Raw genomic sequence first — 111,953 nt, forward strand, 5'->3', positions numbered from 1 at the left:
CGTACAGAAGTACTCATTGATTCCCCCCAAGGAACACATGGCCGATTCACAGCAAGACCGTGAGCCTATCCGAGGGGGCGGAGGGGGGCCCGCGAATTCCCTGGGGCTCAGGAGGAGTTGGTACTCGGCTGTGACAGGAGCGTCCGGAAATCCTCGGTGTCCGCGGCCGACGGCTTCTCCACGGCGACCTTCACTCCGTAGTCGCTGTAGTGGGCGGTCTGGGTCACGTCGCCGTTCCCCGTGCTGGTCTTCTCTATCTTCTTGACCAGCAGGTTCTTCTCGTTGATCCAGATGTCGAGGGTCTCGGCGGTGACTCCGGCGGCCCGGAGCCGCTGCTGGAGTTCGTCGTCGGTGACGTTCTCGACGTGCACGGTGCCCGAGTAGTGCGTGGTGGCCTGGCCGTCCACCGTCTCCTCGCCGACCTCGCGGACGTCTTCCGAGTCCAGCAGCAGCCGCACCGACTGGTTGGGGGTGGTGGAGCGCATCTGGTCGGCGAGGTCGGCACCGCCGCCGAGGGTCTTCAGGTCGTCGTAGGCGTATTTGAGCCAGTGCTTGCCGCCCAACTTCGCGGCGAAGGTGTCGCCCATGCGCGCGTAGTAGGCGTCGGAGAGGTAGCGGGCCTCCATGGAGGTGACACCGAGGCTCCGCATCGTCTCGGCCGCGGTGCCGCCGGTGTAGTCGATGGTGAGGGCTCCGGAGAGACCGTCACGCCAGGCGATGACGCCGTCGGCGGTGAGGGACAGCTGGCTGCCCATCACGGTGCCGGATCTCACCCGGGCCGTGTCGGCCCGCTCGGTGGAGCGTTCGGCGGTCCGCAGGGCCGCGAGGGAGGCGGGCGTCGAGGCCGTGCGCTTCTGGTCGGGCTTGTCGGAGGAATCGTCGGAGGTGCAGCCGGCGGTGCAGGCGGCCAGTCCCGTCAGTGCGGCGGCCGCAACGACCCGGACCGTCGTCCTCTTCATACGTCCCCCTGGTGCAAGTGCCCTGCTCGCACGCTAACCCAGAGCAGATGTCCCGCACACGGGAACGGGCCCCGCACCTCGGAAGGTGCGGGGCCCGGGAACCTGCCGGTGTCTCAGACCGCGGCCGGGTCCTCCTCGACGAGGAGGTTGCGGGTGCGGTTGGAGTCGAGCGGGATACCGGGGCCGATCGTGGTGCTGAGAGCGGCCTTCTTGATGTAACGACCCTTGGCGGCGGACGGCTTCAGACGGAGGATCTCCTCCAGGGCCGCGCCGTAGTTCTCCACCAGCTGGGTGTCGTCGAACGACGTCTTGCCGATGATGAAGTGCAGGTTCGAGTGCTTGTCGACGCGGAACTCGATCTTGCCACCCTTGATCTCGGTGACAGCCTTGGTGACGTCCGGGGTCACGGTGCCGGTCTTGGGGTTCGGCATGAGACCACGGGGACCGAGCACGCGGCCGAGGCGGCCGACCTTGCCCATGAGGTCCGGGGTGGCGACGACGGCGTCGAAGTCCAGACGACCCTTCGCCACCTCGTCGATGAGCTCGTCGGAGCCGACGATGTCGGCACCCGCGGCGAGTGCGGCCTCGGCACGGTCACCGGTCGCGAAGACCAGGACCCGGGCGGTCTTACCGGTGCCGTGCGGGAGGTTCACGGTGCCACGGACCATCTGGTCGGCCTTGCGCGGGTCTACACCCAGGCGGAAGGCGACCTCGACGGTGCCGTCGAACTTGCTCGTGGAGGTCTCCTTGGCGAGACGGACGGCCTCGAGCGGGGCGTAGAGCTTCTCCCGGTCGATCTTGGCGTCCGCAGCGCGGAGAGACTTGCTGCGCTTGCTCACTACTGCTCCTTGTGTGTTTCTGAGGAGTCGTGGTGCGGGCCGAGCAGGCCCTGCCACTACTTCTGCGGGAGTTGGGCTCAGCCCTCGACCGTGATGCCCATGGAACGGGCGGTGCCGGCAATGATCTTGGACGCGGCGTCCAGGTCATTGGCGTTCAGGTCGGGAAGCTTGGTCGTGGCGATCTCGCGGACCTGCGCCTGGGTGATCTTGGCGACCTTGGTCTTGTGCGGCTCGCCCGAGCCCTTCTCGACACCGGCGGCCTTGAGGATCATCTTCGCGGCCGGCGGGGTCTTGGTGATGAAGGTGAAGGAGCGGTCCTCGTAGACCGTGATCTCCACCGGGATCACCCAGCCACGCTGCGACTCGGTCGCGGCGTTGTAGGCCTTGCAGAACTCCATGATGTTGACGCCGTGCTGACCGAGCGCGGGGCCGACCGGCGGGGCCGGGTTCGCCGCGCCGGCGTTGATCTGGAGCTTGATGAGCCCCGTGACCTTCTTCTTCTTGGGAGGCATGCTCTCTCCGGGTCCTTACGTGAGAGGTCGAGTGCCATCTGCCTGACTCGGATGCGTCAATTGGATGATTCATCCAGCAAATGGCATACCGCACCACGATAGCCGTTGCGGCCCTGGACATGAAATCGGCAGGTCAGCCCTGCGGAGCGGGGTGCCGCGAGGACGGCCCGAAGACCAACCAGAGCACTCCGACGAGCAGCAGCGCAAGCGTCGGAAGCCCGAGCAGGAAGCAGGTGGCGACCACGGAGCCGTAGCCGTCCTCCTCGCCGACCCTCGTGGGGTCCGAGGCCGGGTAACGGATGACGATCGGCTTGCCGTCCCGCGAGACCTTGCTCTCCCGGGAGCTGGTGAGGGCCGGCAGATCGGCCTCCACTTGTCTGCCGTCGACCCGGAAGTCGACCCAGCAGCGGTGACGGAAGCAGTTGGCGCCCTCCGAGTGGAAGGTACCGACCGCGCGGACCCCGCCCTGGACCTCGGCCACCCGGTTCCACTGGTTGACCCCCACGAGGATCGCCGGAATCGAGAGGACCGCCGCCAGCAGCAGGAGCAGAACCGACATCCGGAGACGGCGAAGGCGCCCCTTCCCGGTCACGGCCGGAGGGGCGCCTTCGTCGGTTCTGTCTAACTCGGTCAAGCCACTCAGTTCTTCTGGATCTGGTCGAAGGACAGCTCGACCGGAGTCTCGCGGCCGAAGATCTCGACGAGACCCTTGACCTTCTTGGAGTCGGCGTTGATCTCGTTGATCGTGGCCTGCAGGGTGGCGAAGGGGCCGTCGGTGACGGTGACCGAGTCGCCGACCTCGAAGTCCAGGACCTGGACCTCGACCTTGCGCTGCGGCGCCGGCCTGCCCTCGGCCTCGGCTGCCTCGCGGGCCGCCTTCTCCTCGGCCTCCGGGGCGAGCATCTTGACGATCTCGTCCAGGGTCAGCGGGTACGGGTCGTAGGCGTTGCCCACGAAGCCGGTGACGCCGGGGGTGTTGCGGACGACGCCCCAGGACTCGTTGGTCAGGTCCATGCGCACCAGCACGTAGCCGGGGAGCTTGTTCTGACGGACGGTCTTGCGCTCGCCGTTCTTGATCTGCGCGACCTCTTCCTGCGGCACCTCGGCCTGGAAGATGAAGTCCTCGACGTTCAGCGAGACGGCACGCTGTTCGAGGTTGGTCTTCACGCGGTTCTCGTAACCGGCGTAGGTGTGGATGACGTACCACTCGCCGGGGAGGGTGCGCAGTTCCTCGCGCAGGGCGACGACGGGGTCGACCGGCTCGGCCGGCTCTTCCTCGGCCTCTTCTTCTTCGTCCTCGACGGACTCGACGGAGTCGGCGGCCTCGACGTCATCGCCGGACTCGTCCTCGGCGAACTCGACATCGCCGCCGGACTCCTCGGACTCGTCCTCGGCGTCGTGCAGAGCGGCTTCCTCGGCGGGCTCGCCCGCCTCGGCGTCGGCAGCCTCGACCTCGTCCAGGTCCTCGTCAGCGCCCTCGACGATGTCGAGCTCGTCCTCCACGGACACGGTCTCGTCCGGCTCGACGGCGTCGTTCAGGTTCTGGTCAGACACGGTGGCTGCTTCTTCCTGGATACTTAGGGGTGGAACATGCGAAAAGGGGCGCCGGTAACCTCGGCGCCCTTCGCTCTGTGCTCAGCCGAATACGTACTTGGCGGCGTGGTTGAGTCCATAGTCAATCACGGTCACCAGACCGATCATGACGAGAACGAAGACGATCACCACGGTCGTGTACGTCGTCAGCTGGTTCCGCGACGGCCAGACGACCTTGCGGAGTTCTGCGACGATCTGCCGGTAGAAGAGCGCGAGACGCTTCAGCGGGCCCTTCTTGGCACGCTTGCCGCCTTTACGGGTCTTCTTGGACTCCGTCGCCTCATCCTGGGCATCAGGCGTATCAATGGAGCCCACGGCGTCCGCCATTCGTCCTCACCTGTTCCCGGGTCGTGGCCGTGCCGCGCCCGGTTGGAGCCGCACGGCGGTGCATTGCTGTACGTACATGCGCACACATCCTGGCGATGGTGTGTGTAGCAGGGCCGGAGGGACTTGAACCCCCAACCGCCGGTTTTGGAGACCGGTGCTCTACCAATTGAGCTACGACCCTTTGTGCGTCCCCCAACGTACCGCATCCGACCGAGTGCTCGGTGTGCACCGTTCGGGGCGGCTGCTGAAGGCCAACGAGGTGAGAGTGTACGTGGTCCGGGGCCCCTCGTCGAACAGAAAGCGCCCGTACGGGCCTTGGGGGCGGAAGATCGCCCAGCGTGCGGAGCGAATCCGGACGGTTGTTCAGCCGTTGTTCAGTACGTGAAACCCGCGTGCCGGGCAGGTTTCCGGTCTGGAACGATGGGCCCCATGAGCGCTGCAACCCCTCCCACCGCGCGCCGGGTCTCCGCCCGAGTCGGCGCGATCTCCGAGTCCGCCACCCTCGCCGTGGACGCCAAGGCCAAGGCCCTCAAGGCCGCCGGGAGGCCGGTGATCGGCTTCGGCGCCGGTGAGCCGGACTTCCCGACCCCGGACTACATCGTCCAGGCCGCGATCGAGGCCTGCTCGAACCCGAAGTACCACCGCTACACCCCGGCCGGCGGTCTGCCCGAGCTGAAGTCGGCGATCGCCGCGAAGACGCTGCGCGACTCCGGCTACGAGGTCGACGCGTCCCAGATCCTGGTGACCAACGGCGGCAAGCAGGCGATCTACGAGGCCTTCGCCGCGATCCTCGACCCGGGCGACGAGGTCATCGTCCCGGCGCCGTACTGGACGACGTACCCGGAGTCCATCCGTCTCGCCGGCGGTGTCCCGGTCGACGTCGTCGCGGACGAGACCACGGGTTACCGCGTCAGCGTGGAGCAGCTGGAGGCGGCCCGTACGGAGAAGACCAAGGTCGTCCTCTTCGTCTCCCCCTCCAACCCGACCGGCGCCGTCTACAGCGAGGCCGAGGCCGAGGCGATCGGCCGCTGGGCCGTCGAGCACGGTCTGTGGGTGCTGACCGACGAGATCTACGAGCATCTCGTCTACGGCGACGCGAAGTTCACCTCGCTGCCCGCGCTCCTGCCCGAGCTGCGCGACAAGTGCATCGTCGTCAACGGTGTCGCCAAGACGTACGCCATGACGGGCTGGCGGGTGGGCTGGATCATCGGCCCGAAGGACGTCGTCAAGGCCGCGACCAACCTCCAGTCGCACGCCACGTCCAACGTGTCCAACGTCGCCCAGGTCGCGGCCCTCGCCGCGGTCTCCGGCAACCTCGACGCTGTGGCGGAGATGCGCACGGCCTTCGACCGGCGCCGCAAGACGATCGTGCGGATGCTCAACGAGATCGACGGTGTGCTCTGCCCGGAGCCCGAGGGCGCCTTCTACGCCTACCCCTCGGTCAAGGCCCTGCTCGGCAAGGAGATCCGCGGCAAGCGTCCGCAGGACACGGTCGAGCTGGCCGCGCTGATCCTGGAGGAGGCCGAGGTCGCGGTCGTCCCGGGCGAGGCCTTCGGCACACCGGGCTATCTGCGGCTGTCGTACGCGCTCGGTGACGAGGACCTCGTCGAGGGCGTTTCGCGGATCCAGAAGCTGCTGGCGGAGGCGCGGGACTGACGTCTCCGTGGGAAAAGGGGCACCCCGTCCGTGAGGGGGTGCCCCTTTTTTTGTGCGAGCAAGACCACTAAAGGGGAAAGCGGTACCGGGACGGCGGTGACGTACGGCAGGATCCTCGGATGGAGCGTGTACGTGATGTCTCTGAGCTGCCGAAAGCCCATCTGCACCTGCACTTCACCGGTTCGATGCGGCCTGCCACCGTCCTGGAGCTGGCCGACAAGTACGGTGTGCGGCTGCCCGAGTCGCTGACCGAGGCACTGACCAGCGGGGAGCCGCCGAAGCTGCGGGCCACGGACGAGCGGGGCTGGTTCCGTTTCCAGCGGCTGTACGACGCGGCCCGCTCGTGCCTCAGGGAGCCGGACGACATCCGGCGGCTGGTGCGGGAGGCGGCGGAGGAGGACGTCCGCGACGGGTCGGGGTGGCTGGAGATCCAGGTCGACCCGACGTCGTACGCCCCCATGCTCGGCGGGCTGATCCCGGCGCTGGAGATCATCCTGGACGCGGTGGAGACGACCTCGCGCGAGACCGGGCTCGGGATGCGGGTGCTGGTCGCCGCGAACCGGATGAAGCATCCGCTGGACGCGCGCACGCTGGCCCGGCTCGCGGTGCGGTACGCGGACAAGGGCGTGGTCGGATTCGGGCTGTCGAACGACGAACGCCGGGGCATGGCACGGGACTTCGACCGGGCCTTCAACATCGCGCGTGAGGGCGGGCTGCTGTCGGTGCCGCACGGCGGTGAACTGGCCGGGCCGTCGTCGGTCCGGGACTGCCTCGACGACCTGGACGCGAGCCGGATCGGTCACGGCGTGCGGGCGGCCGAGAACCCGCGGCTGCTGAAGCGGCTGGCGGACCGGCAGGTGACGTGCGAGGTGTGCCCGGCGTCCAATGTGGCGCTCGGTGTGTATGAGAAGCATGAGGACGTGCCGCTGCGGACGCTGTTCGAGGCCGGGGTCCCGATGGCGCTGGGCGCCGACGACCCGCTGCTGTTCGGGTCCCGGCTGGCCGCGCAGTACGACATCGCCCGGCGCTATCACGGCTTCTCGGACGCGGAGCTCGCGGAACTGGCCCGGCAGTCGGTACGGGCCTCGGCGGCACCGGAGGACATGAAGACCAAGATGCTGTCCGGAGTGGACGACTGGCTCAGTGGTCCGGCCTCTTGAAGCGCCTTCGGTCCTCGTCGGCTACAGGCTCACGCCCACCGTCACCGGTTCGTTGACCAGAGTGATCCCGAAGGTGTCCCGTACGCCCGCCACGACCTCCCGGGCCAGCGTGAGGAGGTCCTCGGTGGTGGCGTCGCCCCGGTTGGTGAGGGCGAGGGTGTGCTTGGTGGAGATGCGGGCGGGGCCGGTGCCGTAGCCCTTGGTGAAGCCGGCCTTGTCGATGAGCCAGGCCGCGGAGGTCTTGGTGTGTCCGTCGCCCGCCGGGTAGGCGGGGGGTACGGCGTCCTCGCCGAGGTGGTGCTTCACGCGCGCGTGGAACTCCGCGAACTGGGAGTGCGTGAGGATCGGGTTGGTGAAGAAGGAGCCTGCCGACCAGGTGTCGTGGTCGTCGGGGTCCAGGACCATGCCCTTGCCGGCACGCAGCTTCAGGACGGTCTCGCGGGCGTCGGCGAGGGGGACGCGGTCGCCGGGTTCCACGCCCAGGGCGCGGGCGGTCTCCGCGTACTTGACGGGCGCGGAGAGTCCGTCGGCGTCCTCCAGGTCGAAGCGGACGCGCAGGACGACGTAACGCTCGGGGTCCTCCTTGAAGCGGCTGTGCCGGTAGGAGAAGGCGCACTCGTCGTTCATGAGGGTGACGGTCTCGCCGCTGCGGCGGTCGTAGGCGATGACCTCGGTGATGCGGGAGGACACCTCCTGGCCGTAGGCGCCGACGTTCTGGATCGGCGTGGCTCCCGCCGAACCGGGGATGCCGGCGAGGCACTCGATACCGGCGAGTCCGGCCTCCACGGTGCGGGCGACCGCGTCGGTCCACACTTCGCCGGCGGCGAGCGTCAGGTGGGTGCCGGTGAGTTCGTGGCCCTTGGTGCCGATGACGAGCGCGGTGCCCTCGAACCCCTTGTCGCCGATGACGAGGTTGGACCCACCGCCGATGACCAGAAGCGGGGTGCCGGCGGCGTCGGCCTCGCGGACGACCTCGATCACCTCGGCGTCGGTCGTCGCGGTCACGAGGCGGGTGACGGGGCCGCCCAGACGGAAGGTGGTCAGCGGGGCGAGGGGGGCGTCGTGTCGTTCCTGCACGCGGTACAGCCTACGGGGCACCTCCGACAGCCAGGCGCTGAGCGGCGGACGGCCCGTCGAAGTGCGGGTGACTGAAGCTCCCCTCGCCCTCAGGCCAGCCGCACTACCGCCCGTGACATCCCCAGTACCTTCTGCCCGGCACTGGTCGCCAAGAGGTCCACGCGGACCGTGTCGTCGTCGAGCTTGGCCGCGACCTTGCCGCTGACCTCGATCGTGGCGCCCTGGTCGTCGTCAGGGACGACGACGGGCTTGGTGAAACGGACGCCGTACTCGACGACCGCGCCCGGGTCTCCGGTCCAGTCGGTGACCACGCGGATCGCCTCGGCCATGGTGAACATGCCGTGCGCGATGACGTCCGGCAGTCCGACCTCCTTGGCGAACCTCTCGTTCCAGTGGATCGGGTTGAAGTCCCCGGAGGCACCCGCGTACTGAACGAGGGTGGCGCGGGTCACGGTGAAGGACTGGGCTGGCAGCTCGGTGCCGACCTCGACGTCGCCGTATGCGATCTTCGCCGTCATCTGCTTCCTCACGCCCCCTCTGCCGCGCGGGCGACGAGCTTCGTCCAGGCGGTCACGACGTGCTCCCCGGCCTCGTCGTGCACCTCGCCGCGGATGTCCAGGATGTCGTTGCCAGCCATGGACTTGATGGCCTCGATGGTGGAGGTGACGGTCAGTCGGTCACCGGCGCGCACGGGGCGGACGTAGGCGAACTTCTGGTCGCCGTGCACGACCCGGCTGTAGTCCAGGCCGAGCTGCGGGTCCTGGACGACCTGTCCCGCGGCCCTGAAAGTGATGGAGAACACGAAGGTCGGCGGGGCGACGACGTCGGGGTGACCGAGCGCCTTGGCGGCCTCCGGGTCCGTGTACGCGGGGTTGGTGTCCCCCACCGCCTCGGCGAACTCGCGGATCTTCTCCCGTCCCACCTCGTAGGGGGCGGTGGGCGGGTAGGTCCGTCCCACGAAGGACTGGTCGAGCGCCATGGGCTCGGCACCTCCTGCTTGCTCTACTGACCGGTATCGGGTCGCTCAACGACGCGAGGCCGCCCCCGATCTCTCGGGGACGGCCTCGTGTACGAGCCTGATTTATCGCGTTTCGCGGTGCGCGGTGTGCGCGTTGCAACGCGGGCAGTGCTTCTTCATCTCCATTCGATCCGGGTTGTTACGCCGGTTCTTCTTGGTGATGTAGTTCCGCTCCTTGCACTCCACGCAGGCCAGCGTGATCTTCGGGCGGACGTCGGTGGCAGCCACAGGAGTGCTCCTTGACGAACGGATGGGACGTTGAACGCATAAAAGAGTAGCCGATCGAAGGACCGACCCCGCAATCGGCTACTGTCAGTAGCGGTGACCGGACTTGAACCGGTGACACAGCGATTATGAGCCGCTTGCTCTACCGACTGAGCTACACCGCTGTGATGCGATCGGTTCCCGCCTTGCGACGGGAACCTTTCACACCAGAGCCCCAATACGGAATCGAACCGTAGACCTTCTCCTTACCATGGAGACGCTCTACCGACTGAGCTATTGGGGCGAGCGATGAAGACATTACACGCTCCGCCGCCGTTCACCCAAATCCGTTTCGCGGCGCCCCGTACGCCTTGATCCACGGGCTTCCCGGCGGCCTCAACCGCCTCTCCAGCACGGTGGACCACACCGGTACGACTATTGCGCTCCTCCCCATGACGAGCGGATCACCGTCCTAGGCTCGACTCACTCTGCGTGATCTTGCGTCCCTTGCGCGGTTCCGGCGGTGCCGAGCTCGCGCAGCCCCCGAGCCCCTGGAGCGCGATGCCCGACAGCCAGCCGCAGCCGCACCACTCCTCGCCCTCCTCGTCGGGTGCTTCGCCGTCGGGCCGGTCCGAGGGGACCGGTCTCCTGTTGTGCGGGGCACGCCTCACCGACGGCCGGACCGTGGACGTACGGCTGGGCGGTGGGCGCATCGAGGCGGTCGGTACGGCGGGGAGTCTGGCCGTGGGCAACATGCGCGCGCGTGGCACGCGCGTGGACCTCGGCGGCTATCTGCTCCTGCCGGCCCCCGCCGAGCCGCACGCCCATGGCGACACCGCACTGTCGGCCGACGCCGAGGGCCCGGTGTCCTACGCCCCCCAGGACGTCCAGCGCCGGGCCACCGAGGCCGCCCTGCTCCAGCTCGGGCACGGGGCGACCGCGCTCCGGGCACACGTGCGCGTGGGCGACGTCCAGGGGCTGGGCGCGCTGGCCGCCGTGCTCCAGGCACGGCGTTCGCTGCGCGGGCTCACCGAGTTGACGGCGGTGGCGATGCCGCGGGTGCTGACCGGGGTGGCCGGCGCCGAGGGGCTCGCGATGCTGCGGGACGCGCTGAAGATGGGCGCCTCGGTGGTGGGTGGCTGTCCGGATCTGGACCCCGATCCGACGGGCTACACGGAAGCGATCCTGGAGGTGGCCTCCGAGCACGGCTGCCCTGTCGACCTGCACACCGACGCCGCCGACCCGGCCCGGCTCGCCCGGCTCGCCGCCATGGCCGGCGGACTGCGGCCCGGTGTGACCCTGGGCCCCTGCGCCGGACTCGACCGGCTGCCCGCCGAGGTGGTGTCCCGGACCGCCGACCAGCTCGCGGCGGCCGGGGTCGCCGTGGTGTGTCTGCCGCAGGGCGGCTGCGGAGGCGTCGACCGGCGGGGCACGGCTCCGGTACGGCTGCTGCGCGCGGCAGGCGTCCAGGTGGCGGCCGGCAGCGGTGCCCTGCGGGACGTGTCCAACCCGGTGGGGCGCGGCGACCCGCTAGAGGCCGCCTACCTCCTCGCCTCCCGGCACGCACTGCGCCCCGAGGACGCCTACGACACGGTGAGCACGTCCGCGCGGGCCGTCCTCGGCCTGCCTGAAGTCCGCGTGGAGGCCGGGTTTCCGGCCGAGTTGCTCGCGGTACGCGGTGACGGCCTGGCCGGAGCGCTCTCCCTCGCCTACAGCCGGATCGTGGTGCACCGGGGGCGCGTGGTGGCACGGACGAGCGCGGTACGGGAGTACTGCAACTCGGCCACGGCCTCGGAGCCGGGGCTGCCCCGGCAGGGGCGGGGGGAGGTGCCGTAGCGCGCCTTTCGGCCCGGCACCCGCCGGGGGCCATGCGGCGGTTGTGGCTGTCCCGGCGTACGGTCGAAGGCATGCGCATTGTCATCGCTGGTGGTCATGGTCAGATCGCGTTGCGGCTGGAGCGACTGCTCGCCGCGCGCGGGGACGAGGCGGCGGGCATCATCCGCCGCGCGGAACAGGGCGACGATCTGCGGGACGCCGGTGCCGAACCGGTCCTGCTGGACCTGGAGTCGGCCTCGGTCGAGGAGGTCGCGGCCACCCTGCGGGGTGCGGACGCAGCGGTCTTCGCGGCGGGCGCGGGCCCGGGCAGCGGCGCTGCCCGCAAGGAGACCGTGGACAAGGCCGCGGCGGTGCTGTTCGCGGACGCGGCGGTCATGGCGGGTGTACGGCGCTTCGTGGTCGTGTCGTCCATGGGCGCGGACCCTCGGCACCCTGGTGCCGAGATCTTCGACGCGTACCTGCGCGCCAAGGGTGAGGCGGACGCCTACGTGAGCGGCCTGGACGCACTGGACTGGACGATCCTGCGCCCCGGCGCGCTCACGGACGACGCCGGCAAGGGCCTCGTACGCCTGGAGGCGCACACCGGCCGGGGTCCGATCCCGCGCGACGACGTGGCCGCCGTACTCGCGGAGTTGCTGGACACGCCCGCGACCGCCGGACTGTCGCTGGAGCTGATCAGTGGGTCCACTCCGGTGCCGGTGGCGGTGAAGTCGGTGGCGGGCAACTGACGGTGACCGTCGGGGGCGCCGGCCGCGCGTAGTTCGGTGCTGCGACGGGTGAACGAGGCCTTGGCTATGGGAGCTTCGCGATGTCCGGCGCCTGACGTGAAGCTTGCGGTCGGGTGCGGCGGCGGCGAGTGGTGGAGTCGTCGGCGTCTTGTGGGCGCCCGGTGATTCGGAACGTCGTAGAGACCCGGCGATGTCAGAACAGGGGCAGCTGGCCGGGTACGACGGGGACTGCGTACCCGTCCAACGACGGCTGCACCGCTCCGAGTTCCGCCTGCCTGCGGGAACCCTGGCACGAGACCAGCCGGCCCTTCTCGCGCGCTCCCGGCGGGTCGTGCCGGGCGAAGCGGCCGGCGACCACGGCGATCTCGCGACGGCATTCGGGGCAGAGCCTGCGACGACTTGACATGCAGTCAGTGTGCCCCGGACGGCCGGAATTCCTACGTCAGGCTTACGTCCGGACCGACGGAGCCACACCCGCGTGGAGGCCCGGCCATGTCCCATGTACGCGGTACAGGTGTCGCTGCCGAGGCCGATGCCGATGCCGGCTCTGGTGCTACGGCGGTGGCGTCGACGTCGGGCGACGAACTCGCCGGGACTCCGGTCAGCGGGCGGGTGCCGGGGGGGCGGGGCCGCGGTGACCCTGATCTCCCTCTCCGGAAAGCAGCTGGACTGGGCGGTCTCGGACGGTGAGGGCTCGTTCGGTACGTCTGCGCCTGCCGCGGGTTCGTACGTCCTGACCGCCATCGCCTCCGCCCATGGTTTCCAGCCTCAGAGGCAGTGGTCGTGGTGACCGACGTGCGCGGAGAGGTGCCGGCCAGTGGACGCACCCACTGGCGCCCGGGACGGTCACGCTCGTGGTCAGCTCCCCCAAGCACCGGCCACTGGCACTGCCTGTCGAGATCGGCGGCGCCGGGACCACCCGCGTGCAGGTCGAACTGCAGCCCGGGGCCCAGGTGCGCGGGACGGTGCCCGGCTCCGCAGCACCGCTGGGCAACGCGCTGGTCACGCTGGTGGACGCGGCGGGCACCGTGGTCGCCACGACGGGGCGTACGCCTTCTGCGACCTCGACGGCGGCACCTGCACGGTCATCACGACGAGGTATCCGCCACGGGCGGCCGCGGTGACCGTCTGCGGCGCGGGCGTGGCCGACCACGACATCGAACTGACCCGCAGCGGGGTGTGGTGGTTGCCGTGGAGACAGCCTGGCCGTAAAGGCAGAGGTGGCCACAGGCGTATCACGGGCGCTACTACCGCGGACTCCTGTTCCACAGGCGGGAGTTGATGCCTCTTCCTCTCAAGGGGCCGCCGTCTCGAGGGGCATTCGGAAACGACGGCGGTATCCGTCGATTCCGAGGAGGTGATCACCGGCCCTGCGGTGGTTCAGAGCTTGATCTACACCGCCGCCGCCAGGACCGCCCGCGCGGCAAGCGCCGACCCGCGCGAACTCTCTGAGTTCAACCACAGGGTCCGGCATCGCGAGGTGCCGAGCGAGCCGGAGGAACGGGCCGTCATGCGGCGTCCCCGCTCGTCTTCGCGCTCGGCGTGATCGCTTTCTCCTGCTGGATCCTCTGGATCCGACGCCGCGCCGTCGACCGCCGGGCCACGCGGCGAAACACACCACCCGTGCCACCGCGCACCACACGCCCAAAGCGTCCAGCACACGAAGAGACCCCCTCCGGACTGCGTTTCCGCAGTTCGGAGGGGGTCTCTTTCTCAGCGTGGCGGCGCCAGGGTTCGAACCTGGGTAGGCTGAGCCGGCAGATTTACAGTCTGCTCCCTTTGGCCGCTCGGGCACACCGCCGGGGTTGCTGCCCTTCGAACCGTCTTTCGGCGGTGCTCCGTGGCAACGACGTAAACAATACCCGATGCCGAGGGGTGCTCGGCCACCCGATTGATCTGCGCCCGGGGCGCGTGGGGTGGCTAGGCTTGGGCGGATGCGGCCCGGGTCCACGCCGGGCTCGGCGCCGCCCCCACGTACGCCGATACGCATCCGTACGCACGCTGACACGCACCCCGATACAAGGAGCCACAGGACATGGCCGACTCCAGTTTCGACATCGTCTCGAAGGTCGAGCGGCAGGAGGTCGACAACGCCCTCAACCAGGCCGCCAAGGAGATCTCGCAGCGCTACGACTTCAAGGGCGTGGGTGCCTCGATCTCGTGGTCCGGTGACAAGATCCTGATGGAGGCGAACTCCGAGGACCGGGTCAATGCCGTCCTCGATGTCTTCCAGTCCAAGCTGATCAAGCGCGGGATCTCGCTGAAGGCTCTCGACGCGGGTGAGCCGCAGCTCTCCGGCAAGGAGTACAAGATCTTCGCGTCGATCGAGGAGGGCATCTCCCAGGACAACGCGAAGAAGGTCGCGAAGATCATCCGTGACGAGGGCCCGAAGGGCGTGAAGGCCCAGGTGCAGGGCGAGGAACTGCGGGTCAGCTCGAAGAGCCGGGACGATCTGCAGTCCATCATCGCCCTGCTGAAGGGCAAGGACTTCGACTTCGCGATCCAGTTCGTGAACTACCGGTAGGGCCTGCCGGAAGGACAGCGGACTCGCGTACGAGGAAGGGTGGACACCTGGCCGGTGCCCACCCTTCTCGCCTGCTGGCTGCGGTTCGGGGATGTCAGTCGCGCGAGTTGCCGAACAGGAGACGGTAGGCGATCAGGAGCACCAGTGAGCCGCCTATCGCGGCGGCCCAGGTGGTCCCGTCGTAGAAGCTCTTGGTGACCGGATGGTCCAGCCAACGGGCCGATATCCAGCCGCCGATGAAAGCGCCCGCGACGCCGATGAGGGTCGTCCCGATGAAACCGCCCGGGTCACGGCCCGGGAGCAGGAACTTGGCAATGGCTCCGGCCAACAGCCCGAGGATGATCCAGCCGACGATGCTCATGCCCTGACCCTGCCCTTCCGCGCTGTGCCCGCACTGTCCGAGGACTGTGATCTACATCCCGGCAGACTGTGCGGACTCTCGGGCGCATACGTCGTACGGCGTACTTGTGCGGTTTTCGTGCCGCGTCCGTCGTGCGGGTGTTCGCATCTTGTTGCTGAGAAGGACGTCAGGGCCGCACCCCGCGGTTGCACGGGATCAGTAGGGTGCGGCGCATGACGCGTTCCGGTGCCGAGCTTCGGCGCACGCTGGGAGTGGGTGACGCCGTCGTCATCGGGCTCGGTTCGATGATCGGTGCGGGGATCTTCGCCGCCCTCGGACCCGCGGCGCGCGCGGCCGGGTCCGGGCTGCTGCTCGGGCTCGCGGTCGCCGCCGTGGTCGCCTACTGCAATGCCACCTCCTCGGCGCGGCTGGCCGCCCTGTATCCGGCCTCCGGCGGCACGTATGTGTACGGGCGGGAGCGGCTCGGTCCGTTCTGGGGTTATCTCGCGGGCTGGTCGTTCGTGGTCGGGAAGACGGCCTCCTGTGCGGCGATGGCGCTGACTGTGGGGGCGTACATCTGGCCCGGTCAGGCCCATGCCGTGGCGGTCGGGGCCGTCGTGGCGCTGACCGCGGTGAATTACGGCGGGATTCAGAAGTCCGCCTGGCTGACCCGGGCGATCGTGGCGGTGGTTCTCGCTGTCCTCGCTTCCGTGGTGGTCGTGTGCCTGGGATCCGGGGCGTCCGAGGCCGGGCGCCTGGACGTGGGTGCCTCGGGTGGTGTGGGCGGGGTGCTGCAGGCGGCCGGTCTGCTGTTCTTCGCGTTCGCGGGGTACGCGCGCATCGCGACCCTCGGCGAAGAGGTACGGGATCCCGCGCGCACCATTCCGCGCGCGATCCCCCTGGCTCTGGCCATCACGCTGGTCGTGTACGCGGCGGTGGCGGTGGCTGTCCTTTCCGTGTTGGGCGCCGATGCTCTGGGCAGGGCGGACGCGCCGCTGGCCGAGGCGGTGCGGGAGGCCGGGGTGCCGGGTCTCGTCCCGGTGGTGCGGGTGGGTGCCGCCGTGGCCGCGCTCGGCTCGCTGCTCGCCCTGGTGCTGGGCGTCTCACGGACGACTCTGGCCATGGCCCGGGACCGGCATCTGCCCGGCGCCCTGTCCGCGGTGCACCCTCGCTTCCAGGTGCCGCACCGGGCCGAACTGGCCGTGGGTGCGGTGGTCGCGGCCCTCGCCGCCACGGTGGACGTACGGGGCGCGATCGGGTTCTCCTCCTTCGGTGTGCTCGCGTACTACGCGGTGGCCAACGCGTCGGCCTGGACGTTGGGTTCGGCCCGGGCGGCCCGGGCGGTGCCGGTGGTGGGGCTGCTCGGATGTGTGGTGCTGGCGTGCGCGCTGCCGGGGATTTCGGTGGCCGTGGGTGCGGGCGTGCTGGCGGTAGGGGCAGTGGCGTATGGCGTACGGAAGTGGTGGGCGGCGCGGTAGGTCGGCGGCGGTGCCCCTGGAGGGTCCGTCAGGTCGCCTGGGCCGGCGACGTCGTGCGTATCCGGAATTCCGTCCAAGGAGTCATCTCCAACTCCTCGTTCATCTCCTCGTACCAGCCCGTACCGTCGACCCAGGCTTGCAGCCAGTCCGTGAGGGTGCGGGTGTCCACGAACCAGGAGTGGTCGCAGTCGCCGGCGTTCGGCTCGAAGAGGAGGACGGTGGCTTCCGGGCTGTGGCAGTCCACGCAGGCGTACATCGCGCAGCCCCAGTGGGATATCGGCAGGACGCCCGCCGGCCAGGGCCAGTCCGGGTCCTTTCGGCCGGCCCTGCGGTTGGCGAGGTACTGGACCACGGCTGCGGGCTCACCGGCGGGAGCGCTGTCGAGCAGGGGCAACAGGCCGTACTCCGGGCCGAATCCGCCGTCTCCTATCCGCAGGTACAGGTCGGCCAGGAGCGGGGGCAGGCGGAAGCCCAGCGCGGCCTCGGCGCGGGCCAGGGTGGCCGCGTCCACCCGCTCGGGGAGGGAAGTCCAACCCCACGGGCGGGTGTTGCGGGCCTTGTCCGCCACCCGTGCCAGCAACTGCTCGCTCTCGGTCATGCATTCATGATGCAGGGCGGCACCGACAGTCGGGCAGGCCTGTGGACAACCGACGGGTTGTGGAAAACCTCGGGTCAGGCGAAGCGGACGGTGACCCGATCACCCTCGGTGAGGTACGCGAGGAGTTCCTCGAAGGCCGGCGGGCGGTGAACAGCGTGCGGGGTGACGCCCAGGCATCTGCGGGCGACATCGGAATCGTGCCAGACCAGGTCGAACGGCGGAGCCGCGCCCCAGCGGCCTCGCAGGCAGTCGTTCAGGGCGTCAAGGCCCCAGCCGAAGTACCCACCGGGGCCGTTGACCGCCTCGCCCAGGGCGCAGAAGAAGCCGGACAGGTCGGTGATGTGGCGGCCGTCGAGGTGGTACGTCGTGCCGGGCGGCCGGTCCTGGCCGCCGTGCCCATGGTTGTGGAGCGCCGTGCCGAGCCAGAACTGCCGGCCCTCGGCATCGCACGCCGCCCACTTGTTGGGCTCGGTAGGCCGTCCCTCGGCCCACAGCCCCCACACCTGGCCGGCCACTGAGGGCGGCCGTTCCGACCACAGGTCGAGGGTGAGGTCGACCAAAGCAGGGCCACGAGCCGACGGGATCCAGGCCCGCAGCTCGCCCTCGGCCGCGGACGCCACGGGCCGGCCCGTGGCGTCGATGCGCAGCACCTTCGCATGGCCGAGGTCCTCCTCCCCCGCGTCCAGCGCGGCCCTGAGGGCACCCTGGGGAGCGCAGCCCAGCAGCCGCAGTGGCGGTTCCATGGGCTCGTCCGGGACCTCGTGTGCGCAGGCCACGTCGCGGCAAGTGCCGTACGGCTCGCCGTGGGCGCCCAGCAGGCGGTAGCCCGGGGACAGCCGTGGACGCAGCGAGTGGTCGTAGGAGTCGCGGTCGGGTTCCGTGCCTTCGATCGTGATGTCACGCAGCGTCAGGTCGCGGGCGCATGGGCGGTCGTCAAGGACGCGGACGTCTTCCAGTTCCCACTCATCGACCGGCGTGCCGTTCTTGTCGAGCATTTCCAGGGTGAGGAACCCGAGGGGCACCGATCCTCCGGCACGCGCGCGCGTGAGGGCTTCCGCCAACTCGCCCTCGGGAACGCAGCCGAGAAGTTCGTGCACCTCCCGAAGCGGAGGGGGCGGGTCGGCGAAGAGGTCCTCGGCTTCCTCGCACAGGGCCCAGGTCTGCTCGTAAGGCTCCTCGCCCTCGAACCGGGCCTCCTGGTCGTAGGAGAGCAGGACGTACTTCGGCGAGCTCACTCCCCCGGCCCGCGCGCGCCTCAGCGGGTCGCGAACGGTTCGTCCGTGCGGACGATTTCGCGGCCCAGTGGGAACAGGGACACGGGGATCAGCTTGAAGTTGGCGATGCCGAACGGGATGCCGATGATCGTGACGCACAGGGCGATGCCGGTGACGATGTGGCCGATGGCCAGCCACCAGCCGGCCAGCACCAGCCACAGGATGTTGCCCACGAAGGAGGCCGCGCCCGCGTCGCGGCGTTCGACGGTGGTGTATCCGAAGGGCCACAGGGCGTAGACGCCGATACGGAAGGCAGCGAGGCCGAACGGAATGCCGATGATCGTGATGCACAGCAGTGCGCCCGCGGCCAGGTAGGCGAGGAACAGCCAGAAGCCGCTCAGGAAGAGCCAGATGACGTTAAGGATGGTTTTCACTGGGGGCGACCTGCCATCTTCTCGAGCCGGGCGATGCGCTCCGCCATCGGCGGGTGTGTCGAGAACATCTTGGACAGTCCCTGGCCAGGGCGGAAGGGGTTCGCGATCATCATATGACTCGCGGTCTCGATGCGGGGTTCGGGTGGCAACGGCAGCTGTTTGGTGCCTGTTTCGAGCTTGCGCAGGGCGCTGGCGAGCGCAAGGGGATCTCCGGTGAGCTGGGCGCCGGACGCGTCTGCCTCGTACTCCCTGGAACGGCTGATGGCCATCTGGATGAGGGTGGCTGCCAGCGGCCCGAGAATCATGATCAGCAGCATGCCCAGGAGCCCCGGGCCGTCATCGTCGTCGGAGCGGCCGATCGGGATCAGCCAGGCGAAGTTGACCAGGAACATGATCACGGAGGCGAGGGCTCCGGCGACCGAGGAGATCAGGATGTCGCGGTTGTAGACATGGCTCAGCTCATGGCCGATGACACCGCGCAGTTCGCGCTCGTCCAGGATGCGCAGGATGCCGTCGGTGCAGCACACGGCGGCGTTGCGCGGATTGCGGCCGGTCGCGAAGGCGTTGGGTGCCTCGGTCGGGGAGATGTACAGGCGCGGCATCGGCTGGCGGGCCTGCGTGGAGAGGTCGCGGACCATGCGGTACAGGGCCGGGGCCTCGAACTCGCTCACGGGGCGCGCACGCATCGCGCGTAGAGCCAGCTTGTCGCTGTTCCAGTACGCGTACGCGTTGGTGCCCAGCGCGATCAGGACGGCCACGACCAGCCCCATGCGGCCGAAGAAGCTGCCGATGACGATGATGAGTGCGGACAGTCCCCCGAGGAGGACTGCGGTCCTGAGCCCGTTGTGCCGGCGGTGCACGGTACTCCCTCCAAGTGGTGCAGCAGGGGAACCCTTTGCTTGCTGGTCTCCGATGGCTTGCGATGCCACCGGTCCGTGGTGTCACGTCCAGTGGACCTTCCCGTCCTGCTCAACGCCAGGCGAGGGCCACTAGTTCCCTTGTGCGTGCGGAGGCCCAGGTGAGCCGTCCGGGTGATGGCTCAGGCGAGGGGGTCAGAAGAGTCCGGTGTCGGTGAAGCGCAGCACCAGCTGGGGTGCGCCCGAGAGGGCGATGCCGAGGACTCCGGTCAGGGCGAGCGCGGCGGTGAGGGGGGCGGGGATGCGGTGGGCGGTGGGTTCGCCCTCGGGGGCCCGGAACAGCAGGGTCGTCCACTGGAGGTAGTAGAACAGCGCGATCACGACGTTGACGGCCATGACCACGGCGAGCCAGCCGAGTCCCGCGTCCACGGCCGCCGAGAAGACGGTGACCTTGGCGAAGAGGCCGATGATGCCGGGCGGCAGGCCTGCAAGGCAGAGCAGGAAGAACGCCAGGAGGAGGGCGGCGAGCGGGTTGCTCGCGTAGAGGCCGCGATAGTCCGTGATGCGGTTCGCGGCCTTCGTACGGCCGACCAGCGCGGCAACCGCGAAGGCGCCGAGGTTCACGGCGGCGTACATGAGGGCGTAGGCGACGGTGGAGCCGACGGAATGCTCGGCGTCGCCGGAGTACGCGGCGCCGGCGATCGGGACGAGGAGGTAGCCGGCCTGACCGACGGAGGACCAGGCGAGCAGTCGTACGGCGCTGTACGCGCGTGTGGCCTGCTGGCGCAGGGCACCGAGGTTGCCGACGGTCATGGTGAGGGCGGCGAGCACGGCTAGCGCCGGTCCCCAGACGTCGGCGTACGACGGCAGCGCGACGACGGTGACGAGGATCAGCCCGGAGAAGCCCACGGCCTTGCCGACGACCGACAAGTAGGCGGCGATCGGGAGGGGGGCGCCGACGTAGGTGTCGGGCACCCAGAAGTGGAAGGGGACGGCGGCCGTCTTGAAGGCGAAGCCGACGAGAGTGAGGACGACCCCGGTCTGGGCGAGGGTGTGGAGCTGGCCGTCGACGTGCTGGATCCGGTCGGCGACCTGGGTGAGGTAGAGGGTGCCCGTCGAGGCGTAGACGAAGCTGATGCCCATGAGGCCGACCGCGGTCGCGGTGACCGAGGACAGGAAGAACTTCAGGGCTGCTTCGGAGGACTTTCTGTCTCCGTGCCGGATGCCGACGAGGGCGAAGGCGGGCAGGGAGGCGACCTCCAGGGCGACGATCAGGGTCGCCAGGTCGCGGGAGGCGGGCAGGAGCGCGGCGCCGGCGGCGGAGGAGAGCAGCAGGAACCAGTACTCCCCCTCGGGGAGTTTCTTGTCGGCGTCCTTGAGGGCGGTGACCGACAGGAGGGCCACCAGGAGGGCGCCGCCGAGGACGAGGAGCTGGATGACGAGTGTGAAGCGGTCTGCCGTGTAGCTGCACACGTCGGCGTCGCCGGTCAGGCAGAAGGTGCTGCGGTCGCCGTCCAGGAGGGGCAGCAGCATGAGCGTTGCAGCGGCCAGGCCTGCCACCGACAGCCAGCCCAGCGGGGTCTTCTTGTTTTCGCCGACGAAGAGGTCGGCGACGAGGACGACGAGTCCGACGACCGCCGCGATGGTGGGCGGCGCGATGGCGAGCCAGTCGACGGACTGGACGAGGTTCGCGGCCATCGCGGCCGGTGGCCCGGCCGAAGAGGCCAATGGCTGGGCCACGGCGGCCAGAGGGCTCATCGGTTGCCTCCTGCGAGGAGCTGCTGAACGGCCGGGTCGGTGAGGCCCAGGAGGACCTTCGGCCACAGGCCCGCTACGACGGTCAGGGCGACGAGCGGCGTCCAGGCCGCGAACTCGTACGTGTGGACGTCGGCGAGGTGCGGGGCGTCCTGCGGTACGGCGCCCATGCAGACGCGGCGGACCACGACGAGCATGTACGCGGCCGTCAGGAGCGTCCCCACCGCACCGATCGCCATGAAGGTGAGGAAGGCGGGGCGACTGAGGTCGTCGGCGGGCTTGAAGGCGCCGAACAGAGCCAGCATCTCGCCCCAGAATCCGGCCAGTCCGGGCAGGCCGAGCGAGGCGACAGCACCGAAGGCGAGCAGACCGCCGAGACGCGGGGCCTTGCCATACAGGGCGGCGCCGGTCTCCTCAGCCAGGGTGTCGAGGTCGGTGGTGCCCGTGCGGTCCTTGAGGGCGCCGACGAGGAAGAACAGGAGGCCGGTGATGAGGCCGTGGGCGATGTTCGCGAAGAGGGCGCCGTTCACGCCGGTCGGGGTCATCGTGGCGATGCCCAGCAGGACGAAGCCCATGTGGCCGACGGAGGAGTAGGCGATGAGGCGCTTGAGGTCGCCCTTCGCGCCCCGCTTGGCGAGGGCGAGGCAGGCCAGGGATCCGTAGATGATTCCGACCACGGCGAAAGCGGCCAGGTAGGGCGCGAAGTGGCGGAATCCGTCGGGTGCGATCGGCAGCAGGATGCGCACGAACCCGTACGTACCCATCTTCAGCAGGACGCCGGCCAGCAGGACCGAGCCGACGGTCGGCGCGGCGGTGTGGGCGTCCGGCAGCCAGCTGTGCAGCGGCCACATCGGGGTCTTGACCGCGAGCCCGATCCCGATCGCCAGAACGGCGATGACCTGCACGGATGTGGTCAGTGACCGGCCGTTGTCAGTGGCGAGTGCCACCATGTCGAATGTGCCCGCCTTGATCCCGATCAGGAGCAGGCCGAGCAGCATGACGACCGAACCGAGCAGTGTGTAGAGGATGAAGCGCCAGGCGGCGGCCTGTCGCTGCTCACCGCCCCAGCGGGCGATGAGGAAGTACATCGGGATGAGCACCATCTCGAACGCGAGGAAGAACAGCAGCAGATCGAGAACGGCGAAGGTCGCGAGGGTGCCGGACTCGAGGACCAGCACCAGGGCGACAAAGGCTTTCGGGGTGGGGCCCGAAGGCATCTTGAAGTAGGAGTAGAGCGCGCAGAGGAAGGTCAGCAGCGCGGTCAGGACCAGAAGGGGGAGGGAAATGCCGTCGATGCCGAGGTGGATGCGCACGTCGAGTGCCGGGATCCAGCTGATGTCCGTCGTGGCCTGCATCTTCGACGGATGGTCGTGGTCGAAGCCGAGTGCGAGGACGATCGCGGCGATGAGGATCACACCGCTGACCGTCACGCCGTGCCGGAGCACGGCCTGCTCGGGCGACTTCCCCTTCAGTCCGGGCGGGGCCGGCAGGAGAGCCGTGACGGCGCCGAGGAGCGGACCGGCCACGACGAACGCCAGAAGGAACTGCATCACGGACTCGTTGATATCGATCACGCCTGCTCACGCTCCCGTGGCGACGAGGACGGCGGCGACCGCGAGGACGACGGTGCCAGCGAGCAGCGCGCTCACATAGGTCTGCAGATTGCCGGTCTGTGCCCGTCGTACGGCGGTGCCTAGCCAGCGTGGCAAGGCGCCCGCGCCGCGTACGTAGGTCTCGACGACCTCACGGTCCAGGAACCGGACGAGGGTGGCTCCGGCCTGGACCGGGCGGACGAAGACGGCCGTGTACAGGGCGTCCAGGTGGAAGCCGACGGCAGCGTGGCGGTGCAGCGGGCCGAGCAATAGGCGGCCAGGGTCCGCCGGGTCGGGCACGTAGGCGATGTCCCCGTACACGGGCGTGTGGCTGGCGATGGCTTCGGCTTCGACCTGCGCGGCCCCGTCGGGGTGGGCGGCGACCGCACCGAGCGGGGCGCGGGCGGCGAGCATGCTGGTGTGGCGCCAGGCAGCGTAGGTGATGATGCCGCCGACCAGGGCCACGCCTGTGCCGATGACAGACGTGGTGAGCGTCGGGGTGAGGTCTCGGCCGTCGAACCAGTCGGGCAGCACGCGGTAGGCGAACGCACCGAGGGCGAGGGAGGGGGCCGCGAGGACCCACAGCACCACGGTCATCGTGACCGGCTGGCGGCCGTGGTCGGGGGCCGCGGCGCCTCGCCCGTAGAAGGCCAGCAGCCACAGGCGCGTCGCGTACGCGGCGGTGAGCAGAGCGGCGAACAAGCCTGCGACCAGGGTGATCCAGCCCGCGGCACCGGGAGCGTGCTCGGTGTGGCCGGTGGCGACGTGCTCGGCCGCGCCGAGGACGGACTCCTTGGAGAAGAAGCCGCTGAAGGGCGGGATCGCGGCGAGCGCGAGGAGCGCCACGGTCATCGTCCAGTAGGCGTCAGGGACGCGGGCGCGCAGGTCCTGCATGCGGGACATGGCGGCCAGCGAGTTGGTGCCGGCGGCGTGGATGACCACGCCGGCCGCGAGGAACAGCAGCGCCTTGAAGGCGCCGTGTGCGAGGAGGTGGAAGACGGCGGCGCCGCGGTCGCCGACGGCGAGGGCACCGGTCATGTAGCCGAGTTGACCGATCGTCGAGTAGGCGAGGACGCGCTTGATGTCGTCCTGGGCGAGCGCGGCGAGACCCGAGCCGATCATCGTGACGGCGGCCATGACGGCGAGGACCACCATCGCGGCCCGGGAGGCCTCGAAGACCGGGAGGAGACGGGCGATGAAGTAGACACCGGCGGCGACCATCGTCGCGGCGTGGATCAGCGCGGAGACGGGCGTGGGGCCCGCCATCGCGTCGGGGAGCCACGTGTGCAGCGGGAACTGCGCCGACTTGCCGGCCACGCCCGCGAGCAGGAGCAGGGCGATCAGGGTCGGGTGGTCGAGTCCGCCGTGCGCGACGGTGTCGAGGATCTTGGTGATCCGGAAGGAACCTGCGTCGGTGGCCAGCGCGAACAGGCCGATCAGGAAGGGGACGTCACCGAGTTTGGTCACCAGGAAGGCCTTGAGGGAGGCGGCGCGGGCCTCCGGGGTCTCCCAGTAGTGGCCGACCAGGAAGTACGAGCAGATGCCCATGATCTCCCAGCCGACCAGCAGCACGATCAGGTCGCCGGAGTAGACGACGAGCAGCATCGCGGAGGTGAAGAGGGAGACGAGCGCGGCGTACGAGGGGTAGCGCGGGTCGTCGCGCATATAGCCCGTCGAGTAGGTCTGCACACAGGTGGCGACGAAGGCGACCAGGACGGCGACGAGGGCGGCGAAGCCGTCGATGTGCAGGGCGAGTTCGATCGGGACCGAACCGGTGGGGGTGAGTTCGGTGGCGGCGTTCATCGCCTGGTCGCCGCCCTGGCGTACGGCGACCACCGCGGCGAGCGCGAGGGCGGCCAAGGGCGGCAGCACGGCGAGCGGGCGCACGAAACCGGGGGCCGTGCGGCCCAGGAGCAGGCCGGCCACGGCGCCCAGGAAGGGGAGAAGGGGGACGAGCACGGCGAGGGTGGTCGTGGTCACGCGGTGGCCTCAGCCTTTCCGGTCCGTCCGGCCCGCCCGGACTGTGCGTCCTGCTCGGCCGTGAGGGTGAGGTCACCGTCGGACGCGTCGGACCCGTCGGGTTCATGGCCCTCGGCCGTGTCGCGGAGCTTGTCGATGTCGGCGGTGCCTCGGTTGCGGTGGACGGCGAGGACGATCGCCAGGCCGATTCCGATCTCGGCGGCGGCGATGGCGATGGTGAACAGGGTCAGGGCCTGACCGGAGTGCAGGGTCTCCTCCGCGGTCCTGCTGAGCCAGACGTCGAAGGCGACCAGGTTCAGGTTGACGGCGTTGAGCATCAGCTCGACCGACATCAGGACGAGGATCGCGTTGCGGCGAGCGAGGACGCCGTAGAGGCCGGTGCAGAAGAGGAGGGCGGAGAGTACGGCGGGATAGGCGAGGTGCATCAGCGGGCGCCTTCCTGCTCGGTTGACTGCGGTTCCTTGGCCGAGTCGGTGGGCTTGGCCATGTCGGCGGGCTTGGCCGAGTCGGTCGCTTTGAGCGGCCCAGTTCCCCCAGTCGCCCCATTTCGCCCGATCGGGTGATTACGGGAATCCGGGACGGATGGGGAACTCCCGGTCTCGGCTCGGGAGTTCACAGGGGGAGAACTCGACTCCGCCTTCGCTTTGCGGGACAGGACGATCGCGCCGACCAGGGCCGCGAGGAGCAGGACGGAGAGAGCCTCGAAGGGGAGAACCCAGTTCTGGAAGAGGCTGGCTCCGGTGGCCTCGGTGGAGCCGGCGGCGGGGCCGTCCAGGTCGATCCAGGTGGTGCGGAAGGCGTCGACGACCACCCAGACCAGAGCGGCTCCCGCGGCGACCGCCACGGCCAGGGCGGCCCAGCGGTTGTCGGAATCGGCGTCCGGGGACCGGCCGATGGGGGCCCTGGTGAGCATCAGACCGAACAGAAGGAGGACGACGACGGAGCCGACATAGATGAGGACCTGCACCCAGGCGATGAACTCGGCGGTGAGCAGGAGGTATTCGACGGCGAGGCCACCGAGGGCCACCACCAGCCACAGGGCGGCGTGCACCAGTTGCTTGGTGGTGACGGTGACGATCGCGGCGCCGAAGGTGACCAGGCCGACGAGCAGGAAGGCGATCTCGACGCCGGTCGGGGAGAGGAAGCCGTGGGTTTGGGCGGCGGCTGTGGTCAGTACGGCAGAGGTGAGGCTCACGCGTTCCCCTCCTGCGACTCGGCCTGCGTGGCCGCCAGCTTCTCGGCGGTCTTGCGGGCGGTCGCGATCTCCTTCGGTTCCTCCGCGCCGGGGTCGAGGGCCGGCGGGGCCGGAACCGTCCACATCCACTCGCGGAGCTTGTCCCGCTCGTGGGTGAGGTCGCGGATGTCGGTCTCGGCGTACTCGAACTCCGGGGACCAGAACAGGGCGTCGAAAGGACACACCTCGATGCAGATACCGCAGTACATGCAGAGGGAGAAGTCGATGGCAAAGCGGTCGAGGACGTTACGGCTGCGTTCGCGGCCACCGGGGGTCGCGGCCGGAACCGTCTCCTTGTGGGAGTCGATGTAGATGCACCAGTCGGGACACTCACGGGCGCACAGCATGCAGACCGTGCAGTTCTCCTCGAACAGGCCGATCACGCCTCGGGTGCGGGGCGGGAGGTCGGGCTGAGCGTCGGGGTACTGCTCGGTGACGGTCTTCTTCGTCATCGTGCGCAGGGTGACGGCCAGGCCCTTGGCGAGGCCGGAGCCGGGGATGGGGGCCATGGTTAGGAGATCACCACCTTGACGATGCCGGTGAGGGCGATCTGGGCGAGGGAGAGGGGGACGAGGAGGGTCCAGGAGAGTTTCTGGAGCTGGTCCTCGCGCAGGCGGGGGTAGGTCACGCGGAGCCAGATGACGACGAAGGCGAGCAGGGCTGTCTTGAGGAGGGTCCACACCCAGCCGAGACCGTCGGCGCCCCAGGGACCGTGCCAGCCGCCCAGGAAGAGAACGGTGGTGAGGCCGCACAGGACGACGATTCCGGCGTACTCGGCGAGGAGGAACAGGGCGAAACGAAGGCCGGTGTACTCGGTGTAGGCACCGAAAATGATCTCCGAGTCGGCGACCGGCATGTCGAAGGGAGGGCGTTGGAGCTCGGCGAGGCCGGCGACGAAGAAGACGATCGCGCCGACCAGCTGCCAGGGCAGCCACCACCACTCGAAGGCGCCGAGAATGCCGGGAAGGGAGACGGTTCCGGCCGCCATCGCCACCGAGGCGGCGGTGAGCAGCATCGGGAGTTCGTAGGCAAGGAGCTGTGCGGCGGTGCGGAGGCCGCCGAGGAGGGAGAACTTGTTGGCGGAGGCCCAGCCGGCCATGAGGGAGCCGAGGACACCCACGCCCATCACGGCGAGCACGAAGAACACGCCTGCGTCGACCACCTCGCCGACGGCGCCCTCGCCGGGGCCGATCGGGATGGCCAGGAGGACGAGGAGGTAGGGCAGGAGGGCTACGGCGGGGGCGAGTTGGAAGATTCGGCGGTCAGCGCCCGCCGGTACGACGTCTTCCTTCTGAGCGAACTTCACGCCGTCCGCGACGAGTTGGGCCCAGCCGTGGAAACCGCCTGCGTACATCGGGCCGAGGCGGCCCTGCATGTGGGCCATCACCTTGTGCTCGGTCTGGCCGATGATCAGAGGGAAGGTGAGGAATACGACGAAGACGATCAGGAGTCGCAGGGCGACGTCGAGAGCGTCGTTCACTGCGGGCCTCCTGCGGGCTCGTCGGGGGTGCGTGGGGTATTGGGGGTGCTGGGGGTTTTGGGGGCGCCGCGGGTGGGGGTGTCAGGGGCCGGGGGCTCGTCCGCGGTTGAGTCGTCGGAGGTCGCGTCGGCGTCCTGAGGGTTCGGGTGAGTGTGGTTGGGGGTCCGGTCGACGTCTTCGGAGCGTTCCGCGGGTCGGGGATCTTCGGAAGCGCCCTCCTCCTCGGGGGTACCGGGTTCCACAGAAGCGCTCTGTGCCTCGGAGGCGCCTGGCTCCTTGGAAGCACCGGGTTCAGCGGGCTCGTCCGGCCGTTCGGGGCGTTCGGAGGATTGCGCGTCCTCGGAGGTGGGGGGTTGTTCCGTTCCGAAGTCGTCGAAGGCTGGGCGAGCGTGATGCCACGGCGCGTCCGGGCTGCGTGGGGTGCTCCGAGCCTTCGGCGGCGTGGTCGTGAGGCTCGCGTCATCGGCCGACGTCTCGGAGCCAGTCGCGGCACGGTGACTCACGGAACCGCCCGAAGCGCTGCGTGTCCGACGGGGCCCGGCCGGGGCAACACCCGCGGCTCCCTGGCGTTGCGGTGCCGAGGTGTCCGAGGCAGGGGTGTCCGAGCCAGGGACACCCGAGCCTGAGGTATCCGACCCGGGGGCGTCCGCCCCCGAGGTGTCCGATGTCGGGGCATCCGATGCCGAAGTCTCCGACGCTGAAGTGTCCGACGCAGAAGTCTCCGACGCCGAGGCATCTGGACTCGAAGTGCCCGATGTCGGGGCATCCGACAAAGGCGCGGGCAAGGGACGCAAGCCGGTGGCCGGGGCGTCCGACTCGGACGTACCGCTCGCCGGTGCTGCTGGACCGTCATCGGTGCCGTGGGCTCCCGGTGCCGTCTGGCCGGCCGAGCCCTGCGCAGTGGTACGCGTTCGTCGGGGCACGCCCGTCGACGACGCCCCCGCAGCACTGCCCGTGGCCTCCGCCACCCCAGGTGCGCTCTGGCTCGCCGAACCGTCCGCCACCGAACCCGCCCCACGCGGTCCACCCGGCACCCCGGGCTCCTCCGCCTGGCTCGCCGAACCGTCCGCCGCTGATCGCGCCCGACGTGGCCCACCGGGCACCGCACCCGGCACCCCGGACCCCTCCGCCGGGCTCGCCGAACCCTCCCCCACCGAACCCGCCCCAACCGGTCCACCGGGCACCCCGGACCCCTCCGTCCGGCTCGCCGAACCATCCGCCGCTGATCGCGCCCGACGTGGCCCACCGGGCACCGCACCCGGCACCCCGGGCTCCTCCGTCTGGCTCGCCGAGCCCTCCGCTGCCGAGCGCGCTCGGCGGGCTGGGCGGTCGGTTGTGGTTCGGGCGGGGCGTTCGACCGGGGTTCGGGCCGCGCCGCGGGCGGGGCGGGCCGGAGCCGGAGGCAGCTGGCCTTTCAGGGGGCCCCATTCGTTCGGGTCGGGGACTCCTGGGGGAAGCATCTGGCGGCGTTTGGGGCCACCGTGTTCGGACTCGCCCGGTTCCTTGGCTCCGGGCCAGGCCTTGGCGACTCGGGCGGCCAGGACGAAGTCCTTGCGGAGGGGATGGCCCTCGAAGGTTTCCGGCAACAGGAGAGGGGTGAGGGAGGGATGGCCGTCGAAGGTGATGCCGAACATCTCGTGGGTCTCGCGTTCGTGCCAGGCGGCACCCGCGTAGATGTCGACGGCTGTGGGCAGCGCCGGGGTCTCGTGGGAGACGGTCGTGCGGAGCAGCAGGCGTCGTACCGGGGAGAGGGCCACCACGTGGGCAGCCACGCGGAAGCCCGTGCCGGGTTCGTCGACCGCGCTGAGCCAGTCGAAGTAGGTGCAGCCCAGCTCGTCGCGGGCCACACGCAGCGCCGCGAGCCAGGTCGCGGGCGGGACGTCGACCGTCAGGACCTCGTAGGACTCCTCGGCGTTGGTCTCGGGGCCGAAGAGTTCCTCGACGGGGGCGGGGAGCCAGCCGACGGCGGTCACCGTGTGTCTCCCTCGCCGGAGGCCTCGGGGTCACCCGAAGTCGATGGTCCACCGGATGTCGCAGCGTCGCCTGAAGTCACCGGCCCGCCCCGGGCCCCCTGCTCACCGGAAGTCCCAGCCCCAGCCGAAGCCCCCGCCGCACCAGAACCCGTACGCTCCCCCGATCCCGATCCCGATCCCGATCCCGATCCCGCACCGGGCCCGGACCCCGCACCCCCCGGCCCCCTCACCAACCCGCTCTGCAGCGCCGCTACCGACGGGCGTCCCGTAGGGGATCCGTACCGTTCTGCCAGCGACTCCCTCGCGATCTTCTCCTGGAGTTTCAGGATTCCCTGGAGCAGTGCCTCGGGGCGGGGAGGGCAGCCCGGCACGTACACGTCCACAGGGATGATCTGGTCGACGCCCTTGGTGACCGAGTACGAGTCCCAGTACGGGCCGCCGCAGTTGGAGCAGGCGCCGAAGGAGATGACGTACTTGGGCTCGGGCATCTGCTCGTAGAGGCGCTTCACGGCCGGGGCCATCTTGTCCGTGACCGTGCCGGAGACGACCATCAGGTCGGCCTGGCGGGGACCCGGGGCGAAGGGGATGACGCCGAGGCGGATGAAGTCGTGGCGGGCCATCGACGCGGCGATGAACTCGATGGCGCAGCAGGCGAGGCCGAAGTTGAAGACCCAGAGGGAGTACCGGCGGCCCCAGTTGAGGATCACCTTCATCGGCTCGGGGGCGAGGCGGGCGAGGGCGCCCAGCCGTTTCGGCTCCGGAAGCAGAACAGGCTCCGAGGGGGTCACGTCCATTCCAGGACACCCTTCTTGTACGCGTACAACAACCCCACGGCGAGGAAGCCCAGGAAGATGAACATCTCCACGAGCGTGGTCGCGCCGTAGCCGGGGGCCGCGAAGACCGTCGCCCACGGGAACAGGAAGATCGAGTCGACGGCGAAGATGACGTACAGGAAGGCGTAGACGTAGTAGCGGACCTGGGTGTGGGCCCAGCCCTCGCCGACGGGGTCGACGCCGCACTCGTACGTCAGGAGTTTCTCGGGGGTGGGGACCACGGGCCGTAGCAGGCGGCCGGCGCCGAAGGCGACGGCGACGAAGAGCACGCCGACGACGGCGAGCAGTCCGACGACCGAGTACGACTGGAAGTAGTCCGCCGCTACGACGGTCGAATCGACGGTCGGTTCCGGCACGTCCGCCCCTCGCTCCCTGTGGACATCGATGAACACCGCTGTTCGACGATCTGTACGCACGGGAGTCTAGGCCCTGATAAAGGACCGGTAAGCAGCCCGTCACCCGTTGGAAGACGGGGGTGGGGTTTTCCCCAGGGAACGGCGGCGGCCCGCCTCATGGCGCCCGGCCCTCTCGCGCGGCACGCTAACCCATATGACCGAACGCCATTCGTCCCCGAGCCGTGCCGTGACCACCGGCAGAACCACCGGTCGAACCGACGGTGGGCGGCTGCCGCCGGCCCGTTTCGCCTATGACGCGCACACCTGGAAGGAGATCGCGCATCTCCTGGCGAACCTTCCGGTGTCGATCCTCGGCTTCACCTACGTCATGACCGTGCTGTTCACCGGTCTCTGGCTGACCGTCACGGTGATCGGGTTCCCGCTGCTCGCGGCCGGCCTGCTGGGCGCGCGGCAGCTGGGCAAACTGGAGCGGGCGCGGGCCCGGGCGCTGCTCGGGCTGCATGTGGACGAGCCGAGTCCGATGCCGTGGCGTACCAAGAACGGCGGCAACGGCTTCTTCCCTCAGCTGTGGATGGGACTGAAGGACCCGGTGGGGTGGCGGACGGTGCTGTACGACTTCGTCCGGCTGCCGTGGGGCATCTTCACCTTCACTCTCACGCTGACCTCGTTGTTCGTGCTGTGGCCGGTGCTGCCGTTCATCGCGCGGGGCCTCACCAACGTGGACCGGGCGATGGTGCGCGGGCTGCTGTCGCCCTCCGACGAGCTGGAACGCCGTATCGCCGAACTGGAGTCGGACCGGGGGGTCGTGGTGGACGCGGCCGCGTCCGACCTGCGGCGCATCGAGCGGGATCTGCACGACGGGGCGCAGGCACGGCTGGTCAATCTGGCCATGGGGCTCGGCCTCGCGAAGGAGAAGCTCCTGGAGGACCCGGAGTACGCGCAGGCGATGGTCGCGGAGGCGCACGGTGAGGTGAAGCTGGCGCTTCAGGAGCTGCGGGACCTGGCGCGGGGCATCCATCCCGCCGTGCTGACCGACCGCGGGCTCGACGCGGCGCTGTCGTCGGTCGCCTCGCGTTGCACGGTGCCGGTGAAGGTGACCGCCGACCTCGACGCCCGGCCGGTGCAGGCGATCGAGGGCATCGCCTACTTCACCGTCTCGGAACTGCTGCAGAACGTCAGCAAGCACAGTGGGGCGAGGTCGGCGTCGGTCGACGTGTGGCGGTCGGAGGACCGGCTGCTCATCCAGGTGTGGGACGACGGCCGCGGTGGCGCCCGGCTCGACGCCGGCACCGGCATGCGCGGGCTCGCGGAGCGGCTGGGCGCGGTCGACGGGCTGTTCGTCATCGACTCGCCGCCGGGCGGCCCGACGGTGGTGACGGCGGAGCTGCCGTGGCGGGACCGGGTGCCGCACAAGCCGTAGCGACCGGAGGCGGAAGCGGGAAGGGGTGGGGAAAACCCCCCTTCCAAGACGCCGACGGCCTCCATGGTCCGTTGAGCTGCGGCCCAGCAGGGTGGAGGTACGACACCACAGGCGCGGGACGAGAGATGAAGGACGACGTCGATGGCCACGGACTACGGGTACGACAGTGGGCTCGGGTTCCCCGAGAAGGCGCGGCGGCACCGGGTGCCGGCGGGGCTGCGGGCGCCGTTCGAGGGGCGGACCTGGCGTGAGTTCGGCTATGTGCTGCTGAGCCTGCCGATCAGCATCGTGCTGTTCACGTACGCCGTCACGATGGTCTCGCTGGGCGCGGGCCTGCTCGTGACCTTCCTCGGGATCCCGGTCTTAGCTGCGGGGCTCGCCGGGTGCCGTGGGTTCGGGGCGATGGAGCGGGCGCGGGCGCGGGGGCTGCTGGGTCTGGAGGTCGCGGACCCGGAGCCGCTGCGGATGCGGAAGTCCGGGTTCATGGGGTGGATGGGCGCGGTCCTCAAGAGCGGGGTGTCCTGGCGGGCGCTGCTGTACTCCGTGCTGCACCTGCCGTGGGCGGTGTTCTCGTTCGTCGTCGCGGTGAACTTCTGGGTGTACGGCTGGGCGTTGCTGACCTATCCGCTGTGGTTCTGGCTCTTCCCGGCGTACGCCGGTCAGGACGGGCTCGAGCTGTACGGCGACCAGACCCACCACGTCTATCTGGACAACCCGTTCGAGATCATCGTGACGGCGCTGGTGGGGCTGTTGTTCACGCTGGCCACGCCGTGGATCGTGCGGGCGCTCACGATGGTGGACCGGGTGATGGTGCACGGGCTGCTCGGGCCGACCCGGCTGTCGGCGCGGGTGGTGGAGCTGGAGTCGGACCGGGGCGTCGTGGTGGACACGGCGGCGGCGGATCTGCGGCGGATCGAACGGGACCTGCACGACGGGGCGCAGGCCCGGCTGGTGGCGCTGGCCATGGATCTGGGGCTGGCGAAGGAGAAGCTCACGGAGGACCCGCAGGCGGCGGCGCGGATGGTGGACGAGGCGCACGGTGAGGTGAAGACGGCGCTTCAGGAACTGCGTGATCTGGCGCGGGGCATCCATCCGGCCGTGCTGACCGACCGGGGGCTGGATGCGGCGCTGTCCTCCGTGGCCTCGCGCTGCACGGTGCCGGTGCAGGTGGAGGTGGATCTGCCCGCTCGGCCGGCGCCGGCCATCGAGGGGATCGCGTACTTCACGGTGTCGGAGTTGTTGCAGAACATCAGCAAGCACTCCCGGGCCACGGGGGCCGCGGTGGATGTGTGGCAGGTGGAGAACCGGCTGATGCTGCAGGTGGTGGACAACGGGGTGGGTGGGGCCGATGTGTCCTCCGGGTCCGGGCTTACGGGGTTGGCGGAGCGGTTGGATGCCGTGGACGGGATTCTGGTGGTGGATTCGCCGGTGGGGGGGCCTACCCGGGTGACGGCGGAGTTGCCCTGGCGGGGGGATCGGGTGTGACGGGGGCTGTGTGACGTGGGGGCGGTGGGGGGTTTTCGCCCCCGCCGCCCCTACCCGTCCCGTCCTCCAGGGGCGCTGCCCCTTCGGCCCCGCGCCCCTTCGGCCCCGCACCCCTTCGACCCCGCACCCCTTCGACCCGCACCCCTTCGACCCGCACCCCCTGGGGGCTGCGCCCCCAGCCCCCCGTCGGCCCTGAAGGGCCTCGTCCTCAAACGCCGGACGGGCTGAAAATGACACCGGCCCCCGTCTTAATCCCGTTGCCCACACCCGCCCGCATCCGAATGCTGGAATGCTGGACTTGTCCAGCGGGTGGGCATGAAGTGGGCTGGGGGGCCGAGAGTCGTGGAGGACAGGGTGCGGGTGGTCATCGCCGAGGATTCAGTGCTGCTGAGGGAGGGCCTGACCCGGTTGCTGACCGACCGCGGGCACGACGTCGTGGCCGGAGTGGGCGACGGAGAGGCGCTGATCAAGACCATCGGCGAGCTGGACGCGCAGGGCGAGCTGCCCGACGTCGTCGTCGCCGACGTACGGATGCCTCCGACGCACACCGACGAAGGGGTGCGGGCCGCCGTACAACTGCGCAAGGCACATCCCGGACTCGGGGTACTCGTACTGTCGCAGTACGTGGAGGAGCGGTACGCCACCGAGTTGCTGGCCGGGTCCAGTCGCGGGGTGGGTTACCTGCTCAAGGACCGGGTCGCGGAGGTGCGTGAGTTCGTGGACGCGGTGGTGCGGGTGGCCGAGGGCGGTACGGCCCTCGACCCCGAGGTGGTCGCACAGCTGCTGGGGCGCAGCCGCAAGCAGCATGTGCTCGCCAATCTCACGCCCCGGGAGCGGGAGGTGCTCGGGCTCATGGCCGAGGGGCGGACCAACTCGGCCGTCGCGCGCCAGCTCGTGGTCAGCGACGGGGCCGTCGAGAAGCACGTCAGCAACATCTTCCTGAAGCTCGGGCTCTCGCAGAGCGACGGGGACCATCGCAGGGTGCTGGCCGTTCTCACCTATCTGAACTCCTGAACCACCGTGCGGGCCCGAAGAACCGCAGGACAAGCCGGAGCGTCTTCAACGAAAGCGCCGGGGGGCGTGTAAACCGTGACAACTCAGGGCGTCGAACCGTCTCAAAAGCACGTCCATCATTCGAATGGCCGAGGGATGGGGACCCCTGCGGTCGTAGGGTTGATCCTGGGAAGGCCTGCGGGAAGGCCGCTCCCGAACAGCCGCCTCGAGGGAGGTCCAGTTCAGTGACCAGTCAGGTCAGCAGCGCAGCGGAGCAGGCCGACGAAGCCGTCGTGGGAGAGCAGCGCAAAGAGAGCGGCGTGAAGGATGTCCGCCGTCTCGACCGGGTGATCATTCGTTTCGCGGGTGACTCCGGTGACGGTATGCAGCTCACCGGTGACCGTTTCACCTCGGAGACGGCCACCTTCGGCAACGACCTGTCCACCCTTCCCAACTTCCCCGCCGAGATCCGGGCCCCTGCCGGAACCCTGCCGGGGGTCTCCTCCTTCCAACTCCACTTCGCCGACCACGACATCCTGACTCCGGGCGACGCGCCGAACGTGCTGGTCGCGATGAACCCGGCGGCCCTGGCGGCGAACATCGCCGACCTGCCGCGCGGCGCCGAGATCATCGTCAACACGGACGAGTTCACCAAACGGGCGATGCAGAAGGTGGGGTACGCGGCCTCGCCGCTGGAAGATGGATCGCTCGACGGTTACAGCCTTCATCCGGTCCCCCTGACCACGCTGACCGTCGAGGCCCTCAAGGATTTCGACCTCAGTCGCAAAGAGGCCGAGCGCAGCAAGAACATGTTCGCGCTCGGCCTCTTGTCATGGATGTACCACCGGCCCACCGAGGGCACGGAGAAGTTCCTGCGGGCGAAGTTCGCGAAGAAGCCGGAGATCGCCGAGGCGAACCTGGCCGCGTTCCGGGCGGGCTGGAACTTCGGTGAGACCACCGAGGACTTCGCCGTCTCCTACGAGATCGCCCCGGCGACGACGGCCTTCCCGGTCGGCACCTACCGCAACATCTCCGGGAACCTGGCCCTGTCCTACGGATTGGTCGCCGCGTCTCGCCAGGCGGACCTGCCGCTCTTCCTGGGCTCCTACCCGATCACCCCGGCCTCGGACATCCTGCACGAGCTGAGCAAACACAAGAACTTCGGTGTCCGGACCTTCCAGGCCGAGGACGAGATCGCGGGCATCGGCGCGGCGCTGGGCGCGGCCTTCGGCGGTTCGCTGGCCGTCACCACCACCTCCGGTCCGGGAGTCGCGCTGAAGAGCGAGACGATCGGTCTCGCCGTCTCCCTCGAACTGCCGCTCCTCGTCATCGACATCCAGCGCGGCGGCCCCTCCACCGGTCTGCCGACCAAGACCGAGCAGGCGGACCTGCTGCAGGCGATGTTCGGGCGCAACGGCGAGGCGCCGGTGCCGATCGTCGCTCCCCGCACGCCGGCCGACTGCTTCGACGCGGCGCTGGAGGCGGCCCGGATCGCGCTGGCGTACCGCACGCCGGTCATGCTGCTGTCGGACGGCTACCTGGCCAACGGCTCCGAGCCGTGGCGCATCCCCGAGCTCGACGAACTGCCGGATCTGACCGTGCAGTTCGCGCAGGGCCCCAACCACACCCTCGACGACGGCACCGAGGTGTTCTGGCCCTACAAGCGCGACCCGCAGACCCTCGCCCGCCCCTGGGCCGTGCCCGGCACACCGGGTCTCGAACACCGCATCGGCGGGATCGAGAAGGAGGACGGGACCGGGAACATCTCCTACGCCCCGGCCAACCACGACTTCATGGTCCGCACCCGCCAGGCCAAGATCGACGGCATCGACGTACCCGATCTGGAGGTCGACGACCCGCACGAGGCGCGCACGCTGGTGCTGGGCTGGGGGTCGACGTACGGGCCGATCACGGCGGCGGTACGACGCCTGCGGACGGCCGGCGAGGCGATCGCGCAGGCCCATCTGCGCCATCTCAACCCCTTCCCGCGCAACCTGGGCGCGGTGCTGAAGGCGTACGACAAGGTCGTCATCCCGGAGATGAACCTCGGGCAGCTCGCCACGCTCATCCGGGCGAAGTACCTGGTCGACGCGCACAGCTACAACCAGGTCAACGGTATGCCGTTCAAGGCCGAACAGCTCGCCACGGCTCTCAAGGAGGCCATCGATGGCTGAGACGTCCACGGAAGGCTCGGGCACGATCGAGGCACTTCAGCTCGTCCCCAAGGCCGAGGCCCGCCAGAGCATGAAGGACTTCAAGAGCGACCAGGAAGTCCGCTGGTGCCCCGGCTGCGGTGACTACGCGATCCTCGCGGCGGTCCAGGGTTTCATGCCGGAGCTGGGGCTGGCCAAGGAGAACATCGTCTTCGTCTCGGGCATCGGCTGCTCGTCGCGGTTCCCGTACTACATGAACACGTACGGCATGCACTCCATCCACGGCCGCGCCCCCGCGATCGCGACGGGCCTGGCCACGTCACGCCGGGACCTGTCGGTGTGGGTGGTCACGGGCGACGGCGACGCGCTGTCGATCGGCGGCAACCACCTGATCCACGCCCTGCGCCGCAACGTCAACCTCAAGATCCTGCTCTTCAACAACCGGATCTACGGCCTCACCAAGGGCCAGTACTCCCCGACCTCCGAGGTCGGCAAGATCACGAAGTCGACGCCGATGGGGTCGTTGGACGCCCCGTTCAACCCGGTGTCGCTCGCCATCGGCGCGGAGGCGTCCTTCGTGGCGCGCACGGTGGACTCGGACCGCAAGCACCTCACCTCGGTGCTGCGTGAGGCGGCGGCCCACCCCGGCACGGCGCTGGTCGAGATCTACCAGAACTGCAACATCTTCAACGACGGCGCCTTCGAGGCCCTGAAGGACCGGCAGCAGGCGGAGGAGGCGGTGATCCGCCTGGAACACGGGCAGCCGATCCGCTTCGGCGCGGACCTGTCCAAGGGGGTCGTGCGGGACGCGGCGACCGGTGATCTGAAGGTGGTGGCGGTGACGCCGGAGAACGAGTCGCGGATCCTGGTCCACGACGCGCACGCGTCGTCCCCGACGACCGCCTTCGCGCTCTCCCGGCTCGCCGACCCGGACACCCTGCACCACACGCCGATCGGCGTGCTGCGGTCAGTGGACCGGCCGGTGTACGACACCCAGATGTCGGACCAGCTGGACTCGGCGATCGTGCAGAACGGCAAGGGGGATCTGGGAGCGCTGCTGGCGGGGGGCGACACCTGGACGGTTGTCGGCTGACACGCGCAGACGACGCGAAGGGCCCGTATGCCGGAGCACGGCATACGGGCCCTTCACCGTTCCCTGCGGTTCTGCTCCTCAGCCGGGTGAGGACTCCGAGTCCGGGCCCACGACCCACCACTCCTCGAGGTCGTCCAGCCGTTCGTCCATGATCGCGTCGACGGCCCTGCCGACCCGTGCCTCGAAGGAGTCCGCCGGCAGCCCCTCTCGCCCATGGGCCGACCGCTCCCAGTACTCGACGAAGACCGGACTGCGGCGCAGCACCTTCAGATGCCCCAGGAGTTCGGCACGGTCGGTCGCACCGATCCGGTGGGAAAGGAGGATGAGCGAGTACTGGGCGTTGGCGGTGAGCATCTGGCGGCGCTTGTCGTCGGACAGATTTCTGAAGGTGCTGAGCGCGTCGGCGAGCACCTGGTCGTCGATCGCGCGGTCCAGGCGTTGCAGGAAGAAGCCCTGCAGTCGGATCAGGTTCGCCCGGTGGAGTTCGGTCGCGATGCGGTCGTAGCCGTCCGCCATGTGCCCGAGCTGCCGGGCAACCTCCTGAAGCAGCTCCGGCACCGTTTTCTCCTGTTCGGGCACGGTCATGCCGCCCCACCCCCGATTCGTCGCGACCCCGCCGTGTCCCTCCCAGCGTGCAAGTCGGCGCGGAAAGCCGGAAGAGGGCGCTCAAGCCTGGTTCTTCGTCGCGTCGTACACGTCTCGCGCCTCCTGCACCGCCGCCATCCGCCGGGCGGTCCACTCCGCCAGCCCTCGCACCTGTTCCGCCGCCTCGCGGCCGAGGTCGGTGAGGGAGTAGTCGACCCTCGGCGGGATCACCGGCTTGGCGTCCCGGTGCACCAGGCCGTCCCGCTCCAGGGTCTGGAGTGTCTGCGTGAGCATCTTCTCGCTGACCCGCCCGATCGCCCGGCGGAGTTCGCTGAAGCGGTACGGGCGGTCGAGGAGCTCGATCAGGACCAGGACGCCCCAGCGGGACGTCACGTGTTCCAGGACGAGGCGGTGGGGGCACATCGCCTCGCCGGTGTCGGGTGTGGCGGCCTTGTCGGTCACGGGACCCACTGCACTTACTGGCATGCCAGTACCTTACTTCAAAGTGGGTACTTTCGCAGAGTTAGCGCTTGCCCTATGGTTAGTGACACCGCACCCCACAAGGAGATCCCACATCATGAGCATCGTCGTCACCGGAGCCACCGGACACCTCGGCCGCCACGTCGTGGAGCAGCTGCTCGAGAAGGTCCCGGCCGAGCAGATCACCGCCGTCGTCCGCACCCCGGAGAAGGCCGCCGACTTCGCCGCGAAGGGCGTGAAGATAGCGGTCGCCGACTACAACGCACCGGAGACCTTCGACGGCATCCTCGCCGCCGGTGACAAGGTGCTCCTGATCTCCGGCAACGAGTTCGACAAGGGCCGCCCCGCCCAGCACCAGGTCGTCATCGACGCCGCCAAGGCCGCGGGCGTGGCGCTTCTCGCCTACACCAGCGCCCCCGGCACCCTGACCGCCGCGCTCGCCGACGACCACCGGGCCACCGAGAAGGCGCTGCTCGCCTCCGGCCTGCCCTACTCGCTGCTGCGCAACGGCTGGTACAACGAGAACTACACCGAGAACCTCGCCCCCGTCCTGGAGTACAGCGCGGTCGTCCAGGCCGCCGGCGACGGACGCGTCTCCTCCGCCTCGCGCGCCGACTACGCGGCCGCCGCCGTGGCCGTGCTGACCGGCGAGGGGCACGAGAACACGACGTACGAGCTGGGCGGCGACGAGGCCTGGAGCTTCGCCGAGTACGCGGCCGAGGTCGGCAAGCAGGCCGGCAAGGAGATCGCCTACAACGCCGTCTCCGTCGAGGCCTACACCGGGATCCTGACCGGCGCCGGACTGCCCGCGCCGTTCGCCGGGATCCTCGCCGGCGTCGACGCCTCCATCGCGAAGGGCGAACTGGTCGTCTCCTCCGGTGACCTGTCCCGCCTGGCCGGCCGCCCCACCACCCCGATCGCCGAGTCCGTCTCGGTCGCGCTCAAGGGCTGATCACTCCCCCGGCGGACCCTTGGGTGCCACACCCCCGCCTGTCATGACCGTATAGCGATACGGGCATGACAGGCGGGGGTGCTCGGCGTTACCGTCTTGCGGGCGAGGACGACGCGAGAAGGAGGGTCCGTGAAGTCCAGGGGCGAAGGACACATAGGTCTGCTGAACGGCTTCGCGGCCTATGGGATGTGGGGTCTCGTCCCCCTGTTCTGGCCCCTGCTCAAGCCGGCCGGGGCCGCGGAGATCCTCGCCCACCGGATGGTGTGGTCACTCGCCTTCGTCGCTGTCGCGCTCGTCGTCGTACGGCGCTGGGCCTGGGCCGGTGAACTGCTGCGGCAGCCGCGCAGGCTCGCGCTCGTCACCGTCGCCGCGGCCGTCATCACCGTGAACTGGGGCGTCTACATCTGGGCCGTGAACAGCGGCCACGTCGTCGAGGCCTCGCTCGGGTACTTCATCAACCCGCTGGTCACCATCGCCATGGGCGTGCTGCTGCTGAAGGAACGGCTGCGGCGCGTGCAGTGGGTGGCGGTCGGGGTCGGCGCCGCCGCCGTGCTCGTCCTCACCGTCGGGTACGGCCGGCCGCCGTGGATCTCCCTCACGCTCGCCTTCTCCTTCGCCACCTACGGCCTGGTGAAGAAGAAAGTGAACCTCGGCGGTGTCGAGTCGCTGGCCGCCGAGACCGCGATCCAGTTCCTGCCCGCGCTCGGCTACCTGCTGTGGCTCGGCGGCCGGGGCGACCTCAGCTTCGCCACCGAGGGCCCCGGGCACGCGGCACTGCTCGCCTCCACCGGTATCGTCACCGCGCTCCCCCTGGTCTGCTTCGGCGCCGCCGCGATCCGCGTGCCGCTGTCCACCCTGGGGCTGCTGCAGTACCTGGCGCCGGTCTTCCAGTTCCTGCTCGGCATCTTCTACTTCGGCGAGGCCATGCCGCCCGAGCGCTGGGCCGGGTTCGCCCTGGTCTGGCTGGCCCTGTCGCTGCTCACCTGGGACGCCCTGCGCACCGCGCGCACGCTCAGGAGGGCGATCAGCAGGCCCAGCACCACCATCACGACGGGCACCGTCAGCGCCGTACGGAAGGCGGAGAGCCTGGCCGCGGGTCCCGAGTCGCTGGACTCGCCCAGCGCGAGGCCGTAGACCGCCGTCACCGCCGAGATCCCGATCGCCGAGCCGAACTGGGTCGCGGTGTGCAGCAGCCCGCTCGCCAGGCCCTGCTCGGACTCGCCGACCCCGTCCGTCGCCGCGATCGTCAGCGGTCCGTAGGCCAGCGCGAAGGCGGTGCCCGCGATGCACAGCGTCGGGAACATCGCCAGGTAGGGCCAGTCCATGCCGACCGGCAGGAAGAGGCCGTAGGCGAGCACCGCCAGCAGGAAACCGCCGACGATCACGCGTACGACGCCGAAGCGGGCGACGAGCCTCGGGGTGAGCGTGGGTGCCAGCACGGCGTCGCAGCCCATGACCACCAGGGCGACCGCGGTCCGGAGCGAGGACCAGCCGCGCAGTTCCTGGAGATAGAGCGTCACCACGAACTGGAAGCCGAAGAAGGCCCCGACGAACAGCAGCGCCCCCAGGTCGGCCCGCACGACCTGTCCCACACGCAGTATCCCGAGCCGGACCAGGGGGCTCGCGGTCCGGCGTTCCACGGCGACGAAGACGGCCCCGAGCAGCAGCGCGCCGAGAGCGGCCGCCGCCGTCGACCGCCACGCGTCCAGGCCGTGTTCCAGGCGTACGACCGTATAGGCGGCCAGCAGCATCGCGCCGGCGGCGGTGAGGGTGCCGAGGACGTCGAACCCGTGGCCGGTCGGGGGCGGGGCCGCCGGACGCGGGATCAGCCGGAACGCGGCGAGGAGCAGCACGCCGGCCATCAGCACCGGCGCGAAGAACACCCAGCGCCAGCCGAGCTCGGTGAGCAGGCCGCCGATCACGAGACCGAGCGAGAAGCCGCCGGCTCCGGTGCCGGCGTAGACCAGCAGGGCCTTGTCGCGCTGCGGGCCCTCCTCGTAGGACGTGGTGATCAGGGACAGTGCGGCCGGGGTCATGAAGGCGGAGGAGATCCCGGTGGCGAAGCGGGCGACGACCAGCATCCAGCCCTCGGTCGCGAAGCCTCCGAGGCCCGAGAAGAGGAGGAAGACCGCCAGCCAGAGCAGGAACATCCGGCGGCGGCCGAGCAGGTCGGCGGCACGTCCGCCGAGGAGGGTGAAGCCGGCGTACCCGAGCACGTACGCGCTCATCACCCAGGCCGCGGTGTCCGTCGCGAGCCCGAGATCGGACCGGATCGACGGGACCGCGACGGCCATCATCGCGATGTCGGCGCCCTCCAGGAAGATCGTTCCGCAGAGGACGAGCAACAGCGCCCAGGCTCGCGCTCCCATGGCAACACTCCGTAGGTAGGGGGAGTTACTCGCTGAGGACGTGGACAGCACTTCGGCGGTGAGCGGGACTCCGCGGTCACCGGCCACGGCGACGCGGCGCCCCTTCCATGGGACACCCGGAGGGGCTGCCGGGTAAGGCACATCCTCGGGTGCATGCCGATGGAAGTCGCTCAGGTCAGTCTCCGACCTCGTCCGCCGTTATAAGTGACCTCATGACGCAGACAACTCCGACGCGGACAACTCCCGCACCCCTGCACTGGAAAGTGGTCGTCGACGCCGGTGACCCGCACGCCCAGGCCGACTTCTGGGCCGGCGCCCTGCACTACGCGGCCGAGGACAACGACGCGCTCATCGGGCGGCTGCTGGAACTGGGCGCGCTGCCGCGCGAGGCGACCGTCGAATACCACGGGCGCCTCGCCTTCCGGGACCTGATCGCCGTACGGCATCCCGACGACCCCTACGACAGGGACAGCGGCACGGGGCTGGGGCGGCGGCTGCTGTTCCAGCGGGTGCCGGAGGCGAAGACGGTCAAGAACCGGCTCCACCTGGATGTACACGCCCCGGACGGGCAGCGGTCGGCCGAGGTCGAGCGACTGACGGGGCTCGGGGCGAGCGTGCTACGGGAGGTGCGGGAGCAGGGCGGCGAGTGGGTGGTGATGGCGGATCCGGAGGGGAACGAGTTCTGCGTGCAATGAGCCCTTGACGGCGACGAGGTCCGTTATGCGAACAGGCGTGACCGGATTGCGCCCTTGACGGAGAGTCAACCTCAGCTTCACCATCCAGGCACCCATTCGCTGTGGGATCCCTGTGAATTCAGGGATCCCCATGGAATTCGGAGCCCCCCACATGAAGCTCTCGGTTCCCGGACGCGTCACGGCCACCGCCGTCGTCGTCACCGCTTCCCTCCTGGCCGGCGGATCCATAGCCGGCGCGGCCCCCGCGGGACAGCCCGCGGTGGCCGCGGCCCCGGACATCCCGGTGGCCAACGTGAAGGCGCATCTGACCCAGCTGCAGTCCATCGCCACCGCCAACGGCGGCAACCGCGCGCACGGCCGCACCGGCTACAAGGCCTCGCTCGACTACGTCAAGGCCAAGCTGGACGCCGCCGGATTCACCACGACGGTCCAGCAGTTCACGTCCTCCGGCCGCACCGGCTACAACCTCGTCGCGGACTGGCCGGGCGGCGACACCAACCAGGTGATCATGTCCGGCTCGCATCTCGACAGCGTGACGGCGGGCGCGGGCATCAACGACAACGGCTCCGGCTCGGCGGCCGTTCTGGAGACCGCGCTCGCCGTCTCCAGGGCCGGCTACCAGCCCACCAAACACCTGAGATTCGCCTGGTGGGGCGCCGAGGAGCTGGGCATGGTCGGCTCCCGCTACTACGTCAACAGCCTCTCCACCGCGAACCGTTCACGGATCAGCGGCTATCTCAACTTCGACATGATCGGCTCGCCGAACCCCGGGTACTTCGTCTACGACGACGACCCGGCCATCGAGAAGACCTTCAAGGAGTACTACGCCGGCCTCGGCGTCCCGACCGAGATCGAGACCGAGGGCGACGGCCGCTCCGACCACGCGCCGTTCAAGAACGCGGGCGTGCCGGTGGGCGGGCTGTTCAGCGGCGCCGACTACGTCAAGACGGCGGCGCAGGCGGCCAAGTGGGGCGGCACGTCGGGGCTGGCCTTCGACCGCTGCTACCACTCCTCGTGCGACACATCGGCCAACATCAACGACACGGCGCTGGACCGCAACAGCGACGCGGTGGCGTACGCGGTGTGGGGGCTGTCGCAGTAACAGCGGCCCGCGGGCTACTGCGGCCCGCGGGCTACTACGGCCTGCGGGCTACTGGTCGGCGGTCCGTGCCCGTTCCGTGAGGCGGAGCATGCGGGCGCGGGCCGACTCCAGTCGGTCCAGGTCCTCGGCCGCCGGGCCCTCCCCGGCGGCCATGTCCGTCCACAGGGTGAGCAGTTCACGGCCGAGCTCCAGGCCCCGCAGGGGATCCTGTACGGCCTTCCACGCGGTGGCCGCGCTCTGCACATTGCCGTAGGCCGCCTCGGCGTCTCCGGCGCGGTGCTGGATGGCCGCGAGGTCGAGGGAGATCTCCACGGCCTGGATCAGCTCGCCGCCCAAGTAGGCGATATAGGCGGCGAGTTCGCGCACCCGCAGCACGTCGGGATGTTCACCGCCCAGGATGTCGGACGCCTGGGCGACGGCCCGCTCGGCCAACTCCGCCGCGACGTCGGTCCGCCCTTCCTGCACGGCCTCGCTGATCCGCGCCACCGGTTCCACGAGAACGGCGTCGTCCACCACCAGTCCCTCCCCCAGCACGGCCTCGGCCACCGCGTCGAACCCTCGCACGGGCGTCGGCTGGGGACCGGGGTCGTCCAGGAGGGGGACGGGGTCCAGGAGAGGGGCGGTGCGAGGCGTGCTCTGAGCCGACGGCAGGGGCCGCGGCTGCGACACGTCGACGAAGCCGGCCGCCGACGGCAAGGGCCTGAGGGCGGGTACGGGGCCGGGCTCCGTCGGCAGGGGCAAGGGGGTCGGTGCCAGGCCGGGGTCGGTCGGCAGGGGCAGAGGGGTCGGTACCGGGGCCGGCCACGCCGGAGCGGGCGCCGCGTCAGAACCGGTCGTCGGCAGCGGGCCGGGCGCGGGGGCGAAGCCGGGCTCCGGGAGCGCCTCGGAGGCCGGCCTGGTGCCCATGACGGGTGGCGGGCCGAACTCGCCCGTCGGGGGTACGGCCGTTCCGGGGGTCCGAGCCGGAGTCGGGCCGGTGGCCCCGATGCCCGGCAGCCGACGCAGGACCTGGGTCGGGGACGGTTCGGCGTCCGTCCGCCGGTCCTCGGGCAGCTTCCGGAAGCGGAACGTCGGGGCCGGGTCCGGTGTCGGCTCCACCGGTGGCTGTGCGGAATGTTCGGGCCGGTCGTGCGGGGCAGGTTCGTCCTGGCCGCCCGCGGCCGGCCACGACACCTCCGGTGCGAGCCCCGCCGGTCCGGTGACCCCGGATCCCGTGGTCGGTGCCGGTGCCCCCGGTTCCTCGGCGGCCGGCCCGACCTCCCCCGCGCCCTCGGGCGGAGCCATCCGCACCGGATCGGCGGTGAAGCGGCTGGAGCCGTCCGTGGTGACCTCCAGGGGGACCACGTAGCCGATGCGGGCGTCGTGGATCGTGGCGTGGACGGGCCCGCCCGCGGTCCGGGCGAGGCGGTGGAGGTGGGTGAGGACGGCTTGTTGGAGCTCCTCGCCGGGGGGCGCGGTGACCGGACTTCCGGCCACCGTCGCGACCTCACCGGTCACGGGGACGCGGACGTCGATCGGGGTCGCCCCCCGCTGGTGGTCCAGCTTCTTCTCGCGGCTGAGTCGAGACATCTCATCCCTCACGGTCGTGCACGTACTGTCGAGTCTCTCGGTTCGCTCCCTGTTCTCACGTCACCGTGATGTCACAGGCCTGTTCCAGGGGGTGCGGGGCGGGTGGGATGGCAGGGTCGGAGCGCGGGCATGCGGACCGACGTGCAACGAAAGGCGGAGAGTGTGCAGCAGGGGCCGGAGATCTGGATCCGCGGGCCGGTGCCCCCCACAGGGAGACGGTACGCGTGGGTCGGTACCCATGGTGGCGCCGGCGTCTCCACCCTGGCCGCCGTCTACGGCGGTCACGACAGCGGACGCGACTGGCCCGGCCCCGGCGCCCCGGCCTCCGTCCTCCTCGTCGCCCGTACCCACGCCGCGGGGCTGCTCGCCGCCCGCCGCGCCCTGGAGCTGTTCCGGCGCGGCGAGCACCCGCGGGGCCTCGACCTCGACGCCGTCGTCCTTGTCGCGGACGCCCCCGGGCGCCTCCCCCGGCCGCTCTCCCGGCAGGTCAAGGAGATCGAGTCGGCGGTGGACGTGTACCGCGTGCCCTGGGTGCCGGCCTGGCGCCTCGGCGACCTGAACGGGTCGCCCCCACGCGGAACCGATGCACTGACCCGCCTCACCCGGGCCACCGGCTGACCGGTCCCCCATCCGACGCGGCTCCCTCCCCGACCGCACCTCCCTCTCCGCCCTGGACAGATTCATGCGCACGCATATAATGCATGTGCGAGTATGTGCCCTACGCCGACCACCTGAGGGATTCCCATGACGCGCCGCTTCCTGTTCGTGCTCGGCAGCAGCCGCAGCGAGGGCAACACCGAGCTGCTGGCCCGCCGGGCCGCCGAGCAGCTGCCCACCGACGTCGAGCAGCAGTGGATCAGCCTCGCCGAGCATCCGTTGCCCGACTTCCTGGACCTTCGGCACGACAGCGAGTACCTGCACTCCCCCACCGGGGACGCCCCGCAGCGGCTGCTCGACGCCACGCTCGCGGCGACGGACATCGTGATCGCCTCGCCGGTCTACTGGTACTCGGTCTCCGCGCTCACCAAGCGCTACCTGGACTACTGGTCGGGCTGGCTGCGCACCCCCGGCCTCGACTTCAAGGCTCAGCTTGCCGGGCGCACCCTGTGGGGCGTGTCCGTGCTCGCGGACGACCGGCCCGTGGTCGCCGACCCGTTCGTCGGCACGCTCAACAACTCGGCCGCGTACATGGAGATGCGGTTCGGCGGGGTACTGCTCGGCAACGGCAGCAACCGGGGCGATGTGCTGAAGGACGAGGCCGCGCTGACCCGGGCGAAGACGTTCTTCGAGCAGGAGGCACCGCTCGCCCGCTTCCCGGGTGAACAGCTCACGCCGTGATGTCTCACACCGTGACGTCCTTCGCCATGAACCTCGCCCACGCCGCCGAGCCGAACACCGCCGCGTACAGGGCCTGCAGGCCCAGGTTCCGCACCAGGTCGTCCCAGTAGACCGGTTCGCGCATGAGGTCGGCGAAGGACAGCCAGTAGTGGGAGAAGAAGTAGGGCTGCAGGGCGTGGAGCTGGGGTATCTGGTCGAGGATCTGGACGGTGATCAGCAGGCCGACCGTCGTGGCCATCGCCGCGATGCCGCTGTTCGTGAGCGTCGAGACGAACAGGCCCAGGGCCGCCACACCGGTCAGTGACGCGGCCACCACCAGGGCGATCAGCAGGGCTCTTCCCAGGCCCTCCGCGAAGGTGATCTGTGTGCCGGAGATCGTCGTCAGGTCGCCCAGCGGGAACAGGACTGCTCCGACCGCCAGCGCCGAGAGCGCGACCACGAGGGTGGCGACCAGGCAGAAGGCCATCACTGTCGCGTACTTGGTGAGCAGCAGTCGGGTGCGGCCCGCCGGGGCGACCAGGAGGTAGCGGAGGGTGCCGGCGTTGGCCTCGCCCGCGATCGCGTCGCCCGCGATGACGCCGATGGCCATCGGGAGGAAGAAGGGAAGGGTCGCGGCGAGGGCGGTGAACACCAGGAACAGGCCGTTGTTGGTGATCTGGGAGATGAAGGCGGGACCTCCGCCACCGCCGCCGGCTGAGCCGTCGTCGCCGGTTTCGATCTTCACCGCAATGCCTACGAGGATCGGGACCGCTGCGAGTACGGCGAGCAGGGCCAGGGTTCGCCAGCGGCGGAACGTGGTGTGGAGTTCGTTGCGGAAGAGGGTGGCTCGGAAGGTCGTACGGCGGCTTTCGGTTTGTGGGGGCTGGTCGCGCCCCTGAACAACGATCTCCTCAGCCTGCGACATCGAAGCCCTCCCCCGTCAGCGCTACGAAGGCGTCCTCCAGAGAGGCCCGCTCCACCCCGAAGCCGCGCACCCGGACGCCTGCCTTGACCAAGGCCGCGTTGATGTCGGCCAGTTCGCTGTCCGGAGGGTCGGCTGTCACCCGGTCCTCGGCGATGACCACATCGCTGACGCCCTGCTCCTTCAGCACCCTGGCCGCGTCCGCGGTGTCCGGTGTCGTCACGACCAGCCGCCCCCTCGCGCCCGCCGCCAGCTCCGCCACCGGGCCCTGGGTGATCAGGCGCCCCTGGGCCATCACGGCCGCATGGGTGCAGACCTGTTCGATCTCGTCCAGGAGGTGGGAGGAGAGGAAGACGGTGGTGCCGTCCGAGGCCAACTCCCTCACCAGGGAACGGATCTCCCGCATGCCCTGGGGGTCGAGGCCGTTGGTCGGTTCGTCCAGGACCAGGAGTTCGCGGGGCTGGAGCAGGGCCGCCGCCAGGCCCAGCCGCTGTTTCATGCCCAGCGAGTACGCCTTGGCCTTCTTGCCGGCGGCGGCCGCCAGACCGACCCGGTCCAGTGCCGCCGCCACCCGGACGCGCCGGGTGCGCGGGTCGGCGGTGGGGTCCGCGGCGTCGTAGCGGACGAGGTTGTCGCGGCCGGAGAGGAAGCCGTAGAGGGCCGGGCCCTCGATGAGGGCGCCGACGCGCGGGAGCACCGCCCTGGTGGCGCGCGGCATGGGGCGGCCGAGTACGCGGGCCGAGCCGGAGGTCGGCTCGATGAGGCCCATCAGCATGCGGATGGTGGTGGTCTTGCCCGAGCCGTTCGGGCCGAGGAAGCCGAAGACGCTGCCCGCCGGGACGGTCAGGTCGAGACCGTCCACGGCGAGTTGTCCGCCGCGGTAGCGCTTGGTGAGCGCGCGGGTGTGGATGACACTGTCACCCGCCTCGCTCGGCTGCGGTTCCTCGGCGGACCCTTCGTCCATCTGTTCCCTCGATTCGTCCTCACGCGGCGACTACGTACAGTGACTACGTACGGCCGCCGCGCGAGGTTCCCGGTCAGCCGGCGTTGGCCGCCTTCACCAGCGCGTCCTTGGTGACCGCGCCGACGTAGACCTTGCCGTCGTCCGTGATCAGGGCGTTGATCAGGCGGGTCTTGAAGACGGTGCCCTCGCCGAACTTGCCGGAGACCTTGTCGCCGAGCGAGTCCAGGAAGCCGCCGATGTCCCCGCCGGCCTCGGAGCCGGACGGGACGCCCTGGCCGCCGGTGTCGAAGGTGGCTATGGAGTCCCAACCGTCCCCGATGACGTTCAGTCCGTCGAGTCCGTCGTGGCCGTCCTTGCCGCGCTCGTCGGCCGACCCCTTGCCGGAGCCCTTGGACGGCTCGAGGGAGTGCTTGGGCGCCTCGGTGGCGTCCTCCTCCGTGACCTTCGCTCCCTTGGGCGGGGTGAAGTCGAAGGTCGAGGCGGCCGGCGCGGCGAAGCTGACCTGGGTGAAGCCGGCGTCCACGACGGCGGCACCGCCGCTCGCGGGCGTCAGGGTGAACTTCAGCGGCAGTCCCGTCTTCGCGTCCACGGCCACGGTGATCTGGCCGACCGTCGACCCCTCGTCCTTGGGCTTGATGACGAGCCGGTACGCGTCCCGTCCCGCGACCTGCGCGGTGCCCTGCACGGTCACCGAGGTGGTGTCGTCGGCGGCCTTGAGGGCGTCCTCGGCGAGGTCCTTGGGCGTGGCCGGGAGCTCTTCCTTCTGCTTTCCGTCGCTCTCGGAAGCCGTGGTGTGGAAGACCGAGTTCGACTTGCTGTCGTAGCCCCACACGTCCTTGCCGTTGTGGATGAGGCTGTACTCGGCGGCGTCCTCCAGGAGGGAGACCTTCTGCTTGTTCTCGCCGTCGGCCGCGACGCGCAGCGTGTGCGTGCCGGAGGCGAGCTCGGTGAGCTTGGTGGTCGGGTCGGCGGACGAGCCGTCGCCCGAGCCGGAGGGGCCGGCGGCGGAGCCCAGCGAGCTCTCCAGGCCTCCGAGGTCCGGGAGTCCCAGGTCCGTGGTGATCTTCACCGTGCCGGACAGCTGCTCCACGTCCGACGCGGCGATCTTCTCGATGAGTTCCTGTGCGCTGATCTTCGGCAGGTCGGGGTCGCCGGAGTCGGCGAGCGCCGGGACCAGCCCGATGGTCGCCGCGGCGATTCCCACCACCGTGGCCGGCACGACGTACCTCGCGGCCTTGCGCCGGCGCGCCGCGCGCAGTTCCTCGGCGTCGGCGGCGGTCGCGCTGTCGTCGGATTCGTACGGTGCCATGTGTGCCTTACCTCCGTCGTCGGCGGCGGCTGTCAACTCCCGTGCGTCCACCCTGTAGCCGCCATTCTCACCCGAATCGGTGAGGAGTGGTGTTTTCCGTGGTGTCCATCTGACCAAATCGGCCGTGACCATGCGTCAACCCTCGGGGCCAACTCCGCGTACACCTGGGGTATGACACGACACGGCGGCGCCCCCTACAACCCGTAGGGGGCGCCGCCGTGCCGGACGGGACCGCCCGGCCGAAAAACGTCAGCCCGCGCGGTGGACCACCGCGTCGCACAGCTCCATCAAGGCCGCCCTCGCGTCGCACTCCCGCAGCGGGGCCAGCGCCGCACGTGCCTCCTCCGCGTAGCGCACGGTGTCGCGGCGGGCCTGCTCCAGCGCCGGGTGCGCTCGCAGCGCGGCCAGCGCCTCGGCGTGCCGGGCGTCGTCCGTGAGGTCGGAGTCCAGCAGCTCGCACAGGGCGATGTCCTCCGGCAGGCCCAGCCGGGCGGCCCGCTCGCGCAGCCGCAGCACCGGCATGGTGGGGATGCCCTCGCGCAGGTCCGTGCCCGGGGTCTTGCCGGACTCGTGGGAGTCGGAGGCGATGTCCAGGACGTCGTCCGCGAGCTGGAAGGCGACGCCGAGGCGCTCGCCGTACTGGGTCAGGACGTCCACGACCGTCTCGTCGGCGCCCGACATCATCGCCCCGAAGCGGCACGCCACCGCCACCAGCGAGCCGGTCTTGCCGCCGAGCACGTCGAGGTAGTGCTCGACCGGGTCCCGGCCGTCCATCGGGCCGGCCGTCTCCAGGATCTGCCCGGTGACCAGGCGCTCGAACGCCTCGGCCTGCACCCGGACCGCCTCGGGGCCGAGGTCGGCCAGGATGTGCGAGGCGCGGGCGAAGAGGAAGTCGCCGGTCAGCACGGCCACCGAGTTGCCCCAGCGGGTGTTGGCGCTGTCGACGCCGCGGCGCACGGCGGCCTCGTCCATGACGTCGTCGTGGTACAGCGTCGCGAGGTGGGTCAGTTCCACCACGACGGCCGACGGCACGACGCCCGGCGCATGGCGGTCCCCGAACTGGGCGGCGAGCATCACCAGCAGCGGCCGGAAGCGCTTGCCGCCCGCCCGCACCAGATGCTGGGCGGCCTCCGTGATGAAGGGAACCTCGCTCTTGGTGGCCTCGAGCAGTCCCTCCTCGACAGCCGCCAATCCGGCCTGGACATCGGCTTCCAGAGCCTGGTCCCGCACGCTCAGCCCGAACGGCCCGACGACGGTCACGAGGGGTCTCCTGTCTGCTGGTGTCTACTGGCGGTTACACGGAATGTCGATAGGTCGCTGCCATCACTCGAGTCAGCGTATCCGGTCACCTTTGGATCACCGATAGCGCCCGCCCCGTCCATGCCGGGCGGTATCGGATCACGGTCGGTATGTTTTTGATCACGTGAAAAGAACGGATATCCATCGACTTGTAGGTAAGTAGTCACTGATGTCCGGACCCGGGTCGGCCCCGACTCACCCGGGCACGACCCGGACCTGCCTCGAACCTGTCCCGGACCCGCCCGGGAAGCCCTTCTCGTTTCACACGTGCCCTGCGCGACTCCACCCACGCGTGAACGTGCGGCCTTCCCGCGAGGCCGGCCATGAAGCGTCGCACCGGACGCGGGAGAAGCGGAACCCACGGACGGGCGGTTGACCACGAGTTGGGCACTCTTGACCGTTTTACCCCTCTTGCGATCACGCGTGACTTGGCTCACCCGACCCCACGGATCCGCACGCATCCGGAATGCACCGATCCGCCTTTCCCTGTGCGTCAGTTGAGGCTTGCTGTCGCAAAGGATCAAGTGCCCTAAATCGCCCTTACCAAGGTCAATAGGCATGGCATGTGAATTCGCCACTTGTTCCGGACATGTGCTCTCGCATACGTTCCCGGCCTGTCGGGCGGACGCCGAATCCTGCCACCGCCCATACACCCACCGAGAAACCACGGCAGGAGCGGGGGAACCAGGTAAGTCGCCGGATCGGGATGTCTTCGGGCATACCGGTACGGCTCGGGGTGAAGTCATGCCTTTTGCGGGCATGGCCGGGCAACTCCCGCCCGAACCCGACAGCTCACCTCGCAGGCGACGGAGAGGAACTTCGCCATGCCCGCTGCCGCTCAGCACCGCACCCCCCGCAAGAGCCGTTTGGCCCGCAAGCTCGCCGTCCTCGGCACCGGAGCCGCCGTACTGGCGCTCCCCCTCCTCGGCGCGACCAGCGCGTCCGCGGCCACCCCGACCGTGCAGACCGCGACCACGCTCGGGTACTCCAACACCCTCGACGGCTGGATCCGGGCCTCCCTCGCCGTCATGGCGGAGCACGGGATACCCGGCTCCTACAACGGCATCTACCGCAACGTCATCCGCGAGTCCTCCGGCAACCCGTGGGCCATCAACAACTGGGACTCCAACGCGGCCGCCGGCACCCCGTCCAAGGGCCTGCTCCAGGTGATCGACCCGACGTTCAACGCCTACCACGTGTCCAACACGCTGTGGGACCCGTACGACCCGGTCGCGAACATCACCGCGGCCTGCAACTACGCGGCCCAGCGGTACGGGTCGATCGACAACGTCTGGGGCGCGTACTAGGAACTACGCCTCAGGGAACAGTCTTTCGAGGACGACGGCGATGCCGTCGTCCTCGTTCGACAGGGTCACCTCGTCGGCCACGGCCCTGAGTTCGGGGTGGGCGTTGGCCATCGCGACCCCGTGGGCCGCCCAGTCGAACATGGGGATGTCGTTGGGCATGTCCCCGAAGGCGATCGTCACCTCCGGCCCGAGACCCAGGTGTTCGGCGGCCAGCGCGAGGCCCGTCGCCTTGGTGATGCCGCATGGCTGGAGTTCGACGGTTCCGGGCCCCGACATGGTGACCGTGGCCAGTGAGCCCACCACCGAGCGCGCCGTCCCCGCCAACTCGTCGTCGGACAGATAGGGGTGCCGCAGCAGCACCTTGCTGATCGGCTCGCACCACAGGTCGTCGCGCCGGTCGACCCGCACGGCGGGCAGCGTCGGGTGGGGCATCAGATACCCCGGCTCGATGAGCGTCAGCCCGTCCACGCCGTCCTGGTCCACGGCCGCGTACACCTGCCCCACCTCGGCCTCGATCTTCCCGAGCGCGGTCTCGGCCAGCTCCCGGTCCAGGTTCACCGACCACAGCAGACGGTCCGCGCCGGCGTCGTACACCTGCGCGCCCTGCCCGCACACCGCGAGCCCCGTGCTGCCCAGGTCGTCGAGGAGGGGCCGCACTCTGGGCGCCGGCCGACCCGTCACGACGAGATGCCGGGCCCCACCCGCCGCCACTCGCGCGAGCGCGGCCAACGACCGGTCCGAGAGGGTGTCGTCGGCACGCAGCAGCGTGCCGTCCAGGTCCGTGGCGATGAGTGAATATGCGGGGGAGGCGGCCATGATCAGAGAATACGGATGGTTGGGCCCATCGACTCGACGCGAACCGGACGGCTGCTGCTTTCACATCCGTTGACGTGTGTTCCGGTTCCGGTCACGCCGAGTCCCGGATCACCAGTTCCGTCGGGAGGATCACCCCGGCCGTGTCCTCGCCGGCGATCTGGGCGAGGAGCATGCGGACCATCTCGGCGCTGATGCGGTCGAAGGGCTGGCGCATGGTGGTCAGGGCGGGGGCGATGGCGGTGGCGGCCGGGGAGTCGTCGAAGCCGCCGACAGCGATGTCACCGGGGACCGAGCGCCCGGACTGCTGGAGGACGCCCACGACACCCAGCGCCATGAGGTCGGAGGCGACGAACACGGCGTCCATGTCGGGTGCTTGGGCGAGCAGCCGCCGGGCCGCCCGCTCGCCGCCGCTGCGCCGGAAGTCGCCCTCGACCACGAGCGCCGGGTCGTAGGGCAGGCCCGCCTCGGCGAGCACGTCCCGGTAGCCGGCCAGCCGGTCGGGGCCGCCCGGCATGTCCAGGGGCCCGGTGACCATGCCGACGCGGCGCCGGCCGCCCTCGAGCAGATGGCGGACCATCTCCTGCGCGCCGTCGCGGTCGGCGGCGGCCACGTAACTCACCTTGGAACCGAGCCCTATCGGCTTGCCGCAGACCACCAACGGGATCCCGGCCTCGTGCAGTTCGGCGGCGACCGGGTCACCGCTGTGGTTGGAGAGCAGCAGCACGCCGTCGACGTGGCCCGAGGTGATGTACCGGGTCAGCCGGCGTCTGTCGTCGTCGCTCTCGGCCAGCATCAGCAGCAGCGGGATGTCGAACTGGGCGAGCCGTTCGGTGCAACCACGCAGCAGGACGTTGAAGTTGGGGTCCTCGAAGAACTTCTCCTGCGGTTCCGTCAGCAGGAACGCCACCGAGTCCGACCGGCCCGTACTCAGGCTGCGCGCGTGCCGGTTGACCACGTACCCGGTCTTCCTGATGGCGGCCTCCACGGCCCGCCGGGCGGCCGGCGAGACGTAGTGGCCGCCGTTCAGGAAGCGGGAGACGGTGCCCCGCGAGACGCCGGCCTCCCGGGCCACGTCGTGGATGGTGGGAGGCCTGCGGCGGCCGTTCGCGCTGGTGGTCATGTTCCTCGTCAGCTAGAGACGTCAGCAGGAGAAGGGTTGTTCAGGCCTTGACCGAGCCGCTCAGCAGGTCCAGGGACCAGAACCGCTGGATCACCAGGAACAGACCGATCAGCGGCAGGATCGCCAGCAGACACCCGGTGATGACCAGGGTGTACAGCGCGGGCTGCGAGGCGCCCTGGGCGAGCAGCGTGTACAGGCCGAGGGTGATCGGGAACTTCTCGTCGTCGGCCAGCATCACGTACGGCAGCAGGAAGTTGTTCCAGATGCCGACGAACTGGAAGAGGAACACCGTGATCAGGCCCGGCATCATCATCGGTACGGCGATCCGCGAGAAGATCCTCCACTCGCTCGCGCCGTCCATGCGGGCCGCCTCCATCAGCTCGGCGGGCACGGACGCGGCCGCGTAGATGCGGACCAGGTAGACGCCGTACGGCGAGAGGATCGACGGCAGCAGCATCGACCAGTACGAGTCGGCCATGCCGAGTTTCGACAGCAGTAGGTACTGCGGTACGGCGAGCACGATGGACGGCACCAGGACGCCGGCCAGGATCATCTTGAAGACGGCCTCACGGCCGCGGAAGGCGAACCGGCCGAGCGCGTAGCCGCCGGCGGCGGAGACCGCGGCGGAGAGCAGGGCGCCGAAACCGGCGTAGAAGGCGGAGTTGGCCATCCAGCGCCAGAAGATGCCGTCCCGGTAGGCCGTCAGGTCGCTCAGGTTCTGGAAGAAGCCGCTGCCGGGGGCGAAGGTGAAGGTGGAGAAGAGCTCCGACCGGTCCTTGGTCGCCGCGACGACCACCCAGGCGATGGGGACCAGGCAGTACAGGGCGCCGAGGAGCAGCACGATCGTCGGCACCCAGGCGGTGCGGCGCGCTTTCGCGGCCTTGCCAGTGATGTCGGCGGTGAGGGTGAGGGGGGTCATGCCCGGTCCTCCCGGGTGTAGCGGTCGGAGACGCGCAGCAGGGTGAAGGAGAGGACGAACGTGGCCAGGGCCAGGACGACCGCGGTGGCTGAGGCGCCGTAGATGTCGGACTGCAGGAAGGCCTTGTCGTAGATGGCCATGAGCGGACTCCACGAGCTGGGCAGGCCGTTGGTGAGGGGCTTGAGGGTCATCGGCTCGGTGAAGACCTGGAGGGTGGCGATCACCGAGAAGAAGAAGGTGAGCACCAGGGAAGGCATCACGATCGGGATCTTGATCTTCAGGGCGATGTGCAGGTCGCTCGCGCCGTCGATCCTGGCCGCCTCGTAGATGTCCGGCGGGATCGCCCTGAGGGCGGTGTAGATGACGATCATGTTGAAGCCGGTGCCGCCCCAGACCGCGATGTTCGCGAAGGAGAGGTAGAGGTTGCCGCCGTCGAACAGGTCGGGCTGCGGGAGGCCGAACTTGTCGAGCAGGTAGTAGAAGGGGCTGACGTCCGGCAGATAGAGGAAGCCCCACATGAGGGCGGCGATGATGCCGGGCACCGCGTACGGCAGGAAGATCATCAGCCGGGCGAAGGGCGCGCTGCGGGCCTTCGGGGTGTCCAGCATCAGCGCGAAGAGCAGCGCGAGGCCCAGCATGGTCGGGATGACGATGAGGCCGTAGCCGAAGGCGCGCAGCACGCTGTGGCCGAACTCGGAGTCGTTCAGGACGTCGGTGTAGTTGCCGATGCCGTTCCAGACCTGTTGGCGGGCGCCCTTGCCGAGGCCGATGCCCTTGACCTGGACCTTGTGCAGGCTCAGCCAGATCGCGTACCCGATGGGGACGACGGTGAAGGCCGCGAAGAGGGTCAGGGTGGGCACCAGGAACCAGTACGGTGCGCTGCGGCCGCGACCACGGCGGCGGGGGCGGCTGGGGCGGACGGACTGGGCGGTGCCGGTGCCGTCCGCCAAGGGCCCGACCCCGGTGAGGTCGGAGCCCTTGAGCGGAGCGCTGGTCATGCCTCGGTCACCTCGAAGCCCTGCTTCTTCATGTCGCCGAAGGTCTTCGACTGCATGGTGGCGAGGGCGGAGTCGAACTGGGACTCCTTCTTCGCCTTGCTGGCCTTGCCGAACGCGTCCTGGAAGGTGGTGTAGGCCGTGTTGACGTTGGGGCCCCAGGCCGCGGTGGCCGTGGTGGCGGCGATCTCGCCGGCCGTGGTGTAGAAGTCCGCCTGGTCGGAGAAGAACTCCGGCGTGGTCAGGACGTCGCCGGACTGGCCCTTCGTCGCGGCCGGGTAGATCGCGACCTCCTTGACCAGGGCGGCCAGCGCCTCCGGGTCGGTGTTCAGCCAGGTGGCGAACTTGGCGGCGGCCTCGGCGTGCTTGGAGTCGGTGGAGACGCCGGTGGAGGAGCCGCCCCAGCTGCCGGTGACGTTCTCGCCGGACTTCCACTGCGGCAGCGGGGCCATGCGCCACTTGCCCTTGGTGTCGGGGGCGGAGGAGACCAGCACACCGGGCGCCCACACGGCGGAGACCCAGGCGAGATGGGTGCCCTTGTTGAGGGCGTTGTTCCAGGCCGGGGTGTACATCGGCTGGTTGTCGATGACGCCCTCCTGCACCAGGCCGCCCCAGAACTCGGCGACCTGCTGGGTGGCCGGGTCGTCGATGCCGACGGTCCACTTGCCGGACGGGTCGACGGTCCACCACTTGGCGCCGGCCTGCTGGGCGAGGCCCGCGAACAGACCGGGGTCGTTGGCGGAGAACGTGGTCAAGTAGGCGTCCGGGACGGCCTTCTTGGCGGCGCGGGCGGTCTCGGCGAACTCCGTCCAGGTCTTCGGGACGCTGAGTCCGTGCTTCTTGAAGAGGTCGTCGCGGTAGTAGAACATCAGCGGCCCGGCGTCCTGCGGGATCGCGTAGAGGGCGTCCGTGCCGAGGGTGACCATGCCCCACAGGCCCTCGGCGAACTGGGACTTGGTGTCGCCCGCGTACTTGGTGATGTCGGCGAGGACGTCGTTGGAGACCAGGGTCGGCAGGGACTGGTACTCGACCTGGATGAGGTCGGGGGCGTTGCCGGCCTTCTTCGCGGTGATCAGCTTGGAGACGATCTCGCCGCCGCTGGCCTGCTTGGACACGGTGACCGTGATGTCCGGGTTCTTCTTGTTCCAGATCGCGGCGACCTTCTCCATGTTCGGCGCCCACGACCAGTAGGTCAGCTTGACGGGCCCGCTGTCGCTGTCCCCGGAGTCGTCGTCCGAACCGCCGCAGGCGGCGAGAGTGCTCGTGAGGCCGAGGGCTGCGGCCCCGGCAAGGATGCTGCGCCTGCTGATCTGGCGGCGGTTGATCGCCATCTTCATCTCCCCTGACGTGGAACCAGCCGGTCTCGAGACGTCCCGCGTTCGCGGCAACCGCCGTGGGGGGAGGTTCTGCGGACGTGACCGAGAGGCTGTGCGCGAGGGCCGCGCGGCTCTGTGATCGTGCACAGTAGAGAATTGTTTCGGCCCCTTGTCAATGGCGAGGCTGTGCGGTTATCTACTTGTTGCCCGCCGATGACAGGGGTGAGGAGCGCTGTGCACGATCACAGAAAATGAGGGTTTTCTCGGTCGTCAGGCGTTTCGCCGGCTCTCCTCACCCCGTTCTCCGGCCCTCCCTCGAGCCTCCTCCGGGCCACTGCCCGGCCACCGCCCGGCCGCCGAAGTCACCGCAGAGCCGGTATCCCCGTGACCGTCCGCGAAAGGACCCTTTGAGATGCGCAGACGCAGTGTTCTCACCGCTGCCGGAGCCGCCGCGCTGGCAGCTCCCGTACTGGGGGCGGTGCCGGCTGTGGCTGCGCCGGCCGCTGCTTCGACGGGCGGCCGGAGCCGTCTCGAGATCCGGGGCATCGACATCTCCTCGCTGCCGAAGAACGAGGACCACGGCGCCGTGTACCGCACCGCCGACGGCCGCCGTGCGGACCCGATCCGCCTGATCGCACAGGCCGGTGTCACCCACGCCCGCCTCAAGGTGTGGGTCAACCCGGCCGACGGCTACAACGACAAGGCGCACATCCTGCCGCTCGCCCGCCGCCTGAAGCGGGCCGGGATCGGCATCTGGATCGACTTCCACTACTCCGACAGCTGGGCCGACCCCGCCCACCAGACCAAGCCGGCCGCCTGGGCGGACCTGGACGTGGCGGGCCTGACACGCGCGGTGTACGACCACACGGCCGACGTCCTCGGAGCACTGAAGCGGCAGGGCACCCCGGCTCAACTCGTGCAGATCGGCAATGAGTTGAACGGTGGGCTGATCTGGCCCGAGGGCAACTGGGAGCACTTCGACACCATGACCGCCTTCCTCAAGGCCGGTCTGAGCGCGGCTCGTGACACCACCCCGCGCGTCCGCACGATCCTGCACCTGGCGAACGGCGGCGACAACGGGCTGTACCGCTGGTGGTTCGACAACGTCATGTCGTACGGCGTCGACTTCGACGTCATCGGGCTGTCCTACTACCCGTTCTGGCACGGGCCGATCGCGAACGCCGCCGCCAACATGGCGGACATCACGGCGCGTTACGGCAAGCCGTGCGTGATCGCGGAGACGGCGTACCCGTTCACGCTGGAGAGCGAGGACGACGTCAACGACATCATGAACAGCCCCTCGCAGCTGACCGACGGCTACCCCGCCACGCCCGCGGGCCAGGCCGCCTGGCTGCGCATGGTGGCCGACCTCGCCGCCGGTGTCCCGGGCGGGCAGGGGCTGGGCTACTGCTACTGGGAAGGGCTGTGGACCTACCGCGCGGGCAGCGGCTGGGACCCGGCGGACCCGGCCTCGGGCAACGCGTGGGAGAACCTCGCGCTGTTCGACTTCGAGGACAGGGCGCTGCCGGGGTTGCGGACGTTGGGGGGTTATCGGGGGTAGGGGGCGGGGGGTGCGGGGGCGTTGGGGTGCGGGGCGGAGGTGCATCGGGGTGCGGGGTGTGTTCGGCGGCTGCGGGCGCGTCGTGGCTGGTCGCGCAGTTCCCCGCGCCCCCGGGTGGGACACGTACACCGGTGTACGGCGGACCCGGTGCGTCGCTGGACGTCGCGCAGTTCCCCGCGCCCCCGGGTGGGACACCCGTACCGGTGTACGGAGGGAACCGGCGCTTCACCGGACGTTGCGCGGTTTCCCGCGCCCCCGGGTGGGCTGTCGGGGCGAGGTGTAGCCGGCTACACCCCGGATACGGCAGGCAGCTCCCTCGTGGCGGCGGGGCGGGGGCGGAATCGTGGGCGGTACCGAAATCCGTCCCGAGAAAGGGCTGGCCACTGCCATGCGTCGTCGCCGTAGTCTCACCGTCGCCACCGCTCTGACCGCTGTCGCCCTCACCGCCGTCCTCGTCACCGGCTGCGATCCCAAGGACGTCGACAACTCCCTGGACTGCGTGTCCAACGCCGACACCATCGCCGACAGCATCAAGTCCATCCACGAGGCCGGTTGGGACGCGGTGAAGGACCCGTCGAAGACCGACGAGTCCATCGACACGATCGACAAGAACGTCGACAAGATCAACAAGATGCAGGACGACTCGGGCGACAGCAAGGTCGACAAGGCTGTCGACGACCTCGACAAGGCGATCAAGGACTACAACAAGTCCATCCTCAACGGTGACACCAGCCCCGACTCCAGCAAGATCGACGCGGCGGCGGACAGGCTGAAGGACGTCTGCAGCTCGTGATCTCGCGTACGGGTTGGTACACCTACCCGTGCGCCGCCGCCAGATGCCGGGCCAGCCTCGGGGAGGCGAACTCCGTGCCGCACACGAAGCGCATCACCGGGCCGTACGACGCCGCCGCAGGGAGGCCCGTGAAGTACAGGCCCGGTACGGAGGAGACGTATCCGGCGCCGAGCCTGGGCGTGCCGCGGCTGACCGCGAGCGTGCTGCGCAGTTCGTGGCCGAGGAAGTCCATCGCGGCGAGGTCGACGCGGTAGCCGGTGGCCGCGATGACATGGTCGGCCGGCAGGCGGTCCGTGCCTCCCGTGTGCGTGCGGACCGTGAGCGCCGGACGGCCGTCGGAGGTGTCCGCGGTGAGGATTCGCTCCACCTCGCTGACCTGCACCTTGTCCTCGAAGCGGTCACGCAGCCACCACGCGCCGAGCGGGCCGAGGACCCGCCGGACCAGGTAGTGGCGGGCGCCGGCCGGGAGACGGCGGTAGGGGTGCGGGTAGTAACTCAGGGCCCACAGCGACCAGGCACGGCCGAAGGGCGACTCGGGGCGCAGCCTCGGCTGCTTCCACGGCGGCGCGCCGAAGTCCACGCTGCCGCGTCCGCGCGCGACCACCCGGACCTGCGCGCCCGCCTCCGCCGCGAGGGCCGCCGTCTCCAGCGCGGACTGGCCGGCGCCGACGACGATCAGCTCCTTGCCGGAGTAGCGGGTGAGGTCGTGGTGCTGGGAGCTGTGGGAGACCGCGCCGGTGGGGGCGGGGCCGTCGGGTGCGGCGGAGGCCAGTTCCGGGGGCAGGTGGGACAGCCCGGACAGCCCGGTGGCGACCACGACCGCCCGCGCGGTGAACGACTCCCCGGAGTCGAGCTTGAGCTGGAAGCCGCCCCGCTCACTGCGGTCCACGGACACCACCCGCACCTGCTCCAGCTCGGGCACCAGCTTCTGCTGGAACCACTGGCCGTAGTCGATGAAGGTCTCCACGGGGATGATGTCCTCGTCGGTCACCAGCCGGGGGATCCCCGCCGCGTCGCAGTAGTCGACGAGGGTGTGCCCGCGCTGTGGAGCGTCGAAGTTGGAGGCGGCCGGGGTCGACTTGAGGAGCATGCCTGCGGGCATGCTGTCACGCCAGCTGACCATGGGGTCGCCGAAGACGCGCACGGGTATGCCGCGCGCCCGCAGATGGGCCGCGGTCGACAGGCCGAAGGGCCCGGCGCCGATGACTGCTACCGGATGGATCACGAAGTCCCTCCCCAGGACGTCACTTCGTCACTTCGTGGTCGTACGAGTTGCTTGGTTCTACGTGCTTATTGCTCCTTGCTTGTTGCTCCTTGCCTGGTGCTACTTCCTGGCACTGCGGTGGTGGGCCCGCCACAGCTGGTAGAGATGCTTCGCGCCGGGTCGCACGAAGCGCCCGAGCATGGTGACGAACGGCAGCAGGTCGTCACCCGCGAGCCAGGCCAGCTCGGTCCCGCTGGGCCGCTTCGGCGCGTGCGGGGTCGTATAGCCGCTGCGGCGGTAGGCGAGCAGGGCGGGCAGGTCGATGTTCTCCACGACATAGCGGTGGCCGGCCCGCTGTTCCCCCTCCGGAACGGCGCGCCCGGTGAGATCCAGGTGCATGGCGCGGACGACGTCCACCCCCGACTCGCTTTCGAAGAGCCGGAACTGGGCGCCCATGCGTGGGTTGAAGTCGAGCAGTTTGTACTGACCGTCGCGCCGGTCGAAGCGCAGGTCGAGGTCGATGATGCCGGTGTAGCCGATCTGTTTGATGAAACGCGCGGCGAGGTCCGCGAGTTCCGGATTGTCGACGACGTACGCGTTCGCCGTCATGCCCGCGTGCGGCGGCCACGAACGCACCTTGACGCCGGTGAACAGGGCCAGCGGTGTGGAGTTGGCGTCGAAGTAGGCGTGCACGATCCAGTCCTCGGCCTCCTCTCGTGGCAGGTACTCCTGAAGGATCACCCCGGGCCGCTCGCCCCAGTCACGGGCGAGGGCGAGCAGCCCTTCGCGGGTGGCGATGCGTGTCGTGCCGTTGACCGCGGGCCGTGTGCGGCGTACGAACGCCTCGCGGTTCTTGGCCACCACCGGGAAGCGGGCCTTCTCGGCGAAGGCCACGATGTCGTCGTACGACTGCGGGAAGGCGGCCTCCGGGCTCGCTATCCCGTGCTCCACGCATAGTTCGTGCAGGCCCTGTTTGCTGGCCAGGCGGCGCGGCAGACCGGGCTCCACGCGCGGGAAGAGGAAACGCCCGAAGAGGTCGCTCTGGTGCTCGGCGATCAGGACCGCCGCCTCCTCGTCGGTCGGTACGAGGACGGCGGGGCGGCCGATGCGGCGCCCGATCCGGATCAGTCCCTCGATCAGCCGGCCCGGGTCCTCGGTGCCGGTCGTCGGCCAGACGACGGCGCGCGTGAGGTACCGGGAGGCGGCCGCGGGTGTGTAACGGTCCTCCGTGATGGCGTACATGGGCACGCCGAGGCGGCCCAGACTGCGGATCGCGCCCACGCCGCCGTGGTGCAGCGGGTAGTCGCCGAACTTGACGATCAAGGCCGGTACGTCCTGGTCAGCCCTGAATGGCACACTGCTCGCACTCCTGGCCACGGTCCCCCCACGCGTCCCCCAACGGACGCGATCCCACCCATCCCGTCCGTGCTCGCAAAGGACGCTAAGCCGGAATGGAAGCCTCCGACTATCCCTTAACAGGACATTGCGAACTCTTTAGCCGCAATGCCAACCCTGGAGCCACTGCCGCGACGGGCGCCTCAGCCGTAACGTGTGGCGCGACCATCTGCACCGCACGGCATGCGCGAGAGTGAGGCAGTACCCCATGCCCTCCTTCGATGTCCCCTTCGACGTGCCCGAGGGCGACCCCTTCGGTCCGCACAACCTTCCGTACGGAGTCTTCTCGACCGCGTCCTCCCAGCGGACCGTCGGCGTCCGGCTCGGCGACCACGTCCTCGACGCGGGCGCGGCGGCCGCCGCCCTCGGCTCCCCTTACGTCTCCCTGCTCGCCCAACCCTCGTTGGGGCCCTTGCTGGCCGCGGGGCGGACGGCCTGGTCGGACGTCCGGCGGGCGCTGACCGCGTGGGTGACGGTGCCGGCGCACCAGGAGGCGATCGCGGGCTTCTTCCACCCGCTGCCGTCCGTCGACCTCCATCTCCCCTTCGAGGTCGCGGACTACGTCGACTTCTACGCCTCCGAGAATCATGCGCGGAACGTCGGCCAGATCTTCCGGCCCGACGCCGCCGACTCCCTGACCCCCAACTGGAAGCACCTGCCCATCGGTTACCACGGCCGCGCGGGGACGGTGGTGGTGTCGGGGACGGATGTCGTACGGCCGTCAGGGCAGCGGAAGGCCCCCTCCGACGCCGTTCCCGTGTTCGGCCCGTCCGTGCGGCTCGACATCGAGGCGGAGGTCGGCTTCGTGGTCGGCGTGCCGTCGGAGCTCGGGCGGCCGGTCGGGCTCGGTGACTTCCGGGAGCACGTCTTCGGGCTGTGCCTGCTCAACGACTGGTCGGCGCGGGACGTCCAGGCCTGGGAGTACGTCCCCCTCGGCCCGTTCCTCGGAAAGTCCTTCGCCACGTCGGTGTCGGCGTGGATCACCCCGCTGGACGCGCTGGAGGAGGCCCGGGTGGCGCCTCCCGAGCGGACGCACGAACTGCTGCCGTATCTGGACGACACCGCGTCCGACGCGGAGCCGGGCGGCTACGACCTGCGGATCACCGTCGCGATCAACGGCCATGTGGTGTCGGAGCCGCCCTTCTCCACCATGTACTGGACGGCGGCCCAGCAACTGGCGCACATGACGGTGAACGGGGCCTCGCTCAGGACCGGTGACCTGTACGGGTCGGGCACGGTGAGCGGGCCCTCCGCGGGCGAGCGGGGGTCGCTGCTGGAGCTGACCTGGAACGGACGGGACGTGCTGGAACTCCCCGACGGCAAGCGGACGTTCCTCGAGGACGGGGACGTGGTGACGATGTCGGCGTGGGCTCCTGGTCCGGGCGGGGTCCGGGTGGGGCTGGGGGACGTGGCGGGGCGGGTGGTTCCCGGGGGTGCGTGAGGTCTCGGGCGGGCGCGGGACTCCGGTGCGCGTGCAGCCTCCGGCGGCGCGTGGGACTCCGGTGCGCGTAGGCCTCCGACGGGCGCGTGAGGCTTCCGCGGTCCGAGATCTCCGGGGCGGGTGAGACCTCCGGGGTTGTCCGAGTCCTGCCGTAAGCCGTCCGCTCCCGGCATACTGGCGGCGGGCGGCAAGCGTGGGACGACGTATGGCCGCCGCTTCGAACCCGCCTCACCCGCACCACCGCACCACCGCCTCACCCGCACCACTCCGTCTCTGTACCTCCGCCCCTTCCTCCGACCAGGATCCGGAGCCCGTGGCATGATCCTCTGCCTGCTCCTGCTCAGCACCGTCGCTGCGGCGGCCGCCGTGCCGGTTCCGCGTGCGCTCACACGGGCCGCGTGGCCCGAACGGGAACCGGTGGTCGGCCTGTGGGTGTGGCAGTGCCTGGTCGCCACGGTTCTGCTGTGCTGCCTCACGGCGTTGGTCCTGGGGGCGGCGGCGGTCTTCCACACGGTCCGCGACCATGTGTTCGCCCCGGCGCCGCCGGCCGTGACCGCGGCGTACGACCTCTCGGCCGCGCCGGTCTGGGCCACCGTGCTGACCCTGCTGCTGGCGAGCGGGGCCGCGTGGACCACGGCGATGCTGGGCCGTGAACTGGCGGAGGCCCGTCGACGGCACGGTGTCGCCCGCGCGCATCTGCGGGAACGCGCGCCGGACCTGCCGGCCGGGCTGGACGCGGGGGCGCGCGGCCCGCTGCTGGTCCTGGAGGACGAGTACCCGGACGCCTGGTGGATGCCGGGCAACCCGCCGCAGCTGATCGTGACGACCGGTGCGCTGCACCGCCTCACCGACCACCAGCTGAACGCTGTCCTCGCCCACGAGCGGGGGCATGCGCGCGCCCGCCACGACTGGCTGCTGCATCTCTCGACGGCACTGGCCACGGGGTTCCCGCGGGTTCCGCTCTTCGCCCACTTCTGCGACCAGACGCACCGCCTGGTGGAGCTGGCCGCGGACGACACGGCGTCACGCCGGTGCGGTCATCTGACCACCGCGCTGGCCCTGATCGAGCTGAACCAGCACCGGGGTGTGCTGTCGTGTGCGTCCAGCCACCGGTTGCTGGGCGAGCGGGTCGACCGGCTGCTGGAGCCTCCGCCGCGGTGGCTGCGCCGGCAGCGGGCGCTGACCACGGCTACGGCCGCGCTGGTGCCGTTGCTGCCGCTGCTGATCGTGTTCGGGCCGGGGTTGTCGGCGCTGGCGTAGGTCGGCGGTCGCCGGCGTAGTCGGTCGGATGTCGACGTAGTCGGTCGGATGTCGGCTGCGGGCCGGTGGGGGCTGGGCGCGCAGTTCCCCGCGCCCCTGAGTGGGTGCGGTCACGCCTGTCTTCTTCGCCAGGTGGCACATCTCACGCCGTGGTACTAGAAACCGCAGGTCAGCGGCGAATCTGTCGTGGCGTCAGGTGGCGCAACAATCCCGCAACACTGCATTTCCTACCGTCTCGGTATGGTTCCAGCCATGCCACCCACCGACCGTATCCGGGACCACGCCGGCCAGGGCGCGACCACCGTCGCGGCCCGGGCCCGGCGCCGGCTGCGTGCGGACCAGGCACGGCAGCTCGCCGACCTCCTCCGTCATCAGCTCCTCACCGACGGCTTCCCGGACGGCACCCTCCCCCACGAGACGACCCTCGCCACCGACTACCGCGCCTCCCGCAACACGGTCCGCCAAGCCCTGGACCTGCTCCGCGCGGAAGGCCTGGTCGAACGCCTCCCCGGCGTCGGCACCGTGATCGTGGGCCACAAGTACCCCCACGGCCTGAACCGTCTGATGGGCCTCGCGGAAACCCTCCACGAACACGGCACGGTCACCAACGAGGTCCGCACCATGGGCCCCGCCCCCGCACCGCACCCGGTGGCCCAGCGCCTCCAGATCCCACCCGGCACCGACGTCCTCTACATAGAGCGCCTGCGCCGCCTGAACGGCCTCCCCCTCTCCCTCGACCTCACGTACGTCCCCCTCGACATCGGCACCTCTCTTCTCGGCGCCGACCTGGAGAACACCGACGTCTTCCGGCTCCTGGAGGCGATCACCGGCCAGGGCCTCGGCCACGCCGAGATCACCCTGGAGGCGGTGAACGCGGACGTCCACTCCGCCGCCGTACTGGAAGCCCCGCGCGGCGCGGCCGTCCTGATGCTGGAACGTCTCACGCACCTCGCCGACGGCCGCCCGGTGGATCTGGAGTTCATCCGCTTCCGCGGCGACCGCATCACGATGAGCGGTCTGCTGCACCGCTCGCTCTGACCTCTCCCCTTCCCTTTCCGCCCCGTTTCCCGGAGACAGCCATGCCCTTGGTGCCCCAGCGGGCCGACGTGCCCGTGACCATCGACGAGTCGAAGTGCATCGACGGCTGCACGCTCTGCGTGGACATGTGCCCGCTGGACTCCCTGGCCATCGACAACAGCAGCGGCAAGGCCTACATGCACGTCGACGAGTGCTGGTACTGCGGCCCGTGCGCGGCCCGCTGTCCCACCGGAGCCGTCACGGTCAACATGCCCTATCTGCTCCGGTGAGAGGCCCCGAACTCCCATGAAACTCAAACCAGTTGCCGCCCTTGCCGCCCTCCTTCTGCTCCCCCTGTCCGGCTGCGGTGGCAGCGCGCAGGCGGGCGACGGATCCACGGTCACCGTCACCGTCGGCTACCAGTCCAAGACCATCAACACGGTCACCGCCGGCACCCTGCTGCGCTCCCTCGGCTACTTCGAGAAGCAGCTGAACTCGCTGCACGACGGCAAGACCTACAAGGTCGACTGGCAGGACTACGCCACCGGCGCCCCGATCACCGCGCAGATGACCGCCGGGAAGATCGACATCGGCTCGATGGGCGACTTCCCGCTCCTCATCAACGCGGCCCGCGGCAAGCAGCTCGGCAAGCCCACCCGCCTGGTCTCGGTCACCGGCTACAACCTCCGCGGCGGCCTGAACACCATCGTCACCGCCCCCGGCTCGAAGCTCTCCTCCCTGACGGACCTCAAGGGCAGGAAGGTCTCCACAAGCATCGGCTCCGCCGCCGACGGCACCCTCGTCCGGGCCCTCCAGCGCGCCGGCATCGACCCCGACAAGGGCATCGAGAAGCTCAACCAGCAGCCCGCGGTGGGCGCTTCGGCCCTGTCGGCGGGCAGTACGGACGCGCTGTCGCAGTTCGTCGCCTGGCCGGGCCTGCTCGCCTACCAGGGCAAGGCGAAGGCCCTGTACGACGGTGCCGAGCTGAACCTCCCCACCTTCCACGGCGTCACCGCCCGCGAGGACTTCGCCAAGGACCGCCCCGCCGTCCTGGAGGCCTTCCTCAAGGCCCAGGCCCAGGCCACGGACTATCTGAACGACCACCCCGTCGCAGCCGCCGAGAAGGTCGCGAAGGCCACCTCCCTGCCCGCCGAGGTCGTCTACCTCTACAACGGCGCCCACGGCATCGCCACCTTCGACCCGGCGATCAAGCCCCGGCTGGTCTCCGCCCTGAAGGAGGACGTCTCGGTCCTGAAGGCGGCCAAGCTGACCGGCGACGTGGACGTGGACTCCTTCGTCGACGACCAGTACGTCAAGAAGGCCCTCGGCGCGGACTACGCCAAGCGCCTGTCCGCCGCACCCGCCGCCCCGGCTAGCGAGGTCTGGCCCAAGGGCGCCGCCGAGACCCGGAGCTTCAGGACTCCCGCCGAGCTCCTGGCGTACGTCTCCGCGCACCGGGACGGCATCCGCGCCGCCTACGTCCCCGACGCCACCACCGGCACCCTGTGGTTCGCCGACAAGGCGGTCTGGGTGACCGACGGCGAGCAGCTCCTCCCCTTCGTCGCCCCGGAGACCGCGAACGCCTACGTCTCCGCACACGGCGGCGCCCGGATCGTCTCGTACGCCGACGCCCTGGAGCAGGCGTCGTGAGCGGGCGGACCCCGCGGGCCGGAGGGTTCCGGCCCCGGTATCCGCGGCGCGCGGGCCGGTTCGCGACCCGGCTGGCCGCGCTCGCCGCCGCCCTCGGCCTGTGGCAGCTGCTGACCAGCCTGGACATCGATCTGTGGCTGCGCTTCTCGCAGTTCCCCACGGTCACCGACGTGGCCGGCACCTTCGCCGACCGGCTGTCCGGCGCCGACTACTGGACGGACCTCACCGACAGCCTCACCCGCATCCTCACCGGCTTCCTCCTCGCCGCGCTGCTCGGCGTGGCGACGGGCGTGCTCGTGGCGCGCTCGCGTCTCGCCGAGGACCTGCTCGGTCCGGTGCTGGAGGTGATCCGCCCGATCCCGGCGATCGCCCTGGTCCCGGTCGCGATCCTGCTCTTCCCCTCCAACGAGCAGGGCATCGTCTTCATCACCTTCACCGCCGCCTTCTTCCCCGTCCTGGTCTCCACCCGGCACGCGGTCCGCGCGCTGACCCCCGTGTGGGAGGAGGCCGTGCAGACGATGGGCGGCGGCCGGTGGCGGATCCTCGCCTCGGTCGTCCTGCCGGGCGCCCTGCCCGGCATCTTCGGCGGCCTGTCCGTCGGCATCGGCGTCTCCTGGATCTGTGTGATCTCCGCCGAGATGATCTCCGGCCAGTACGGCGTCGGCTACCGCACCTGGCAGGACTACACCGTCGTCAACTACGCGGGTGTCTTCGTCGGCATGGTCACCATCGGCGTCCTCGGCTGGCTCACCTCCACGGCCGTGGAACTCCTGGGCCGCCGGCTGACGCGCTGGCTGCCGCGGACGTCGTACGACGGCACCGGCCGCTCCCGGCCCGGCGCGGCCACCCCGGCCGGCGCCGTCACGCGGGCACCCGCCACCCCCGCGCACCCCGAGTCGCCCACACCCGCTTCCAGGACCGAGGAGGCACACGATGAGCACCTCGTCTGACACGTCCGAGGCGATCGGTACGACGCCGAAGGGGTCAGGTACCGGCGGCGCGACCCGCCTGAACCGGGCCGCTCCCGGCACAGGCACCTCCGCCCGCGGTACCCGCCTCACCCTCACCGCCGCCGAACTGGGCCGCCCCGACGCTCCCGTGCTGACCGGCGTCGACCTGGACATCGCCGCCGGTGAGATCGTCACCGTCGTCGGCTCCTCCGGCTGCGGCAAGTCGACGCTGCTGCGTACCCTGGCCGGCCTCCTCCCGCTGCTCGGGGGTGAGGTCGCCCAGGACGGACGGCCCCTCGCCAGGCCCAGCGCCGAACGGGCCCTGGTCTTCCAGGAGGACGCCCTCCTGCCCTGGCGCTCCCTGCGCGCCAACGTCGAACTCCCGCTGGCCATCAAGGGGTTGCCGCGTTCCGAACGGCGCACGCAGGCCGAGTCCTGGCTCGGCCGGGTCGGACTCGCCGACCGCGCCCAGCAGTTGCCGCACCGGGTGTCCGGCGGGCAGCGCCAGCGCGCCCAGCTGGCCCGCGCCCTGGCCGGCCGGCCCCGTGCCGTCCTGATGGACGAACCCTTCGGCGCCCTCGACGCCCAGACCCGCGCCGGCATGCAGGACCTGCTGGTCGAGGTGCTGCACGGCACGGGCGCGACCGTCGTCTTCGTCACCCACGACGTGGACGAGGCACTGTTCCTCGGCGACCGCGTGGCACTCCTCGGCAACGGCCGGCTGACCGCCGTACGCGACGTGCCGCGCCCCCGCGACCGTACGGCGCACGACGATCCCGCGCGCGTGGCGCTGCGACGCGACGTCCTCTCCTCGCTCGGCACGTGAAAGGCACCCTGGTGGACACCCCTCTGCAGATTCCGGCCCTCGACGAGGCCGAGGAGCTCACCTGCGACGTCCTGGTCATCGGCGGCGGCACCGCCGGCACCATGGCCGCCCTGACCGCCGCCGAGCACGGCGCGAACGTCATCCTGCTGGAGAAGGCCCACGTCCGGCACTCCGGCGCCCTCGCCATGGGCATGGACGGCGTCAACAACGCGGTCATCCCCGGCCGCGCCGAGCCCGACGACTACGTCGCCGAGATCACCCGCGCCAACGACGGCATCGTCGACCAGTCCACCGTCCGCCAGACCGCCACCCGCGGCTTCGGCATGGTGCAGCGCCTCGAGTCGTACGGCGTGAAGTTCGAGAAGGACGAGCACGGCGACTACGCGGTCCGCCAGGTCCACCGCTCCGGCTCCTATGTGCTGCCGATGCCGGAGGGCAAGGACGTCAAGAAGGTCCTGTACCGGCAGCTGCGGAGGCGCGAGATGCGGGAGCGGATCCGCATCGAGAACCGGGTGATGCCGGTGCGGGTGCTGACCGCCGAGGGGCAGGCCGTGGGCGCGGTCGGCCTCAACACCCGTACGGGCGCCTTCGTCACGGTCCGCGCGGGCGCGGTGATCCTGGCGACCGGCGCCTGCGGCCGCCTCGGCCTGCCCGCCTCCGGCTACCTGTACGGCACCTACGAGAACCCGACCAACGCGGGCGACGGCTACGCCATGGCCTACCACGCTGGCGCCGAACTCACCGGCATCGAGTGCTTCCAGATCAACCCGCTGATCAAGGACTACAACGGCCCCGCCTGCGCCTACGTCGCCAACCCCTTCGGCGGCTACCAGGTCAACCGGCACGGCGAACGCTTCGTCGACTCCGACTACTGGTCCGGTCAGATGATGGCCGAGTTCGCGGCGGAGGTCGCCTCCGACCGAGGCCCGGTGTACCTGAAGCTGAGCCACCTCCCCGAGGAGTCGATCTCGTCCCTGGAGTCGATCCTGCACTCCACGGAACGGCCCACCCGGGGGACGTTCCACGAGGGCCGCGGTCACGACTACCGCACCCACGACATCGAGATGCACATCTCCGAGATCGGTCTGTGCGGCGGCCACTCGGCCTCCGGTGTCCGGGTCGACGACCACGCCCGTACGACCGTCCCCCGCCTCTACGCCGCCGGCGACCTGGCCTGCGTCCCGCACAACTACATGATCGGCGCGTTCGTCTTCGGCGACCTCGCGGGCGCGGACGCGTCCCAGTACGCCCCGTACGAAGGGGAGTTGCCGCTCGACCAGCTCCGCGAGGCGCACGACCTGATCTACCGCCCGCTGCACAACCCGGACGGCCCGCCGCAGCCCCAGGTCGAGTACAAGCTGCGCCGCTTCGTGAACGACTACGTGGCCCCGCCGAAGTCCGGCGCGCGACTGTCGCTCGCCCTGGAGGCCTTCGAGCGCATGCACACCGACATCGCCGAGATGGGTGCGCAGACCCCGCACGAGCTGATGCGCTGCGCCGAGGTCTCCTTCATCCGCGACTGCGCGGAGATGGCCGCGCGGGCGTCCCTGGCCCGCACGGAGTCCCGCTGGGGTCTCTACCACGACCGTCTCGACCATCCTCATCGCGACGACGCCTCCTGGTTCCACCACCTCGACCTGCACAAGTCCCCCTCCGGTGCGATGGAGTTCACGGCTCGTCCCGTGGCTCCCTATCTGGTCCCGATCGACGAGTTCACGCCGGTCGGCGGTCCCTCCCGGCACATCGGCGAGGTGCACGCCGAGGACGTGGCGACGGCCGGCTCCCGGGACCTGGCCCCGGTCGCGACCGGACTCCTCGACACCGGGGCGGACGGGACCGGATCGGCCGGACCCGAACCGCTCGGTGGGCCCGGCCCGTCGGAGGCGGCACCGGCCGAACAGGTCTCCGGCCGGATCCTCGAACTCGTCGCCCTCGCCGAGGAGCAGCCCGAACTCGACGCCCTGCTGCCCTACTTGAACGACCCGGCCGCCGCGGTGCGCCGCGAGGCCGTCGCCGTCCTCACCGAGACGGTGCCGCCGGGAACGGGACCCGCCCTCGCAGACGCACTCCGTGACTCCGCTCCCGAGGTCCGGGCCACCGCGGCAGCGTCCCTGCGCGAACTCGTCGAGACGCTTCTCCCGGAGCCCACCCTGCGCGACGGCCTGGCCGCCGCTCTCGCCGAGTCCGACCCGGTCGTCCGCGCCGCCGCCCTGGACGTCCTGCGCGCCCTGCGCCTCGGGGACGCCGACCTGTTCGCCAGGTCCCTGACCGACTCGGACATCGCCGTCCGCATCGAGGCCGTCCGTGCCCTCGTCTCGGTGGACGCCGCCACCGAGCTGGCCCGCGCGGCGGTCACCGATCCGTCCCGCGAGGTCCGGGTGACGATCGCCAAGGCGCTGGCGACGGTGTCGGCGGAACGCCCGCTCGATGTCGTCCTCGACGCTCTGACCCGGCTCACCGAGGACCCCGACGCGCTCGTGCAGGGCGCCGCCTACGGAGCGCTGGCCACCACCGGCTGCCCCGCACCGCTCGCCACCCGGGCGGTGACCGCCCTGTCGGCCTCCGCGTGGCAGGTCCGGTCAGGTGCGGCGACGGCGCTGTCCGCCGCCGACCCTGATGTGGCCGTCCCCGCCCTCGCCAAGGCTCTCGCCGACCCGAACTCGGACGTCCGCAAGGCCGCCGTCCTCGCCCTGACCCGGCTCACCGGCACCGAGGACGCCCGCGCGGCCCTGGCCACGGCGACGACGGACTCGGACGCGGACGTCAGGGCGTATGCGGCGAAGGGCCTGCAGAACCGGCCTTAGGAACCACCCGCACCAGCGACCCGGGGCCCCGGGAATGCCGGCACCGTCCGGGCCCGGGGCCCTATATCCAGTCCTCCGGCTCGGGCTCGGCGTCCATCTCGGGCCAGTGGTCGTCCACCGTGCCGGTCGCCGTGCCAGTCCCGGTCGGCGCGGCGTCCTGTGCGGTGTCCTGTGCAAGGCCGCCGTCCAGAGCAGCCAGCACCCCGATGACGCCCTCCCCGTACGTCGCGAGCTTCTTCTCGCCGACCCCGCCGATGCCTCCGAGCTGCGTCACCGACGTGGGCCACACGGTGACGATCTCCCTGAGCGTGGCGTCGTGGAAGATGACGTACGCCGGGACGCCCTGTTCGCGGGCCTGCTCGGCGCGCCAGGCCCGCAGTGCCTCGAACGCCGGCACCAGTGCCTCGGGCAGCTCGGCCACCGGGGCCTTGGCCTTGCCCCGCCCGGACGAGGACGAGGAGGCCGACTTGGCGGTCGCCTGCTTCTTCGGCTCCTTGCGCAGCGGGACCTCCCGCTCCCGGCGCAGCACCTCACCGCTCGCCTCGGTCAGCACCAGCGTGCCGTACTCCCCCTCGACCGCGAGCAGCCCCTGGGCGAGCAACTGCCGGACCACTCCCCGCCATTCGCCCTCGGAGAGGTCCTCTCCGATACCGAAGACGGACAGCTGGTCGTGGTCGAACTGGATGACCTTGCCGGTGCGCTTGCCGAGCAGGATGTCGACGATCTGCACCGCCCCGAACTTCTGCCCCCGCTCCCGCTGCAGCCGCACCACCGTCGACAGCACCTTCTGGGCCGCGACCGTGCCGTCCCAGGTCTCGGGCGGTACGAGGCAGGTGTCGCAGTTGCCGCAGCCCGTCTGGCCCGGCTCCTGACCGAAGTAGTTCAGCAGCTGTTCGCGCCGGCACTGAGCCGTCTCGCACAGCGCCAGCATCGATTCCAGGTGGGAGGCGGCCCGGCGCCGGAACGCCTCGTCGCCCTCGCTGGACTGGATCATCTTCCGCTGCTGTATGACGTCGTTGAGGCCGTACGCCATCCATGCCGTCGAGGCCAGTCCGTCGCGGCCCGCGCGGCCCGTCTCCTGGTAGTAGCCCTCGACCGACTTGGGCAGGTCGAGGTGGGCGACGAAGCGGACGTCGGGCTTGTCGATGCCCATGCCGAAGGCGATGGTCGCCACCACCACCAGGCCGTCCTCGCGCAGGAACCGGGACTGGTGGGCGGCACGGGTCCCCGCGTCCAGACCGGCGTGGTACGGGACCGCCTCGATGCCGTTGCGGGAGAGGAACTCGGCCGTGGCCTCCACCGACTTGCGCGAGAGGCAGTAGACGATGCCCGCGTCTCCCGCGTGCTCCTCCCGCAGGAACGCGAGCAGCTGCTTCTTGGGGTCGGCCTTCGGCACGATCCGGTACTGGATGTTGGGCCGGTCGAAGCTCGCCACGAAGTGCCGGGCCGTCGGCATGCCCAGCCGTTGGGTGATCTCCTGGTGCGTCGCATGCGTGGCCGTCGCCGTCAGCGCGATCCGCGGCACGTCGGGCCAGCGCTCGCCGAGCAGCGAGAGGGCCAGGTAGTCGGGCCGGAAGTCGTGGCCCCACTGGGAGACGCAGTGCGCCTCGTCGATGGCGAAGGCGGCGATCTTGCCCCGGGAGAGGAGGTCCAGTGTGGAGTCGAGCCGCAGCCGCTCCGGGGCGAGGTAGAGCAGGTCCAGCTCTCCGGCCAGGAACTCGGCCTCCACCGCACGGCGCTGGTCGAAGTCCTGCGTGGAGTTCATGAACCCGGCGCTCACACCGAGTGCCCTGAGCGCGTCCACCTGGTCCTGCATCAGCGCGATGAGGGGGGAGACGACGATGCCCGTGCCGGGTCTTACCAGGGACGGAATCTGGTAGCACAGCGACTTGCCGCCGCCGGTCGGCATGAGGACGACGGCGTCCCCGCCGGCGACCACGTGCTCGATGATCTCTTCCTGCTCGCCGCGGAAGGCCTCGTATCCGAAGACCCGGTGGAGCGTGGCCAGTGCCTCGCTGTCGGTCACACCTGGCATCTCGCTGATCCCGCCCATCCCACCCATTGTCCCGTCCCCCGTACGTCGTCCCTCGATCACTGCCTCCACGATAGGGGTCCGGACTGACACCGTCGGAGTTATCCACAGGCCGCGTCCGTGACATACGAACACCTACCGTGGCACGCGGCTCCCCGCCGAACACGTCGGGCCCCGGCTCCCTCGCGGGGAACCGGGGCCCGACGCACACACACGCACCGCAGGTCAGCGCACGAACACTCCCGCCTGGTTCGCCAGGTCCAGGAAGTACTGCGGCGCCACACCCAGCACCAGCGTGACCGCCACGCCGACTCCGATCGCCGTCATCGTCAGCGGCGACGGCACGGCCACCGTCGGTCCGTCCGGCTGCGGCTCGCTGAAGAACATCAGCACGATCACGCGGATGTAGAAGAACGCCGCGATGGCCGACGAGATCACACCGACCACGACCAGCGGCGCAGCGCCGCCCTCCGCCGCCGCCTTGAACACGGCGAACTTCCCGGCGAAGCCGGAGGTCAGCGGGATGCCCGCGAAGGCCAGCAGGAACACCGCGAACACGGCGGCCACCAGCGGTGAACGTCGGCCCAGCCCCGCCCACTTGGACAGGTGCGTCGCCTCGCCACCCGCGTCACGGACCAGCGTCACCACCGCGAACGCGCCGATCGTCACGAACGAGTACGCCGCCAGGTAGAAGAGGACCGACGACACTCCGTCCGGCGTGGTCGCGATGACACCCGCGAGGATGAAGCCGGCGTGCGCGATCGAGGAGTACGCCAGCAGCCGCTTGATGTCGGTCTGTGTGATCGCGACGATCGCACCGCCCAGCATGGTGACGATCGCGACGGCCCACATGACCGGCCGCCAGTCCCAGCGCAGACCGGGCAGCACCACGTACAGGATCCTCAGCAGCGCGCCGAACGCGGCCACCTTGGTCGCCGCCGCCATGAAGCCCGTGACCGGGGTCGGTGCGCCCTGGTAGACGTCCGGTGTCCACATGTGGAACGGCACGGCGCCCACCTTGAACAGCAGGCCCATGACGATCATCGCGGCGCCGATCAGCAGCAGCGCGTCGTTGCCCATGGTGTCCGCGAGCGCCGGGTCGACCGTGCCGATCGTGCCGTCGACGACCTTCGCGATCGTGCCGTACGACACCGAGCCCGCGTAGCCGTACAGCAGGGCGATGCCGAACAGGGTGAACGCGGAGGCGAACGCTCCGAGCAGGAAGTACTTGACCGCGGCCTCCTGCGACAGGAGCCGCTTGCGGCGGGCCAGCGCGCACAGCAGGTACAACGGGAGCGAGAAGACCTCCAGGGCCACGAACAGCGTCAGCAGGTCGTTGGCCGCCGGGAAGATCAGCATGCCGGCGACCGCGAAGAGCAGCAGCGGGAACACCTCGGTGGTGGTGAACCCGGCCTTCACCGCGGCCTTCTCGCCGTCGCTGCCCGGCACGGAGGCGCCCTGGGCCGCGAACGAGTCGGTGCGGTTGCCGTGCGTCTCGGGGTCGAGCCGCCGCTCGGCGAAGGTGAACAGGCCTACCAGGCCCGCCAGCAGGATCGTGCCCTGGAGGAACAGGGCCGGTCCGTCGACGGCGATGGCACCCATGGCCGCGATGCCGGACTTGGTCGTGGCGTATCCGTTCGCGGCGAGCACGACGACCGCCGCGAAGGCCACGCACAGCGCTACGGCGGACATGATCCACTGGACGTGGTAGCGGGCTCTGCGCGGGACGAACGCCTCGACCAGCAGCCCGAGCAGCGCTGCTCCCAGGACGATCAGGGTGGGCGACAACTGCCCGTATTCGATCTTCGGCGCGTCGATCTTCGTGATCGGGTCGGCCGCGGTTGTCCACAGGCTGTGGACGACTGTTGCGCTCACTTGGCCGCCTCCGCCTCGGGCTGGGGGTCCTTCTTGTGTACGTCGGACATGGTCGACTTCACCGCTGGGTTGACGATGTCCGTGACGGGCTTCGGGTAGACGCCCAGGAAGATCAGCAGCACGATCAGCGGGGCGACGACCAGGAGTTCCCGCACCCTGAGGTCGGGCATCGCGGAGACCTCCGGTTTCACCGGGCCCGTCATCGTCCGCTGGTAGAGGACGAGGGTGTAGAGCGCGGCGAGCACGATGCCGAAGGTCGCGATGATGCCGATCGCCGGGTAGCGCGCGAACGTGCCGACCAGGACCAGGAACTCACTCACGAAGGGCGCGAGGCCCGGCAGCGACAGGGTGGCGAGGCCGCCGATCAGGAAGGTTCCGGCGAGTACCGGGGCGACCTTCTGGACCCCGCCGTAGTCGGCGATGAGCCGCGAGCCGCGCCGCGAGATCAGGAAGCCGGCGACCAGCATCAGCACGGCCGTCGAGATCCCGTGGTTGACCATGTAGAGCGTCGCCCCGGACTGGCCCTGGCTGGTCATCGCGAAGATGCCCATGATGATGAAGCCGAAGTGCGAGATCGACGCGTACGCCACCAGCCGCTTGATGTCCCGCTGGCCGACCGCGAGCAGCGCCCCGTAGACGATGCTGATCACCGACAGCACGAGGATCGCGGGAGTCGCCCACTTGCTGGCCTCCGGGAAGAGCTGGAGGCAGAAGCGGAGCATCGCGAAAGTGCCCACCTTGTCGACGACCGCTGTGATGAGCACGGCGACCGGTGTGGTGGCCTCCCCCATCGCGTTGGGCAGCCAGGTGTGCAGCGGCCACAGGGGCGCCTTCACCGCGAAGGCGAAGAAGAACCCGAGGAACAGCCAGCGTTCGGTGTTGGTCGCCATGTCGAGCGTGCCGTTGGCCCGCGCTTCGGCGATCTGCTGGAGGCTGAAGTTCCCGGCGACCACGTAGAGGCCGATGACCGCGGCCAGCATGATCAGGCCGCCGACCAGGTTGTAGAGGAGGAACTTCACGGCTGCGTACGAGCGTTGGGTCGCCGCGTTCTCATCGGAGCCGGCGTGGGCCCGGTCCCCGAAGCCGCCGATGAGGAAGTACATCGGGATCAGCATGGCTTCGAAGAAGATGTAGAACAGGAAGACGTCGGTGGCCTCGAAGGAGATGATCACCATCGCCTCGACGCCCAGGATCAGGGCGAAGAAGCCCTGCGTCGGCCGCCACCGCTTGTTGCCGGTCTCCAGCGGGTCGGCGTCGTGCCAGCCCGCGAGGATGATGAACGGGATCAGCAGCGCGGTCAGCGCGACGAGCGCCACCCCGATGCCGTCCACGCCCAGTTCGTAGCGGACCCCGAAGTCCTTGATCCAGGCGTGGGACTCGGTGAGCTGGTAACGGTCGCCGTCCGGGTCGAAGCGCACCAGGACGACGGCGGCCAGCGCGAGGGTGGCGAGCGACACGAGCAGCGCCAGCCATTTCGCGGCGGTGCGCCGTGCGGCCGGCACGGCGGCCGTGGCGATCGCCCCGATCGCCGGGAGCGCCGCCGTCGCTGTCAGCAGAGGAAACGACATCGGTATCAGACCGCCCTCATCAGCAGGGTCGCGGCCACGAGGATCGCCGCGCCGCCGAACATCGAGACGGCGTACGACCGCGCGTAGCCGTTCTGGAGCTTGCGCAGCCGTCCGGAGAGACCGCCGACCGAGGCCGCCGAGCCGTTGACCACACCGTCGACCAGGGTGTGGTCGACGTAGACCAGGGACCGCGTGAGGTGCTCTCCGCCGCGGACCAGGACCACGTGGTTGAAGTCGTCCTGGAGCAGGTCGCGCCGGGCGGCCCGGGTGAGCAGCGACCCGCGCGGGGCGACGACGGGGACCGGGCGCCTGCCGTACTGGAGCCAGGCGAGGGCGACGCCGATGACCATCACGGTCACCGTGGCCGCCGTGACCGTGGTGGCGCTGATCGGCGCGTCTCCGTGGTCGTGCCCGGTGATGGGCTCCAGCCAGTGCAGGAAGCGGTCGCCGATGCTGAACAGTCCGCCCGCGAAGACCGATCCGAAGGCCAGCACGATCATGGGGATCGTCATGGACTTGGGCGACTCGTGCGGGTGGGGCTCAGCGTGCTCACCGTGGTGCTCGGCGGCGGGCTCGGCGCTGGGGGCCTCCGGGGAGCGGGTGGCCTGGTTCTTCCAGCGCTCCTCCCCGAAGAACGTCATCAGCATCACGCGCGTCATGTAGAAGGCGGTGATGGCCGCGCCCAGCAGGGCGCAGGCGCCGAGGATCCAGCCCTCGGTGCCGCCCTTGGCGAAGGCCGCCTCGATGATCTTGTCCTTGGAGAAGAATCCGGACAGCCCCGGGAAGCCGATGATGGCGAGGTAGCCGAGGCCGAAGGTGACGAAGGTGACCGGCATGTACTTGCGCAGGCCGCCGTACTTGCGCATGTCGACCTCGTCGTTCATGCCGTGCATGACCGAACCGGCGCCGAGGAACAGCCCGGCCTTGAAGAAGCCGTGCGTCACCAGGTGCATGATCGCGAAGACGTAGCCGATGGGACCGAGGCCCGCGGCGAGGACCATGTAGCCGATCTGCGACATGGTCGACCCGGCCAGCGCCTTCTTGATGTCGTCCTTCGCGCAACCGACGATCGCACCGAACAGGAGCGTGACGGCACCGACGATGGTCACGACCAGCTGTGCGTCGGGTGCCGCGTTGAAGATGGCTCCGGAGCGGACGATCAGGTAGACGCCCGCGGTCACCATCGTCGCCGCGTGGATGAGGGCCGAGACCGGGGTCGGGCCCTCCATCGCGTCCCCGAGCCAGGACTGCAGCGGCACCTGGGCGGACTTGCCGCAGGCGGCGAGCAGCAGCATCAGGGCGATGCCGGTGAGCGTGGCCTCGGAGGCTCCGCCGACGAGCCCGGGCTCCTCGTGGGTGCCGAGCACCGGGCCGAAGGCGAAGGTGCCGAACGTCGTGAACATCAGCATGATCGCGATCGACAGGCCCACGTCGCCGACGCGGTTGACGAGGAACGCCTTCTTCGCCGCGGTGGCCGCGCTGGGCTTGTGCTGCCAGAAGCCGATGAGCAGGTAGGAGGCGAGACCGACGCCCTCCCAGCCGACGTACAGCAGAAGGTAGTTGTCGGCGAGGACGAGCAGCAGCATCGCCGCGAGGAACAGGTTCAGATAGCCGAAGAAGCGGCGGCGCCGCTCGTCGTGCTCCATGTACCCGATCGAGTACAGGTGGATCAGCGAGCCGACGCCGGTGATCAGCAGCACGAACGTCATCGACAGCTGGTCGAGGCGGAAGGCGGCGTCCGCCTGGAAGCCCTCGACCGGGACCCAGCTGAACAGGTGCTGGGTGAGCGTGCGGTGTTCGGCGTCCTTGCCGAGCAGGTCGGCGAAGAGGACGGCGCCGATGACGAAGGAGGCGCCGGCGAGGACGGTGCCGATCCAGTGGCCGACGGCGTCCAGTCTGCGGCCGCCGGTGAGCAGGACCGCCGCTCCGAGCAGGGGCGCCGCGATGAGCAGCGCGATCAGGTTCTCCACGATTCAGCGACCCCTTACAGCTTCATCAGGCTGGCGTCGTCGACCGAGGCCGAGTGGCGGGAACGGAACAGCGACACGATGATCGCGAGCCCGACCACGACCTCCGCGGCGGCGACGACCATCGTGAAGAAGGCGATGATCTGGCCGTCGAGGTTGCCGTGCATCCGGGAGAAGGCGACGAACGCGAGGTTGCAGGCGTTGAGCATGAGCTCGATGCACATGAACACGACGATCGCGTTGCGCCTGATCAGTACGCCGGTGGCGCCGATCGTGAACAGCAGGGCGGCGAGATAGAGGTAGTTGACGGGGTTCACTTCGACGCCTCCCTCTTGAAGGTGGCCGGTTCGATCCGGGTCCGCTCCAGGCGGTCCTCCGCACGCTGCTCCAGCGCCTTGAGGTCGTTCAGCGCCTCGGTGGACACGTCACGGATCTGGCCGCGGTCGCGCAGCGTCTTGCTGACGGTGAGCTCGGAGGGGGTTCCGTCGGGCAGCAGGCCCGCGATGTCGACCGCGTTGTGCCGGGCGTACACGCCCGGGGCGGGCAGCGGCGGGAGGTGCTTGCCCTCGCGCACCCGCTCCTCGGCGAGTTCACGCTGCGTCTTGGCGCGCTCGGTGCGCTCGCGGTGCGTGAGCACCATGGCGCCGACGGCGGCCGTGATCAGCAGGGCGCCGGTGATCTCGAAGGCGAAGACGTATTTGGTGAAGATGAGGGTCGCGAGTCCCTCCACGTTGCCGCCGGCGTTCGCCTGGGTGAGGCCGTTGAAGTGGCTGAGGGAGGCGTTGCCGATGCCCGCGAACAGCAGGATGCCGAAGCCGAGCCCGCAGAGGAGGGCGAGCCAGCGCTGACCCCTGATGGTCTCCTGCAGGGAGTCCGCCGCGGTCACGCCGACGAGCATCACCACGAACAGGAACAGCATCATGATCGCGCCGGTGTAGACGACGATCTGGACGACGCCGAGGAAGTAGGCGCCGTTGGCGAGGTAGAACACCGCCAGGATGATCATGGTGCCGGCGAGACAGAGCGCGCTGTGCACGGCCTTCTTCATGAACACCGTGCACAGGGCGCCGATCACGGCGACGGTGCCGAGTACCCAGAACTGGAAGGCCTCGCCGGTGGAGGTGCCGGCGGACAGGGTGGCGGTGGCGGCGAGCTCCAGGGGTGCGCTCATCGCCCGATCACCTTCTCCGACGCCGGTTCGTCCTCACCGAAGGTGGAGGCGGCCTCCTGTACGACCTCGCCCTTGGAGACGGCGACCTGGGGCACGGTGCCCGGCGCGGCCTCCGTCACCAGACCCCGGTAGTAGTCCTGCTCGTCCGTGCCGGGGTAGATGGCGTGCGGCGAGTCGACCATGCCGTCCTCGAGCCCGGCGAGCAGCTGTTCCTTGGTGAAGATGAGGTTGGCGCGGCTGCTGTCGGCCAGCTCGAACTCGTTGGTCATCGTCAGCGCGCGCGTGGGGCACGCCTCGATGCACAGGCCGCACAGGATGCAGCGGGCGTAGTTGATCTGGTAGACGCGGCCGTACCGCTCGCCCGGCGAGTAGCGCTCCTCGTCGGTGTTGTCGGCGCCCTCCACGTAGATGGCGTCGGCGGGGCAGGCCCAGGCGCACAGCTCGCAGCCGACGCACTTCTCCAGGCCGTCCGGATGGCGGTTGAGCTGGTGCCGTCCGTGGAACCGCGGAGCGGTGGTCTTCTCCTGCTCCGGGTACTGCTCGGTCAGCCGCTTCTTGAACATGGCCTTGAAGGTCACGCCGAAGCCGGCGACGGGGTTCATGAAGCCGGGCTTCAACTGCTCGGTCTCCTTGGGCTCCTCAGCCATCGGACGCCTCCTTTCCATCCGTAGAACCCGAAGATGCGTCACTCCGAGTATCCGGTCCGCCACTGACAATCAACTCCCGCTCCTGACGCGAGCGGCGCCGTGGCACCGGCGACAACTCCTGTCCGGGCAGTGGCGGTACGGGGAATCCGCCGGCCATCGGATCGAATCCGACCGGTTCTCCGGCGGGCTGCGCGGCCGCCTTCGACTTCTCCCGGAACATGTCGACGACGAACGAGAGCAGCAGCAGGACCAGGACACCGCCGCCGATGTAGAGGGCGATGTCGGCGAAGTCGTAGTTCTCGTTCTTGAGGGTCCGCACGGTCGCGACGAGCATCAGCCACACCACGGAGACCGGGATGAGGACCTTCCAGCCGAGCTTCATCAGCTGGTCGTAGCGGACGCGGGGCAGTGTGCCGCGCAGCCAGATGAAGAAGAACAGCAGCAACTGCACCTTGATCACGAACCAGAGGAGCGGCCACCAGCCGTGGTTGGCGCCCTCCCAGAAGGTGCTGATCGGCCAGGGGGCGCGCCAGCCGCCGAGGAAGAGCGTGGTCGTCACGGCCGAGACCGTCACCATGTTCACGTACTCGGCGAGCATGAACAGCGCGAACTTGATCGACGAGTACTCGGTGTTGAAGCCGCCGACCAGGTCGCCCTCGGACTCCGGCATGTCGAAGGGGGCGCGGTTGGTCTCACCGACCATGGTGATGACGTAGATGATGAAGGAGACCGGGAGCAGGACGATGTACCAGCGGTCCTGCTGCGCCTCGACGATCGCCGAGGTCGACATCGACCCGGAGTAGAGGAACACCGAGGCGAACGCGGCACCCATGGCGATCTCGTACGAGATCATCTGCGCGCAGGAGCGCAGGCCCCCGAGGAGCGGATACGTGGATCCGGAACTCCAGCCCGCGAGGACGATGCCGTAGATGCCGACCGAGGCGACCGCGAGGATGTAGAGCATCGCGATCGGGAGGTCGGTGAGCTGCATCGCGGTGCGGTGGCCGAAGATCGAGACCTCGTTGCCGGACGGGCCGAAGGGGATCACCGCGATCGCCATGAAGGCCGGGATGGCCGCGATGATCGGCGCGAGGACGTAGACGACCTTGTCCGCGCGCTTGACGACGACGTCTTCCTTCAGCATCAGCTTGATGCCGTCGGCGAGTGACTGGAGCATGCCCCAGGGGCCGTGCCGGTTGGGGCCGACGCGCAACTGCATCCAGGCGACGACCTTGCGCTCCCAGACGATGGAGAACAGCACGGTCACCATCAGGAACGCGAAGCAGAAGACCGCCTTGACGACGACGAGCCACCAGGGGTCGTTGCCGAACATCGAGAGGTCTTCCGCAGCGAGGTACGGGCTCATGCCTCCACCTCCTTGGGGGCTTCGGCGGCAGGCGTGGCCGGGCCGATGCGGACGAGGGAGCCCGGCAGTACTCCGGCGTCGGAGGCGACGCCCCCGCCGGTGGAGTTCAGCGGGAGCCAGACCACGCGGTCGGGCATCTCGGTGATCTGAAGCGGCAGTTCGGTGACTCCGGAGGGGCCGGTCACGGCGAGCAGGTCGCCCTCCTTGACGCCCACCTCGGCGGCCGTCGCGGCGGACACGCGTGCGCGTGCCGCGTGCCGTGTCCCGGCGAGCGCCTCGTCGCCCTGCTGGAGCAGACCCTGGTCGAGCAGCAGCCGGTGCCCCGCAAGTACGGCCTCTCCGGCCGCCGGGCGCGGCAACTGGGCCCCGGTCGCCAGGGATTCCGTGCCACGCGGCCCGTCCCAGGGGCCGAGCCGGTCGATCTCCGCGCGCGTGGTGCGCAGATCCGGCAGGCCCAGGTGTACGTCCATGGCGTCGGCCAGCATCTGGAGGACGCGCGCGTCGGTGGGCGCGAGGCGGCGGGTCATCTGCTCGGGCTTGAGCGCGGCCTCGAAGAACCGCACCCGGCCTTCCCAGTTGAGGAAGGTGCCGGCCTTCTCGGCGACCGCGGCCACCGGCAGGACGACGTCCGCGTGCTCGGTGACCTCGCCGGGCCGCAGTTCCAGCGACACCACGAACCCGACCTCCCGCAGCGCCGCACGCGCGCGTGCCGGATCGGGCAGGTCGGCGATCTCGACCCCCGCGACCAGCAGCGCCTGGAGCTCTCCGGAGGCCGCCGCCTCGATGATCTGGCCGGTGTCCCGGCCGTAGCGGTGCGGGAGTTCGGCCACACCCCACACGGAGGCGACCTCCTCACGCGCGCGCGGGTCGGTGGCCGGGCGCCCGCCCGGCAGCAGCGAGGGCAGCGCGCCCGCCTCGACGGCACCGCGCTCTCCGGCCCGCCGCGGGATCCACACCAGCTGCGCGCCGGTCGCGGAGGCGGCCCGCACGGCGGCGGTCAGCCCGCCCTCCACCGCGGCCAGCCGCTCACCTACGACGATCACCGCGCCCGCGGCGCGCAGTGCCTCGGCGGCCCTGCTGCCGTCGCCCTCCAGACCGACTCCGCCGGCGAGCGCGTCCAGCCACTCGGTCTCGGTGCCGGGAGCGGCGGGCAGCAGCGTGCCGCCGGCCTTCTCCAGGCCGCGTGTCGCGTGGGTGGCGAGCGAGAAGACCTTCTGGCCGTGCTTGCGCCAGGCCTTGCGCAGCCTCAGGAAGACGCCGGGCGCCTCCTCCTCGGCCTCGAACCCGACCAGCAGGACTGCGGGCGCCTTCTCCAGGGCGGAGTAGGTGACGCCCCTGCCGTCGAGGTCACGGCCGCGGCCCGCGACCCGCGCGGCCAGGAAGTCGCTCTCCTCGCTGCTGTGCACGCGCGCGCGGAAGTCGATGTCGTTGGTGTCGAGCGCCACGCGCGTGAACTTGCTGTACGCGTAGGCGTCCTCGATGGTGAGGCGGCCGCCGGTGAGGACGCCGGCCCGGCTGCGTGAGGCGAGCAGCCCCTGGGCCGCGATCTGGAGCGCCTCCGGCCAGGAGGCGGGGACCAGTTCGCCCTCGGGGTTGCGCACCAGGGGCGTCTGGAGCCGGTCACGCTGCTGCGCGTACCGGAAGCCGAACCTTCCCTTGTCGCAGATCCACTCCTCGTTGACCTCGGGGTCGTTGGCCGCGAGCTTGCGCATGACCTTGCCGCGCCGGTGGTCGGTACGGGTGGCGCAGCCGCCGGAGCAGTGCTCGCACACGCTCGGGGAGGACACCAGGTCGAAGGGGCGGGAGCGGAACCGGTACGCCGCCGAGGTGAGCGCGCCGACCGGGCAGATCTGGATGGTGTTGCCGGAGAAGTACGACTCGAAGGGGTCGCCCTCACCGGTGCCGACCTGCTGGAGGGCGCCCCGCTCGACCAGTTCGATCATCGGGTCGCCCGCGACCTGGTTGGAGAAGCGGGTGCAGCGGGCGCACAGCACGCACCGCTCGCGGTCGAGCAGCACCTGGGTGGAGATCGGCACGGGCTTCTCGTACGTCCGCTTCTTGCCCTCGAAGCGGGACTCGGCCTGGCCGTGGGACATCGCCTGGTTCTGCAGGGGGCACTCGCCGCCCTTGTCGCAGACCGGGCAGTCCAGCGGGTGGTTGATGAGGAGGAGCTCCATCACCCCGTGCTGGGCCTTCTCGGCGACCGGCGAGGTGAGGTGCGTCTTCACCACCATGCCGTCGGTGCAGGTGATGGTGCAGGACGCCATCGGCTTGCGCTGGCCCTCGACGTCGACGATGCACTGGCGGCAGGCGCCGGCCGGGTCGAGGAGGGGGTGGTCGCAGAACCGGGGGATCTCGATGCCGAGCTGTTCGGCGGCCCGGATGACCAGGGTGCCCTTGGGCACGCTGATCTCGGCGCCGTCGATCGTCAGCGAGACGAGATCCTCCGGCGGGACCGCCGCCTCTCCCCCTCCCGAGGGAGTGCTGGTGGTCACGGTCATGCGTTCACCTCCGTGCGATCGGCCCAGGCCGTCGATTTGGCCGGGTCGAAGGGGCAGCCGCGGCCCGTGATGTGCTGCTCGTACTCCTCGCGGAAGTACTTGAGCGAGGAGAAGATCGGCGAGGCGGCGCCGTCGCCGAGTGCGCAGAAGGACTTGCCGTTGATGTTGTCGGCGATGTCGTTCAGCTTGTCGAGGTCGGACATGACGCCCTTGCCGGCCTCGATGTCGCGCAGCAACTGCACGAGCCAGTACGTCCCTTCACGGCAGGGGGTGCACTTGCCGCAGGACTCGTGGGCGTAGAACTCGGTCCAGCGGGTCACGGCGCGCACGACGCAGGTCGTCTCGTCGAAGCACTGCAGGGCCTTGGTGCCGAGCATGGAACCGGCGGCGCCGACTCCCTCGTAGTCGAGGGGGACGTCGAGGTGCTCGTCGGTGAACATCGGGGTGGAGGAGCCGCCCGGCGTCCAGAACTTGAGCCGGTGCCCGGGCCGCATGCCGCCGCTCATCTCCAGCAGTTGGCGGAGGGTGATGCCGAGCGGGGCCTCGAACTGGCCGGGGCTGGCGACGTGGCCGCTGAGCGAGTAGAGCGTGAAGCCGGGGGACTTCTCACTGCCCATCGACCGGAACCATTCTTTGCCCCGGGTCAGAATCGCGGGAACCGACGCGATCGACTCCACGTTGTTCACAACAGTCGGGCAGGCGTAGAGGCCCGCGACCGCAGGAAAGGGGGGACGGAGCCGCGGTTGACCACGGCGGCCTTCGAGCGAGTCGAGCAGTGCGGTCTCCTCACCGCAGATGTACGCGCCGGCGCCCGCGTGCACGGTGATGTCGAGATCGAGGCCGCTGCCCAGGATGTTCTGTCCGAGGTAGCCGGCCGCATAGGCCTCGCTCACGGCCGAGTGCAACCGCCGCAGTACTGGGACGACTTCACCACGCAGATAGATGAAGGCATGCGAAGACCTGATGGCGTAACACGCGATGATCATGCCCTCGATGAGGCTGTGCGGGTTCGCGAAGAGGAGCGGGATGTCCTTGCAGGTTCCCGGTTCCGACTCGTCGGCGTTGACAACTAGATAGTGCGGTTTTCCATCTCCCTGGGGAATGAACTGCCATTTCATTCCGGTGGGGAATCCCGCACCGCCGCGGCCGCGCAGACCGGAGTCCTTGACGTACGCGATCAGGTCGTCCGGCGACATGGCGAGCGCCTTGCGGAGCCCCTCGTAGCCCTCGTGCCTCTTGTAGACGTCCAGCGTCCAGGACTTGTCCTCGTCCCAGAAGGCCGACAGCACGGGTGCGAGCAGCTTCTCGGGGCTGGTGTCCTTCAGTTCGGGTGCCAAGGTCATCACTCCCCCTCCTCGGCGGCGGGCCCGGCCGGGTGGGCCGGGTCGGAGGCCGACGTGTCCTGTGGCGCGTCGTGCGAGCTCAGGTGCTCCGACGGGGACGGCTCGTGCACATCCCTGTTCTGCGGTGCGCCGTCGCGCGGATGGACCACGCGCGCGGGTGCGGTCTCTCCCCTGGCCAGGCGGAGGCCCACCAGCGAGGCGGGTCCCGCTCCGCCGCTCGCCTCGACGGCCCCGGGCCGCTCGTCGGGGAAGCCGGCGAGGATCCGCGCGGTCTCCTTGAAGGTGCACATCGGCGCCCCGCGCGTGGGCTCGACGTCGCGGCCCGCGCGCAGGTCGTCGACGAGGCGCTTGGCACTGGCCGGGGTCTGGTTGTCGAAGAACTCCCAGTTGACCATCACGACCGGCGCGAAGTCGCAGGCCGCGTTGCACTCGATGTGCTCCAGGGTGACCTTGCCGTCGTCGGTGGTCTCGCCGTTGCCGACGCCCAGGTGCTCCTGGAGGGACTCGAAGATCGCGTCCCCGCCCATCACCGCGCAGAGGGTGTTCGTGCAGACACCCACCTGGTAGTCGCCCGAGGGCCTGCGCCGGTACATGGTGTAGAAGGTGGCCACCGCGGTGACCTCGGCCGTGGTCAGGCCCAGGACGTCGGCGCAGAACCGCATCCCGGTGCGCGTGACGTGGCCCTCCTCCGACTGCACGAGATGCAGCAACGGCAGCAGGGCCGAGCGGGAGTCCGGGTAGCGGGCGATGATCTCGCGCGCGTCCGTCTCCAGCCGGGCCCGTACGTCGTCCGGGTAAGCGGGTGCGGGCAGTTCGGGCATGCCCAGGCTGACGCCCCGCTCGGAAGAACTCGTGGTCACCGGTCGACGCCTCCCATCACGGGGTCGATGGACGCGACGGCGACGATGACGTCGGCGACCTGGCCGCCCTCGCACATCGCCGCCATGGCCTGAAGGTTGGTGAAGGACGGGTCGCGGAAGTGGACCCGGAAGGGGCGGGTGCCGCCGTCGGACACGGCGTGCACCCCGAGTTCGCCCTTGGGCGACTCGACGGCCGCGTAGGCCTGTCCCGGCGGGACGCGGAAGCCCTCGGTGACCAGCTTGAAGTGGTGGATCAGGGCCTCCATGGAGGTGCCCATGATCTTCTTGATGTGGTCGAGGGAGTTGCCGAGCCCGTCGGGTCCCAGGGCGAGCTGGGCGGGCCAGGCGATCTTCTTGTCGGTGACCATGACCGGGCCGGGCTGGAGCCGGTCCAGGCACTGCTCGACGATCCTGAGCGACTGGCGCATCTCCTCCAGGCGGATCAGGAAGCGGCCGTAGGAGTCGCAGGTGTCGGCGGTCGGGACGTCGAAGTCGTACGTCTCGTAGCCGCTGTAGGGCTGCGTCTTGCGCAGGTCGTGCGGCAGACCGGTGGAGCGCAGGATCGGGCCGGTGGCGCCGAGGGCCATGCAGCCGGCCAGGTCGAGGTAACCGACGTTCTGCATACGGGCCTTGAAGATGGGGTTCCCGGTGGCGAGCTTGTCGTACTCCGGGAGGTTCTTCTTCATCTTCTTCACGAACTCGCGGATGTGGTCCACCGCGCCGGGCGGCAGGTCCTGCGCGAGTCCGCCGGGGCGGATGTACGCGTGGTTCATCCTGAGGCCCGTGATGAGCTCGTAGATGTCGAGAATCATTTCACGATCACGGAATCCGTAGATCATGATCGTGGTGGCGCCGAGTTCCATGCCGCCGGTGGCGATGCACACCAGGTGCGAGGAGAGCCGGTTCAGCTCCATCAGGAGCACCCGGATGATCTCGGCCCGGTCGGGGATCTGGTCCGTGATGCCGAGGAGCTTCTCGACGGCGAGACAGTAGGCGGTCTCGTTGAAGAAGGACGTCAGGTAGTCCATGCGCGTCACGAACGTGGTGCCCTGCGTCCACGTGCGGAACTCGAGGTTCTTCTCGATGCCGGTGTGCAGGTAGCCGATGCCGCAGCGGGCCTCGGTGACCGTCTCGCCGTCGATCTCCAGGATCAGGCGGAGCACTCCGTGCGTGGAGGGGTGCTGCGGGCCCATGTTGAGGACGATGCGCTCGTCGTCGGCCCGGGCCGCGGCCTGGACGATCTCGTCCCAGTCGCCGCCGGTGACCGTGTAGACGGTGCCCTCTGTGGTCTCCCGAGGGGAGGCATGCGAAGTGCTCACGAGTACGACCTCCGCTGGTCCGGAGCCGGGATCTGGGCGCCCTTGTACTCGACGGGGATGCCGCCGAGGGGGTAGTCCTTGCGCTGCGGGTGGCCCTGCCAGTCGTCCGGCATCATGATCCGCGTCAGGGCCGGGTGATCGTCGAAGACGATCCCGAAGAAGTCGTAGGTCTCGCGCTCGTGCCAGTCGTTGGTCGGATAGACGGAGACCAGGGACGGGATGTGCGGGTCGGCGTCGGGGGCGCTGACCTCCAGGCGGATCAGCCGGTTGTGGGTGATCGAGCGCAGGTGGTAGACGGCGTGCAGCTCGCGGCCCTTGTCGTGGAGGTAGTGGACTCCACTGACGCCGGTGCACAGTTCGAAGCGCAGGGCCGGGTCGTCGCGCAGGGTGCGGGCGACGCGGAGCAGGTGCTCGCGCTCGATGTGGAAGGTGATCTCGCCGCGGTCGACGACCGTCTTCTCGATCGCGTTGTCGGGCAGGAGACCCTGTTCCTCCAGGGCGCCTTCGAGTTCGTCGGCGACCTCGTCGAACCAGCCGCCATAGGGGCGGGCGGCCGCTCCCGGGAGCCTGATCGAGCGGACCAGGCCGCCGTAGCCGGAGGTGTCGCCGCCGTTGTCGGCGCCGAACATGCCGCGCTGGACGCGGATCTCCTCGCCGCCGTCGCCGCGCTGGCCGGGGAGGTTGGAGGCGCCGAGGTCCTTCTCGGGATTGACCCCGTTGGACCCGGCGCCCGTGGTGCCGTTGGCGTCGCTCACCGCAGCAGCCCCTTCATCTCGATCGTGGGCAGGGCCTTGAGCGCCGCTTCCTCCGCCTCCCGGGCCGCTTCCTCGGCGTTCACGCCGAGCTTGGAGGTCTGGATCTTCTGGTGGAGCTTGAGAATGGCGTCGATCAGCATCTCGGGCCGTGGCGGACAGCCGGGCAGGTAGATGTCGACCGGCACGATGTGGTCGACGCCCTGCACGATCGCGTAGTTGTTGAACATGCCGCCCGAGGAGGCGCAGACCCCCATGGAGATGACCCACTTGGGGTTCGGCATCTGGTCGTAGACCTGCCGCAGCACCGGCGCCATCTTCTGGCTGACCCGGCCGGCGACGATCATGAGGTCCGCCTGGCGGGGTGAGCCGCGGAAGACCTCCATGCCGAAGCGGGCCAGGTCGTAGCGTCCGGCGCCCGTGGTCATCATCTCGATGGCACAGCAGGCGAGGCCGAAGGTGGCCGGGAAGACGGACGCCTTGCGCACCCAGCCCGCGGCCTGCTCGACGGTGGTCAGCAGGAATCCGCTCGGCAGCTTTTCTTCGAGTCCCATGAGTTAAAGGCCCCTCAGTCCCATTCCAGGCCGCCCCGCCGCCATACGTACGCGTAGGCGACGAAGACGGTGAGCACGAAGAGCAGCATCTCCACGAGCCCGAAAACACCCAGGGCGTCGAAGGTGACGGCCCAGGGGTAGAGGAAGACGATCTCGATGTCGAAGACGATGAAGAGCATCGCCGTCAGGTAGTACTTGATGGGGAAGCGTCCGCCGCCGGCCGGCGTGGGGGTCGGCTCGATCCCGCACTCGTAGGCCTCGAGCTTGGCCCGGTTGTAGCGCTTCGGACCGATCAGCGTGGCCATGACCACGGAGAAGATCGCAAAGCCTGCCCCGAGCGCTCCCAGTACGAGGATGGGCGCATAGGCGTTCACCGCTCCTCGCTCCTCTCAGTCGGCACTGACTGCTGGCGATGGCATCGGACTCACACCCCACTCACACGTCCTTCTGACCTCCGTCCGTCCTGACGAAGATCGCGAACATGTGAAGCAGGTCACAAGCCCAACTGACCCGCATCTTATGCCTGCCGGTCTGTGATCTGCGACACGGGGTATTGCACAAGCTTTGTGATCTCCACCACCCGCCGAAGGATCATGAAGCCGGAACTGCGGTGATCTTCACACGAGAAGCGTCCAACTGATCACCGGAGGTGACATTTCCGCCAGTCGACGCAGGTGGAGAGAGGCGTCTCTATATCAAGAGACTTCCCCTGCATGCAAATTGGTGCTGGACGCAAGCGCTTGGTAGTGCGCCGCGTTCACGCGTCAGAGGGAGGCGCGAGGACGGATGTGGACGCGTGCACACATTCACGAGCGTCGGCGGCGCGGGACGCAGCCGCCGCCGTAACCGTTGCGTGACCTCCGCCACATGCACGAGAGCTCCCCAAGAAGGGGGCTTGGCCATCCGGCTCAACCGGTGGTAGGTGCGGGGCAATTCGGGCGTAACAGCGAAAGACCATGATCACAGGCTTGATCACTCACGTCCGCAATGTCCGTTACGGCGTCAATAAAGAGCGGCCCAGCAGAGATTGGGACTGCCCATTGAACAATTGTGGCGCAGCACACGTTTCTTGAAGGTATGGAGGAGCCCCTGATACCGGTTGTTCTCATGTCCCACACCGCTCACATACGCAGCCACCGGAAACCCCGCCGCAGCGCGACGACTTCGATCGCCGTACGCGCCGGTGTCGCCGGTGGCGTACTCAGCATGGCAGCGGCGGGCGCGTCGGCTTCGGCGTTCGCCGCCGAGTCGACGACGCAGACCCTCGAACTGCCCGCCCTGTCGGCCGACCTGGGCAGCCAGGTCGCCGAATCCGCCGACGCGATGCAGCAGGCAGCCGCCAACTACCAGCTGCAGGCCGAGCGTGACACGGCCGCCGCGAATGCCGCGAAGCAGGCCAAGGCGGACCTCGCTCAGGCCAAGAAGAAGGCGGAGGCCAAGAAGAAGGCGGAGGCGGCACGCAAGGCCGCCGCCGAGGAAGCCGCCTCGCGCAGCTCCGCGCGGACCACCCTGTCCGCCTCGGCGAGCACGGGCGTCTCCACGAGCTCGTCCACGGCCACCGGTTCGGCCGCGGCCGTCATCGCCTTCGTGAAGGCGCAGGTCGGTGACGCCTACGTCTCCGGCGGTACGGGCCCCAACTCGTGGGACTGTTCCGGGCTCGTCCAGGCCGCGTTCGCGCAGATCGGGGTCGACCTGCCCCGCGTCTCGCAGGACCAGTCGACCGCCGGCACCCAGGTCTCGCTGAGCAACCTGCAGCCGGGCGACATCCTGTACTGGGGCGGCGCGGGCAGCGCGTACCACGTGGCGGTGTACGTCGGCGACGGCATGTTCGTCGGTGCGCAGAACCCCTCGACCGGCGTGGCCGAGAAGCCGCTGTCCTACGACCCGCCGACCGGCGCGGTGCGGGTGCTCTGACACCGGTACTACAGCTTGGTAAGGGCCGCAGCCGCTCGGGGGCAGCGGCCCTTCCGGCACATATCGGGCCGAAACCCACCCGGGGTCGGCCGTGTTGAGCGGTACCGGCCCGCATCGCGCCGGAATCGCTGTGCGCGCTGTGGAGCGGCTGTGAAGCGACGCGTGGGGTGGATGAGGCGGTAGGCCGCGGTCGCGCCGGGCGGGGCCGTCCAGGCCCGTCGTCGCCGGGTCCATGAGCCGGCCGGGGCGATTCCCCGCCCCGCAGAGGCCTCCCGCCGTACGGAATGCCGGACTTGCCCCCATCGGGAACGGCCGCGGAGAAGCCGCACCGGGCGCGCCTGTCGCTGTGGTCGTGCGGGAAGTCCCCCACGCCTGTGCGAACTGCGCCTGTACGACGCTCCGCCGACCCGCCGACCCGCCGACCCGCGCCCGTCGGAGCCGTCCGCGGGCATGGCCGGTCCGCTCCCGGGGCTGTTGGATGTGTGAGGTGCCCGGCGCTCTGCTCCCCGCGCCCACGGCATCCCCACGTTCCCCGGCAGTCAGGAGAAGTCACCATGCCCAGTGTGTTCGTCCAGGGCCGACCCACCGACTCATACCCGCCGCTCGCTCCCGAGGCCCGGCGCGGGCGGGTCCGGCGCATCACCGAGGTCGGTGAGGAGATCCTGCACAAGCCGTGCCGGGACGTGACCGAGTTCGGGCCCGATCTCGCCGCGCTGATCGACGACATGTTCCTGACGATGTACATCGCGGAAGGGGCGGGCCTCGCGGCCAACCAAGTCGACGTCGGACTGCGCCTGTTCGTCTACGACTGCCCGGACGACGAGGGAGTCCGGCATGTCGGTCATGTCGTGAACCCGGTGCTGGAGCAGCTCGACCCGGCCGGGCGCAGGCTGCTCGAGGACAGCGAGGGGTGCCTGTCGGTGCCGGGCGCCGTGATGGACGTACCGCGTCCGGACCGAGCCGTGGTGCGTGGGGTCGACAAGGACGGCGAACCGCTGGTGATCGAGGGGACCGGGTATTTCGCGCGCTGCCTGGCGCACGAGACCGACCATGTGAACGGGCACGTGTATCTGGACCGGCTGTCCAAGCGCGAGCGCAAGGAGGCGCTGCGGCAGGCGGCGGACCGGCGGGACGAGGTGTTCGCCCGCCGGGCGGCCAACATCACGGCGCTGAACGACGGTCAGGACGACGGCGTCAGCGCCTGAGGGAACGGACCAACGCCCACGCCGACACCGCGATGAGGATGACGAAGACGGGTAACGCGACCCCTGCGTCCATCCCTCCAAGATGCCCCCGCGCAGGGGCTCCCGTCACGCCTTCGGCGCCACCTTGCTCAGCCCGTTGATGATCCGGTCCATCGCGTCGCCGCCCGTGGGGTCGGTGAGGTTGGCGAGCATCTTCAGGGTGAACTTCATGAGCAGCGGGTGGGTCAGGCCGCGCTGGGCCGCGATCTTCATGACCTTCGGGTTGCCGATGAGCTTCACGAAGGCGCGGCCGAGCGTGTAGTAGCCGCCGTAGGTGTCCTTGAGCACGCGCGGGTAGCGCTGGAGGGCCATCTCGCGTCCTGCGGGAGTGGACCGCGCGTGGGCCTGGACGATGACGTCGGCGGCGATCTGGCCGGACTCCATGGCGTAGGCGATGCCCTCGCCGTTGAAGGGGTTCACCAGGCCGCCGGCGTCGCCGACGAGCAACAGCCCCTTCGTGTAGTGGGGCTGGCGGTTGAAGGCCATGGGAAGGGCGGCACCGCGGATCGGGCCGGTCATGTTCTCGGGGGTGTAGCCCCAGTCCTCCGGCATGGACGCGCACCAGGCCTTCAGCACCTCGCGCCAGTCGAGCTCCTTGAAGGAGTCGGACGTGTTCAGCACGCCGAGGCCGACGTTGGACGTGCCGTCGCCCATGCCGAAGATCCAGCCGTAGCCGGGCAGGAGGCGGTCCTCGCCCGGACCACGCCGGTCCCACAGCTCCAGCCAGGACTCCAGGTAGTCGTCCTCGTGGCGGGGGCTCTCGAAGTACGTCCGTACGGCCACGCCCATCGGGCGGTCCTCGCGCCGGTGCAGGCCCATCGCGAGGGAGAGCCGGGTGGAGTTGCCGTCGGCGGCGACCACCAGGGGCGCGGTGAAGGTGACCTCGCGCTTGTCCTCGCCCAGTTTCGCGTGGACGCCCGTGATGCGGCCGGTGCGGTCGTCGATGATCGGGGCGCCGACGTTGCAGCGCTCGAACAGCCGGGCCCCCGCCTTCTGGGCCTGGCGGGCGAGCTGCTCGTCGAAGTCGTCGCGCTTGCGGACGAGGCCGTAGTCGGGGAAGGAGGCGAGATCCGGCCAGTCGAGCTGGAGGCGCACACCTCCGCCGATGATGCGCAGGCCCTTGTTCCGGAGCCAGCCGGCCTCTTCCGAGATGTCGATGCCCATGGCCACGAGCTGTTTGGTGGCGCGCGGGGTGAGGCCGTCGCCGCAGACCTTCTCGCGCGGGAACTCGGTCTTCTCCAGCAGGAGTACGTCGAGGCCGGCCTTGGCGAGGTAGTAGGCGGTGGTGGAGCCGGCCGGCCCCGCGCCGACGACGATGACATCGGCGGTGTTCTCGGACAGGGGCTCGGTCACGACGGGATCTCCCCAAGCTCGGAATCAAGTTCGGAATCAAGACCGGAATCAAGTCCGGAATCCGCGTGCCGACCGGCACTGGACACAGGCAGTCTATTCAGCAGAATTGATCACCCGGCTGAAGGGCTGCCCCAGTGAACCGAGCCCTGCCCGTGGTACGGCTGCGTGTGCCCACCGACGAGGACGCGGTCGCCTGGCACCGGCTCTTCGACGACCCGGACGTCATGGAGTTCCACGGCGGCAGGTCCGCGGAGCTGTCCGTCCACCAGGAGCTCACCGCACGACAGCGCCGGCACGACGCCGACGCCGGTGCCCAGCCGTGGCCGCGGGACCGGGGGCCCACGGGCGAGATCGAGATCGGCTGGCGGCTCGGGCGGGAGTACTGGGGCAAGGGGTACGCCACCGCGGCCGCGCAGATGACGCCGGAACGGGTGAGGGCGGCCGGGGTGCCGGACGTGGTGGCGATGGTCCGCGCCGGCAACACGCGGTCGATCTCGGTGACCGAACGGCCGGGGATGCGGCTCGCGGAGGTGTTCACACCGGGCGGCGCGCGGGACGGCCACTGTTACCGGCTCGATCCCCGAGGAAGTCACGCACGGTAGCCAACTGTTACAGAAGCACACCCGGCGCTTCCGGCTGGTGCGGAGCCGGAGTTACCCTGCCAGTACCGCTGGGGGTGACATCTGTGCGCATAACACCCAAGAAGCCCGAAGTGCGCGTACCTCGTCTGGTCGGTCTGATGGCCGTGGACGCGCGCGAGACGGCCCAGGCGCAGGGTCTGTTCGTCAACGCGCCGGATCGCAAGGACTTCCACCTGGCCGTCGTCGACTATGTCGTACGCCAGTACCCGCAGGCCGGTGCGGAGGTGCCGCGGGACTCGGTGGTGTACCTCTGGTTCGACCACGGTCCGGGCGAGGGCGGCGGAGGTATCCGCGAGCCCCGCGTTCCGAGGCCCCCGAGCGGCGGCTTCCAGCGCGAACTGGACGAGCCGGGCGACCCGTACGCCGTCCGCTGCACCACGGGCTTCGGCTGACGACGTAAGAAGGGGCCGCTCAGCTCTCCTTGACGCCCCGGTGCAGCGCCACGATCCCGCCCGTGAGGTTCCGCCACGCCACCTTCGACCAGCCCGCCTTCTGGAGGCGCTCCGCGAGGGCCGGCTGGTTCGGCCAGGCGCGGATGGACTCGGCGAGGTAGACATACGCGTCGGGGTTGGAGGACACGCTCCGGGCGACCGGCGGCAGGGCGCGCATCAGGTACTCGGTGTAGACGGTCCGGAAGGGCGCCCAGGTCGGGTGCGAGAACTCGCAGATCACGACCCGGCCGCCGGGCTTGGTCACCCGGTACATCTCGCGGAGCGCGGCGTCGGTGTCCTGGACGTTGCGCAGCCCGAAGGAGATCGTGACCGCGTCGAAGGTGTCGTCCTTGAAGGGCAGCCTCGTCGCGTCGCCCGCGGTGAACGGCAGCCAGGTGTGCTTCCGCTTGCCGACCTGGAGCATGCCGAGGGAGAAGTCGCAGGGCACGACGTAGGCGCCGGTGCGGGCGAAGGGCAGCGACGAGGTGGCCGTGCCCGCCGCCAGGTCCAGGATCTTCTGGGCGGGGCGGGCGTCGACGGCCCGGGCGACCTCCTTGCGCCACACCCGGTCCTGGCCGAGCGAGAGCACGTCGTTCGTCAGGTCGTACCGTTCCGCCACGTCGTCGAACATCGAGGCGACTTCGTGCGGCTGCTTGTTCAGGGAGGCGCGGGTCACGGGCCCATTCTTGCAGCCGCCCTCACGAAGAGGCCCGACGCCCTCCCGGCAGCAGCTGCGGCTTCTTCTTCCCGGCCACGTCCTCCACCCACCCGCACACCAGCACGAACACGGCGATCAGGATCCACCCGATGCCGAACATGAACCACTGGCTCTCCAGCGGCAGCCACTTCTCGAACGCGGGCACGTTCCAGAACTGGTCGATCAGCGGCACGGCGAGGATCAGCGCGATCTCGTGCCACAGGTAGATCGTCACCGCGCGGGAGTTGAAGACCGTGACGAGACGGTCGGTCCGCCGCAAGCGGGTCAGCCACGCGAAGTCGATCCCGAAGGACGACTTGGCCCACATCAGCAGCATCACGTACCCGGCGGACCAGAAGGCCTGCGCGAGGGGGATGTCGTCGAGGTCGTACGAGCCGGTCTCGGCCTGGTGCGTGAAGGCGTACCAGCCGCCGTACCCGATCGCGGCGAGGGAGAGCGCGACGACCGCCGCCGGCTTCAGCCGCTCCAGGACCCGGTCGCGGTGGGCGAAGCCGAGGATCCAGCAGAACAGGAAGGTGGCGAGGTCGGTCAGCGCGCTGCCGAGACGGTTGTCCGGCGGCTCCCAGAGGAACTGGAGGACCACGATCGGGGCCAGGGACAGCAGCAGGACCGGCACCGGGGCCGACCGGAACACCCTCAGCAGGAGCGGGGAGAGCAGCACGAACCACAGGTAGGTGCGCAGGTACCAGAGGATCTCCCAGGCCTGCACGCCCCACTGGTTGCCCGGCGGGTCGCCGAGCGGCACGACCCAGAAGACGATTCTCCAGTCCGGCATCCAGTCGTGGACCAGCATCGCGAGGACCACGAAGACGCCCCAGAACCAGAACGGCGGCAGCAGCCTGCGCATCCGGCTCCTCACCACCGTGAGCGCCGGGCGTTCCAGGGACTTCGCCATCAGCGAGCCGGCCAGGCCGAACATGATCCCCATGGAGGGGAAGACCATGCCGGCCCAGGCCCACCCGAAGGTGTGATAGGTGACGACCCGGATCAGGGCGACGGCCCTCAGGGTGTCGAAGTAGCGGTCACGTCCCGGGGGCCGAGACGGAGGCTTCTCCTCCTCCGCCTCGGCGTCGGCGGGGACCACAGGAACCGGTGGCTCCGGCTCCGGCTCCGGCTCCACCACCGGCAAGGGGGACGTCGGGTCGACGTACGTCTGCGGATACGGCTGCTGCACATAGGGATGTTGCACATACGGCTGCTCTACGTACCCCGAGTACCCGTACTCCTGGCCGTACCCCTGCTGCTGGTACCCCTGTTGCTGGTACCCCTGCTCCCAGCTCATCGGCCGACCCCCGCCGGAGTGCCGACCTCGCCGGTCCGCTTCAGTTTCTGCCAGCGCAGCCGGCCGCCGGTGAGGGCGGTGATGCAGGAGTGGATGAGGACGAGGTACATCATCTGGCGGTAGGCCAGCTGCTGGAGCGGCATCATCAGCAGATAGCGGTACTTCTCCTTGTCCAGCCTGAACGCGTACGCCGCACACACGAGTTGGACGCCCAGGACGGCCAGCCACGCGTACAGCGCCGCCTGGAAGTCGACGAAGATCATCGAGTAGGCGGTGAACACGTCGATCAGCGGGGCGAAGACCGGCGTGACGATCTGGAAGATCACCACAAGCGGCATGCCGACCCGGCCGAAGCGTCCCGAAGGGCCCTTGTCGGTAAGGGACTTGCGGTGCTTCCACAGCGCCTGCATGGTGCCGTACGACCACCGGTAGCGCTGCGACCACAGCTGCTTCAGGGAGCCCGGCGCCTCGGTCCACGCGCGCGCGTGCTCCTGGTAGACGACCCGCCAGCCCTGGCGGTGCATCGCGATGGTGATGTCGGTGTCCTCGGCGAGGGTGTCCTCGCTCATGCCGCCGACCTGGAGGACCGCCTCGCGGCGGAACGCGCCGATCGCGCCCGGGATGGTGGGCATGCAGCGCAGCAGGTCGTACATCCGGCGGTCGAGGTTGAAGCCCATCACGTACTCGATGTGCTGCCAGGCCCCGATGACCGTGTCGCGGTTGCCGACCTTGGCGTTGCCGGCGACCGCGCCGACCTCGGGGTCGGCGAAGGGCTGCACGAGCTGCCGTACGGTGTCCGGCTCGAAGACGGTGTCGCCGTCCATCATCACGACGATGTCGTGACTGGCGCTACGGACACCGTTGTTGAGGGCGGCCGGCTTGCCCGCGTTCTCCTGGCGGATGACCCGGACGTTCGTCATGCCGAGGGCCCTGGCCGCCTCGCGTGAGATCTCGGAGGTGCCGTCGGTGGAGCCGTCGTCGACGACGATGATCTCGATCGGGTGGGTGCTCTTCGCCAACGACTCCAGGGTGTTGGCGATGCACTCCTTCTCGTTGTACGCCGGGACGATCACCGTCACCGGCCGGGTGACCGTCGGCCCCCAGCTGAAGCGGCGTTTGTTGCGCTGTCCGTAGTGGCGGCGGGCGAGGATCAGCATCATCCCGAACCGCCCCATGACGGCCACGCCCACGATGATGAGCCCGACCGACAGCACGGGCACCGTCCACTCGGCCACGGCGACGGCGGCGACGAGTGCCTTGCCCTCGTAGAGGGTCGTCCCGGTGGCCTCGCGGTGCGCGGCCTGGAGGCGGTCGGTGCCGTTCGGGTTCACGCCCCGGAGCTGCCCGCCCGTGGCGCCGGCCGGGGCGTTCGCCTGCTGTGCCGCCCGAGCGGCGGCGTTCTGCGCCTCGATGACCCCGCTGACGGTGGTGAAGGTGTAGCCCTTCGCCTTCATCTTCTCGATGTACTCGGGCAGCGCCTTCATGGTCTGGTCGCGGTTGCCGCCGGCGTCGTGCATCAGCACGGCGGCACCCGAAGTCCCGGACGGGGTGGCCCACTTGACGATGTCCGAGACGCCCGGCTTCTTCCAGTCGTCGCTGTCGGTGTCGACGAAGACGCTGGTGTAGCCCTCCTCGCCGAGCCTCTCGTAGACGGGCCAGCTGTAGTTGTCGATGGCGTCCGTCTCCGAGGAGTACGGCGCCCGGAACAGCGTGGTGGTGATGCCGGCCGCGCCCGCGAGGGCGAGCTGCGTCTGGGTCATCTCCCGCCGGATACGGGCGTCGCTCTGGTAGGAGAGGTCGACGTGGGTGAAGGTGTGGATGCCCACCTCGTTCCCCTGGTCGACCATGTCCGCCACGATCGACGGGTAGCGCGAGACCATCGAGCCCACCACGAAGAAGGTGGCCGGGACGTCGTACTTCTCCAGGATCTTCAGGACCTGGGGGGTGTACGTCGGGTTCGGGCCGTCGTCGAAGGTGAGCGCGATCGTCTTGGCCGGGACGGAGGTCGTGGTGGCCTGGCCGTTCCGGAAGCTGATGATCGGCCCGCCGTTGAGGATCTTGTCGGGGACGTTGCTGCCGCTGGCCCCGTCGCGCACGCGCTGGTCGCCGCCGACCTCGGCGCGCAGATAGCCGTCGAGCAGCATGACGCTGGTCAGCCCGAGCAGGAGCAGCAGGGCGAGGATGACCCGCGGTTTCTGCAGCGCCGCGGCCTTGCCCGCGGCCCGCTCCATGCGGGTGGGGGCGCGTCGGCGGCCGCGTGAGGACGTCGTCGTGGACATGAGGTGGCCTTCGGTCAGTTGGAGGCCGCGGAGGCGGTCGGGGTCGGGGCGGCATCGGTGGGCAGGGCCGGCGGGTTGCCGATCCCGCCCTGCGGCCGGATGCCGCCGGGGCCGGAGTCCAAGGACCCGCGGGGCCCGCCGTTGCCGAAGGGCACCAGCGTCGTGGTGGGCACGCCGATGCCCATGAAGGCCAGGCCCAGCACGACGGCGTAGCCGAGGGACAGGACGCCGAGGAGAAGGCCGATCCGGCGCAGCGTCCTTGAGCGGCGCCCGGAGTTGTCGACGAACACGGGGCCGTCGGCGGACTCGTTACCGCGTTTGCGGCGGCGACCACGCATGTCTGCGCGGCTTTCGATGGCAGGCTCGGAATGCATTCCCCAGACGTTAAGGAGTCTTTATGTGACCGAAGTCCTTCTTCTTGTGAGAGGCGTATGAGAAACGCCTTAACCTGTCATTCACCTGAGAAATTCCACGAACAGCTGCGCAGGTCATCATGGAGGGAAGTGGGCCGAATGCACGATTCGGTTCGTCTGGTTGGCCGGATTCGCGAAATGCCTCCCATGGAGTGCCTGTGCATCGACTGTCGCTTTGAACACCGGCTCCGTATGAGACGTTCTCCCTTTGAATGAGGCCATGTTTCCGTCCTGAGACGAACATCACGAGAGCTGGTGCATGAGCAATGCGGCGTTTCCTGAGGCCGATCATCGGGCTCACTTGTCTGTTTGCCCTGGCCACCACGGGGTGTTCCGCGAAGTCCGAGCCCGAACGGCGAAGCGGCGCGAGTCCTTCCGGTCAGGCGTCGCCGGCCGCCTCGCAGGAGGCGTCGTCCAGCACCTCGTACGCGCCCTACGTCAGTGCCACCGACGCCTCCGGCAACGACTCGGCGGGCTCTCCCTCGGTGTACAACCTGGCGTTCGTGATCGCCGACGGCAGTGCCTGCACACCGAAGTGGAACGACTCGGACGCCATCGGCGACTCCTCCGTCAGGTCCCGTATCAGCGCGCTGAAGGAGGACGGCGCGCAGGTCCGGGTCTCCTTCGGCGGGGCTTCGGGCAAGGAACTGGCCGAGACGTGCACCAGTGCGGCGAAACTGGCGGCGGCGTACGGCACCGCTCTGGACGCGGCCGGTTCCTCGCTCGCCGACTTCGACATCGAGGGGGACACGCTCACCGACTCCGATTCGGTGGATCTGCGGTCGAAGGCGATCGCGCTGCTGCAGAAGGAACGCGCCGACCTGACCGTCTCGTTCACGCTGCCCGTGATGCCCTCCGGGCTCGACGACGACAGCGTGGCACTGCTGGAGTCCGCGAACGACAAATCGGTTCAGGTGTCGACCGTCAACATCATGACGATGAACTACGGGGAGTCGTACGACGGGGACATGGGCGACTACGCGATCACCTCGGCGAAAGCGACGCAGGCCCAGCTGAAATCGGTCTTCGGCACGTCGGACGCCACTGCGTGGCGGGCCCTGGCGCTCACCTCGATGATCGGGACGAACGACGTGGCCGGGGAGTCGTTCACGTTGTCCGACGCGGCGCAGGTGCGGGCGTTCGCGGAATCGAAGGAGGTGGCGTGGGTTTCGATGTGGTCGACGTTCCGCGATCAGCAGTGCGAGTCGGGGAACTCGGACGAGGATGACGCGTTGACCGACTGCAGCGGGGTTTCCCAGTCGGCGGGGGCGTTCGGGGAGGCGTTCTCGGGTTGAGTTCCGGACACCTACTTACGCCGGTGCACCAAGCGGCCCTTGATCACCGTGGCCACGCAGGCTGTCCTCTCCGCGGTTTCGAAGACCGCGAACGTCGCCTCGGCCCGGGGCAGCAGAGCACCCAGGAAGGACCCCGGGGCGGCAAGTGAAGGCGGGCCCGCCGGATCCGTGTACCGCTGCTCGATCGTGAGGCCCGACCGGTATACGGCGTCGATCACCGTGGGCCGCCACAGCGCACCCGCCACCGCCACGCACCCGTGCGCCAGCATCCGCTGTACACCCCGCCGGGCACTCGCGCCCCACCGCGCGTCCGTCATACCGAGGGACGCCAACGCCTCGCCCGAGATCGGCTCGCCGCCCAGGTCCTCGCGCGGGTCGGGGTGGTAGGCCTGTTCCAGGAGTTCGGGGCCGTACGGGTTCACCAGCCCCGGCGTGAGAACTCCCGGCCAGCGCCGGACCCTTGCGGTCGGGTGGGCGGCCGCCAGCTCCTCGTACACCGCCACGGCCGCGATCTCGCGCCCCTCGACCAGGACCGCCCCGCCGGGCAGCGACGGCTGTCCGCCTCCCGGGATCAGCAGGTCGGCGGCGTGAAGGGTGGTCAAGGCGGGCCTAGTTGGAGGCGAGGATCTTCAGCTCGGGGTGGGCCGTGCCACCCGCGATCGCCGTGGAGGAGATGTGGGACATGACCCGCTCGTCGACGGGGTCGTTCGCCGGGTCGTCGTGGACGACGATGTGCTCGTACGTCGTGGTCCGCTGGGCCGGGACCCGGTCCGCCTTGCGGATGAGGTCGATGATCTCCATGCGGTTGGAGCGGTGCTTGGCGCCCGCGCTGGAGACGACGTTCTCCTCCAGCATGATCGAGCCGAGGTCGTCCGCGCCGTAGTGCAGGGAGAGTTGGCCGACCTCCTTGCCGGTGGTCAGCCAGGAGCCCTGGATGTGGGCGATGTTGTCCATGAAGAGACGGGCGATCGCGATCATCCGGAGGTACTCGAAGAGCGTGGCCTGGGTGCGGCCCTTCAGGTGGTTGTTCTCCGGTTGGTAGGTGTACGGGATGAACGCGCGGAAGCCGCCCGTGCGGTCCTGTACGTCACGGATCATCCGCAGGTGCTCGATGCGCTCGGCGTTGGTCTCGCCGGTGCCCATCAGCATGGTGGAGGTGGACTCCACACCCAGGTTGTGCGCGGTCTCCATGATCTCCAGCCAGCGCTCGCCGGACTCCTTGAGGGGCGCGATGGCCTTGCGGGGGCGCGCGGGAAGGAGCTCCGCGCCGGCGCCTGCGAAGGAGTCGAGCCCGGCGGCGTGAATGCGCTGGATGGCCTCCTCGACCGAGACCTTCGAGATCCTCGCCATGTGCTCGACCTCGGACGCGCCCAGCGAGTGGATCACCAGCTGGGGGAAGTCCTTCTTGATGGCGGAGAAGTGCTGCTCGTAGTACTCGACGCCGAAGTCCGGGTGGTGGCCGCCCTGGAACATGATCTGCGTGCCGCCGAGTTCGACGGTCTCCGCGCACCGGCGCAGAATGTCGTCGAGTTCGCGGGTCCAGCCCTTGGCGGTGTCCTTGGGAGCGGCGTAGAAGGCGCAGAACTTGCACGCCGTGACGCACACGTTCGTGTAGTTGATGTTCCGCTCGATGATGTACGTCGCGATGTGCTCCGTACCCGCGTACCGGCGGCGGCGCACGGCGTCGGCGGCGGCGCCCAGTGCGTGCAGCGGGGCGTCGCGGTAGAGGGCGAGCGCCTCCTCCGGCGTGATGCGCCCGCCCTCGGCGGCACGGTCGAGGACGGCTGTCACATCAAGAGACGTAAGGTCGGCCTTCTCGGTCACCGGGGCGTGCCTTTCGTCAAGGTTCGGGCGGACCCCGCCAGCCTACGCCAGCGCTCCGACAGCCCCGCCGTCAGGCCGTGTACGCGCCGATCAGCAGCCCCGCGTACGCCCCCGCGATCAGGAACGGCCCGAACGGGATCGCCGTCCTGCGCCCCGCCTTCCCCGCGAGGACGAGGGCACCGCCGTAGAGCGCGCCGAGCAGGAACCCGGCGAAGGTCCCCAGCAGCACGGTGTCCCAGCCGTACCACCCGAGGACCGCCCCCGCACCGAGGGCCAGTTTCACGTCGCCGAAGCCCATGCCGCCGGGGTTCACCCGCCACAGCACGTAGTAGAAGCCGCCGAGCGCGAGCGCGCCCCATAGCGCCCTCGGCCAGTCCCCCGTGTGCTCGGGGACCAGGGCGACCGCCCCGAGCAGGGCGAGCGCGGCCCCCGCGAGGGGCAGCGTCAGCACGTCCGGCAACCGGCGCACCCGCAGGTCGACGAGGGCGAGCAGGACGCCGACGGGGGTGAGCAGCAGCCAGACGGCGAGTTCGGGCCGGGTGTCCGTGGCGAGGGCGAGCACCGCGCACAGGAGGGCGGTGGCGAGGGAGACGAGGGGGGTGCGGGGGCCGTACGCCGTGGCGCACTCCGCGCACCGCGAGCGCCCCAGCCAGCCCCGGACGGCGTGTCCCTCCGGGCATCGCCCGCGCCACTCCTCGTCCGACGGCACGGAGAAGCGGTAGGCGGGCCGCGGCAGGAACAGCCCCGCTGCCGCGCCCCACAACGCGGCCAGGGCGACGAGCAGAGCGGTCACGAGTGCGCGGTACGGCGTCGGGGTCGCGGCATGCCGAGAGCGTACCCAGCCACAGCTCTGCGCAGGTCGCCCCGCTACCCCACCTTCGACATCCGTGCCTCGGGATACCCCTCCGCCTGGCTCTCCGACGTGTACTTCAGGTCGTCGCCGACCGCGGTGAGGCGGACGGTGTGGGCGGTGGGGTTGCAGCCCGCGTGGTTGTCCTCGGCGCCGACGGCCGTGGTGACGAGCTCGGTGTCCGTGACCTTCTTCAGCGTGAGGATGTCGGTGCAGACCGCGCCGATCACATCGGTCTGCCGCAGTCTGCCCAACTCCTTGCCGACAGCGACCTGTTCGACGGTGATCCGGAAGGTTCCCATGGGGACGGCGCCGTCGAGGCCGGTGCCCTCGCCCTCCCAGGTGCCGAGATAGCGGGCGGGGACCGCGGCCGGTCCGCTCGCCGCCCCACTCGACGGGACGGCCGACGGGACGGGCGCCGAAGGGGAGGAATCCGGGGGCGAGGAGGCCGTGGACGAGGCGCTCGGCTCCGAGGAGTAGGAGTCGTTGCCGGGCTGGGAACTCGCCGAGTCGTCGTCCCCCTGCCCCGGCAGCAGATCGAACACGAACACCGACCCCACGGTCACCGCGGCCAGCGCCCCCGCGACGGCGAGCGCCACGGTGCAGCTCAGCCGACGGCCCCGGCCGTTGTCACCGGACGTGGAGGTGGCGGCCACGGAGACGGAGAGCTTCCCGGGATCGGGGCGCCGGTCGGAGGGGACGACCGTCCCGTGCGCCGCGCCTTCCCGCGGCGCCGCGTCCCGGGGTTCGGGCACGAAGGACCCGTCGGTGGACGCCCCCGGTGTCACCGGCATCACGGGCGGCGGCCCGAACGCGCCGAACGCGCCCACCGGACCCGACGACCCGACCGAATCCGGCGATCCCGCCGAACCCCCGCCCACCGAAGGGCTGCTGAACCCCACCGGACCCGACGGCTGCTCCCCCACCGCCTCGAGATTAAGCAGCTGTACGGCACTGCGTCCCACCTGCTCGACCAGTGCCCCCGGCAGCCACCCCGCCGCCACCAGCCGGGCCGCTCCTTCCGGGGCCAGCCGCCGGGCCACCTCCGCCGGAGTCGGCCGGTCCGGCGCCGACTTGACCAGGCACTCCGCCACGACCTCCCTCAAGTCACCGCTCAACGAGCCGAGTTCGGGCTCCTCGTGCACCACCTTGTAGAGGAGGGAGGCCGAGGAGTCCCCCGGGAAGGGCGGCACTCCCGTCGCCGCGAACGCCAGCACCGCGCCCAGGGAGAAGACGTCCGCCGCGCCCGACACACCCCGGCTGAGGATCTGCTCGGGGGACATGTAGCCGGGTGAGCCGATGGAGACGCCGGTCGACGTGAGGGACGCGGTGCCGTCCGTGGCGCGGGCGATGCCGAAGTCGATGAGGAGGGGGCCGTCGACGGTGAGCAGGACGTTGGAGGGCTTCACGTCCCGGTGGACGAGCCCCAGTTCGTGCACGGCCGTCAGCGCCTCGGCGAGGCCGGCTCCCAGGACCCGTACGGAATGCTCGGGCAGCGGTCCCCCGTCCGCGACCGCCGAAGCCAGCGAAGGGCCCGCCGCGTAGCCCGTGGCGACCCAGGGCACCGCCGCCTCCGGGTCCGCGTCGAGGACCGGCGCGGTCCACGCCCCGCCGACCCTGCGCGCCGCGTCGACCTCGCGCCGGAAGCGGGCGCGGAACTCCTCGTCGAGCGCGAAGTGCGGGTGCACGATCTTGACGGCGACCGTGCGGCCCCCGGCGCTGCGGCCGAGGTAGACCCGGCCCATGCCACCGGAACCCAGCCGGCCGAGCAGCCGGTAGGGCCCCACGGCGGTGGGCTCGTCGACGCCGAGCGGCTGCATGCTGCCTCCCCCATAAGGTTCGGATGCAGGTTAGGGCCGAAGCAGTTCCACCTTCACGTCCCCCGGGAAACCCGTCGTCGGCCCGACCCGCCGGGCGAACTCGGTGACGGCGGCCAGCTGGGGCTCTCCGAAGCGGAAGTCCAGCGTCGTGAAGTACTTCTCCAGGACCTTCTCGTCGAAGGCCTCCCAGCGGGCCGCCTGCTCGGCGACCTTGCCGACCTCCTCCAGGGAGAGGTTGCGGGAGGAGAGGAAGGCCTCGTGGACGCGCCGGGTGATCACCGGTTCGCGCTCCAGGTACTCCCGCCGGGCCGCCCACACCGCGAAGACGAACGGCAGTCCCGTCCACTCCTTCCAGAGCGAGCCGAGGTCGTGCACCTCAAGGCCGAAGCGCGGGCCGTCGAGGAGGTTCGCCCGCAGGGCCGCGTCCCCGATGAGTACGGCCGCCTCCGCCTCCTGCATCATCAGGCTCAGGTCGGGCGGGCAGGTGTAGTAGTCGGGCTGCACGCCGTACCGGTCGGCGAGGAGGAGCTGGGCGAGGCGGACCGAGGTGCGCGAGGTCGACCCGAGGGCCACCCTTGCGCCGTCCAGCTCGTCCAGCGGGACCTGCGAGACGATGACGCAGGACATGACCGGGCCGTCGCAGCCGACGGCGATGTCGGGGAAGGCGACCAGGTCGTCCGCGTGCTTGAGGAACTCGACGAGGGTGATGGGCCCGATGTCGAGGTCTCCCTGCACCAGCTTCTCGCTGAGCTTCTCCGGGGTGTCCTTCGTGAGCTCGAAGTCGAGGAGCGTGCCCGTCCTCGCGAGCCCCCAGTACAGGGGCAGGCAGTTCAGGAACTGGATGTGGCCGACACGCGGCCGGGTGCGAGAATTGTCCACATCGCGACACTAGACCGTTCCTAGGGACTGAGCGGAAGTGGGTCCTGTTGCCAGGACTCATGCTCAGCCGAACGCCCCGGACGGTGTTGGGCGTTCTGGTTGCCCGCGTTCGCTCCGCGTCCGGCGCCGACGGATCGTGTCCGTGGTCCGGGAATGCGGGGGCGGGTTCCCTCACGCCCAGGAACACCTGGTCCGGCCTGGACGGTCCGATGCCCCGCACGATCACTCCGGTCGTGTGGGGGCGGTGCCGTCCGTCGCCGGATCGGATGTCCCTGGGCGCGCCTTCCGATCGCCACGGCAGCAGCCTCGTGGCGAGTCGTCTTACGGGTTGTGCTGGTGAGGGGTTTCTGCCAGTGCTGGGCGCCCCACCGGCTGGTGTAGGCCGGATCGACAGCGATGACCGCGATTGCGGTCTGATCCGCCATCGAGGCCAGCCGGGCACGCAGTTTCCCGGTGGGCATGCCGGAGATCAGCTGCCGGAAACGTTTCCTGCGGCCATGCTTCTCCCGGGTCTTGTCCGCACCGAAGTCCAGATCCTCGACCGCGATCGCCTTCACCCCGCACGTACGGGCCCAGTGCAGGAGACGGGTCAGAGCGTGGCGGACTTGGGCGTCGCGGTGCTCGGCGGTGCCGGTCAGGTCGTAGAAGAAGCGGCGCGGGACGCCGATGGGGTTGCCGTGGATATCGAGGCGCCAGGCGGCCAGGTGGTCGGCGTTCATGTCGACGCCGATCACGCCGTGGGCCAGCGCGGTTTCGATGCGGAGGGTGAGGGTGGGCGGGATCTGCCAGGCCGCGGTCACGTACCAGCGGCCCCGGCCGGTATCGAGGTGGATGCGGTAGGCGACCGCCCGGTTCGCCGCGACGCGATCCGCCCACTCGCTACCCCGGTGCGCGAACGTGATCCGGCAGGCCAGGACGTACCGGCCGTGCGGGGCGTTCGCCAGATGCGCGAGCGGCGCGGGAAGTTTGATACTCACCTCGCCGTCGGGGCTGATACGGATCGTCTCGTTGCCGTACCGCTTGCCGGACTCACCGTCGGCCTGGCAGAACCAGCGCTCCGCCTCCCACCGCCCACGCCACCCGGACTCCGTCAGCCCGGCCTCGTCCAGGTGGTGCCGGGTGCGGGCCAGGTGTTTGCCGCCGCGCACGACGTGCACGATCCCGGCCTCACGGTCGGCCCGTGCGGCCGCCAACCGGTCTTCCAGCACCCGCAGCCGCCGTGACTTCGCATGCCACTCCCGCTGAGAGCGGTAACCCCCCGGCGCTCCCCTGGCGCCTTTCTGCCCGATCGGCTGGGACAGCCGGTGCGTGAGAGTGCGGATACCGGCTTCCAGGTTCTGCACGTGCGCCGTCTGGCAGCGGTGGGCCAGCGCCCACTGGTCGTGCGTGGCCTTGGTGATCGACCCGGCCCACCGCGACGACGACAGCGGCGTCAGCTCCCGCTTACGCCCCGCCCACGTGTTGCCGCAATGCTCCGTGCCGTCCCGGCAGCGTGCCTTGAGGTCCTTCGAAGCCAGCGACCCCAGATGCCCACCCACCAGAGACAGCACCTTCTCATCGCCCGGCGTCAGCTGCTTGAGGCGAGCCCGGACGGCCACACCGCTGGGACCGGACGCGACGAACGGCGCCGCGATGCTCCGCAGCTCACCCACCCCCCACCCGAACCCATCCGATGATCCCGTCACCATGGGAAACGAACACCATCCGTAAAGGTCACGCATTCGATGCAAGAACGTCAGTTCCTCTCTCGAACCGCCTCCACGGCCGAGGTCCACGACACGCCCGAGACCAGCAGCACTCACTCCCGCGCACCAGAACGCTCTCGAACACACTCCAGCGGCAGCAGCTCCAAACCGTTGGGGTACGCTCCAAACTTCGGCCCCGAGGCTGCCCCCTCCCCGATCTTCAAACATCCGGGTGACGTGATCTTGACCTCTATTGCATTCGGGTGCCTGCGTGCTAGGCTCGCCGCAAGTTGCAGTTTGGTTTCCCTTGCAGTACAGAGCCTGCGGAGCATGTAACCGCGGGCTCTAGTCGTTTTCAGACGAATGCAGTTGTGCGGCACTGTTTTCACACTTGCAGGTTCTGGAGCAGGGCAACCCTTTTGGGCCCAAGGAGGGCTTATGGCTACGGGAACCGTGAAGTGGTTCAACGCCGAAAAGGGCTTTGGCTTCATCGCCCAGGAGGGCGGAGGACCCGACGTCTTCGTCCACTACTCCGCGATCAACGCGAGCGGCTTCCGCTCGCTGGAGGAGAACCAGGCAGTCTCCTTCGACGTGACCCAGGGGCCGAAGGGCCCGCAGGCGGAGAACGTCACCCCCGTCTGATCCCGTCTCACAGGCGATGCTGCCTCTGATCCGGACCTGATGCAGTACCCAAGGAGCCCCGCGCCGCACGGCAGCGGGGCTCCTGCCTTTTCGCCCACGCCTACATGTGTTGCATGACCAGCACGAACGTCGTCCCGGGGGCCAGCGCCTCGTACGAGTGCGGCACATCCCCGCGATAGGTCATGTAGTCCCCGGGGGCCAGCTCCACCGTCTCCCCCGCCGGCCCGGCCTTCACCCGCCCCGTGCTCACGATCAGATGCTCCACCGAACCCGGAATGTGCGGCTCCGACTCCCGTGCGGCCCCCGGTTCCGCTCGCAGGTGGTAGATGTCCCGCCGCGCCCCCGGCGGGCTCGCGGACAGCAGGGTGGCCGCGTACTCCGCCTTCTCGGAGGCCACGCTCGGCCCCTGCCCCGCCCTGATCACCCGCACGGACGGCGTCGGCGGTTCCACCAGCGCGCTGAACGGCACCCCGAGCGCCACCCCCAGCGCCCACAGCGTCTCCACGCTCGGGTTCCCGTTCGCCGCCTCCAGCTGGGACAGCGTGGACTTCGCGATTCCGGCCCGCTTGGCCAGCTCGGAGAGGGAGAGCCCGGCGCGGGTGCGTTCGCGGCGCAGGGAGGCGGCGATCCAGTCCAGGGGGCGTTCGGGCATGCTGTTCGCTCCATCGGTACGATCGTTCGCCTTGACGAACACGATTCCTACCGTCCACTGTAGTGAACATGCGTACGGCAGAGCGAACAGCCTTGGTCCGTGACAGCGCGCTCGTCTGGCTCGCGAGCGGGGTCGTGGGTGTCTCCTTCGGCGCGATCGCCGTGACCGGCGGCCTACCGGTGTGGGTGCCGGTGGTGATGTCCCTGGTCGTCTACGCGGGCTCCGCCCAGTTCAGCGCGGTCGGGGTCCTGCTGGCCGGGGGCGGTCCGGTCGCCGCGGCGGCCACCGGTCTGCTGCTCAACACCCGTACGGCGGCCTTCAGCCTCGCCGTCGCCGACATCCTCGGCCAGGGCCGCCTCGCCCGTCTCCTCGGGGCGCACCTGGTCACCGACGAGACGGTGGCCTTCGCTCTGGCCCAGCCGGATCCGGCACGACGCCGGGCCGCGTTCTGGGTCTCCGGGGTCGGCCTGTTCGCCGTCTGGAACCTCGGCGTCCTGGCCGGGGCCCTCGCCGGGGGCGCGCTGGGCGACACCGGCACCTACGGGCTGGACGCGGCCTTCCCCGCCGTGCTCGCCGCCCTGGTGCTGCCCGCCCTGCGCGACTCTCCCGCGGTACGCCGGTCCGCGCTGCTCGGCGCCGGACTGGCGCTCGCGGTGACGCCGGCCGTCCCGGCGGGGGTGCCGGTGCTGGTGGCACTGGCCGGGCTCGCCCTCCACCGCGACAGGAGGCCGGCGTGAACGCGACGGTCGCCATGATCCTGGCGCTGGCGGTGGGGACGTACGCCTTCCGGCTGGTCGGGCCCGCGCTGCACGGCCGGGTCGAACTGTCGCCGCGTGTCCAGGAGTTGCTGTCCGCCGGGGCCGTGGTGCTGCTGGTGGCGCTGCTGGCGACGGGTGCGCTGACGGAGGGCGGCGGCTTCGCGGGGTGGGCTCGGCCGGCCGGGGTGCTGGTGGGAGGGGTGCTGGCGTGGCGGCGGGCACCGTTCGTGGTGGTGGTGCTGGGGGCGGCCGCGACGACGGCGGTACTGCGGGTGGCCGGGGTCACGTGAGTGTCAGTGGGGGCCGCTAGGGTCCCCGGCCATGACCACAGCCGACTTCGTGACCGCCACCCGCACCTTCTACGACGCCATCGCCGAGGACTACGCCGAGCTCTTCCCCGACGAGATCGCCGGCAAGCCGCTGGACCGGGCGGTGTTCGCCGGATTCGCCGAACTCGTGGGCGAGGGCGGGGCGGTGGCGGACCTGGGCTGCGGGCCGGGGCGGGTCACCGCGCACCTCGCCTCCCTCGGGCTGTCCGTCTTCGGGCTCGACCTGTCGGAGTCGATGCTGGCGATCGCGCGGCGGGAGAACCCGGGGCTGCGGTTCGAGCGGGGGTCCATGCTGGAGCTGGACCTGGCCGACGGTTCGCTCGCGGGGGCGGTGTCCTGGTACTCCTCCAT

General features: G+C 69.9%; 105 protein-coding genes, 4 tRNA genes, 2 pseudogenes and 1 riboswitch (2 of these 112 only partly in view). Of the genes and pseudogenes, 38 read left to right on the forward strand and 73 right to left on the reverse strand.

The window, feature by feature from the left end:
- From ACFYRX_RS04155 to ACFYRX_RS04190, 8 genes are all read right to left on the reverse strand, one after another.
- Nucleotides 1–17, reverse strand: partial view of an LppX_LprAFG lipoprotein gene (locus tag ACFYRX_RS04155; RefSeq protein WP_389096403.1) — the 5' portion only. Its footprint begins 841 nt before the window's first position; 17 of the gene's 858 nt are visible here — the first part of the coding sequence; its start codon is at nt 15–17; the stop codon falls past the left edge of the window.
- A gap of 90 nt (nt 18–107) precedes the next feature.
- Nucleotides 108–959, reverse strand: coding sequence for a hypothetical protein (locus ACFYRX_RS04160; RefSeq protein ID WP_389096405.1), 852 nt, complete (start codon nt 957–959; stop codon nt 108–110).
- A 113-nt stretch (nt 960–1,072) separates the two neighbouring features.
- Nucleotides 1,073–1,798 carry a 50S ribosomal protein L1 gene (gene rplA, locus ACFYRX_RS04165; protein WP_389096407.1) on the reverse strand — a complete coding sequence of 242 codons (726 nt, stop codon included), beginning with the start codon at nt 1,796–1,798 and terminating at the stop codon, nt 1,073–1,075.
- A gap of 77 nt (nt 1,799–1,875) precedes the next feature.
- Nucleotides 1,876–2,310 carry a 50S ribosomal protein L11 gene (rplK, locus tag ACFYRX_RS04170; RefSeq protein ID WP_006383482.1) on the reverse strand — a complete coding sequence of 145 codons (435 nt, stop codon included), beginning with the start codon at nt 2,308–2,310 and terminating at the stop codon, nt 1,876–1,878.
- 133 nt (nt 2,311–2,443) lie between these two features.
- Nucleotides 2,444–2,869 (reverse strand): hypothetical protein, encoded by a 426-nt coding sequence (locus tag ACFYRX_RS04175; protein WP_389096409.1) that lies wholly within the window; start codon nt 2,867–2,869, stop codon nt 2,444–2,446.
- Between the two features lie 80 nt (nt 2,870–2,949).
- Complete coding sequence (gene nusG, locus ACFYRX_RS04180; RefSeq protein ID WP_389096411.1) at nt 2,950–3,864, reverse strand: transcription termination/antitermination protein NusG; 915 nt, start codon at nt 3,862–3,864, stop codon at nt 2,950–2,952.
- 81 nt (nt 3,865–3,945) lie between these two features.
- Nucleotides 3,946–4,230 (reverse strand): preprotein translocase subunit SecE, encoded by a 285-nt coding sequence (gene secE / locus ACFYRX_RS04185; protein WP_389096413.1) that lies wholly within the window; start codon nt 4,228–4,230, stop codon nt 3,946–3,948.
- A gap of 108 nt (nt 4,231–4,338) precedes the next feature.
- A tRNA-Trp gene (locus tag ACFYRX_RS04190) sits at nt 4,339–4,411 on the reverse strand.
- Between the two features lie 248 nt (nt 4,412–4,659).
- Between ACFYRX_RS04190 and ACFYRX_RS04195 the strand changes: the two genes are divergently transcribed.
- Nucleotides 4,660–5,886 (forward strand): pyridoxal phosphate-dependent aminotransferase, encoded by a 1,227-nt coding sequence (locus tag ACFYRX_RS04195; protein ID WP_389096414.1) that lies wholly within the window; start codon nt 4,660–4,662, stop codon nt 5,884–5,886.
- Nucleotides 5,887–6,005: 119 nt separating this feature from the next.
- Entirely contained in the window at nt 6,006–7,046 is a 1,041-nt protein-coding gene (locus ACFYRX_RS04200; RefSeq protein WP_389096415.1) for an adenosine deaminase, read from the forward strand.
- A 21-nt stretch (nt 7,047–7,067) separates the two neighbouring features.
- On the opposite strand, the gene ACFYRX_RS04205 is transcribed toward ACFYRX_RS04200, so the two are convergent.
- The 6 genes from ACFYRX_RS04205 to ACFYRX_RS04230 form a co-directional block, all read right to left on the reverse strand.
- Nucleotides 7,068–8,123 carry a UDP-N-acetylmuramate dehydrogenase gene (locus ACFYRX_RS04205; protein ID WP_389096416.1) on the reverse strand — a complete coding sequence of 352 codons (1,056 nt, stop codon included), beginning with the start codon at nt 8,121–8,123 and terminating at the stop codon, nt 7,068–7,070.
- 89 nt (nt 8,124–8,212) lie between these two features.
- A complete protein-coding gene (locus tag ACFYRX_RS04210) occupies nt 8,213–8,641 on the reverse strand; it encodes a MaoC family dehydratase (RefSeq protein WP_389096418.1) in 429 nt (142 codons plus the stop codon).
- 8 nt (nt 8,642–8,649) lie between these two features.
- Complete coding sequence (locus ACFYRX_RS04215; RefSeq protein ID WP_389096420.1) at nt 8,650–9,102, reverse strand: MaoC family dehydratase N-terminal domain-containing protein; 453 nt, start codon at nt 9,100–9,102, stop codon at nt 8,650–8,652.
- Between the two features lie 102 nt (nt 9,103–9,204).
- Nucleotides 9,205–9,369 (reverse strand): 50S ribosomal protein L33, encoded by a 165-nt coding sequence (gene rpmG / locus ACFYRX_RS04220; RefSeq protein WP_018834916.1) that lies wholly within the window; start codon nt 9,367–9,369, stop codon nt 9,205–9,207.
- A gap of 88 nt (nt 9,370–9,457) precedes the next feature.
- A tRNA-Met gene (locus ACFYRX_RS04225) sits at nt 9,458–9,530 on the reverse strand.
- A gap of 46 nt (nt 9,531–9,576) precedes the next feature.
- Nucleotides 9,577–9,649: transfer RNA gene (locus ACFYRX_RS04230), tRNA-Thr, on the reverse strand.
- A 257-nt stretch (nt 9,650–9,906) separates the two neighbouring features.
- Between ACFYRX_RS04230 and ACFYRX_RS04235 the strand changes: the two genes are divergently transcribed.
- Together ACFYRX_RS04235 and ACFYRX_RS04240 are read left to right on the forward strand one after the other, a co-directional pair.
- Complete coding sequence (locus tag ACFYRX_RS04235) at nt 9,907–11,181, forward strand: amidohydrolase family protein (RefSeq protein ID WP_389096422.1); 1,275 nt, start codon at nt 9,907–9,909, stop codon at nt 11,179–11,181.
- Between the two features lie 71 nt (nt 11,182–11,252).
- Nucleotides 11,253–11,909, forward strand: a complete 657-nt coding sequence (locus ACFYRX_RS04240; protein ID WP_389096424.1) for an NAD(P)H-binding protein — start codon at nt 11,253–11,255, stop codon at nt 11,907–11,909.
- A 193-nt stretch (nt 11,910–12,102) separates the two neighbouring features.
- Here the strand turns inward: ACFYRX_RS04240 and ACFYRX_RS04245 are convergent, their stop codons facing one another.
- Nucleotides 12,103–12,315 carry a hypothetical protein gene (locus ACFYRX_RS04245; protein WP_389096426.1) on the reverse strand — a complete coding sequence of 71 codons (213 nt, stop codon included), beginning with the start codon at nt 12,313–12,315 and terminating at the stop codon, nt 12,103–12,105.
- 448 nt (nt 12,316–12,763) lie between these two features.
- On the opposite strand from ACFYRX_RS04245, the gene ACFYRX_RS04250 reads away from it, so the two are divergent.
- A complete protein-coding gene (locus tag ACFYRX_RS04250) occupies nt 12,764–13,033 on the forward strand; it encodes a hypothetical protein (RefSeq protein WP_389096428.1) in 270 nt (89 codons plus the stop codon).
- A 595-nt stretch (nt 13,034–13,628) separates the two neighbouring features.
- Here ACFYRX_RS04250 and ACFYRX_RS04255 read toward each other — a convergent pair.
- Nucleotides 13,629–13,710: transfer RNA gene (locus ACFYRX_RS04255), tRNA-Tyr, on the reverse strand.
- Between the two features lie 234 nt (nt 13,711–13,944).
- On the opposite strand from ACFYRX_RS04255, the gene ACFYRX_RS04260 reads away from it, so the two are divergent.
- A complete protein-coding gene (locus tag ACFYRX_RS04260) occupies nt 13,945–14,433 on the forward strand; it encodes a YajQ family cyclic di-GMP-binding protein (protein WP_389096430.1) in 489 nt (162 codons plus the stop codon).
- Nucleotides 14,434–14,527: 94 nt separating this feature from the next.
- On the opposite strand, the gene ACFYRX_RS04265 is transcribed toward ACFYRX_RS04260, so the two are convergent.
- Nucleotides 14,528–14,794, reverse strand: a complete 267-nt coding sequence (locus ACFYRX_RS04265) for a GlsB/YeaQ/YmgE family stress response membrane protein (RefSeq protein WP_389096431.1) — start codon at nt 14,792–14,794, stop codon at nt 14,528–14,530.
- 212 nt (nt 14,795–15,006) lie between these two features.
- Here ACFYRX_RS04265 and ACFYRX_RS04270 point away from each other — a divergent pair, with 212 nt between their 5' ends.
- The gene (locus tag ACFYRX_RS04270) at nt 15,007–16,251 is read left to right on the forward strand and encodes an APC family permease (protein WP_389096433.1); all 1,245 of its coding nucleotides are present in this window, start codon (nt 15,007–15,009) and stop codon (nt 16,249–16,251) included.
- Between the two features lie 28 nt (nt 16,252–16,279).
- Here ACFYRX_RS04270 and ACFYRX_RS04275 read toward each other — a convergent pair whose 3' ends face one another.
- The 14 genes and pseudogenes from ACFYRX_RS04275 to ACFYRX_RS04340 all read right to left on the reverse strand — a co-directional run bounded on the left by ACFYRX_RS04275 (nt 16,280) and on the right by ACFYRX_RS04340 (nt 30,557).
- The gene (locus tag ACFYRX_RS04275) at nt 16,280–16,849 is read right to left on the reverse strand and encodes an SMI1/KNR4 family protein (RefSeq protein WP_389096435.1); all 570 of its coding nucleotides are present in this window, start codon (nt 16,847–16,849) and stop codon (nt 16,280–16,282) included.
- 74 nt (nt 16,850–16,923) lie between these two features.
- The gene (locus tag ACFYRX_RS04280) at nt 16,924–18,084 is read right to left on the reverse strand and encodes a barstar family protein (RefSeq protein ID WP_389096437.1); all 1,161 of its coding nucleotides are present in this window, start codon (nt 18,082–18,084) and stop codon (nt 16,924–16,926) included.
- A 20-nt stretch (nt 18,085–18,104) separates the two neighbouring features.
- Nucleotides 18,105–18,497: a YccF domain-containing protein gene (locus tag ACFYRX_RS04285; protein WP_389096439.1), complete on the reverse strand. Its 393-nt coding sequence runs from the start codon at nt 18,495–18,497 to the stop codon at nt 18,105–18,107.
- The gene (gene htpX, locus ACFYRX_RS04290; RefSeq protein WP_389096441.1) at nt 18,494–19,357 is read right to left on the reverse strand and encodes a zinc metalloprotease HtpX; all 864 of its coding nucleotides are present in this window, start codon (nt 19,355–19,357) and stop codon (nt 18,494–18,496) included. Before htpX ends, ACFYRX_RS04285 begins: the two co-directional genes overlap by 4 nt.
- A gap of 192 nt (nt 19,358–19,549) precedes the next feature.
- A complete protein-coding gene (locus ACFYRX_RS04295; protein WP_389096928.1) occupies nt 19,550–21,052 on the reverse strand; it encodes an NADH-quinone oxidoreductase subunit N in 1,503 nt (500 codons plus the stop codon).
- A gap of 56 nt (nt 21,053–21,108) precedes the next feature.
- Complete coding sequence (locus tag ACFYRX_RS04300; protein WP_389096443.1) at nt 21,109–22,683, reverse strand: NADH-quinone oxidoreductase subunit M; 1,575 nt, start codon at nt 22,681–22,683, stop codon at nt 21,109–21,111.
- Between the two features lie 6 nt (nt 22,684–22,689).
- The gene (locus ACFYRX_RS04305) at nt 22,690–24,681 is read right to left on the reverse strand and encodes an NADH-quinone oxidoreductase subunit L (RefSeq protein ID WP_389096445.1); all 1,992 of its coding nucleotides are present in this window, start codon (nt 24,679–24,681) and stop codon (nt 22,690–22,692) included.
- A complete protein-coding gene (gene nuoK, locus ACFYRX_RS04310; protein WP_389096447.1) occupies nt 24,678–25,106 on the reverse strand; it encodes an NADH-quinone oxidoreductase subunit NuoK in 429 nt (142 codons plus the stop codon). The genes ACFYRX_RS04305 and nuoK (ACFYRX_RS04310) overlap by 4 nt, the downstream gene beginning before the upstream one ends.
- Complete coding sequence (locus ACFYRX_RS04315) at nt 25,106–25,876, reverse strand: NADH-quinone oxidoreductase subunit J (RefSeq protein WP_389096449.1); 771 nt, start codon at nt 25,874–25,876, stop codon at nt 25,106–25,108. The genes nuoK (ACFYRX_RS04310) and ACFYRX_RS04315 overlap by 1 nt, the downstream gene beginning before the upstream one ends.
- Nucleotides 25,873–26,424: a NuoI/complex I 23 kDa subunit family protein gene (locus ACFYRX_RS04320; protein ID WP_389096451.1), complete on the reverse strand. Its 552-nt coding sequence runs from the start codon at nt 26,422–26,424 to the stop codon at nt 25,873–25,875. The genes ACFYRX_RS04315 and ACFYRX_RS04320 overlap by 4 nt, the downstream gene beginning before the upstream one ends.
- A gap of 2 nt (nt 26,425–26,426) precedes the next feature.
- Nucleotides 26,427–27,395, reverse strand: coding sequence for an NADH-quinone oxidoreductase subunit H (locus tag ACFYRX_RS04325; RefSeq protein ID WP_389096453.1), 969 nt, complete (start codon nt 27,393–27,395; stop codon nt 26,427–26,429).
- Nucleotides 27,392–29,368 (reverse strand): NADH-quinone oxidoreductase subunit C, encoded by a 1,977-nt coding sequence (locus ACFYRX_RS04330; RefSeq protein WP_389096455.1) that lies wholly within the window; start codon nt 29,366–29,368, stop codon nt 27,392–27,394. The genes ACFYRX_RS04325 and ACFYRX_RS04330 overlap by 4 nt, the downstream gene beginning before the upstream one ends.
- 131 nt (nt 29,369–29,499) lie before the next feature.
- Nucleotides 29,500–30,162: pseudogene (locus ACFYRX_RS04335) on the reverse strand (NADH-quinone oxidoreductase subunit B); the annotation flags it as partial.
- Nucleotides 30,153–30,557 (reverse strand): NADH-quinone oxidoreductase subunit A, encoded by a 405-nt coding sequence (locus ACFYRX_RS04340; RefSeq protein WP_389096457.1) that lies wholly within the window; start codon nt 30,555–30,557, stop codon nt 30,153–30,155. The gene ACFYRX_RS04340 and the pseudogene ACFYRX_RS04335, both read right to left, overlap by 10 nt.
- A gap of 193 nt (nt 30,558–30,750) precedes the next feature.
- Between ACFYRX_RS04340 and ACFYRX_RS04345 the strand changes: the two genes are divergently transcribed.
- From ACFYRX_RS04345 to ACFYRX_RS04365, 5 genes are all read left to right on the forward strand, one after another.
- Entirely contained in the window at nt 30,751–31,977 is a 1,227-nt protein-coding gene (locus tag ACFYRX_RS04345; protein ID WP_389096459.1) for a sensor histidine kinase, read from the forward strand.
- Between the two features lie 141 nt (nt 31,978–32,118).
- On the forward strand, nt 32,119–33,462 hold the full coding sequence (locus ACFYRX_RS04350; RefSeq protein WP_389096461.1) for a sensor histidine kinase: 1,344 nt from the start codon (nt 32,119–32,121) through the stop codon (nt 33,460–33,462).
- A gap of 315 nt (nt 33,463–33,777) precedes the next feature.
- Entirely contained in the window at nt 33,778–34,476 is a 699-nt protein-coding gene (locus ACFYRX_RS04355) for a LuxR C-terminal-related transcriptional regulator (RefSeq protein ID WP_389096463.1), read from the forward strand.
- Between the two features lie 224 nt (nt 34,477–34,700).
- Entirely contained in the window at nt 34,701–36,629 is a 1,929-nt protein-coding gene (locus ACFYRX_RS04360) for a 2-oxoacid:acceptor oxidoreductase subunit alpha (protein WP_389096465.1), read from the forward strand.
- Entirely contained in the window at nt 36,622–37,701 is a 1,080-nt protein-coding gene (locus ACFYRX_RS04365) for a 2-oxoacid:ferredoxin oxidoreductase subunit beta (RefSeq protein WP_389096467.1), read from the forward strand. The genes ACFYRX_RS04360 and ACFYRX_RS04365 overlap by 8 nt, the downstream gene beginning before the upstream one ends.
- A 78-nt stretch (nt 37,702–37,779) precedes the next feature.
- On the opposite strand, the gene ACFYRX_RS04370 is transcribed toward ACFYRX_RS04365, so the two are convergent.
- On the reverse strand, nt 37,780–38,286 hold the full coding sequence (locus ACFYRX_RS04370) for a DUF6082 family protein (RefSeq protein WP_389096469.1): 507 nt from the start codon (nt 38,284–38,286) through the stop codon (nt 37,780–37,782).
- An 81-nt stretch (nt 38,287–38,367) separates the two neighbouring features.
- Entirely contained in the window at nt 38,368–38,772 is a 405-nt protein-coding gene (locus ACFYRX_RS04375; protein ID WP_389096471.1) for a winged helix-turn-helix transcriptional regulator, read from the reverse strand.
- A gap of 91 nt (nt 38,773–38,863) precedes the next feature.
- Here ACFYRX_RS04375 and ACFYRX_RS04380 point away from each other — a divergent pair, with 91 nt between their 5' ends.
- Nucleotides 38,864–39,718: an SDR family oxidoreductase gene (locus ACFYRX_RS04380; protein WP_389096473.1), complete on the forward strand. Its 855-nt coding sequence runs from the start codon at nt 38,864–38,866 to the stop codon at nt 39,716–39,718.
- A 129-nt stretch (nt 39,719–39,847) separates the two neighbouring features.
- Nucleotides 39,848–40,852 carry an EamA family transporter RarD gene (gene rarD, locus ACFYRX_RS04385; protein WP_389096475.1) on the forward strand — a complete coding sequence of 335 codons (1,005 nt, stop codon included), beginning with the start codon at nt 39,848–39,850 and terminating at the stop codon, nt 40,850–40,852.
- Nucleotides 40,853–40,932: 80 nt separating this feature from the next.
- On the opposite strand, the pseudogene ACFYRX_RS04390 reads toward rarD, so the two are convergent.
- Nucleotides 40,933–42,087, reverse strand: a pseudogene (locus ACFYRX_RS04390) (MFS transporter); the annotation flags it as partial.
- A gap of 212 nt (nt 42,088–42,299) precedes the next feature.
- Here ACFYRX_RS04390 and ACFYRX_RS04395 point away from each other — a divergent pair.
- Both ACFYRX_RS04395 and ACFYRX_RS04400 read left to right on the forward strand, forming a co-directional pair.
- Nucleotides 42,300–42,782, forward strand: coding sequence for a VOC family protein (locus ACFYRX_RS04395; protein WP_389096477.1), 483 nt, complete (start codon nt 42,300–42,302; stop codon nt 42,780–42,782).
- 151 nt (nt 42,783–42,933) lie between these two features.
- Nucleotides 42,934–43,884, forward strand: coding sequence for a M28 family metallopeptidase (locus tag ACFYRX_RS04400; protein ID WP_389096930.1), 951 nt, complete (start codon nt 42,934–42,936; stop codon nt 43,882–43,884).
- Between the two features lie 48 nt (nt 43,885–43,932).
- On the opposite strand, the gene ACFYRX_RS04405 is transcribed toward ACFYRX_RS04400, so the two are convergent.
- Nucleotides 43,933–45,453 (reverse strand): hypothetical protein, encoded by a 1,521-nt coding sequence (locus ACFYRX_RS04405; protein WP_389096479.1) that lies wholly within the window; start codon nt 45,451–45,453, stop codon nt 43,933–43,935.
- 129 nt (nt 45,454–45,582) lie between these two features.
- On the opposite strand from ACFYRX_RS04405, the gene ACFYRX_RS04410 reads away from it, so the two are divergent.
- Nucleotides 45,583–46,071: a DUF6668 family protein gene (locus tag ACFYRX_RS04410; protein ID WP_389096481.1), complete on the forward strand. Its 489-nt coding sequence runs from the start codon at nt 45,583–45,585 to the stop codon at nt 46,069–46,071.
- A gap of 126 nt (nt 46,072–46,197) precedes the next feature.
- Nucleotides 46,198–46,791, forward strand: coding sequence for a flavodoxin family protein (locus tag ACFYRX_RS04415; RefSeq protein ID WP_389096483.1), 594 nt, complete (start codon nt 46,198–46,200; stop codon nt 46,789–46,791).
- 4 nt (nt 46,792–46,795) lie between these two features.
- Here the strand turns inward: ACFYRX_RS04415 and ACFYRX_RS04420 are convergent, their stop codons facing one another.
- From ACFYRX_RS04420 to ACFYRX_RS04435, 4 genes are all read right to left on the reverse strand, one after another.
- Nucleotides 46,796–47,695 (reverse strand): ABC transporter permease, encoded by a 900-nt coding sequence (locus ACFYRX_RS04420; RefSeq protein WP_389096485.1) that lies wholly within the window; start codon nt 47,693–47,695, stop codon nt 46,796–46,798.
- Nucleotides 47,682–48,656: an ABC transporter ATP-binding protein gene (locus ACFYRX_RS04425; protein ID WP_389096487.1), complete on the reverse strand. Its 975-nt coding sequence runs from the start codon at nt 48,654–48,656 to the stop codon at nt 47,682–47,684. The genes ACFYRX_RS04420 and ACFYRX_RS04425 overlap by 14 nt, the downstream gene beginning before the upstream one ends.
- A gap of 73 nt (nt 48,657–48,729) precedes the next feature.
- Nucleotides 48,730–49,965 carry an outer membrane lipoprotein carrier protein LolA gene (locus ACFYRX_RS04430; RefSeq protein ID WP_389096489.1) on the reverse strand — a complete coding sequence of 412 codons (1,236 nt, stop codon included), beginning with the start codon at nt 49,963–49,965 and terminating at the stop codon, nt 48,730–48,732.
- 249 nt (nt 49,966–50,214) lie between these two features.
- Nucleotides 50,215–51,225 carry a polyprenyl synthetase family protein gene (locus ACFYRX_RS04435; RefSeq protein WP_389096491.1) on the reverse strand — a complete coding sequence of 337 codons (1,011 nt, stop codon included), beginning with the start codon at nt 51,223–51,225 and terminating at the stop codon, nt 50,215–50,217.
- Nucleotides 51,226–51,880: 655 nt separating this feature from the next.
- Nucleotides 51,881–52,083, forward strand: a riboswitch (cyclic di-AMP (ydaO/yuaA leader).
- A gap of 5 nt (nt 52,084–52,088) precedes the next feature.
- Here ACFYRX_RS04435 and ACFYRX_RS04440 point away from each other — a divergent pair.
- Entirely contained in the window at nt 52,089–52,571 is a 483-nt protein-coding gene (locus ACFYRX_RS04440; protein ID WP_389096494.1) for a transglycosylase SLT domain-containing protein, read from the forward strand.
- A 3-nt stretch (nt 52,572–52,574) separates the two neighbouring features.
- On the opposite strand, the gene ACFYRX_RS04445 is transcribed toward ACFYRX_RS04440, so the two are convergent.
- The 5 genes from ACFYRX_RS04445 to ACFYRX_RS04465 all read right to left on the reverse strand — a co-directional run bounded on the left by ACFYRX_RS04445 (nt 52,575) and on the right by ACFYRX_RS04465 (nt 57,758).
- Nucleotides 52,575–53,387, reverse strand: a complete 813-nt coding sequence (locus ACFYRX_RS04445; protein WP_389096496.1) for an HAD family hydrolase — start codon at nt 53,385–53,387, stop codon at nt 52,575–52,577.
- A gap of 91 nt (nt 53,388–53,478) precedes the next feature.
- Nucleotides 53,479–54,507 (reverse strand): LacI family DNA-binding transcriptional regulator, encoded by a 1,029-nt coding sequence (locus ACFYRX_RS04450; protein WP_389096498.1) that lies wholly within the window; start codon nt 54,505–54,507, stop codon nt 53,479–53,481.
- 40 nt (nt 54,508–54,547) lie between these two features.
- Entirely contained in the window at nt 54,548–55,426 is an 879-nt protein-coding gene (locus ACFYRX_RS04455) for a carbohydrate ABC transporter permease (RefSeq protein ID WP_389096500.1), read from the reverse strand.
- Nucleotides 55,423–56,424 carry a carbohydrate ABC transporter permease gene (locus tag ACFYRX_RS04460; protein ID WP_389096502.1) on the reverse strand — a complete coding sequence of 334 codons (1,002 nt, stop codon included), beginning with the start codon at nt 56,422–56,424 and terminating at the stop codon, nt 55,423–55,425. The genes ACFYRX_RS04455 and ACFYRX_RS04460 overlap by 4 nt, the downstream gene beginning before the upstream one ends.
- The gene (locus tag ACFYRX_RS04465) at nt 56,421–57,758 is read right to left on the reverse strand and encodes an ABC transporter substrate-binding protein (protein WP_389096504.1); all 1,338 of its coding nucleotides are present in this window, start codon (nt 57,756–57,758) and stop codon (nt 56,421–56,423) included. Before ACFYRX_RS04465 ends, ACFYRX_RS04460 begins: the two co-directional genes overlap by 4 nt.
- A 391-nt stretch (nt 57,759–58,149) precedes the next feature.
- Between ACFYRX_RS04465 and ACFYRX_RS04470 the strand changes: the two genes are divergently transcribed.
- The gene (locus ACFYRX_RS04470; RefSeq protein WP_389096506.1) at nt 58,150–59,298 is read left to right on the forward strand and encodes an arabinogalactan endo-beta-1,4-galactanase; all 1,149 of its coding nucleotides are present in this window, start codon (nt 58,150–58,152) and stop codon (nt 59,296–59,298) included.
- 388 nt (nt 59,299–59,686) lie between these two features.
- Nucleotides 59,687–60,091: a hypothetical protein gene (locus ACFYRX_RS04475; protein WP_389096508.1), complete on the forward strand. Its 405-nt coding sequence runs from the start codon at nt 59,687–59,689 to the stop codon at nt 60,089–60,091.
- Between the two features lie 22 nt (nt 60,092–60,113).
- On the opposite strand, the gene ACFYRX_RS04480 is transcribed toward ACFYRX_RS04475, so the two are convergent.
- On the reverse strand, nt 60,114–61,316 hold the full coding sequence (locus ACFYRX_RS04480) for an FAD-dependent oxidoreductase (RefSeq protein ID WP_389096510.1): 1,203 nt from the start codon (nt 61,314–61,316) through the stop codon (nt 60,114–60,116).
- A 99-nt stretch (nt 61,317–61,415) separates the two neighbouring features.
- On the reverse strand, nt 61,416–62,651 hold the full coding sequence (locus tag ACFYRX_RS04485; protein WP_389096512.1) for an ATP-grasp domain-containing protein: 1,236 nt from the start codon (nt 62,649–62,651) through the stop codon (nt 61,416–61,418).
- A gap of 247 nt (nt 62,652–62,898) precedes the next feature.
- On the opposite strand from ACFYRX_RS04485, the gene fahA reads away from it, so the two are divergent.
- From fahA to ACFYRX_RS04525, 8 genes are all read left to right on the forward strand, one after another.
- On the forward strand, nt 62,899–64,131 hold the full coding sequence (gene fahA, locus ACFYRX_RS04490; protein WP_389096513.1) for a fumarylacetoacetase: 1,233 nt from the start codon (nt 62,899–62,901) through the stop codon (nt 64,129–64,131).
- Between the two features lie 318 nt (nt 64,132–64,449).
- Complete coding sequence (locus ACFYRX_RS04495; RefSeq protein WP_389096515.1) at nt 64,450–65,391, forward strand: M56 family metallopeptidase; 942 nt, start codon at nt 64,450–64,452, stop codon at nt 65,389–65,391.
- Between the two features lie 252 nt (nt 65,392–65,643).
- Entirely contained in the window at nt 65,644–66,429 is a 786-nt protein-coding gene (locus ACFYRX_RS04500) for a GntR family transcriptional regulator (RefSeq protein WP_389096517.1), read from the forward strand.
- A 41-nt stretch (nt 66,430–66,470) separates the two neighbouring features.
- The gene (locus ACFYRX_RS04505) at nt 66,471–66,698 is read left to right on the forward strand and encodes a ferredoxin family protein (protein WP_007383981.1); all 228 of its coding nucleotides are present in this window, start codon (nt 66,471–66,473) and stop codon (nt 66,696–66,698) included.
- Nucleotides 66,699–66,714: 16 nt separating this feature from the next.
- On the forward strand, nt 66,715–68,058 hold the full coding sequence (locus tag ACFYRX_RS04510) for an ABC transporter substrate-binding protein (protein WP_389096519.1): 1,344 nt from the start codon (nt 66,715–66,717) through the stop codon (nt 68,056–68,058).
- The gene (locus tag ACFYRX_RS04515; protein WP_389096521.1) at nt 68,055–69,008 is read left to right on the forward strand and encodes an ABC transporter permease; all 954 of its coding nucleotides are present in this window, start codon (nt 68,055–68,057) and stop codon (nt 69,006–69,008) included. The genes ACFYRX_RS04510 and ACFYRX_RS04515 overlap by 4 nt, the downstream gene beginning before the upstream one ends.
- On the forward strand, nt 68,992–69,834 hold the full coding sequence (locus ACFYRX_RS04520; protein ID WP_389096522.1) for an ABC transporter ATP-binding protein: 843 nt from the start codon (nt 68,992–68,994) through the stop codon (nt 69,832–69,834). The genes ACFYRX_RS04515 and ACFYRX_RS04520 overlap by 17 nt, the downstream gene beginning before the upstream one ends.
- Before the next feature lie 11 nt (nt 69,835–69,845).
- Entirely contained in the window at nt 69,846–72,638 is a 2,793-nt protein-coding gene (locus ACFYRX_RS04525; protein ID WP_389096524.1) for a fumarate reductase/succinate dehydrogenase flavoprotein subunit, read from the forward strand.
- A 61-nt stretch (nt 72,639–72,699) separates the two neighbouring features.
- Here ACFYRX_RS04525 and recQ read toward each other — a convergent pair whose 3' ends face one another.
- The 15 genes from recQ to ACFYRX_RS04600 form a co-directional block, all read right to left on the reverse strand.
- On the reverse strand, nt 72,700–74,700 hold the full coding sequence (gene recQ, locus ACFYRX_RS04530; RefSeq protein WP_389096932.1) for a DNA helicase RecQ: 2,001 nt from the start codon (nt 74,698–74,700) through the stop codon (nt 72,700–72,702).
- A 195-nt stretch (nt 74,701–74,895) separates the two neighbouring features.
- A complete protein-coding gene (nuoN, locus tag ACFYRX_RS04535) occupies nt 74,896–76,545 on the reverse strand; it encodes an NADH-quinone oxidoreductase subunit NuoN (RefSeq protein ID WP_389096526.1) in 1,650 nt (549 codons plus the stop codon).
- Nucleotides 76,542–78,113: an NADH-quinone oxidoreductase subunit M gene (locus ACFYRX_RS04540; RefSeq protein WP_389096528.1), complete on the reverse strand. Its 1,572-nt coding sequence runs from the start codon at nt 78,111–78,113 to the stop codon at nt 76,542–76,544. The genes nuoN and ACFYRX_RS04540 overlap by 4 nt, the downstream gene beginning before the upstream one ends.
- Before the next feature lie 5 nt (nt 78,114–78,118).
- A complete protein-coding gene (gene nuoL, locus ACFYRX_RS04545; protein ID WP_389096530.1) occupies nt 78,119–80,083 on the reverse strand; it encodes an NADH-quinone oxidoreductase subunit L in 1,965 nt (654 codons plus the stop codon).
- A 14-nt stretch (nt 80,084–80,097) separates the two neighbouring features.
- Nucleotides 80,098–80,397 (reverse strand): NADH-quinone oxidoreductase subunit NuoK, encoded by a 300-nt coding sequence (gene nuoK, locus ACFYRX_RS04550; protein WP_003974374.1) that lies wholly within the window; start codon nt 80,395–80,397, stop codon nt 80,098–80,100.
- Nucleotides 80,394–81,251, reverse strand: a complete 858-nt coding sequence (locus tag ACFYRX_RS04555) for an NADH-quinone oxidoreductase subunit J (RefSeq protein WP_389096532.1) — start codon at nt 81,249–81,251, stop codon at nt 80,394–80,396. The genes nuoK (ACFYRX_RS04550) and ACFYRX_RS04555 overlap by 4 nt, the downstream gene beginning before the upstream one ends.
- Entirely contained in the window at nt 81,248–81,898 is a 651-nt protein-coding gene (gene nuoI / locus ACFYRX_RS04560; protein WP_389096534.1) for an NADH-quinone oxidoreductase subunit NuoI, read from the reverse strand. The genes ACFYRX_RS04555 and nuoI overlap by 4 nt, the downstream gene beginning before the upstream one ends.
- The gene (gene nuoH, locus ACFYRX_RS04565; protein ID WP_389096535.1) at nt 81,891–83,264 is read right to left on the reverse strand and encodes an NADH-quinone oxidoreductase subunit NuoH; all 1,374 of its coding nucleotides are present in this window, start codon (nt 83,262–83,264) and stop codon (nt 81,891–81,893) included. Before nuoH ends, nuoI begins: the two co-directional genes overlap by 8 nt.
- Complete coding sequence (locus ACFYRX_RS04570; protein WP_389096537.1) at nt 83,261–85,765, reverse strand: NADH-quinone oxidoreductase subunit G; 2,505 nt, start codon at nt 85,763–85,765, stop codon at nt 83,261–83,263. Before ACFYRX_RS04570 ends, nuoH begins: the two co-directional genes overlap by 4 nt.
- On the reverse strand, nt 85,762–87,108 hold the full coding sequence (nuoF, locus tag ACFYRX_RS04575; protein ID WP_389096539.1) for an NADH-quinone oxidoreductase subunit NuoF: 1,347 nt from the start codon (nt 87,106–87,108) through the stop codon (nt 85,762–85,764). The genes ACFYRX_RS04570 and nuoF overlap by 4 nt, the downstream gene beginning before the upstream one ends.
- Nucleotides 87,108–87,968: an NADH-quinone oxidoreductase subunit NuoE gene (gene nuoE, locus ACFYRX_RS04580; RefSeq protein WP_389096541.1), complete on the reverse strand. Its 861-nt coding sequence runs from the start codon at nt 87,966–87,968 to the stop codon at nt 87,108–87,110. The genes nuoF and nuoE overlap by 1 nt, the downstream gene beginning before the upstream one ends.
- Nucleotides 87,965–89,287 carry an NADH-quinone oxidoreductase subunit D gene (locus ACFYRX_RS04585; RefSeq protein WP_389096543.1) on the reverse strand — a complete coding sequence of 441 codons (1,323 nt, stop codon included), beginning with the start codon at nt 89,285–89,287 and terminating at the stop codon, nt 87,965–87,967. The genes nuoE and ACFYRX_RS04585 overlap by 4 nt, the downstream gene beginning before the upstream one ends.
- The gene (locus ACFYRX_RS04590; protein WP_389096545.1) at nt 89,284–90,042 is read right to left on the reverse strand and encodes an NADH-quinone oxidoreductase subunit C; all 759 of its coding nucleotides are present in this window, start codon (nt 90,040–90,042) and stop codon (nt 89,284–89,286) included. The genes ACFYRX_RS04585 and ACFYRX_RS04590 overlap by 4 nt, the downstream gene beginning before the upstream one ends.
- Entirely contained in the window at nt 90,039–90,593 is a 555-nt protein-coding gene (locus ACFYRX_RS04595) for an NADH-quinone oxidoreductase subunit B family protein (RefSeq protein ID WP_053743379.1), read from the reverse strand. Before ACFYRX_RS04595 ends, ACFYRX_RS04590 begins: the two co-directional genes overlap by 4 nt.
- Before the next feature lie 14 nt (nt 90,594–90,607).
- Complete coding sequence (locus ACFYRX_RS04600) at nt 90,608–90,967, reverse strand: NADH-quinone oxidoreductase subunit A (protein WP_007383963.1); 360 nt, start codon at nt 90,965–90,967, stop codon at nt 90,608–90,610.
- A 733-nt stretch (nt 90,968–91,700) separates the two neighbouring features.
- Here ACFYRX_RS04600 and ACFYRX_RS04605 point away from each other — a divergent pair.
- Nucleotides 91,701–92,507 (forward strand): C40 family peptidase, encoded by an 807-nt coding sequence (locus tag ACFYRX_RS04605; protein WP_389096547.1) that lies wholly within the window; start codon nt 91,701–91,703, stop codon nt 92,505–92,507.
- Nucleotides 92,508–93,061: 554 nt separating this feature from the next.
- A complete protein-coding gene (def, locus tag ACFYRX_RS04610) occupies nt 93,062–93,712 on the forward strand; it encodes a peptide deformylase (RefSeq protein ID WP_389096549.1) in 651 nt (216 codons plus the stop codon).
- A gap of 105 nt (nt 93,713–93,817) precedes the next feature.
- Here the strand turns inward: def and ACFYRX_RS04615 are convergent, their stop codons facing one another.
- Nucleotides 93,818–95,104, reverse strand: a complete 1,287-nt coding sequence (locus tag ACFYRX_RS04615; protein ID WP_389096551.1) for a geranylgeranyl reductase family protein — start codon at nt 95,102–95,104, stop codon at nt 93,818–93,820.
- Nucleotides 95,105–95,238: 134 nt separating this feature from the next.
- On the opposite strand from ACFYRX_RS04615, the gene ACFYRX_RS04620 reads away from it, so the two are divergent.
- Complete coding sequence (locus tag ACFYRX_RS04620; RefSeq protein ID WP_389096553.1) at nt 95,239–95,706, forward strand: GNAT family N-acetyltransferase; 468 nt, start codon at nt 95,239–95,241, stop codon at nt 95,704–95,706.
- A 110-nt stretch (nt 95,707–95,816) separates the two neighbouring features.
- Entirely contained in the window at nt 95,817–96,137 is a 321-nt protein-coding gene (locus ACFYRX_RS04625; protein ID WP_389096555.1) for a PASTA domain-containing protein, read from the forward strand.
- A 19-nt stretch (nt 96,138–96,156) separates the two neighbouring features.
- Here the strand turns inward: ACFYRX_RS04625 and ACFYRX_RS04630 are convergent, their stop codons facing one another.
- From ACFYRX_RS04630 to ACFYRX_RS04645, 4 genes are read right to left on the reverse strand one after another with little or no spacing between them, the layout of a single operon-like run.
- Nucleotides 96,157–96,852 carry a demethylmenaquinone methyltransferase gene (locus tag ACFYRX_RS04630; protein ID WP_389096557.1) on the reverse strand — a complete coding sequence of 232 codons (696 nt, stop codon included), beginning with the start codon at nt 96,850–96,852 and terminating at the stop codon, nt 96,157–96,159.
- Between the two features lie 22 nt (nt 96,853–96,874).
- On the reverse strand, nt 96,875–98,176 hold the full coding sequence (locus tag ACFYRX_RS04635; RefSeq protein WP_389096559.1) for an acyltransferase: 1,302 nt from the start codon (nt 98,174–98,176) through the stop codon (nt 96,875–96,877).
- A complete protein-coding gene (locus ACFYRX_RS04640; protein ID WP_389096561.1) occupies nt 98,173–100,455 on the reverse strand; it encodes a bifunctional polysaccharide deacetylase/glycosyltransferase family 2 protein in 2,283 nt (760 codons plus the stop codon). The genes ACFYRX_RS04635 and ACFYRX_RS04640 overlap by 4 nt, the downstream gene beginning before the upstream one ends.
- 14 nt (nt 100,456–100,469) lie before the next feature.
- The gene (locus ACFYRX_RS04645) at nt 100,470–100,829 is read right to left on the reverse strand and encodes a hypothetical protein (protein WP_389096562.1); all 360 of its coding nucleotides are present in this window, start codon (nt 100,827–100,829) and stop codon (nt 100,470–100,472) included.
- Between the two features lie 305 nt (nt 100,830–101,134).
- Here ACFYRX_RS04645 and ACFYRX_RS04650 point away from each other — a divergent pair, with 305 nt between their 5' ends.
- Nucleotides 101,135–102,163, forward strand: a complete 1,029-nt coding sequence (locus ACFYRX_RS04650) for a chitinase (protein WP_389096564.1) — start codon at nt 101,135–101,137, stop codon at nt 102,161–102,163.
- An 11-nt stretch (nt 102,164–102,174) separates the two neighbouring features.
- Here the strand turns inward: ACFYRX_RS04650 and ACFYRX_RS04655 are convergent, their stop codons facing one another.
- From ACFYRX_RS04655 to ACFYRX_RS04680, 6 genes are all read right to left on the reverse strand, one after another.
- Nucleotides 102,175–102,765, reverse strand: coding sequence for a hypothetical protein (locus ACFYRX_RS04655; RefSeq protein WP_389096566.1), 591 nt, complete (start codon nt 102,763–102,765; stop codon nt 102,175–102,177).
- A gap of 7 nt (nt 102,766–102,772) precedes the next feature.
- Complete coding sequence (gene mqnC, locus ACFYRX_RS04660) at nt 102,773–103,987, reverse strand: cyclic dehypoxanthinyl futalosine synthase (RefSeq protein ID WP_389096568.1); 1,215 nt, start codon at nt 103,985–103,987, stop codon at nt 102,773–102,775.
- Between the two features lie 70 nt (nt 103,988–104,057).
- Nucleotides 104,058–104,780, reverse strand: coding sequence for a prepilin peptidase (locus ACFYRX_RS04665; protein ID WP_389096570.1), 723 nt, complete (start codon nt 104,778–104,780; stop codon nt 104,058–104,060).
- Nucleotides 104,781–104,854: 74 nt separating this feature from the next.
- Nucleotides 104,855–106,657: a serine/threonine-protein kinase gene (locus tag ACFYRX_RS04670; RefSeq protein ID WP_389096572.1), complete on the reverse strand. Its 1,803-nt coding sequence runs from the start codon at nt 106,655–106,657 to the stop codon at nt 104,855–104,857.
- 30 nt (nt 106,658–106,687) lie between these two features.
- Nucleotides 106,688–107,536, reverse strand: coding sequence for a menaquinone biosynthetic enzyme MqnA/MqnD family protein (locus ACFYRX_RS04675; protein WP_389096574.1), 849 nt, complete (start codon nt 107,534–107,536; stop codon nt 106,688–106,690).
- A 20-nt stretch (nt 107,537–107,556) separates the two neighbouring features.
- Nucleotides 107,557–109,188 carry an IS200/IS605 family accessory protein TnpB-related protein gene (locus tag ACFYRX_RS04680; RefSeq protein WP_389096576.1) on the reverse strand — a complete coding sequence of 544 codons (1,632 nt, stop codon included), beginning with the start codon at nt 109,186–109,188 and terminating at the stop codon, nt 107,557–107,559.
- A 471-nt stretch (nt 109,189–109,659) separates the two neighbouring features.
- Here ACFYRX_RS04680 and ACFYRX_RS04685 point away from each other — a divergent pair, with 471 nt between their 5' ends.
- Nucleotides 109,660–109,863, forward strand: coding sequence for a cold-shock protein (locus tag ACFYRX_RS04685; RefSeq protein WP_003998944.1), 204 nt, complete (start codon nt 109,660–109,662; stop codon nt 109,861–109,863).
- Between the two features lie 100 nt (nt 109,864–109,963).
- Here ACFYRX_RS04685 and ACFYRX_RS04690 read toward each other — a convergent pair whose 3' ends face one another.
- Entirely contained in the window at nt 109,964–110,515 is a 552-nt protein-coding gene (locus ACFYRX_RS04690) for a helix-turn-helix domain-containing protein (protein ID WP_389096578.1), read from the reverse strand.
- 68 nt (nt 110,516–110,583) lie between these two features.
- Here ACFYRX_RS04690 and ACFYRX_RS04695 point away from each other — a divergent pair, with 68 nt between their 5' ends.
- The 3 genes in view from ACFYRX_RS04695 to ACFYRX_RS04705 are tightly spaced (at most 31 nt apart) and all read left to right on the forward strand, a layout consistent with a single transcriptional unit that may run on beyond the window.
- Nucleotides 110,584–111,252, forward strand: coding sequence for an AzlC family ABC transporter permease (locus ACFYRX_RS04695; RefSeq protein ID WP_389096580.1), 669 nt, complete (start codon nt 110,584–110,586; stop codon nt 111,250–111,252).
- A gap of 14 nt (nt 111,253–111,266) precedes the next feature.
- Nucleotides 111,267–111,563, forward strand: coding sequence for an AzlD domain-containing protein (locus ACFYRX_RS04700; protein WP_389096934.1), 297 nt, complete (start codon nt 111,267–111,269; stop codon nt 111,561–111,563).
- 31 nt (nt 111,564–111,594) lie between these two features.
- Nucleotides 111,595–111,953, forward strand: the 5' portion of a protein-coding gene (locus ACFYRX_RS04705; protein WP_389096582.1) for a class I SAM-dependent methyltransferase. 295 nt of this gene lie beyond the right edge of the window; 359 of the gene's 654 nt are visible here — the first part of the coding sequence; the start codon lies at nt 111,595–111,597; its stop codon lies off the right edge, out of view.

It is taken from the genome of Streptomyces sp. NPDC005374 (genome assembly GCF_042872225.1).
Lineage (GTDB): Bacteria > Actinomycetota > Actinomycetes > Streptomycetales > Streptomycetaceae > Streptomyces.

What these genes read in the sequence shown, in the direction of transcription:
- ACFYRX_RS04405 (WP_389096479.1), bottom strand. Translation starts at nt 45,453, where the DNA reads ATGTCTCGACTCAGCCGCGAGAAGAAGCTGGACCACCAGCGGGGGGCG.
- ACFYRX_RS04520 (WP_389096522.1), top strand. Translation starts at nt 68,992, where the DNA reads ATGAGCACCTCGTCTGACACGTCCGAGGCGATCGGTACGACGCCGAAG.
- ACFYRX_RS04540 (WP_389096528.1), bottom strand. Translation starts at nt 78,113, where the DNA reads ATGTCGTTTCCTCTGCTGACAGCGACGGCGGCGCTCCCGGCGATCGGG.
- ACFYRX_RS04650 (WP_389096564.1), top strand. Translation starts at nt 101,135, where the DNA reads ATGCGGCGTTTCCTGAGGCCGATCATCGGGCTCACTTGTCTGTTTGCC.
- ACFYRX_RS04200 (WP_389096415.1), top strand. Translation starts at nt 6,006, where the DNA reads ATGGAGCGTGTACGTGATGTCTCTGAGCTGCCGAAAGCCCATCTGCAC.
- ACFYRX_RS04235 (WP_389096422.1), top strand. Translation starts at nt 9,907, where the DNA reads ATGCCCGACAGCCAGCCGCAGCCGCACCACTCCTCGCCCTCCTCGTCG.
- ACFYRX_RS04690 (WP_389096578.1), bottom strand. Translation starts at nt 110,515, where the DNA reads ATGCCCGAACGCCCCCTGGACTGGATCGCCGCCTCCCTGCGCCGCGAA.
- recQ (WP_389096932.1), bottom strand. Translation starts at nt 74,700, where the DNA reads ATGGGTGGGATGGGCGGGATCAGCGAGATGCCAGGTGTGACCGACAGC.
- ACFYRX_RS04265 (WP_389096431.1), bottom strand. Translation starts at nt 14,794, where the DNA reads ATGAGCATCGTCGGCTGGATCATCCTCGGGCTGTTGGCCGGAGCCATT.
- ACFYRX_RS04195 (WP_389096414.1), top strand. Translation starts at nt 4,660, where the DNA reads ATGAGCGCTGCAACCCCTCCCACCGCGCGCCGGGTCTCCGCCCGAGTC.
- ACFYRX_RS04410 (WP_389096481.1), top strand. Translation starts at nt 45,583, where the DNA reads ATGCGGACCGACGTGCAACGAAAGGCGGAGAGTGTGCAGCAGGGGCCG.
- nuoH (WP_389096535.1), bottom strand. Translation starts at nt 83,264, where the DNA reads ATGAGCCCGTACCTCGCTGCGGAAGACCTCTCGATGTTCGGCAACGAC.
- ACFYRX_RS04240 (WP_389096424.1), top strand. Translation starts at nt 11,253, where the DNA reads ATGCGCATTGTCATCGCTGGTGGTCATGGTCAGATCGCGTTGCGGCTG.
- ACFYRX_RS04670 (WP_389096572.1), bottom strand. Translation starts at nt 106,657, where the DNA reads ATGCAGCCGCTCGGCGTCGACGAGCCCACCGCCGTGGGGCCCTACCGG.
- ACFYRX_RS04395 (WP_389096477.1), top strand. Translation starts at nt 42,300, where the DNA reads ATGACGCAGACAACTCCGACGCGGACAACTCCCGCACCCCTGCACTGG.
- ACFYRX_RS04260 (WP_389096430.1), top strand. Translation starts at nt 13,945, where the DNA reads ATGGCCGACTCCAGTTTCGACATCGTCTCGAAGGTCGAGCGGCAGGAG.
- ACFYRX_RS04355 (WP_389096463.1), top strand. Translation starts at nt 33,778, where the DNA reads ATGAAGTGGGCTGGGGGGCCGAGAGTCGTGGAGGACAGGGTGCGGGTG.
- ACFYRX_RS04295 (WP_389096928.1), bottom strand. Translation starts at nt 21,052, where the DNA reads ATGGCCGCGAACCTCGTCCAGTCCGTCGACTGGCTCGCCATCGCGCCG.
- fahA (WP_389096513.1), top strand. Translation starts at nt 62,899, where the DNA reads ATGCCCTCCTTCGATGTCCCCTTCGACGTGCCCGAGGGCGACCCCTTC.
- ACFYRX_RS04605 (WP_389096547.1), top strand. Translation starts at nt 91,701, where the DNA reads ATGTCCCACACCGCTCACATACGCAGCCACCGGAAACCCCGCCGCAGC.
- ACFYRX_RS04430 (WP_389096489.1), bottom strand. Translation starts at nt 49,965, where the DNA reads ATGGCACCGTACGAATCCGACGACAGCGCGACCGCCGCCGACGCCGAG.
- ACFYRX_RS04400 (WP_389096930.1), top strand. Translation starts at nt 42,934, where the DNA reads ATGAAGCTCTCGGTTCCCGGACGCGTCACGGCCACCGCCGTCGTCGTC.
- ACFYRX_RS04275 (WP_389096435.1), bottom strand. Translation starts at nt 16,849, where the DNA reads ATGACCGAGAGCGAGCAGTTGCTGGCACGGGTGGCGGACAAGGCCCGC.
- def (WP_389096549.1), top strand. Translation starts at nt 93,062, where the DNA reads ATGCCCAGTGTGTTCGTCCAGGGCCGACCCACCGACTCATACCCGCCG.
- ACFYRX_RS04380 (WP_389096473.1), top strand. Translation starts at nt 38,864, where the DNA reads ATGAGCATCGTCGTCACCGGAGCCACCGGACACCTCGGCCGCCACGTC.
- ACFYRX_RS04495 (WP_389096515.1), top strand. Translation starts at nt 64,450, where the DNA reads ATGATCCTCTGCCTGCTCCTGCTCAGCACCGTCGCTGCGGCGGCCGCC.
- ACFYRX_RS04700 (WP_389096934.1), top strand. Translation starts at nt 111,267, where the DNA reads ATGATCCTGGCGCTGGCGGTGGGGACGTACGCCTTCCGGCTGGTCGGG.
- rplK (WP_006383482.1), bottom strand. Translation starts at nt 2,310, where the DNA reads ATGCCTCCCAAGAAGAAGAAGGTCACGGGGCTCATCAAGCTCCAGATC.
- ACFYRX_RS04470 (WP_389096506.1), top strand. Translation starts at nt 58,150, where the DNA reads ATGCGCAGACGCAGTGTTCTCACCGCTGCCGGAGCCGCCGCGCTGGCA.
- nuoI (WP_389096534.1), bottom strand. Translation starts at nt 81,898, where the DNA reads ATGGCTGAGGAGCCCAAGGAGACCGAGCAGTTGAAGCCCGGCTTCATG.
- ACFYRX_RS04345 (WP_389096459.1), top strand. Translation starts at nt 30,751, where the DNA reads ATGACCGAACGCCATTCGTCCCCGAGCCGTGCCGTGACCACCGGCAGA.
- ACFYRX_RS04640 (WP_389096561.1), bottom strand. Translation starts at nt 100,455, where the DNA reads ATGTCCACGACGACGTCCTCACGCGGCCGCCGACGCGCCCCCACCCGC.
- ACFYRX_RS04505 (WP_007383981.1), top strand. Translation starts at nt 66,471, where the DNA reads ATGCCCTTGGTGCCCCAGCGGGCCGACGTGCCCGTGACCATCGACGAG.
- ACFYRX_RS04415 (WP_389096483.1), top strand. Translation starts at nt 46,198, where the DNA reads ATGACGCGCCGCTTCCTGTTCGTGCTCGGCAGCAGCCGCAGCGAGGGC.
- ACFYRX_RS04510 (WP_389096519.1), top strand. Translation starts at nt 66,715, where the DNA reads ATGAAACTCAAACCAGTTGCCGCCCTTGCCGCCCTCCTTCTGCTCCCC.
- ACFYRX_RS04455 (WP_389096500.1), bottom strand. Translation starts at nt 55,426, where the DNA reads ATGACCCCCCTCACCCTCACCGCCGACATCACTGGCAAGGCCGCGAAA.
- ACFYRX_RS04215 (WP_389096420.1), bottom strand. Translation starts at nt 9,102, where the DNA reads ATGGCGCTCGACCAGTCCTTCGTGGGACGGACCTACCCGCCCACCGCC.
- secE (WP_389096413.1), bottom strand. Translation starts at nt 4,230, where the DNA reads ATGGCGGACGCCGTGGGCTCCATTGATACGCCTGATGCCCAGGATGAG.
- ACFYRX_RS04460 (WP_389096502.1), bottom strand. Translation starts at nt 56,424, where the DNA reads ATGACCAGCGCTCCGCTCAAGGGCTCCGACCTCACCGGGGTCGGGCCC.
- ACFYRX_RS04160 (WP_389096405.1), bottom strand. Translation starts at nt 959, where the DNA reads ATGAAGAGGACGACGGTCCGGGTCGTTGCGGCCGCCGCACTGACGGGA.
- ACFYRX_RS04245 (WP_389096426.1), bottom strand. Translation starts at nt 12,315, where the DNA reads ATGTCAAGTCGTCGCAGGCTCTGCCCCGAATGCCGTCGCGAGATCGCC.
- ACFYRX_RS04420 (WP_389096485.1), bottom strand. Translation starts at nt 47,695, where the DNA reads ATGTCGCAGGCTGAGGAGATCGTTGTTCAGGGGCGCGACCAGCCCCCA.
- ACFYRX_RS04375 (WP_389096471.1), bottom strand. Translation starts at nt 38,772, where the DNA reads ATGCCAGTAAGTGCAGTGGGTCCCGTGACCGACAAGGCCGCCACACCC.
- ACFYRX_RS04320 (WP_389096451.1), bottom strand. Translation starts at nt 26,424, where the DNA reads ATGGCCCCCATCCCCGGCTCCGGCCTCGCCAAGGGCCTGGCCGTCACC.
- ACFYRX_RS04440 (WP_389096494.1), top strand. Translation starts at nt 52,089, where the DNA reads ATGCCCGCTGCCGCTCAGCACCGCACCCCCCGCAAGAGCCGTTTGGCC.
- ACFYRX_RS04445 (WP_389096496.1), bottom strand. Translation starts at nt 53,387, where the DNA reads ATGGCCGCCTCCCCCGCATATTCACTCATCGCCACGGACCTGGACGGC.
- ACFYRX_RS04570 (WP_389096537.1), bottom strand. Translation starts at nt 85,765, where the DNA reads ATGACCGTGACCACCAGCACTCCCTCGGGAGGGGGAGAGGCGGCGGTC.
- nuoK (WP_389096447.1), bottom strand. Translation starts at nt 25,106, where the DNA reads ATGCACCTCGCCTATCCCGCCGTACTCTCCGCCCTCCTCTTCTGCACC.
- ACFYRX_RS04695 (WP_389096580.1), top strand. Translation starts at nt 110,584, where the DNA reads ATGCGTACGGCAGAGCGAACAGCCTTGGTCCGTGACAGCGCGCTCGTC.
- ACFYRX_RS04475 (WP_389096508.1), top strand. Translation starts at nt 59,687, where the DNA reads ATGCGTCGTCGCCGTAGTCTCACCGTCGCCACCGCTCTGACCGCTGTC.
- ACFYRX_RS04645 (WP_389096562.1), bottom strand. Translation starts at nt 100,829, where the DNA reads ATGCATTCCGAGCCTGCCATCGAAAGCCGCGCAGACATGCGTGGTCGC.
- ACFYRX_RS04555 (WP_389096532.1), bottom strand. Translation starts at nt 81,251, where the DNA reads ATGAGCGCACCCCTGGAGCTCGCCGCCACCGCCACCCTGTCCGCCGGC.
- ACFYRX_RS04635 (WP_389096559.1), bottom strand. Translation starts at nt 98,176, where the DNA reads ATGAGCTGGGAGCAGGGGTACCAGCAACAGGGGTACCAGCAGCAGGGG.
- ACFYRX_RS04595 (WP_053743379.1), bottom strand. Translation starts at nt 90,593, where the DNA reads ATGGGACTCGAAGAAAAGCTGCCGAGCGGATTCCTGCTGACCACCGTC.
- ACFYRX_RS04350 (WP_389096461.1), top strand. Translation starts at nt 32,119, where the DNA reads ATGGCCACGGACTACGGGTACGACAGTGGGCTCGGGTTCCCCGAGAAG.
- ACFYRX_RS04500 (WP_389096517.1), top strand. Translation starts at nt 65,644, where the DNA reads ATGCCACCCACCGACCGTATCCGGGACCACGCCGGCCAGGGCGCGACC.
- ACFYRX_RS04210 (WP_389096418.1), bottom strand. Translation starts at nt 8,641, where the DNA reads ATGACGGCGAAGATCGCATACGGCGACGTCGAGGTCGGCACCGAGCTG.
- ACFYRX_RS04370 (WP_389096469.1), bottom strand. Translation starts at nt 38,286, where the DNA reads ATGACCGTGCCCGAACAGGAGAAAACGGTGCCGGAGCTGCTTCAGGAG.
- ACFYRX_RS04450 (WP_389096498.1), bottom strand. Translation starts at nt 54,507, where the DNA reads ATGACCACCAGCGCGAACGGCCGCCGCAGGCCTCCCACCATCCACGAC.
- ACFYRX_RS04425 (WP_389096487.1), bottom strand. Translation starts at nt 48,656, where the DNA reads ATGGACGAAGGGTCCGCCGAGGAACCGCAGCCGAGCGAGGCGGGTGAC.
- ACFYRX_RS04465 (WP_389096504.1), bottom strand. Translation starts at nt 57,758, where the DNA reads ATGAAGATGGCGATCAACCGCCGCCAGATCAGCAGGCGCAGCATCCTT.
- ACFYRX_RS04270 (WP_389096433.1), top strand. Translation starts at nt 15,007, where the DNA reads ATGACGCGTTCCGGTGCCGAGCTTCGGCGCACGCTGGGAGTGGGTGAC.
- nuoF (WP_389096539.1), bottom strand. Translation starts at nt 87,108, where the DNA reads ATGACCTTGGCACCCGAACTGAAGGACACCAGCCCCGAGAAGCTGCTC.
- ACFYRX_RS04685 (WP_003998944.1), top strand. Translation starts at nt 109,660, where the DNA reads ATGGCTACGGGAACCGTGAAGTGGTTCAACGCCGAAAAGGGCTTTGGC.
- ACFYRX_RS04365 (WP_389096467.1), top strand. Translation starts at nt 36,622, where the DNA reads ATGGCTGAGACGTCCACGGAAGGCTCGGGCACGATCGAGGCACTTCAG.
- ACFYRX_RS04175 (WP_389096409.1), bottom strand. Translation starts at nt 2,869, where the DNA reads ATGTCGGTTCTGCTCCTGCTGCTGGCGGCGGTCCTCTCGATTCCGGCG.